Raw genomic sequence first — 89,798 nt, 5'->3', positions numbered from 1 at the left:
CCCCGGCCGGGGGCGCCCTGATCATGCATGGGCGCCGGCTGCTTTCCGATGCCGGGCCTGCCCTGTCGGCAGCCGTCGACGGGCAAAGCGTGATGCCGCTGCCGGCCGCGATCGCCAGGGATGTACGCCAGTCCCGGAACAGCCCCGGCAATGACGGGCTGCGCTTCGATCGTTTCTGCGATACCTGGAAACCCGACTGGACCGGACTGAGAGAGCCCGACGCGCCGGGGGGGATCAGGGCGGGTGCGGCCGACTGGGCGGCGCGTTTCGATCGCATACTCGGCGACGGAGACCTGCTGGCAGAGGCAGATGGCCGCCGCCGCCGGTGGCTCGATGCCTGTCAGGCCCGCCACCGGCTGTTTGCCACCGACTGGCGGTTCGTGAGCGGCCTGGGCCGCGACCATCCGGTCGAGAACGGCTTCGCCTGGCATCACACGCTTGGGGTGCCCTATCTGCCCGGCAGCTCGGTGAAGGGCATGGTGAAATCCTGGTGCCGGGACTGGTTGCCCGGCGAGGAACTGCCGATGCCGATCGAGACCATCTTCGGCACGGCCCTCGAAGGTGCCGGGGACGAGGCGGCCAGCGTCGGTGCCTTCATCTTTCTGGATGCCATCCCCACCGACAGGATACGCTGTCAGGCCGATGTGATGACGCCGCATTATCAGCCCTATTATCAGTCCACGGGCCAGGTGCCGGTACCGGGCGACTGGTTCAGCCCCAACCCGATCTCTTTTCTGACGGTGGCGCCGGGGCAGGCCTTCCGTTTCGCGATCATGCCCCGAACCGACCGGGCCGCGGGCGAGATGGACTGGATGTTCCAGGCCCTGATCGATGCGCTGGAATGGATCGGCGCCGGCGCGAAGACCGCCACCGGCTATGGCCGTTTTGCACCGGCATCCGGCACGGGTGACTGATGTGGCGGGCGCGAAGGGTCAGCGTGGCGACCGCGGCAACAGCCTGCGCCCCTTGCGCATCAGCTTTTTCGGGAAATGCCAGTTGCGGAACAGGCCGCGGCGGCTCAACGGTTCGAAGATCGCCTCGGGGCCGTCGGGGTCCAGGATCTCGTTGTCGGCCAGCCATTTTTCGGTGGGGCTGAGTTCGGGCAGTTCATAGGGCACCAGCGTGCGGCCCTGGCCGCGCAGATCCTCGATCACCTTGATCATCGAGCCACAGGCGGCGTAGCGATCGGCGATGTCTTCGGGCGTGGTGTCCAGATGTTCGGCCAGCAGATCGTCGCGGATATGGGCGATGCGGGCCCCGAGTGCGGCATTGGCCGGCAGGCTGGTGTCGATCACCACGTCGCATTCGGTGTCCAGCCGCATTGACCGGTTGTTGAAATTCGACGAGCCCACCCTGAGCCAGCGATCGTCGATCACCGTCACCTTGGCGTGGACATAGATCGGCGTGCCCTTTGCCGTCAGCGGATGATAGATCCGGAAGCGGCCATGGCGGTCCAGGCGGCGCAGTGCCTCGAACAGCCGGGCGCGGGCGGTGTCCATGGCGATCGGCTCCAGCCAGCCGTCGGCGATCACCGGGTTGACCACCACTACCTCGGGCCCGTCCTCTTCCAGCAGGCGGGCGGCGATGGCGCGGGCCACCCGGCGCGAGGCGAAATACTGGCTTTCGGCATAGATCAGCCGCCGGGCGCCGGCGATCAGATCCAGATAGAGCGCCTCGATCTCGTGGATCGGCTCCACCCCGTCCATGCGCGGCTGGGTGCGGGCGATGGCGATCTCCACATCGCGTAGCCAGGGCTCCAGGATCGCGGGCCAGCAGTCGCCGGCGCCGGTCACCGCCGGCAGCGTCTCGCCCGAGGCGGCAAGCCAGCGCGCCCGGGCCAGATCGGCGATCGCCCGGGCGGCCGCGCCGTCGAAGGCGCTGGTCGCATCATGCCAGGGGGGCGAGGGCCGGCCGTCGGGCAGGGGGCGCTCGGGGTCGTCATCGGCATGGGCGCGGCGGTCCCAGCGCTGGCCGGTCATGTCGATGCCGCCGCAGAAGGCGAGCCCGTCGTCGATGACCACGATCTTCTGATGGTGCGAACTCATGAAGGGATGGGCGCCGTCGAGCCGGAGCGTGATCCGCGGATGGGCCTTCCAGCGCAGCACGCTCCACAGCGTGTCGCCGCGGAACAGGGCCTTGAAGGCGCCGGTATCCCAGCGCAGCAGCCGGATTTCCAGCGAGGGCGTGCGCCGCGCCAGCCAGAGAATGAAATCGCCCAGCTTCTCCGGCCCCTCCTGCGGGCCGGCCGGGCGGCCGAAGCGGATGCGGGCATCGAAATCCCAGCCGATCAGCAGGATGCTGTGGCGCGCCTTCAGCATCGCGGCGCGCGCGGCATTGAAATAGGCATCGGCATCGATGATCAGCGAGAACCGCTCCGCCCGGGCGGTCCGCCAGCAGTTCCGGCCATGCGCAAGCAGCGCCGTCGACGGACGGTGCTCCGGAAGGGTCTGGGTCATGGGCGGGCTGCGGGCTCCTGGTTGCGGCGATCACGATGGCGATGCCGGTATCGCACCAGATCCCGCGGGCGGGGCCAAGTGATCAGACGGTGTCCGGTTGCGGCCCTGCCCTGTCAGTCGATGGGCGCGAGGCCGGCGAAGCAGCCGTCGTGATAGACCAGGGCGGTTGCGGCGTCGCGGGCGCGGACCTCGGCCACCCGGCCGATCATCAGCGTGTGGCTTTCGAAGGTCACCGTGTCGGCCAGCCGGCAATCCAGGCTGGCGGCGGCGGGCGCCAGCAGCGGCGCGCCGGTCTTGCCGGTGGTCCAGAGGGCGTCCTCGAACCGGGCCTCGCCGGCGCGCGCCGGGTCACCGCCGGCGAACAGCCGGGCAAGCGGCCCGTGATCGGCGGCAAGCAGATTGATCGAGAAGCGGCGCTCGGCCAGGATCCGGTCATGGGCCTGGGCGGAGCGGTTGATCGCCACGGCCACCCGCGGCGGTTCCGCCGTCAGCGACATCACCGCCGTGGCGGTCAGCCCCGCCCGGTCGCCGCGATCGCCCGTCGCCACGATGGTGACACCCCCGGCAAGCCGGCGCAGCCCGGCGCGGAAGGCCGCCGGCGGCACGACATGCGCTTCGGCATCGGCAGTGCCGGCAGCCGGCAGGGTGATGGTTCCATCGGTCATGTCCGGAGACCTTTCCGTCCAGGGATCGCTGATGCCAGAGGCCATATATGCGAGTGACTATCAATTGCGCGGATCATGCCTCATCCGCTGCCCAGAAGATATGGCCGTGATGCGGCGCTGTCGATGTTGCCGCCATCATATCCCGCAAGCTAGGGTCGCCGGGAACGAGCCGGGAGAAATCGGATGGCAGGGCAGGGCGAAAGCGGTGATCGGGCAGCGGCGGGCGGCGGGCGGATGTCCCGGCGCAGCGGCGCCATGCGCGACGAGGTGATCGCCTTCAAGCGCGAACGGATTCTGGAAGAGGCCGCCGCCGCCTTTTACGAACATGGCTATCAGGGCACCACGCTGGAGGCGGTCGCCACCCGGCTGGGGGTGACCAAGCCCTTCATTTATTATCATTTCCGCAACAAGGCCGAGATCCTGTCCGAGATCTGCCGCCGCGGCATCACCGAGGCGGTGGCGGCGCTGGATGCGGCGCAGGCGGCCGAGGGCACCCCCGATCAGCGGCTGGCGGCGGCGATCGAGGCGATCACCCGCACCGTGCTGGAACAGCAGGCCTATACCGCAATCTATTTTCGCGAAGAGAAGAATTATCCCGCCGATGATGCGGTGGAGCTGAACCGCCGGCGCAAGGCCTTCGACCACAAGCTGTCGGCGCTGCTGGAGGAAGGGGTGGCGGCCGGCGTGTTCGAGATCGAGGATGTGCGCCTCACGGCGCTCGCCATCGGCGGCATGATTTCCTGGGCCTTCACCTGGTACAACCCGCAGGGCCGGCTGTCGACCGCCGAGATCTGCCGGCGCATGGCCGGGCTGGTGCTGCGGATGGTCCGGCGCCCCGAATAGGCGGGGCGCCGGTTCCACCCGTCAGGCGGCGCTTTCCAGAATGCCGCGCACGGCCGCAGGCCCGTCCACGGTGCGCGGATTGGTGCGGATCCAGATGTCGTGCATGGTCGCCTCGGCGATGCGGTCGAAATCGGCCGCCGTCACGCCCACCGCCGACAGGCTGCGCGGCATGCCGAGCGCCGCGATGAAGCGGTCGGCCGCATCGGCCGCAGTTTCGCCCGCTGCGGCGCCCAGGCTCCGGGCGATCCGGGCCTGGCGGTCGGCATTGACCGGCGCGTTGAAGCGCAGCACCGCCGGCGCCATCACGCAGGAGGTGTGGCCATGGGCCACGCCGGCCACGCCGCCCAGCATGTGGCCGATGGCGTGGCTTGCCCCCATCGGCACGCCCGCGACGATCGGGATCATGCTCTGCCAGACGCCGATCTGGCATTTCAGCCGGGCCTCCAGATCCCGGGGGTCGGCCTTCACCCGCGGCAGGCCTTCGGCCAGCAGCTCCAGCGCGCAGGCGGCGATGCCGTCGCAATAATCGTTGGAGAGCAGGGAGCCCAGCGTCTCCATGGCATGATCCAGCGCGCGCACCCCGGTCGACAGCCACAGCCATTCGGGGGTATGGCGGGTGATGGCCGGATCCAGCACCACCACGCGCGGGCCCATGCCGCGGCTGAGATAGCCCTGTTTCAGCCCGGTCACCTCGTCGGTGCTGCCGCCCAGCGGGTAGAACTCGCCACCGGACAGAGAGGTCGGCACGGCGATCTGCGGGATGTCGGGATCGGGCACCGGCGGCACCACGATGCCGCCGTCTTCCGACGGATACATGTGGTGCGGCTCCATCTCCGCCGGGTCGGTCCAGCCCATCTTCGCCGCCAGCCGGGCGACCTTGCCGCCATCGGTGATCGATCCGCCACCCACCGTCACCAGCAGATCCGCGCCGCTTTCGCGCAGGGTCTGGCCCAGGGCGATCACCCGTGCGCGGGGGCTGTGCGGCGGCATGTCGGCGCTGCTGCCGACCAGCCGGTCGCCCAGGCCGGCGCGGATGCGGGCGATCTCGTCGGTCTCGCGGTCCAGCGTGCCCGAATGCAGCAGGAACACCCGGCTGGCCCCGATCCGCGCCGCTTCCGCGGCCACCGCCTCGGCGGCAGGCGTTCCGTACACCACCTGCTCCATCGGTGCGCAGGCGATCACACCCTGTTTCATGGCCCGGTCTCTCCTCCCTGGGCGGGCGCCGGCTCGTTGCGGCTGCGTCCCGTCGTTGACGATCATATACTGATCATCATTTGAATATACTGATGAGTAGGAAGCGGACAAGAGGGCGCGCGGCCGCAAGTGGCCGCATCCCCGGCCATGCATCGCCGGCCCCCGATCTGCATGCTGTCGGATGACGGATCGCCCCGGTGCCCTCAGCGGGCCGCCCCGCGATCCCCTCATCCGACAGGACCTTTGATCCGATGCACGACCTTCTCCAGGGCCTGTGGTCGGCGATGCGTGAAACCGCCGACCTTCTGGGCCTGACCGTGATTGCCGCCTATCTGGGCCGGCTGCTCGTCCATGTGGGCGAAGTGCAGCGCGGCCGGCGGCGCTTTTTCAGCACGCACCTGCTGTGGGAACTGGTGACGGCGATCGCGATCGGCATCGTCGCCGACGGCATTGCCCATCAGCTGGGTCTGGCCGGCCCGCCCCGCACCGCGGCCATCGTGGCCATCGCCTATCTCGGGCCCCGCGGGCTCGAGGAAGTCATCGTGCGGCTCATCGCCGTGCGCCGCAGCTGAGGGAGACCGATCCCATGGACATGTCTCTGCCCGATGCCGCCCCCCGGTCGCCGCTGTTCGAGGCGAGCCTGCAGGTCGTGCTGGCCTGGGAGGGCGGCGAGACCGTCACCGACGATCCGCTCGATCCCGGTGGTATCACCCGCTGGGGGATAAGCCTGGCCTTTCTGCGCCGGATCGACCCCGGCGCCGGGCCCGACCGGATCCGGACCCTGGATCGCGACGAGGCGGCGGTGATCTATGCCCGCAACTTCTGGCGCCCGATCCGCGGCGACCAGCTGCCGCCGCCGCTCGCTCTCTTCACCTTCGACAGCGCGGTCAATCTGGGCGTGCCGCGCGCGGTGCGCCTGCTGCAGCAGGCGGTGGGCGCCGATGTCGACGGCATCATGGGGCCGCGCACCGTCAATGCCGCCCGGGCCGCCGCCCAGCGGCCGCAGCGCCTGACCCACGCCCTGGCCGACATGGCCGCAGGCCGTCTGCAGATCTATGCCACCCGCCCCGGCTTTCCGCGCTTCGGGCGCGGCTGGACCCGCCGGGTGCTCGATGTACACGGGCGAGCCGTGGCGCTCGCCGTCGAAGAAGGAGCAGCCGCATGACCGGGATCGACGATATCCTGATCGACCGTCTGGGCGGTGTCGTGGCCGAACTGGCCGGGGCCGGGGTGATGATCGCCGGCGCCTGGGCTTTGGGCCGCATCGCCGGCTGGGCGGGCGTCGCCCGTGACGACCGGGTCCGGGCCTATCTGGAAGCGGCGCTCGACCGCGCGGTCGACCGGGCACTTGGCCATGCGCCTGCGGGCGAGCTGGTGCCGGCCGCCACGGCCTATCTGCGCGAGACCGTGCCCCAGGCGCTCAAGACCCTGTCGATCGCCCCCGAGACGCTCGACCGCATGGTCGAAGCACGGCTCGCCGCCCGCAATGCTGCACCGGAACCGCAGAAGCCTGTGGCTCAGCCGTAATCGCTGGCACCGACGATCCGGTGGATGCTCAGCACCTGGCCCAGCTCGTGTTCCAGCTCGCCGCGCGGGTTGAACTGGCGCAGATGCAGCCGGGTCGCGGTGCGCCGGACGAACTGCTTGATCAGCCCGCGGGTCGGCACATGCGGGTCGCCGGTGCGGATCTGGACCACCACGAAACAACCGGGCGTGATCGGCCGGTTGGGGTTCACATGGACCAGCTCGCCGGCGAAATAGCGCGGCTCCATGCTCTCCCCCTGAACATAGACCGCATAGCCGTTGGCCACTCCGGCCAAAATCGGCGGCCGGGCGACGTATTCGTTGACCGTGCCGTTGAAATCGAACGCCCCGTCATCGCCGCCCATGGCCGCACCATAGACCGGAAGGTCACGTGGTGTGGCGCCGGGCGGCGTTGCCGTTTCATGCGCCGGCTCGCCGACGAAGCCGGTGGGCTGCGTCGGTGCGGGAAGGGTTGCGGGGGACAGGGGGGCGGCCGGGTGGGGCGCCAGCGGCGGCAGACCGGCCGTTTCGCCCAGCTCTCCGCCGGCTGTCGGCAGATGGTCGGGGACCAGCAGATCGGCCGGCGCGCAGTCCAGCGCCCGCGCAAGGCGGCCCATCCACTCGGCGGTCAGCCGACGGGAGCCCTTTTCCAGCTTGTTGATCTGTGACGCCTCGGTTCCTACGCGCTGCCCCAGCTCATGCATGGTCAGCCCGCGCCGTTCGCGCCACTCGCGGATGCGGTTCTGCATGGCCATAAAATGGTCGATGTGGCCGCAAAGTGCAATGGCCAAAACGGACATATTTTGCTTGATCAGAGGGGTGGCCATGGTCAATCTTGGGGGACGCAACCGAAACGGGAGGCAATACGATGGCACGCAGCCCTGAAGCCCTGGATTCCCTTGACGAGATGGAGGGGGGTATGTTCAGCGCGCCCCGCGCGCAGGACCTTCTGGCGCCGGTGAAGGCGCTGTTCGACGAGGCGGCGCAGACGCTGCGCCGGCTGCCGCCGGCCGAGCGGCCGCAGCGGGCACGGATCTCGTGGGATGATCTGGGGGTCGGCAGCGGCCGCCCCATGGGCGGGCGGCGAGAGGCCGAGGGCCGCGGGCTTGCCCCCGATGCGGGGCAGATCTCGCGGCTGGATCTGGCGCTGGAAATCAGCCTCCGGCTGGAGCCGGTGCACCGGCGGATCATCTGGGCGCGGGCGGAAGGCCGGCTGTGGAAAGTGATCGCCGGCGATCTGGGGCTGGACCGCACCACCTGCTGGCGCCACTGGCAGCGGGCGCTGGGCCAGGCGGCGCTGATCCACGCCCTGCTGGTGACCGAACACCGCAGCCGGGCACGCATGTAAGCGGGTGCGCCCCGCCGCCGCCGGCTCAGTCGACGGCGTTGTTCAGGATATCGACGATCACGCCGGTCGCCGCTGCAATCAGCAGGATGTCGCGGCCGGCCTGGATCCATTCATAGCCCTCGCGCCGGGGCAGACGATCGTAGAGGGGGCCCGGCAGGCGCTTCTTCGCGATTCCCGGCGGCAGCGGCTTGCCCCGCGCCAGATTGCGCGCGATGCCCGGCGGCAGCGGCTCATAGCCGAACAGGCCGCGGTGATCGCCGATATAGTCGGTGATGATCCGGCGTTCGTCGCCAGTGATGATGTTCACATTGATCAGGGCCGGTCCGCGATCGTCATGGCGATGATCCTGCCGGCCGGGGCCGCGGTCGTCATGGCGGTCGTCCCGATCATGCTTCCCATGTTTCGGCCCGCCGCCACCCTTTGCATGCGGGGGCGGGTCGGCCAATGCGGAATTGAAGACGCCGGGCCCGGCCACGATACCGGGCAGGGCGATCAGGGATATGGCCAGAACGGCCAGATGGCGCCGCACCGATGGGTGCGAGGCAGACAGGTGCTCAGACATCGGCTTCGTCCCATTCCGACCACAGCTCGGTTTCGGCGCCCCGGGGGCTGTCGAAACCGCCGCCATAGCGATCATCGTAACGGCCGATGGCGCGGCGATGCCCCGGGGCTGACGGCACCTCGAGGGCGACTTCCAGCCCTGGCACGGCTGCGATCACCCGCCTGCCGCCGTCGCCGGCGATGGCGGGCGTGCCCAGCATCGCGGCAAGGGCGGTGCCGGCGGCGACGCTGACGACGATCCGCCGGTTTCTGCGGGGGAGGTGGGGCCTGGCGCGGTTGCGCATCGGGACATCTGCTCCATCGGGTCGAGGCAGGGGCGCTGTCCCACGGAACAAGACCACACCCCATATTGATCCGATGATGCCGCAGTTTGTGGCCGCGCGGGCGTGATCAGCCGATGTGCGAACTGTGACCGGCGGGGGCCCGCCCGTGACATCGCCGGCCCCCCCCGCCCGCGGTGGGCTCAGCCGCCGGCCTTCTGCCAGCCGGCCGCGCGGGCATCGGCCTCGGAACAGAACCAGCGTTCGCCCTGGCCCTCGTCGATGCGGGTGCGCTCGTAAGACCGGCTGCCGGGCACATGATACAGCCGCCGGCCGTCTTTGGAGATGTTGCCCTTGATGTCGCAGCCCTTGGGATGGCCGCCGCTGCCGGTCGCCGGGGTGGCCGGTGCGCGCTCGGGCGTGGCCGGGGCCAGTGCCCCCGGCGGCGGGTTCAGCTTCATGCCCTTGCGATGGTCCCAGGGCATCACGAAGCGGCCCGACCACAGCCCCCGTTTCGCAGCCTTCGCCTCGGCTTCGGCCGGCACATAGTCGCGGCCGTAATTGACGTAGGCCACCGCCAGGCCTTCCGAAACCATGCGCCGGTTGATGTCTTCGCCATTCACCGCGCAGCGCCCGACCACCCGGCCATAGCGGTCGCGATCGACGATCTCGCAGGCGACGGTGCGTCCCGAGGTCAGCCGGTCGAGCAGCTGTGTCGCGTCGCGGCCGCAGCGCCAGGCGCGATTATTGGCGTCGGCGCAGATCTGCGAACTTTCCGGCGCATCGATGCCGAACATGCGGATGCGGGTGCCGTGGATGTCGAGCGTGTCGCCGTCGATCACGCTGGCACGGCCGGTGACGTCGGCGGCAAGGGCCGGTGTGATCGCGGCCGGCAGGGCCAGAAGGGCAAGCAGGGCGGCAGCCGCGGAAGCGAGGCGGGGGAACATCGGGCTCCTGGTCGGTCGGAGGGAGGGACAACAACTCGACCGGGAGCTTAATCATCATTTCGAACTTATGGTAGTAACTGTCCCGCGAAAACGCGCGGCCGCATGCAGCCGCAGCGCGCAGGCGCAGGTATGCGTGCCCTGCACTGCTGCCACAAGTATCGGGTTCGCTTGAAAAGATGTCGGGGTGTTGCGACATCTGCGGTCCTTGACCATGGCCCCTGGCGGGCCCTATACCCCTTTCTCGGAAAGGCGCGTTCATGGCCCACCCGTGTCGTATGCGGGTGCGGGTGGCGCGCCTCGCAGATGAGGACATGACCCATGGCGAGCGAGATCGCGCCGGACGTCTATGCAATGCGCCATTCCTGTGCGCATCTGATGGCAGCGGCGATCCGTGAACTCTATCCCGAAGCCAAATTCGGCGTGGGGCCGCCGACCGCGACCGGTTTCTATTACGACATCGATCTGCCCGAGCCGCTGAAGCTCGACGATCTGCAGAAGATCGAGCAGATGATGCGTAAGCTGCGCAAGAAGAAGCTGCGGTTCGACCGCCGCGAACTGCCGATCGAGGATGCGATCGGCTTCATGCGCGAGCATCACCAGGATTACAAGGTCGAGCTGCTCCAGCTGCTGCGGGATCGCGGCACCACCGCCATCGCCAAGGAGACCGGCGACGACACCGCCGTCGATGGCGACCAGTCGGGCGTGGACAGCGTTTCGTTCTACACCACGGGCAATTTCGTCGACCTCTGCCGGGGTCCGCATGTCGAGAACACCGGCCAGTGCGGCGAGTTCAAGCTGATCAACATCGCCGGCGCCTATTGGCGCGGCAACAGCGACGGCCCGCAGCTGCAGCGCATCTATGGTCTCTGCTTCCCCACCAAGGAGGAGCTGGAGCACTGCATGTGGCAGATGGAGCAGGCCAAGCTGCGCGATCATCGCAAGATCGGCCGCGAGCTGAAGATCTACCGCTTCTCGCCCGAGGTGGGCGCGGGCCTGCCGCTCTGGCTGCCCCGCGGCACGGCGCTGCGCGACGAGCTGGAATTCCTGGCCCAGAAGGAAGAGCGGCGCGACGGCTATCTGCGTGTCGTTACCCCGCAGATCACCAAGGAAGAGCTGTACTACCGGTCCCGGCATCTGCCCTATTATGCCGAGGATATGTACAAGCCCTTCGAGATCGACGGCGAGCGCTTCTATCTGCGGCCGATGAACTGCCCGCATCACCACCAGGTCTATCTGGCGGAGAAGCACAGCTATCGTGATCTGCCGGTGCGCCTGTCGGAATACGGCCAGGTCTATCGCTACGAGGCGAGCGGTGCGCTGTCGGGCCTGATGCGGGTGCGCGGCTTCTGCCAGAACGACGCCCATATCTATTGCCGGTACGATCAGGCCAAGGACGAGTTCCTGAAGGTCATGCGGCTTCATGCCCGCTATTACGACCTGTTCGGGATCAAGGACTACTATATGCGCCTGTCGCTGCCCGATCTCGACAAGCTCGACAAATATGTCGACGAGCCCGAGAAGTGGCTGGCGGCGCTGAAGATCATCCGCGAGGCGATGATCGAATCGGGCTATCCCTTCCGCGAGGTGGAAGGCGAGGCGGCGTTCTACGGGCCCAAGGTCGACTTCATGATCAAGTCGGTCATCGGCACCGAATACGCCATTTCGACCAATCAGCTCGACTTCCTGGCCACCCAGACCTTCGACCTCACCTATATCGGCGAGGACGGCAAGGAGCACCCGGTCTACGTCATCCACCGGGCGCCGCTGGGCAGTCACGAACGGTTCGTGGCCTTCCTGATCGAGCATTATGCCGGCAACTTCCCCACCTGGCTCGCCCCGGTGCAGGCCATGGTGGTGCCGATCGCCGACCGGCATAACGACTATGCCGAAGAGGTCCGCAACCTGCTGTTCGATGCCGACGTGCCCACCGGCACCGGCGGCCTTCGGGTGGAGGTGGATACCAGCACCGAGCGGATGCAGAAGAAGATCCGCAACGCCCAGCTGGAGAAGATCCCCTACATCCTGGTGGTCGGCGACAAGGAGGCCGAGACCCGGACCGTGGCCGTGCGCCTGCGCAACGGTACCGATCTGGGGGCCATGCCGATCGCAGAGGTCATCGCCCGCATGCGCGACGAGGTGGTCAACCGCCGCGACATCGAGCTGCCGGTGATCGAGACCGCCGGAGATGCCACCGCTCATTGAGCGATGCAGCCTGCGTGGTAACCGCATCTGCACAGAAGCCGCCGGGCAGTACTGCCCGGCGGTTTTTTCGTTCTGTGGTAAACCCTTGGCGACAAGGCGCGGACACGTCGTTGCATTAACCATATCCCCGGCATAACCTTCGCGCGTTTTCAGGACCTGACATCTCTTGAAGGAGGCGCGCGTGAGGCGGATGAGGATTGGGATCGCCGGGATCGCGCTGATGGCCGGGCTGGCCATGGCACTCGGTGGCTGTGCGACGCAGGGGCAGAGCCGTTACAGCTATAAAGACGTCGGCCGGGCAAGCGAGGTGGCCTTCGGCACCGTGCTGTCGTCGCGCCAGGTGGACATCACCGGCCAGAATACCGGCGCCGGCGCCGTGGTCGGTGGCACCGCCGGCGGACTTGCGATGTCGAATGTGGGGCAGGGCACCGGCAATGTCGCCGCTATTCTGGGCGGTGCGCTGGTCGGGGCGGTCGCAGGTGCCGTGATCGAACAGGCGGCGGCCGACCGGGTCGGCATCGAATACGTGCTGATCCTGGCCAACGGCAAAACCATCACCGTGGTCCAGGAACAGGATGAGGGCGACGAGATCTTCGCGCCCGGCGCCCCGGTGATGATCCAGACCAATGGCAGCTATCAGCGCGTGCTCTCCACCGCCAACCTGCCGTCGGAAGTGTCGCGCCCCAAGGAAGTAAAGATCGTCGACTGACGGCCCCGACGGCCCGCCGACGTCCAGAAGAAAGCCGGACCCGCCCATGAAGAAGCTCATCACCGTGGCCCTCGGGCTGCTGATGCTGTCTGCCTGCGCCTTCACCGAGGATTCGATCCCCGTTCACTACACCGCCCCGGCCAATCTGGAGCTGGTGCAGGGGGCATCGGACGTGACGCTGGAGGTCGTGGGCCAGGATGGCCGCGTCGCCAATCGCGACCGCATCTCCAGCAAGAAGAACGGCTACGGCATGGAGACCGCCCGCATCCTTGCGGCCAATGACGTGGTCGCCGAGGTTGCGAACGCGGTGCGCACCGAGTTGCAGTCGCTGGGCTTCACCATCGGCGAGGGCGGCATCCATGTCGTCATCGAGACCCAGACCTTCTACAACGACTTCAAGACCGGCTTCTGGAGCGGCGAGGCCGTGGCCGAGGTCGCCTTCATGCTGACCGCGACGAAGCCCGACGGCACGCTGGTCTACAGCCGCGCCTATCGCGCGGTCGGCATGAACAAGGACGTCATGATCTTCTCGGGCGACAATGCCGCCCCGGCATTGGAAGAGGCATTGCGTGAGGCGGTCCGCCAGGTCGTCCAGGACAAGGCGCTCCATGCGGCCCTGCTCGCCGCGAAATAAGGTCGGCCCACCCGCCGATCCACCCCGCCGCCGGGCAGCGATGCCCGGCGGTTTTTCGTTGGGCGCGCTGCCGCCGCTCCGCTCCTGCATCCCCGGCGCGACCGTAGCCGTGTCGTTTCTCTTCATGGTATAGTTATCGCCATAAGAAAAGCGCGGGATGCGCGCATCTGATGGCATGCAGTCAAATCATGCCCGGATGATCGCTCCGGCCCCGCGTCCAGGGAGGAGACAAGGATCATGGCCCTCGAACCCGCGGCGCGGTCTGCGCTGGCAGAGATGATCGACGCCATCGACGGGCGCGGCTTCCGGTCGCCCGAACTGATGGTGATCGGCGACAACGCGCTCAACGGGATGAGTTCCGCCACCCTCGATGGCCGCCGCGCGGCGGCGGCGCCGCCGGTGCTGGCCGCTGCGGCTGCCGGGCTGCCGATCCGGCCGGTGACGCTGCCCCGGGCGGTGCTGGCCGATATGGAGCAGGCCTGCCGCGACCTGGCGGCGGGTGCCCTGAACGTCGCCGGTTTCCGCGAGCGGATCCTGGGCGATCTGGCGCTGTGGGAGGCGGATCTGGCCGGCCCGAAGGCCGAGGGTCCGGCCTGGTTCGACGTGCTCGCGATTTCCGGCGCGGCGGTGGCCGACCTCACCGATGCGGCCTCGGGCAGTGCCGGCGGCGCGCGGCGGATGCTGGCGGGGGCCGCGAAGCGCTTCCGGGCCGCCGCGGGCCTGCCGGGTGACGAACTGGTCGAGATCCATATGGGGGTGGAAACCGTCCATACCCTCAACCCGCGCGGCCTCGCGGAACTCGACGGGCTGACCCAGGTCGACCATGTCGATCTGCGCCGGCCCAAGCGGCTGGTGATCGGTGTCGGCCAGAATGATGGGCTGGTGAGCGCGATCATGGCCGGCAAGCGGATCGACGTCTTCGACCGCCGTCTCGCCCGCCTGCCCGAGGCGATGCGCCGGCTGGGCGAGGCCCTGGCGCCGGGGCTGGAAGAGACGCAGCGCGTGGTTCTGCTGGGCCTCCCCCGGCCCGGCCTGGTCGCCAATCTTCGTCCGAAGACCCTGCACCCGGACGAGCAGGACCCCGGCCGCGACCCCAAGGCGCGCGACCACTGGCGGCGCTATGTCGGCTTCCTGGCCATGCGCGGCGACATGACCGGCCGCGAGGTGGTGGAATTCGATGCCCACGCCGCCGAAACCTGGCGCAAGGCGGTGGAGTCCTTCCGCGGTGCCATCGGCCGCACGGCCGACCGGGTGATCGAGGTCGATCCGGCTGCGGTGCTGGCACCTTACGACCAGAAGCATGGCGGCGAGGGCCTGCCGGTGGATGTCGGCGGCCGCCGTCTCGCCCTCGGCAATCTGATCCTCGATCCCGAAACCCCCGGCCTTTACGGCATTGACAACCTCAATCTCAACGGCGCCGGCCAGGCCCTGATCGCCCGCGCGCTGGCCGACGCCCTGGTCCCCGGCACGGGAGACGCGGTCGATATCGCCGCCGCCGCCCGCGCCGAACCGCTGCTCCACGATGCCCCGCCGCTGCTCAACCCGGCCGCGTTCCTGATCTCGCTGCTCTCCCCCTTCGTGACGTTCGAGCGGATCTGAGGGGGAACATATCCCGACGCCCTTGACCTCCGGCCGCGACAGGCCGATAGACGGAGACCCTCCCTCTCCGCTGCGAGCATGCCGATGGCCTTTGCCGGCTCCGCCTTCGACCAGCCGGTCCGCCGATGACCTGGCTCACCCTCGCCATCTTCCTGGCGGTCTATGCCGGCATGGCGGCCGGGCGCTGGCCGGGGCTGGCGGTGGACCGGACGGGGATCGCCGTGATCGGCGGGCTGGCCATGGTCATCAGCGGGGCGGTGACGCCCGAGGCGGCGCTGGCGGCGATCGACTGGCCGACGCTGATCCTGCTGTTCGCGCTGATGATCCTGTCGGCGCAGTTCGCACTCGCCGGCTTCTACGACCGGGTGGCGGCGCGGCTGGCGGCGGGCAGGGTGGGGCCGGCCCTGCTGCTGGGGCTGGTGGTGGCGGTCTCAGGGCTTACCTCGGCCGTGCTGTCGAACGATGTCGTGGTCTTCGCGCTTGCCCTGCCGCTGGCCCGCGGGGTGTGGGGGCGGGGGCTCGATCCCCGGCCCTTCGTGCTGGGGCTGGCGGGCGGGGCGAATGCCGGATCGGCCCTGACCCTGATCGGCAATCCGCAGAACATCCTGATCGGCCAGCTGGGTGGGCTCGATTTCTGGAGCTATGCCGCGGCGGCGGCCGTGCCCTCGCTCGCGGCCCTTCTGGCCGTGCATCTCGCCATCGTCCTGGTCTGGCGGCGGCGCTGGCATCTGGCGGCGGACAGCTTGTCCGGAACTGCCCCCGACATGGGGAGGGCGGCGGCCGTCGACCGCCCGGCGCTGATCAAGGCGGTGGTGGCACTCGTTGCGGTGCTGGTCGCCTTCTCGACCCCCGTGCCCCATGTCGAGGCCGCGGTCGCCATCGCCGCTGCGCTGATGATCAGCCGGCGGATCGAAACCCGCCGCCTGCTGGCCGAGGTCGACTGGTCGCTGCTGCTGCTCTTCGCCGGCCTGTTCGTGGTGACCGGCGCCTTCGCCGCCACCGGTCTGCCGGGGCAGGCGCTGGCCTGGCTCGCGGAGGCCGGCATCGCGCCGGACCGGCTGGCGGTGATGGCCCCGCTGACGCTTGCCGGTTCCAACACCATCGGCAATGTGCCGCTGGTGATGCTGCTGCTGGCCATCCAGCCCGACTGGTCGCCGGCGGCGCTGACCGCGCTTGCCGTGCTTTCGACGCTCGCCGGGAACTTTCTGGTGGTCGGCAGCCTTGCCAATATCATCGCGGTCGAACGCGTCCGCAGCCTGGGGCTGGTGGTGGATTTCGCGACCCATGCCCGATCGGGCGTGCCGATGACCCTGGCCGGCATGGGGCTGGCGCTGCTTTGGTTCGTCGTTTGACGCCCCTGGACAGGCACCGGCCAGTCCAGGCAGGGTGGGTGCAGTCGGCGCCCCCCCGGGGCTGCCATCTTCAGCGAGGACCCGACGTCATGACGGCTCTCACCTGGCGGTTCGACAACAGCTATGCGCGTCTGCCCGGGGCCTTTTACACCCGGCAGGGGCCGACACCGGTGGAGGCGCCGGTGATGGTGATGTTCAATCAGGGGCTTGCCGATGCGCTGGGGCTGGTGCCGCCGGGCGGGATCGACGACCGGTCTCCGGAGCTTGCGGCGCTCTTTGCCGGCAACCGCCTGCCCGATGGTGCCGAACCCCTGGCCCAGGCCTATGCCGGCCATCAGTTCGGCGGCTTCACCATGCTGGGCGACGGCCGCGCGATCGTGCTGGGGGAGCATCTGACCCCCGACGGCCACCGGGTCGACATCCAGTTCAAGGGATCGGGGCCCACCCCCTATTCGCGGATGGGCGACGGCCGCGCGGCACTCGGGCCCATGCTGCGCGAATATCTGATCAGCGAGGCGATGCACGGGCTCGGCATCCCCACCACCCGCAGCCTGGCGGTGGTGGCGACGGGGGAGCCGGTCTATCGCGAAGAGGTGCTGGCCGGCGCGATCCTGACCCGCGTCGCCGCCAGCCATCTGCGGGTCGGCACTTTCCAGTATGCCGCTGCCCGCCACGACGTCGCCGGGCTGAAGGCGCTGCTCGACTATGCCATCGCCCGCCATGATCCGGATGCCGCGCTCGACCGGGTGCCGGCGCTGGCGCTGCTCGATCACGTGATCCGGCGCCAGGCGGCGCTGATCGTGGACTGGATGCGGGTCGGCTTCGTCCACGGCGTGATGAACACCGACAACATGACCATTTCGGGCGAGACGATCGATTACGGCCCCTGCGCCTTCATCGACGCCCACGACCCGGCGATGGTGTTCAGCTCCATCGATCGCGGCGGTCGCTATGCCTATGGCAACCAGCCGGCCATCGCCCAGTGGAACCTGGCCCGCCTGGCCGGTGCCCTGCTGCCGCTGATCGACGACGACCAGGAGGCGGCGGTGGCCGTGGCGCAGGAGCGGATCCAGGGGTTCGAGGCGCTTTATACCACCGCCTGGCAGGCGATGATGCGCCGCAAGCTGGGCCTGGTGTCGGAACAGCCGGGCGATGCCGCGCTGATCGGCGATCTGGTCGCCTGGATGGTCGATCGTGGCGCCGACCACACGCTGACCTTCCGCCACCTGACCACTGGCACCCTGCCGGAAGACGGCGTCTGGGCCGATGAAGGCTTCCGCAGCTGGCATGCGCGCTGGTGCAGCCGCCGCGCGGCCGATGACGCGCCCGAGGCCGAGCAGCAGGCCGCCATGGCGGCAGCCAACCCGGTCTATATCCCCCGCAACCACCAGGTGGAAATGGCGCTGGCCGCCGTGACGGAAGAGGGCAATCTCGCCCCGTTCCGTCGCCTGCTGGAGGTGGTGTCCCGCCCCTACGAGGTGCGGGACGGCCTTGAAGCCTATGAGGCACCGCCGCCCGCGGGCAGCGGCCGCTATCGGACCTTCTGCGGCACGTAAGGGCGGCGGCTGTCGTTCAGTCGCCGTCGGACGTGGTCGAGGCCAGGGGCGTGGGCGGCACGAGCTCGGTCTGGCGGATCAGCACCTCGGCCGGGATCTCCAGCGCCTCGTGCAGCTTGCGGATCATCTCGATCGAAAGCGGGCGGCGCCGGTTCAGGATCTCGGCGACCCGGCCGCGGGTGCCGATCATGGGCTCCAGATCCTTGCGTTTCAGCCCCAGGGCGTTCATGCGGAACAGGATGGCATCGATCGGATCGGGATGGTTCCGCGCGAAATGCTGCGCCTCGTAGGCCTCGATCAGGATGGTCAGAACCTCAAGCCGGTCGCCTTCGGGGCTGCCGGCCGGGGCGCCCCACAGCTGCTCCAGTTCGGCGAGCGCCGCCGCGTGGTCCGATCCGGTGCGGATGGGCTTCAGGCTCGCGGACATGGTTCACCTCCATGACGTCGATTTTATCAAAGGCGCGGTGCCGGCCCGCCCAGCGGATCCAGACGATGCCCCTGTCGAAGTCGACGGCCGTGACCAGGCGATAGCCGCCATCCCTGATGCCGAACACCACCCGGTCGACACCGGTCAGGCTTGCGGTCGGGTATTGCCGGGTCAATGCGGCGGCATCCGGCCACGCAGCCGCCGACACCTCGGCGACCCAGAGGTCGAGCGCGGTTCTGACCGCCCGTCGGTCCCTGTGGCCCTTCAGGTCGGTGATCAGATCGTGAAGTGTGCTGCGGGCGATGATCCTCATGGATCAGACTATACGAGGGAACCCGCTTTGGGATCAATGGTCCACCGGCGGGCAGCCGTGGGGCGTCGCCCTCCGGCTGTCATGGACTCATGTCGCGGCTGCGCTATCCTTCGACGGGAACCGACAAGGGGGAGACGGGCATGGCCGGAACGGCGGCAGGCGTGCAGGTGGTCTGGTTCCGGCGCGATCTGCGCCCGGCCGACCATGCGCCGCTGACGGCGGCCGCAGAGGCGGCGCGGGCGGCGGGTGCCGGGCTGCTGCCGCTCTATGTCTTCGATCCCGATCTCTGGCGGCGGGCCGATCTGGCCGGCCGCCACTGGGCCTTCCTGCGCGAGGCGCTGGTCGATCTGAGGCGCGATCTGGCGGCGCTGGGCCAGCCGCTGGTGCTGCGCACCGGGGCCGCCGTGCCGGTGCTGGCGGCGCTGCATCGCAGCCACGGCATCGCCGGGCTCTGGGCCCATGCCGATGACGGCACGCCCGGCACTCGCGACCGCGATGCCGCCGTGGCCGCCTGGGCGGCGGGGGAGGGCATTCCCTGGCGGGTGACGACGCCCGGCCCGGCCGCCAGGGCGCCGCTGCCGGCCCCCGAAGCGCTGCCGCCGGTTGCCGGTATCGAGCCGGGCGCCATCCCCGAGACGATCGACCGGGTGATGGGCGATCGTGTGCCGGGCTGGCTGCCCGATACCTGCCCCGGCCGCCCGGCCGGGGGCAGGCGCGCCGGGCTTGCCGCCACCACCCGATTTCTGGAGCGGCGGCTGCCGCGCTATCTGCGCGACCAGGCGATCCCGGCGGTTGCGGGAGAGGCGGTGTCGCGGCTGGGGCCGCATCTGGCCTGGGGCACGCTGTCGGCAGGCGAGGTGCGGGCGGCCGCCGCCCGGCGCCGCGACGAGCTGCGCGACCTGCCCGAGGCGATCACCGGCGCCCGGCCGCGGGCGCTGGAGGTCTTCGGCGAACGGCTGAACCTGCGCGGCGCGGCCCTTGCCGATCCGCCGCCGGATCTGCCCGGCGAGTTGATGCCCCAGGCGGCCGGCACCCCGCTGTTCGAGGCCTGGAGCCGGGGGGAGACCGGCTGGCCGATCGTCGATGCGGCGATGAAGGCGCTTGCCCGCGACGGCTGGCTGCCTTTCACTTTACGGGCGCTGGTCATGCAGGTGGCGGTGCTGCATCTGGAGCTGGATCCGGTGCGGGCGGGCCTGACGCTGGCCCGCGGCCTGGTCGATTACGAACCGGCGATCCACTGGCGCCGGCTGCGCGATCAGACCATCGGTGCCCCCGGGGGCACCCTGCCGCGGCCGGGCAGCCCGGTGCGCTTTTCGGAACGCCACGACCCGGACGGCCGCTTCATCCGCACCCATCTGCCGGCACTCGCCCGCCTGCCGGCCGCCTGGCTGCATGCCCCCTGGACGGCACCGGCCGAGGTGATGGCCGCGGCCGGCATCACGCCCGGCCGCGACTATGCCCGGCCGGTCGCCGACCCTGCGGCCACGCTGCGTGCCGCACGGCTCCGCCTCCAGATCGCCGCCGCCGCGGCACCCGCCGATGCCGCCATACCCCCGCCACCCCCGCGCCGCGGCCGCCGCAAGCCGGTCGATCCGCGGCAGCTGGGCTTCGATTTCTAGATTCGCCGGAAACAGACCGGGCAAAGGGGCGCCGATGCTGATCGCGCAGATATCCGACCCGCATATCCGCCCGCGCGGACGGCTTTATCAGGGGGTGGTCGATTCCAACGCGCAGCTGGCGGCGGCGGTGCGCCAGCTGAACGCGCTTTCGCCGGCGCCGGATCTGGTGCTGCTGTCGGGCGATGTGGTCGACGAGGGCCGGGCGGAGGAATACGCCATGGCGCGGGAGATCCTGGGCGGGTTGCAGGCGCCCCTGGTCGCGCTGCCCGGCAATCACGACGACCGCGACGCATTCCGTGCGGCCTTCGCTGCGGACGGCTTCCTGCCGGCCGAAGGGCCGCTACATCTGGTGGTGGAGGACAAGGGACCGGTCCGTGTGGTCGGGCTGGACGTGACCGTGCCCGGGGCTCATCACGGCATGGTCGATGACGCGGCCGCGTCCTGGCTGGAGGCCACCCTTGCCGCTTCCCCCCACCGGCCGACGCTGGTGATGATGCACCATCCGCCGATCGAAAGCGGCATCCCCTATATCGACATTTATCGCTGCCTCGGCGCCGACCGGCTGGCGGCGGTGATCGCCCGTCATCCGCAGGTGGAGCGGATCACCTGCGGGCATATCCACCGTCATATGAAGATGCGCTTTGCCGGCACGCTGCTGGTTACCGCCCCCAGCACCGCCACCGCCATCGCGCTCCGCCCGGAGCCCGGGGCAGAGCCCGCCTCGTTTCTGGAACCGCCGGCCCTGTTGCTGCATCACTGGCGCCCAGGCACCGGCCTGATCACCCACCTGCTGCCAGTGGGGATATTTCCCGGCCCCTGGCCCTTTGCCTGATCTGGCCCTTCTTCACCTGAATGCGGCGTTTCAGGACAGTCGCGCCGTCCGACGCACCGATTGCGGCGGATGGCCGAAGGCGCGGAGGAAGGCGCGGCGCATGCGTTCGGCATCGCCGAAACCGGTCGTCTCGGCGACCCGTTCGATCGATTCGCCCGAGGACTGGACCCGTTCACGCGCAACCTCCAGCCGCAGCCGCTCGATCGCCTTCGACGGTGTCGAGCCGGTCTCTGCGGTGAAGCTGCGGGCGAAATGGCGCGGGCTCAACCCCGCCCGTTCGGCCAGGCTTTCCACCGTCAGCGGCTTGTCGAGGTTCTCGCGCACCCAGGACAGCAGCGGGCCGAAGCGGCCATCCGGCGTCTTCAGCTCCAGCAATGACGAGAATTGTGACTGCCCGCCGCCGCGGCGGTGATAGAGCACCAGCTGCCGGGCGATGTCTTTCGCCACCGCATCGCCATGATCCTCGGCCATCAGGGCGAGGGCCAGATCGATGCCGGCGGTGATGCCGGCGGAGGTCCAGATATTGCCGTCGCGCAGGAAGATGCGGTCGGGATCCAGCCTGACCTCGGGATAGCGGGCGACGAAATCCTGGGTGCGGCACCAATGCGTCGTCGCCTTGCGGCCGTTCAGCAGCCCGGCCGCCGCCAGGACATAGGCGCCGGAGCAGACGCTGGCGATCCTCACCCCCCGCCGGGCCAGATCGCGCACCAGGGCGAGGGTGGTGCGGCATCCGGTGGCCTGATCGACCCCGAGGCCCCCGGCCACGACCAGGGTGGTGACGGCCTCGGCCGATCGCAGCCCCGCCGCCAGAACCTCCACCCCCGACGAACTGCGCACCGCACCCGGCTCAACCGCGATCATCCGGGAGGTGGCGGCGGTCGGCACCAGGCGCTGCGCGATCTCGAAGACCGATGCCGGCCCGGTCGCGTCCAGAAGCTGGAAGTCGGGAAAGATCAGGATGCCGATCACGGTTCTGTCCGTTTATGAGGGAACTACGGCATTTCGGATTTAATCCGAACATGGCACCGTCATCTCGTCAAGTCGTTTCGAGGTGTTCGATGTCAAAGAATCTGCGGTTCGGTCTTCTGGTCTTTCCGAATATCACCCAGCTGGATATGACCGGGCCACTCCAGGTCTTCTCGTTTCTACCCGGGGCAGAGGTTCATCTGCTCTGGAAAAACACAGATGCAGTCCAGAGCGACGGCGTTCTGTCGATCACGCCTACGACCACCTTCGCTGATTGCCCGCAGCTCGACGTGATCTGCGTGCCCGGCGGCTATGGCACCGATGCGCTGATGACCGATCCCGAGGTGCTGGACTTCCTGCGCCGCCAGGCGCCGGGCGCGCGCTATGTCACCTCGGTCTGCACGGGATCGCTGGTCCTGGCCGCGGCCGGGCTGCTCGACGGCTATCGGGCGGCGACCCATTGGAGCGCGGTCGAGGCCCTGGCCCTGTTCGACGTGACGGTCTCGCGGGAGCGGGTCTGCATCGATCGCAACCGGATGACCGGCGGCGGGGTCACCGCCGGCATCGACCTCGGCCTCACCATCATCGCGGAGTTGGCTGACCGTCAGGCTGCCGAGACGATCCAGCTGCGCATGGAATACAACCCGGCGCCGCCCTTCGATGCCGGGTCTCCGGAAACCGCGCCGGCGGAGGTTCTGGCGGTGATGGAAGACCGCTTCCGGCTGGCCCGGCAGCAGCGGATGGATCTGGTACGGCAGATCCGGGCGGGGAGGCCTCCCCGCCCGGACTGACGAGGCCCGGCCGTCACTTGCCGGCAGCGGTCACCAGGCTGCAATCGCTCTCGCTGAGCGGGCGATAGGCATAGGCGGCCGGGATCGTCTCCAGCACGTTGTAATAGGCCCAGGGCTTCTCCAGCGCGCCCGGCTGCTTCACCTGGACGAGATAGAAGTCGTGGACGAGCTTGTTGTCCGCGCGCAGCCGGGCGCCGGGGGCGTAGATGTCGTCGACCGGCGTTGCGCGCATATGGGCGACGACCCGCCCGGTCTCGTCGGTGCCGGTTGCCGCCACCGCCTTCAGATAGTGCAGCACCGCCGAATAGACCGAGGCCTGGGGTGCCGTGGGCATGGCGCCGTGGCGGTCGAAAAAGCGCTTCGCAAAGGCCCGTGTCCCGTCGTTCAGATCCCAGTACCAGGCGGTGACGCCCGTCAGGCCCTGGGCGGTTTCCAGCCCCATGCCATGGATGTCGGTCAGGAACATCAGCTCGGCCACCGCCCGCTGGGGACCGGTGCTCATCCCGAACTCGTTCCACTGCTTCATCGAGGTGACGAGCTGGGCGCCGGCATTGGCGAAGGCGACCACATCCGCCCCCGAACTCTGCGCCTGGAGCAGGAAAGAGGCGTAGTCGGTGGTGCCGAGCGGGTGGAACACCGCGCCCATCGAGGTGCCGCCGGCGGCCTTCAGCGCGCTTTCGGACTCCTTCACCATGTTCTGCCCGAAGGCATAATCGGCGGCGATGAAGAACCATTTGTCCTGGCCCTGCGCCACCAGCCGGCGGATCGGGCCGCTGACCAGGTTGTAATTGTCATGCAGCCAGGCAAGGCCGGTGGGGGAACACTGGCTGCCGGTGATGTCGGTGGTGCCGACCGCGGCATAGATCACCAGCTTGTTCCGCTCGCGGGCGATGGACTGCACGGCCAGCGCGACCGCCGAATTGCCGACATCGACCACCATGTCGACGCCCTCGGCTTCGTACCATTTGCGCACGACCTCGACGCCGATATCGGCCTTATTCTGGTGATCGGCCGCGACGATCTCGACCTTGAGCGACGGCGCCAGCGCCTTGAAATCCTCAAGTGCCAGCCCGGCCGCGACCACCGATCCGGCGCCGGCCAGATCCGACAGCGGCCCCGACTGGTCGTTGACCACGCCGATCCTGACCACATTGTCCGAAATCCCGGCGCCCGAAGTCCCGGCGGCTTCTGCCGGCAGCGGCGCCAATGCTGCGGCCGATAGGGTTATGGCGGCGGCCGTCAGCAGCCGACCGGCCAGGCCGCGTCTTGTCGACGCGGGCCTGTCGTCCGTCTTCGTCATCATGTCGTGGTCCCCCTGTGACGTCCGTTTCCGCAGTCTTCCCCTGCGTATGCGGCCCGATCGGCAAGTTGATCCTGCATCTTCTGATCGGGCCGTCTTATACAATCGAGGCTAAGGGGGCGGGATTATGTCCACAAGGGCGGATTTCCGGCGTTTTCGGCCATCAAAGGACATGCGCCGGGGTGTTTCTGGACTTAAGGGGCGGCGGGCAGGGGGGTCAGCCCTGGCCATGCCCCCAGCCCTGGGTCAGCTGCGGCACGCCGCCGGCCGACCAGCCGCCATCGACCGGCAGGACCACGCCGCTGACATAGGATGCGGCATCCGAGGCCAGGAACAGGGCGACGCGGGCGACGTCTTCGGGGCTGCCCTGGCGGCGGAGCGGCACGCTGCGGTCGACCATGGCGTTGGCCTCGGGCGTGGGGGCAAGCCGTGCCATGCCCTCGGTGCCGGCAATCGGGCCGGGGACCAGGCTGTTGACGCGGATGCCTTCAGGCCCCCATTCCTGGGCCAGCACCCGGGTGATCATGTCGACGCCGGCCTTGGCGGCGCAGACATGGACCTGCAGTTCCATCGCCTGAAAGGCCTGCGGGGCCGAGATGTTGACGATCGCGGCCCCCGGTTTGCGCAGATGCGGATGGGCTTCGCGCATCACATGGAAGGTGCCGATCAGGTCGATATCGACCACGCTCCGGAAGCCGTTGGGCGAGATGCCGAGGGCAGGGGCCGGGAAGTTGCCGGCAGCGCCCGAGATCAGCACGTCGATCGGGCCCAGCGCCTTGGCTGTCGCCTCGAAGGCTGCGCGGACCTGGGCCACGTCGCGCACATCGCATTGATAGCCCTCGACCGCGCCGCCATGGGTGGCGAGCTCGGCAACGGCGGCCTGAACCTTTTCGGGCTTGCGGCTGGCCACCGCCACCGCGGCACCGGCCCGGGCGAAGCCATGGGCGATGCCCAGATTGATGCCCGAGGTGCCGCCCATCACGAAGACGGTCTTGCCGGTGAAATCGAAACTGAAGCCGGTCATCTGCCGGGTCTCCTCTCCTGTCCGTCCCTGCGGATGCCCCGCGGGTGTGCGCCGGTTGGGCCCGGTGTTTGATGGGGCCGGCGTCTTATGGGGCAGGGTGTTCAGCATAAGCGGGCAGGCGGGCGGCCGGAAGCGGGGCCGCATGCCCAACCCGGTTTCAAGTCGCGTTGGCATGGCGGTCGGCGGCCGGCTCCTGCATGATTTCATCCGCAACCGGACAGTCCGTGTCCGGACGATCATCCGGGAGAGGAGATGCGCCTGATGACTGACCAACCCCTGAGCGGCCAGGTCGTCTGGGTGACCGGTGCCGGCAGCGGCATCGGCGAGGCCGGGGCCGTGGCGCTGGCCGAAGCCGGTGCGGTGGTCTATCTGAGCGGAAGGCGGGCCGAGCCGCTGGAGGCCGTGGCCGGGCGGATCCGCGATGCCGGGGGCCAGGCTCTCATCGCCCTGCTCGACGTCGCCGACAAGGCCGAGGTGAAGCGGGTGGCGGACGAGATCCTGGCTGCCCAGGGCCGGATCGACATCCTGATCAACAGCGCCGGGCTGAACGTGCCGGAACGCGCCTGGAATGTGGTCTCGCCCGAGGGCTGGGATCAGGTGATCAGGGTCGATCTGGACGGCGCCTTCTACTGCACCCATGCGGTGCTGCCGGCGATGCGCAAGGCCGGCGGCGGGCTGATCATCAACGTCTCGTCCTGGGCCGGGCGCTACGACACGCGCCTGACCGGGCCCGCCTACAACTCGGCCAAGCATGCCATGCTGGCGATGAATGCCAGCCTGAACATCGAGGAAGGCCAGAATGGCATCCGCGCCTGCGCGATCTGCCCGGGCGAGGTCAACACCCCGATCCTGGACCGCCGGCCGGTGCCGGTTTCCGCCGAAGACAAGGCGCGCATGCTCCAGTCGGAAGATCTGGGCGCGACCATCCGCTTCGTCGCCACCATGCCGGCCCATGTCTGCCTGAACGAGATCCTGATCAGCCCGACCTGGAACCGGCTGAACGTGATCTGATCGGGGGCGGGTCGAAAGCCGGGCGGGTCGCCACCATTGACAGCGGCGGCCCGATCGCCGACATGCAGGGGCGCCGGATGCCTGCCGGCGCCCCGGTCCCGCCCTCTTCGCGGGCCCCGCAGAGGAGAGACGAGACTTGCGCATGCAGCACGATCCCCGCATGGCCGAGCAGCTGCGCCGCCGGCAGCCGATGTTCAACCTGCCGCGGGCGACGCAGATCCTGATCGCCATCAACGTGATCGTGCATCTGGTGCGCCAGATCCTGCCCCAGGGCACGGATTGGGAGCTGATCGCGAACGCCGCGGTCATTCCCGCCCGCTATACCTATGGTCCCGGTTTCGACCTGCCTTCGATCATCGCGCCGCTGACCTTTCAGTTCCTGCATGGCGGCTTTCTGCACCTGCTGTTGAACATGGCGCTGCTCGCGGCCTGGGGTGCGGGTGTCGAACGGGTGATCGGCCCGCTGCGCATGGTGGTGTTCTATCTGGTCTGCGGCGGGGCCGGCGCGCTGGCCCATGTGCTGCTTTACCCTGAGAGCATGGTGCCGATGATCGGCGCCTCGGCCGGCATCAGCGGGCTGTTCGCGGGCGTGCTGATCATCATGCGTCGCCACCGCGCCAGCGGCGGCGCCATTCTGCCGCTGGCCCTGCTGTGGATCGCGACCGCGGTGATCACCGGCATCTGGGGCACGCCGGGGGCAGAGGGCGAATCGGTCGCCTGGGTCGCCCATATCGGCGGCTTCCTGGCCGGTCTGGCGCTTTTCCCCTTCGCGATGCCCAGGCGCTGACCCCTCAGAGGGGGTGGGCCTTCAGCACCGCCCGCCAATGGGCGGCGCGGGCCTTCAGCCAGTCGGTGACGACATAGGGCGCCGGGGTTTCCTCGCCCGGATCCATCACCTCCAGCACCTCGAATCCCAGCCCCGCCTCGCCGTCGCCGGCCCAGGCGGCCTGAAGATCGCGCGCCCGGTGGCTGCCATGGCGCAGCGTGAACAGGATCCGGTTGCGGATCGTCCGCACATCCGGCGCCGCCCCCACCCAGACCGCACCGGTGGTGGCGGAGCGCAGGGCATAGATGCCCGCAGCGCTCCTACGCTCTTTCCAGGCGCTGATCGCCGCCTTGCGATCCTGCCGGTTCATCACATCGTCCTTTCCGTTATTTTTTACCCGGGTAAAAAATGCGATACCATCCGGCGCGTGGTTTGCCAAGGGAATAATACCCGGGTATAAAACCGGTCTCGCTCACCGAAAGGCCCGGCCGATGCCCGTCACCGCCTCCACCCCCGTCACCGCCTCCACCCCCTGCACCGCCTTCGACGGCCCGCGCCGCATAGCCGCCGGTCCTCTCGCCCGCGTCGCCGCGGCCGTGACGGTCGCGATCGAGGCCGGGGCGGGCGGTCCTGTGCTGGTCTTCGACGACCGGAGCGGCGCGGTGATCGATCTGGATCTGCGCGGCTCGGCCGAAGAGGTGGTGGCACGCCTTGCCCCCGACCCGGTGCCGGACGAGGTACCGCGCGGCCGCGGCCGGCCGAAGCTGGGCGTGGTCGCGCGCGAAGTGACCCTGCTGCCGCGGCACTGGGACTGGCTGGCCGACCAGCCGGGCGGTGCCTCGGTCGCCCTGCGCCGGCTGGTGGAAGAGGCGCGCCGCCGCGATGCCGGCCCGGCGCGCATCCGCGCGGCCCAGGCCGCCGCGCACCGCTTCATGACCGCCATGGCCGGCGACCTGCCGGGGTACGAGGCGGCGCTCAGGGCGCTGCATGCCGCCGATCGCGCGGGCTTCGATGCGGCGATGACCGCCTGGCCCGCCGATATCGCCGGCCATGCGCGCCGGCTGGCCGCCGCTGCCTTCGGCGAGGGCACGTCGGAAAAGGGTCAATCCTCCTGACCCTCACCCCGAGAAAGCCTCGTTTGCGGGGGCAGGCGGCGTGCAGGAAGATCGGGCCGTTCCAGGTGATCGGAACGCCCGTCATCCCCAGGCCGGCGGCCCCTGCCGGCAGAGGGGCGTTCCCGGCGTGCAGTCGTCCCCTCCGGCGGCTGCACGCCATTTTTTTAGGTGATACTGGTCCAGGTGCTCAACAGCATTTGCCTTTGTTGATGAAGCGTGGACTATATGGTTCATGCTGCTTTTGATCAGTCATGTGGGCGATTGTATATTCCAAGACCGCAATGGCCTGTTTGTGCCGATTGCGATTATTCGAATTAAAAAAGCCTACAATATAAAATAGGCAGAAGATGATCATGGGTGTCCATAAGACAATATTGGATTCATATTTGATCAAGGTGCTTGCTACCACAGATGCAGCCATGAGTGCAGGGAGAAGGCCGATCTTTGGGAGGTCGCCTATTCTAAGTGCAACACGCTTATCTATGCACTCCCAATGATGACGATAATGCAGTAGGTACCATTCAAGTGTAGGCTTCGTGAATCTGCTCAATTTTTGAAGATATTCGATATTATTTGATGCGTCGCTATTAATTGCCGCGAAGGTGTGAGAAGAATGATGTCGATGGAGTTGTACTATAATAATAGTGGCCGATACAATGTAGGAAATAGAAGAAAACGTGTATGTCAGATGCCCAAAAATGACAATCGCGCGCATAAAAAATGAATTGTCTGACGAAATATATATGTAAAAAGCTGACAAAATTGTCAATAATGTAGAAAATATAACAGTATAAACAGATTTTTGTTCAATTAAACGCAATGAATGTGACCATTTGAATGTATATTCATCATATTTTATAGATATCATATTAGTTATGATTGAACTAATATGCTCCATTTCTTCCTGAGAAAAGCGCAATTTTTTGTTTGTCTGAGGGGGCATATTGCATCCCGAAGTACTGAAGTGATGCGTTAAATCCGCGGGGCTGGCCATCGTTCACATGGCAACGGCTATCAGCATAACCCGAGCGGGTCGACGTTGTCCGATTCTCCTATATTGCACAGTGATTGATCAATCCCCCGTGTCCCAAGGGTAAACGGATAGAGACGGCGGTGTCGCTGCGTCAGCCACAGGCCCGCCATCGTCATTTTCTCCGAAGGCTTGCAGCGATGCTTGTCGGATGGTCCGACAATCCGTCGTGCCAGTGTGCAGGTATGCAGACTATACAGCGATATTTTCGCAGACAGCGCCCCGTCGGATCCAAGGCGGGCTGCGGCTTTCAGCCTGCGTTCAAGAATGCTGCACCTGCACAGAAGGTCCATATAACGGATCATCCGACCTGATCCATTGACCCGCCCTGTCTCAGGCTCCTAAGATGACCAGGCAATATCCTTACAAAAAGAGCGGCCGAGTCGACATCCGAACACTGTTTGAGGCGCCATCCGGGAGGTAACCGGAATGTGGCGCCTTGGGACATGGGATGACGGGATCGGCGGCCGATGCATCGAACGGACGCTTGTTCGAACAATGGCAGGGCCGGCGGGGGCTCCCGGACGGCGCCTGAAGGGAGGAACCACCAATGACCATGCGCACGCGCCTGGGCCGCCTCGTCTGCGGTCTGGCCGGCGGCGTCGCCGCCGCGGCCCTTGCCCTCGGGGCGGTTCCCGCCTCGGCCGAGACCTTCAAGCTCGGCATCGTCACCTTCCTGTCCGGCCAGGCCGCGGAAGCCTTCGGCGTGCCGGCGGCGAACGGTGCCAAGACCATGATCGCCGGGCTGAATGCCGGCCAGCTGCCGGCCCCCTATGCGACCAAGGGCTTCGGCGGGCTCGAGATCCAGCCGGTGATCATCGACGAGGCCGGCGGTGCCACCAAGCAGGTGCAGGAACTGCGCAACCTGATCCAGCGTGAGCAGGTGGACGCGGTCGTCGGCTATATCAGCTCGGGCGATTGCCTGGCGGTCGGGCCGGTGGCGGAAGAACTGAAGGCGCTGCTGATCCTGTTCGACTGCGGCACGCCCCGCATCTTCGAAGACAACAAGTTCAGCTACGTCTTCCGCACCGCCGCTCATGCCACCATGGACAATGTCGGTCTGGTCCGCTACCTGAAGGACCACGACGTCAAGGTCGGCACCTACAGCGCCATCAACCAGGACTATGCCTGGGGTCATGACAGCCGCAACGACTTCGTTGCGTCCATGGGGCAGCTCTATCCCGAAGCGAAGTTTGAGGCTGATCTGCTGCCGAAGTTCGGCGCCGGCCAGTACGGCACCGAAATCTCGGCGCTGCTCCGTCAGGGCTCGGATCTGGTCTATTCCAGCGCCTGGGGCGGCGACCTTCAGGCGCTGATCCTGCAGGCCGGCCCGCGCGGCCTGTTCAAGCGCAGCCAGGTGGTGTTCTCGGCCGCCGACCACGTGCTCCCGGCGCTGGGCGACAAGATGCCCGACGGCACCATCATCGGCGCCCGCGGCGCCTATGGCCTGATGAGCCAGCCCAGCCCGCTCAACGACTGGTGGCAGAAGACCTACACCGCCGAGCACGGCGTCTATCCGGTTCAGGCGCCCTACCGCATGGCCCAGGCGCTGCTTGGCCTGAAGACCGCGGTCGAGAAGGCGATGGCATCGAACGGCGGCAAGAAGCCGACCCCGGACGAGATCGCGGCCGCGCTCAAGGGCTCCAGCTGGGAAAGCCCGGCCGGCACCATCACCATGGCCAATGGCGACGGCCATCAGGCGATCCAGGACATCGCTTTCGGCCGCACCCGCTATGACGCCGACAAGAAGATGGTGGTGATCGAGGATGTCGGCCGCTATCCGGCGAAGTGCGTCAACCCGCCCGCCGACATGAAGGCGATCGACTGGATCAAGGCCGGCTTCCCCGGCGCAGAGTGCAACTGACCTGATCCTTCCTCCGCGGCCGGTCCGGCCGGTGGGCAATCCGCCCCGCCGCCCGGACCGGCCGTTCCGTCTCGGGCGCAAGCCCCACCCGTCGTCTTCCCGGAGACCTCTCCGATGGAGCTTCTGCTCACCGTCCTCGTGGACGGGCTGATCTATGCAGCCTGGCTGTTCATCGTGGCGCTGGGGCTGACCCTGGTCTTCGGCGTGCTGAAGATCCTGAACATCGCCCATGGCAGCTTCTACGCGATCGGCGCCTATGCCGCCGCCTCGACCGTCGGCTGGTTCGCGAGCCTGGGGCTCGCGCCCGAATGGTCGCTGTTCGCCATGCTGCTGGCGGCGGCCGGTGTCGCGGCGCTGCTGGGGCCGCTGCTGGAACGCGGCCTGCTCCGGCTGTTCTACGGCCGGGACGAGGTGCTTCTGGTGCTGGTCACCTATGCGCTGTTCCTGATGCTCGAAGACCTGGTCAAGCTGGTCTGGGGCGTCGATCCCTATTATGTGTCGGAGCCCTATATGCTGTTCGGCAATATCGAGGCCGGGCCGCTGTTCTATGTCGGCTACGACATCGCGCTGATCGGGCTGGCCGTGCTCTGCGGCCTGGCGGTCTGGTTCGGGCTCAATCGCACCACCATCGGAAAGATCGTCCTCGCCGTCATCCACAACCCCGAGATGTCGGCTTCGATGGGCGTGAACATCAACCGGGCCTATGTCGGCGCCTTCGTCTGCGGCGTGTTCCTGGCAGCACTCGGCGGTGCCTTCACCTCGCCGCAGATCTCGGTCCAGCCGGGGCTCAGCGTCGGCGTGATCATTCTGAGCTTCGCGGTGGTGATCATCGGCGGGCTGGGCTCGATCGAGGGGGCCGCGGTGGGTGCCCTGATCGTCGGGATCGCCCGCGCCGGTGCGGTGCATCTGGTGCCCGATGCCGAGCTGTTCATCATCTATCTCGTGATGGCCGCGGTGCTGGTCTTCCGTCCGGAAGGCCTGTTCGCCCGCGCCCAGGCGCGCAAGATCTGACGGGGGTGCCTCTGATGTCGACCCGATCCGCCGTCCTGCGCCCGCTTGCTGTCGCCGCCCTGGTGGTGGCGGCGCTGGCCGCGGCCGGCCTGGCGCTGCCGTCCTGGCTGCTGTTTCTTTCGACCATGGCCATCGCCCATGCGGTGGTGGCGCTTGGTCTCGTCTTCATGATGCGCGGCGGCCTGGTCTCCTTCGGCCAGGGCCTGCCCTTTTGCCTCGGCGCCTATGCCGCCGGTCTGGCCGGGCCGTGGCTGGGCCTTGCCGATGCGGTCTGGCTGCTGATCCTGGGCGGTATCACCGCCGGTGTGGTCGCGGCCGTCTTCGGCCCGCTGCTCTCCCGCTATCGCGGCATCTTCTTCGCCATGCTGACGCTGGCGCTGTCGATGGTGCTTTACGGCCTGCTGGTCAAGGCCACGCCGCTCGGCGGCTCCGACGGCCTCAACATCGCCCGCCCGGCCATTCTGGGCGTCGAGCCCACGGCCGAGACCGCCGATTACGCGCTGTTCCTGCTCGCCATCGTCACCGCCGGCATTCTGTCGGCAATCGCGGCTGCGCATTTCAATTCCGTGCGCGGGCTGATGTCGCTGGCGGTCAAGGAGAACGAACTCCGCGTTGAATATATGGGCGCCTCGGTGCGCTCGATGATGGCGGTCAACTTCGTCGTCGCCGCGGTCTATGGCGGCATCGGCGGCGCCCTCGCCGCCATCGCGCTCGGCCATATCGAGCCGACCTTCGCCTACTGGACCACCTCGGGCGAAATCGTGTTCCTGGCGATCCTGTCGGGCCAGGTGAGCGTGGTGGCGGTGTTCGTCGCCTCGCTGATCCTGGAACTGGTGCGTTCCTTCGCCAATCTCTATTTCCCCGAGACATGGCAGCTGGCGCTGGGCGCCTTCCTGCTGGCGGTGATCCTGTTCCTGCCCAAGGGCATCGGGTCGATCTGGCATCGCGGCCCCGCGAGCCGCCGCGGCCCCGCCGCCGACGGGTCTGTCGCCGATGGGCCAGTCACCGATGGGCCAGTCACCGATGGGCCTCTTGCCAAGGAGAGTGGCCGATGAACAAGGCGACCCCGGTGCTGGAGACCCGCAATCTCCAGAAATCCTTCGGTGCCGTTACCGCCGCGCGCGACATCTCGGTCGCGGTGGAGGCGGGCACGCGGCTCAGCGTCATCGGCTCCAACGGCGCCGGCAAGACCACCTTCGTCAACATGGTCACCGGCTATCTGAAGCCCGACGAAGGATCCATCCTGCTGGCGGGGGAAGACGTCACCCGGCTGGACCCGCGGCGGCTGACCCGCCGCGGCATCGCCCGGTCCTTCCAGATCCCCCAGCTCTGCGCCGAGCTGACGGCGCTCGAGAACATGCTGGTGGCGCGGGCGGCGGCCGAGGGCGGGCTGCCCTTCTTCCGTCCGGCGCGGTCGGCCGAAGCGCGTGATGCGGCCCTCGCGGTGCTGGAGCGTTTCGGCCTGGCGGCGATCGCCGACCGGCCGGTGCTGGAACTGGCCGGTGGTACCCGCAAGCTGCTCGACATCGCCCTCGCCATGACCGGCCGGCCAAAGCTGCTGATGCTGGACGAGCCGACCAGCGGTGTGTCGGCGGAAGAGAAATTCCCGTTCATGGACCGGATCATGGCGGCGCTGGATCGGGACGGGGGGACCGTGCTGTTCGTCGAACACGACATGGACATCGTCGGTGCCTATGCCGACCGGGTGCTGGCCTTCTATGCCGGCCAGATCATCGCCGATGGCGCCCCGGACATGGTGATGGCCGACGAGGGCGTGCGCCGGCACGTCACCGGCCACTGACGGCGGAGGAGGGATCCCCATGCTCCAGATCGATCACGTCTCCACCGCCATCGCCTCGGTCCGGGTGCTGCGCGATGTGAACCTCACCGTCGGCACCGGCCATATGGTCGGGCTGGTCGGGCGCAACGGCGCCAGCAAGACCAGCCTGATGCGCACGGTGATGGGCCATCTGCCGGTGACCGGCGGCCGGATCACCTTCGAGGACATCGACCTGTCCACCCGGCCCAAACACGCCCGGGCGGCGCTCGGCATCGGCTTCATGCAGGAAGATCGCGGTCTCGTCCCCGAACTGACGGTGGAAGAGAACATCCTGCTGCCGGTCTGGGTGTCGAAGAGCCTGAAGCCGAGGCCCCGGCTGGATCTGGTCTACGGCTACATGCCCGAGCTGACCGAGATGCGCGACCGCCGGGCCTTGCAGCTGTCGGGCGGTCAGCAGAAACTGGTGGCGCTGGCGCGCGCTCTGGCCGTCGGCACGAAACTTCTGCTGCTGGACGAGCCTTTCGAGGGCGTCGCCCCGGCGCTGGCCCAGCGCCTGGCCGATGTCATCGGCCGGCTGCGTGCCGAGAAGCAGTCGATCCTGATCTCGCATTCCGACATGAACCACGACAAATCGCTCTACGACGACGTGACCGTCATCGAACGCGGCGCCAATGCCGCGGCCGGTGCCGCGGCGCATTGAGCTGCCGCCCTCCGCTCCCCAGTCAGATGCGAAGCCAGACCGATGTCCCAGACTGATCAGACCTCTCCCGCCCCCATGCTCCGGCGCGAACTCCATTTCGGCGACCGCGTCCTGCCCTGTTACGCCGATCGCCCCGCCGATCTGGGCGCGCTGGTCCGCGCCACCTTCTTCCGCATGGCCGAGGCCGAGGCGGTGATCGACGGCGACCGGCGGATGACCTATGCCGGGCTCGAAGCCGCCTCGGACCGGGTGGCGGGCGCCCTGGCGGCGGCGGGCGTGGCCCAGGGGGACCGGGTCGGCCTGCTGCTCGGCAATCGGGCCGAGATCGTGACCGCCTGGCTGGCCTGCATCCGGCTGGGGGCGATCGCGGTGCCGCTCAACACCCGCGAGCAGAAGCCCGAACTCACCTATGTTCTGGGCAATTGCGGCGCGAAGGCGGTGATCTTCGAAGACGAGCTGGCCGACCGCCTGCCCGATGCGGCGGATGTCCCGACGCTGGCCCTGCGGATCGCCGTGGGCGATGGTGACGGCCCGGCGCCCGCGGGCGCGCTGCCCTGGTCGGAGATCGAGGCCGGTCAGCCCTTCGGCGGCTGGGCATCGGTCGCCGAGGACGACACCGCCGTCATCCTTTACACCTCAGGCACCACCGGCAAGCCCAAGGGCGCCGAGCTGTCGCACATCAACATCGTCCATTCCTGCGAGCATTACGTCGACCACATGGCGCTCACCATGGACGGGCGCGAGCGCTCGGTGCTGGCGGTGCCTGCCACCCATGTCACCGGGCTGGTGGCGGTGGTCGCGCTGATGATCCGGGTCGGCGGTGCGACGGTGATGATGCGCGCCTTCAAGGCGCCCGCCTTTCTGAAGCTCGCCGAAGCCGAGCGCATGACCTATGGGATCATGGTGCCGGCGATGTACAATCTCTGTCTGCTCCAGCCCGATTTCGCCGGCTACGACCTCGCCGCCTGGCGGATCGGCGGCTATGGCGGCGCGCCGATGCCGATGGTGACCATCAACCGTCTGGCGGAACTGCTGCCCGGGCTGATCCTGGTCAATGCCTATGGCGCGACCGAGACCACCTCGCCCAGCACGATCATGCCGCTGGGTGAAGGGGCCACCCGGGGCGACACCGTCGGCCGGCCGGTGCGCTGCGCTGAAATCCGGATCATGGACGAAGCCGGCCGCGAGGTGGGCCCCGGCGAAGCGGGCGAGCTGTGGATCCGCGGGCCGATGGTGGTGAAGGGCTATTGGGCACGGCCGGATGCCAATGCCGAGAATTTCGTCTCGGGCTTCTGGCGCTCGGGCGATATCGGCTCGATGGACGAGGCCGGCTATGTGAAGGTCTTCGACCGCCGCAAGGACATGATCAATCGCGGCGGCTATAAGATCTTCTCGGCCGAGGTCGAAAGCGAACTCTCCTTCCATCCCTGGGTATCTGAAAGCGCCATCGTCTCGCGGCCCTGCCCGGTGCTGGGAGAGCGCACCCATTGCTTCGTGATGCTGAAGGGCGAGGGGCTGGAGAAAACCGAGGACGAGGGGGCCGCCACCCTGAAATCCTTCCTCGCCACCCGGCTGTCGGACTACAAGGTGCCCGACTATTTCACCTTCGGCGCCGACCCGCTGCCGCGCAATGCCAACGGCAAGCTGCTGAAGCGCGATCTGCGCGACCGGGCGCTCGCCGAAGCGGCCGCCTGATCCCGACCGGTATTGCAGACAGCCACGGAACACCGTCCTCGTGACCCGACCTCTCCCCGATCTGGCCGCGGCGCTTGCCGCCGCGGCCGCCTCTGTCGAACATCCGGGCCCCTTGATCCCCGAGGGCGCGCTCGGCCCCGCCTTTCCGGCCGCCCGCCGCGCCGATGTCGAACTGGTGCTGAGCCTGCCCTTTCAGCGGCTGATGGGGTTCGAACTGGTACGCATCACCCGCGACGGTGCCGAATCGCGCCTGCGCCTGGATGCCCGCCATGCCACCCCCGCCGGCACGGTCCATGGCGGCGTGCTCTACGGTCTGCTGGATCCTGCCGCCTATCTGGCCCTGCTGCCCCATCTGCCCGAGGGCGCCAACGCCTCCACCCACGACATCTTCGTCAGCGTGATGCGCCCGGCCCCCATCGGCGCCGATCTGCGCTTCCACGCCCGCGTCATCCGCAGCGGCCGTCGCGTCGCCTTCCTCGACGCCGAGGCCCGGCTGGGCGACACGGTCTACGCCGCGGCACGGATCACCAAGACGGTGTTTGGGGCGTAAGGCTGCTCTGGCGTCTTGCAGGCGGTGCATGCCACAGTTGCCGCATGCCCTGACGTTTCGGCTCTTCCCTCAAACCGACAGATGCGCATGACCCAGGTGCCGAGCCTTTATGATCCGGCAGAAGACCTGCTTTCCGAGGACGGTATCGCGCTGTTCGTGGCGGAGGCGCTGGAAACGGGCGATGCGGCCTATATCGCCAATGCCCGGTGTGTCGCTGCCCGCGCGAGGCGCCTGCTCATGACGAGAGATGGGCCGGCTGAGGAAGTGGGTATGCAGGCTCCGGGGTATGAAGAGGGCAGGGCCTGACCTCGTGGCCAGGCCCCACGCCGGCTGACGGCTCAGAAGCGGTACGAAATCCCCCCATAGATCGCGGCGCCGTTGCCCGGATAGAACAGGGCGGCGTTGGCATCCGCGGTGGGGGCGACGCTGGTGGTGGCGATGTAGTTCTCGTCGGTCAGGTTGCGGCCGTCCAGGAACAGGGTCACCCCGGCGACCGGTTCCCAGCCGGCGCGGATGCCGAGCAGGGTATAGCCGGGGGCGTCCAGGCTTTCGGCATTATCGACGGCATAGTCGACCGGCACCCATTCGACATTGGGCGCGATCCAGGCGCCCTGGACCGGCTGCCAGCGCAGTTCGGCATAGATCCGGTGCGGCGGCACGCCCGGCAGAGCGTTGTCGCCATAGGTCGGGTCGCCGTCGAAGCGGAAATCCGACCAGGTGTAGGAGGCCTTAAGCGCCAGCGCCTCGGTCAGCGTCAGGTCGAAACCGGCTTCCAGCCCGCGATGGATCGTGCGGTCGGCATTGATGGTGGTGGTGCCGCCGGTGATCGTGCCGAAGGTCTGAAGTTCGTCGCGGATGCGCGATTCGAACACGGCCACATCGAAGCCCAGCCGGCCGATGTGGCCGCGGCTGCCGATTTCCAGCGTCCAGGCGGTCTGGGCGTCGATATCGGCGAAGCCCGGGGCCGTGCTCGGGTTCACCTCCGACAGGGTCGGGGGCTCGGCACTGCGTGACAGATTGCCATAGAGCTGCCAGTCCGGCGCCGCCTGCCAGATCAGCCCCAGGCGCGGGTTGAGTTCGTCATAGCGCGCCTCGCCCGAATCGTCGCCATCCGACAGGAAGGCATCGTCATAGCCGCGGGTCGCATGCATCGCCTGCAGGCCCAGCACCAGGGTGAGGGCGGGGGTCAGGCCGATCGCGTCTTCCGCCCAGGCCTCGTAGGTGCGGCCGCGCTCGGTGCCTTCGGCGGTGAGTGCGCCGCGACTGCCGCCGATGTTCACATAGCGTCGGGCATCGGTCTCGCCGCCGGCCAGCCGTACGCCGAAGGTGAGACCGTGCGACATGCCGGCAAGCTGGGTGGCGGTGGAAAGCTTCGCCTGCACGCCGCCATCCAGATAGTCGTGGTCGAGCACCTGGAAGATCGGGTGGTAGAGCGATTTGTCGAGCACCCAGCCGCCGAGTTCCAGTTCCGTCGCCTCGCCCAGCGAGATCGACCAGCGATTGGCCAGCCGGACCGAACTGATGTCGCGGCGCTGGTCGCCGGTGATGTTGCCGGCCGCTGTGCTCCGCGGCCGGTTCAGCGCCTGATCCAGGGTGAGCGCGCTCGGCAGTTCCTGCCAGAGATCATCATACCCCAGATAGAGCCGGGTCTCGACCGTATCGCTCACCCGCCAGCCGAGATTGCCGGCGAAGGTCTTGTTGTCGTGGGCCGAATGCGCGCGAAACCCGTCCTCACGATTGAGCGTCGCCGAAAGATGGGCATCCATCCGGCCTTCGGCCACGCCGAAACCCGCATGGGTGCGCACGAAGCCGAAGCTGCCGGTCTCGGCCCGGGCGGTGACGCCGGGATCGCTCAACCCCGTCCGGCTTTCCATCCGGACCTCGCCGCCCAGCATCGACACGCCGTCCGACATGGCGTTGGCGCCCTTCAGCACCTCTACCTGGCGCAGGGTCAGCGGGTCGATCTGCTGAAAATCGCCGGCACCGTCATTGGTGTTGATCGGCAGGCCATCCAGGCTGAGCTTCACGCCGCGCATGTGGAAATTGCGGCTGAGGCCGGATCCCCGGATCGACAGCTTGGTCTCGGACTGGCCGAAGCGCGACTGGGCATAGACGCCGGGCACGGTCGCGATCATGTCGCCCAGGGTGAAGGCGCGGCTGTTCTCGAACGCGGCGGCCGGCAGCACGGCGAAGCTGCCGGGCAGGCGGGCCTCCAGCTCGGCCGTGCGGGTTGCGGCATCGGGCGCCGTGCGCGAGGCCGTGGCCGGTGCCTCGACCTGAAGCCGGGGCAAAGTGGTTGCGGCATCCTCGGCCTGGGCTGCAAGCGGGGCGAGGGTGGTGACGGCCGTGGCCGACAGCAGGCGGCGCACGGCCGGCCGGGTACGGCCGCCGCGGGGCGGAAAGCGGGTGATCATCTTGTCTTTATGTCCTGATCCTGGAAACCGGAAAGGCCTCAACCGGAAAGGCCTGGCGGATCAGGAGGCGGGCGGTGCGCGCGGACGGCGGCGGCGGGCCGGCCGGTGGCGACAGGCGGGGCGCGCCGGTCGCGGGGCCCGGACATGGGCCTCTCCTGGCCGCGGCACCCATGGCGACGGGGCCGGCGTGACGGCGGTGCACAGCGCGCAGTGATGGCCGCCGGCGCCGTCATGGGCGGGCGCGGCCGGATCGCCTGAGGCATCGGGCACATGGCAGATCGAGGCCGGGTCGAACAGCCCGTCGGGCAGGCCGGCGGCGCGGGCGACCGCCGGGCCGGCTTCCGCCATGGTCATGCCGGCCAGCATGGCCGGCTGGGTCAGCAGCAGGGCAAGCAGCGCCAGCCAGCCGGCTGCGCGGCGCAGAAAGCGCCGTGCCGGCTGGTGAACATGCCTGCCCTGGTCTGCGGTCCGCCGTCCGTGCCCCGTCATCGGTGCAGTGTAGGGATGCGGGGCGCCGCTCAGATCTGCGGCATTACGTCGCAGTACCTGCCCGGGCGGCATCGATCCGTCGGATGAACTCCTTCAGCACGATGCGGTACAACTCGTCCTTCAGCACCGCATCCTCGACCCCGGCATCGATATTGGGGTTGTCGTTGACCTCGATCACGAACACGCCCTCGGCATTCTGCTTCAGATCGACGCCATAGAGCCCGTCGCCGATCGGGGCGGCGGCGCGCAGGGCGGCATCGATCACCTCGGCCGGGGCCTCGTCGACGCCGAAGGTGCGGAAGCGCCCCTCGTCGATCCGGCCGTCGCCGCCATGCTTCACGATCTGCCAGTGGTTGCGCGACATGAAATACTGGCAGGCATAGATCGGCTGCCGGTTCAGAATGCCCACCCGCCAGTCGAAGGCGGTGTAGACGAAGGACTGCGCCAGCGCCAGCTCGCTGCGGGCGAAGACCCGGGCGCCCAGCGCCACCAGCTGTTCGCGATTTTCGGCCTTGAAGACGCCGTCGGAGAAGGCCCCGTCGGGGATCTTCAGCACGATCGGATAACCCAGCGTCTCGGCCTCCAGCAGCCGGTCGCGGTGCAGGATCATGGTGCGCGGCGCCGGCAGGTTGTGGGTGCGCAGCAGCTCGGCCAGATAGATCTTGTTGGTGCAGCGGACGATCGACTGCGGATCGTCGATCACCGGCATGCCTTCCTGCTGCGCCCTGGTCGCGAAGCGGAAGGTGTGGTGGTCGATCCGGGTGGTCTCGCGGATGAACAGCGCATCGTATTCCGCCAGCCGCGGATAGTCGCGCCGGGTGATCAGCTCCACCTCCATGCCGAGGCTCCGGCCGATCTTGCGGAACCGTTCCAGCGCCTTGGGGTTCGACGGCGGCAGCGGGTCGGCGGGGTCGTGCAGGATCGCCAGGCTGTAGCGGCTGCTGGCCCGGGGTTTCGGGTCGCGCCAGCGATCGGTGGTGAAACGGTCGAGCGCGGTGTCGAACCGGCCGCGTTCGGCCACATCCAGCCCGCGCAGGCTGCGGCTGCGCATGGAGCGCACCGTCCAGCCCAGCCGGCCGCCGGCCGCCGGTTCCGATGCGCCATAGGTCAGGTGCAGCGCCATCAGCGGCAGGCGGAACAGCTCGAAGGCCCGTCGGCCCAGCGCCGCGGTCTCGGCCTCGCAGGTCTCGCCGAAGATCACCGTGACCGTGCGGGTGACCGCGCCGCCGTCTGCCGGCGCCAGCAGATGCCGCCGGGCGATCGCCGTCAGCTCGGGCAGCGCATGGGCGTAGATGCGCTTCGAGGAAATCTCGGTCAGGGCATGGGGGGTGGGGATGACCTTCTCGCCCCGGCCTTCCGCCAGCAGAGAGGCGTAATAGCCGAGCGAGAGATAGTGATGATCCCTGACCAGGTTCACCACCTTGGCGCCGGGCTTCTCGGGCGGCGGCGCCTCGACGAATTCGCGCGCCGTCAGCACCACGCGGCCCGTGGCGGCAGGTACCGATGCCCGATCCTCGGGGCGGTCGACGATGACGATATGCCGGTGCATTGGCTCAGGAACCCGGTGTGGGAAGGGAGGAGATGAAGAGCGTGGCACGCAGCCCCGCGCGGCCGTAGCGCGACATGCGCTCGAAATCGCGGCGGGGGACGGGGATGCGGATGCAGTCGATGGGGGCGCGGCCTTCGTCGCGGTCGACGAAGGGATCATGAATGTGGACGCAGGCGTCGTCCACCGCGACCACCACCACCCAATGCGGCGCCTTCTGCCGGTCGAAGCGCCAGGAACTGACCAGCTGCAGCGGGATCTCGCCCTGGCCTAAGGCCGTGGCGATGTCGTCGAGCGTGGCCGGGCGCTCGTCGAGGGTGATCAGCGGCTCGCCCGCGATCTCGCGCGCGAATTCGGCCTGGACCATCTCGATCACCCGCTTCTTTTCCGGGCTCCGCACGCCGTCGACGAAGGGCACGCCCTGGCCGGTGACGTGCAGGCGGACGCCGAAGCCGCGGGCGGCGGCCGCCAGCGCCAGACCATGGGGCGAGCAGCCGCCATGGCCGGAGGTCATGAAGATCGTGGTGGATTCGCGCCAGATCCTGAGTTCCTCCTCAGGGCCGGTGGCGCGTTCGGGGTCGAGCGCATGCATCGCCATGATCAGCGCCGCCGGCCCGCAGGTGAAGGGCAGGCTCTGTTCCACATAGGGCACGCGGTCGCGCGACGGATCCAGGCGCCGGGCCAGCGACTTCTCCATGCGGATCGCATCTACCGCATCTTCGTAATAGGCGACATAGCGGCCGAAGCGGCGATAGCCGGCATGTTCATAGATCGCCGCCACATCGGGCGCGTCGGCACGGACTTCCAGGCGGATGGTGGTGGCCTCGGCCGCCCGCGAGCGGGCCTCCACCTCGGCCAGCAGCCGGCCGCCGATCCCCGCCCCGCGCCAGCCTGGGGCGGTTGCGATGGAATAGAGCCGGGCGAGCCGGGTGCCGGTGTTGTAGAGCACCATCGCATAACCGGCGACGACCATCCGCCCGTCGGCACCCGCCGTTTCGGCGATCACCGTATCGGCATGGGCGCGGGTCAGCAGATGGCGGAAGCTGCGGCGGCTGATCCGGTCGTGGACGAAGGAGGCGTTTTCGATCGCGAGCAGCGCGTCGATATCGGCAAGGGTCGCGTCGCGGATGGCGATGGCGGGGCGCCGTGCCGCCGGGGCACCGGGTGCCGCCACCGCCGCACCCGCCGCATATCTGCCTGCCCCACCGTCATCCATGCCACCCGGGCTCCGTTCCGGCTCTGCCGTCACCGGATGGCAGAGATCTGTCTTGCCCAGACATGTTCACCGTCGACGGCGCCGGTTCAAGTGGCAAGATCGGGATGGCCGCCCTGCGGATTCCGCCGCGACCTTGTCAGAGGTGCAGCAGCGCACCGCCGTCCAGCAGGGCGAGCACGCCCAGCACGATCAGCAGGGCGGCCGCCGCCTTGCGGACCAGGCCCAGCGGGATGACCCGGGTGATGCGGTCGCCCAGGAACACGACCGGCAGGTTGGCGATCATCATGCCGATGGTGGTGCCGATGACCACCGCGATCAGCGGCGCATAATCGGCGGCGAGGGCCACGGTCGCGACCTGGGTTTTGTCGCCGATCTCGACCACGAAGAAGGCGAGGGTGGTGGCCAGGAAGGCGCCGCGGGCGGTGCTGCGGGGGGCTTCGTCCTCGTCCAGCCTGTCCGGCACCAGAACCCACAGGCCCATGGCGATGAACGAGGCGCCCAGGATCCAGCGCATCCATTGCGGATCGACATGGGCGGCGACGGCGGCACCCACCGCGCCCGCCACGGCGTGGTTGGCGAGCGTTGCGACCAGAATGCCGGCCGCCACCGGCCAGGGGCTGCGATAGCGCAGCGTGAGCGCGAGTGCGAGCAGCTGTGTCTTGTCGCCGATTTCCGCCAGGGCCACGACGAGCGTGGAGACCGCGAGCGCTTCCATGATGTGATCTGCCTCCGAGGGTGGACGGCCGGACCTGAATTCCTGGCGCGCAAGCAGCGAGCACGATCGGACACGACACGCATCGGCCGGTCCGGCCGTCCCGTCGCGCTGGTGTCGACGGTCGATGCGATCGCGTCCGAAGGTCTCGCCGGCGCCGGGATGGTCCCCGTCGCTCGCACGCCATGCCGGATGCCGGGCCACAACCCTCGCGGGCCAACCCTGCGGGCAAGTCTGTTGACGTGCGATCCGTCCTGTCAGGCCGTCTGGCCTGCGCGCGGTCGGCTACTCCCCCTCGGAAGTGGGTGGAGCATGCCCCGGAGGCGGCTCGGGTGTCAATGTTTGCGGGGGATCATGAGCGGTCCGAGAGGGGGCGGAGGCGGTGCGCGCATTTTTTTTCGAGGGGGCGGATATGGCATTTTCATTACAGGTCAATGGTTTGGATTCAGGCATGCCCCGGCCCCCTCAGAAATGTTGCGTCCCCATGAAAAAGACCTCTTGCGCTCCTCCCGGAGTATTGGCTATAAGACCGCCACGACGACGACGCCCGATGCGACCGTGGCGGAATTGGTAGACGCGCTAGTTTCAGGTACTAGTGTCTGTACGGACGTGTAGGTTCAAGTCCTACCGGTCGCACCACTCTCCAAAAGGAGGGTGACCATCGGGAAGCGTCATCGTCAACGAAACGCCCGCCTAGGTTCGGCGGGTTTTTTGTTGGCAAAGCCGAAATACCGGATCTTGTGTCGTTTTTCTGACGACGATGCTTGCATCCGGGGCGGTTTTGCGTATAACCACGGACCACACGACACCGCTGCGACCATGGCGGAATTGGTAGACGCGCTAGCTTGAGGGGCTAGTGCCCGAAAGGGCGTGCAGGTTCAAGTCCTGCTGGTCGCACCACTCTCCCGAAGCAGGGCGAGCTGAAGATTCGGATCAAGCCGGCACCGTTCATGGTGGCCGGATTTTGTCGTTTTTAATCCCTGTCCTGGCGCACAGAGTTCCGGCGCAGCCGCTACCCAAAGCGGGCAAAACCGGGTACGGTCGGCGAAACGGCCGTGTGCGCCCCTGCCGCCGGCCCATTTTCCCTGATCTCATGCCGGTCGGAGCCCCATGCAGACCATCTTCGTCCTTATCAAATGCGAACTCGGCAAGGCCTATGACGTCGCCCATCAGGCGGTGGCGACGATCGAGGAGATTTCCGAGGTGCATTCGATCTCGGGTCAGTACGACCTGCTGATGAAGTGCTATCTGGCGCCCGGCCGCGACATCGGGCATTTCGTGAACGAGAAGCTCCACGCCATTTCTGGCGTCAAGGACACCTTCACGATGATCACCTTCAAGGCCTTCACCTGATCCCGGGCCACCGGGACGGGCAGGCGGGTCCGCGGGGAGCGCGGGGTCGCCGGCAAAGGCTTGGCCACACCTCGCAGGGACGGGACGGGAGATGACGACGAACAAGGCGGCCTCGCGGATGATCGCGGCGGCGACGGGTATCGTGATGGGCTTCGGGCTGGCGGCGGCCCAGGCGGCCGATCCGGTGAAGATCGGCCTGCTCACCACCTTGAGCGGTGATGGCGCGGGGCTGGGGGTCGACACCCGCGACGGCTTTATGCTGGCGGTGACGGAAGCCGGCGGCAAGCTGGGCGGCGTGCCGGTGGAGGTGCTGACCGTCGACGACGCCCGCAAGCCCGAAACCGCCGTGCAGGCGGCCGACCGGCTGGTGAAGGAAGACGGCGTCAGCCTGATGACCGGCATCGTGTTCTCGAACCTGGCGCTGGCCGTGGTGCCCAAGGTCACCCGCGACGACGTGATCTATGTCAGCTCCAATGCCGGCCCCTCGCAGCTGGCCGGTGCCGGCTGCAGCCCGAACTATTTCAACGCCGCCTATCAGAACGACAATCTGCACGAGGCGACCGGTGCGGCCGTGGAACAGGCCGGGCTGAAGCGCATGTTCCTGATTGCCCCCAACTATCCGGCGGGCAAGGATTCGCTGACCGGCTTCAAGCGCTATTACAAGGGGGAAGTGGTCCAGGAGGTCTACACCAAGCTGGGCCAGCTGGATTACGCGGCGGAAATCGCCAGCATCCGCGCGGCCGACCCCGAGGGCGTCTTCATCTTCCTGCCCGGCGGCATGGGCATCAACTTCGTGAAGCAGTTCGATCAGGCCGGTCTGAAGGGCAAGATCAAGCTCTACGGCCCCGCCTTCTCGTTCTCGCAGGACATCCTGCCGGCGGTCGGCGATGCGGCGCTGGGCGTGATCAACGGCGCCCAGTGGTCGACCGATCTCGACAACCCCGCCAACAAGGCCTTCGTTGCGGGCTTCGAGAAGGCCTATGGCCGTCTGCCCTCGGTCTATGCCATGCAGGGCTATGAAGCGGCGCATATCATGGGCGCGGGTCTGGAAGCGGTCGGCGGCGACGTCGCCAATCGCGACGGGCTGCGGGCCGGGATGAAGGCCGCGAAGTTCGACAGCGTCCGCGGCGAATTCCGCTTCGGCAACAACCAGCATCCGATCCAGGACCTCTACGCCCGCGAAGTGGTGAAGGACGATCAGGGCCGGCTGGTCAACCGCATCGTCGCGAAGGTGTTCGACGACCACGTCGACGCCTACGCGGCCGATTGCAAGATGTGATACCGGACCGGCCGGCCGCGGGCGGCGGGGGCAACCCCGGTCCGCGCCCCGCGGCCGCCGGCGGTGTTCCTGCATCCGCTGATGTCTTCCCTTGTCCTTGAGCAGGTCCTGAACGGCCTGCAGCTCGGCGTCATGCTGTTCATGATCGCTGCCGGCCTGACGCTGGTTTTCGGCGTGATGGGCGTGCTGAACCTTGCCCATGGCGCGCTCTATATGTGCGGCGCCTTCGCGGCCGCTTTCGTTGCGGCGGAGACGGGCTCGGTCCCGCTCGGCATCCTGGCGGCGCTGCCGGTGGCGGCCCTGCTCGGCTTCGTCATCGAACGGCTGGTCATCTCCCGGCTCTATGCCCGCGACCATCTGGACCAGGTGCTCGCCACCTTCGGCATCGTGCTGTTCGCCAATGAAATGGTGCGGATCCTGTTCGGGCCGCGGCCGCTGTTCCTCGACGTGCCGGCCTTTGCCGCCGGCACGGTGGAGGTGCTGCCCGGCACGCCCTATCCGGCCTGGCGGCTGGCGATCATCCTGGCCGGCCTGGTGGTGGCCGGGGGCCTCGCTTTGCTGATCGAGCGTACCCGCCTCGGCATGCTGATCCGCGCCGGTGCCCAGAACCGGCGGATGGTCGCGGCCTTGGGCGTCGATATCGGCCGGCTCTATGCCGTGCTTTTCGCGCTGGGCGGGCTGCTGGCCGGCCTTGCCGGCGCCATGGCCGGGCCGGTGCTGGCGGTACAGGTCGGCATGGGCGAGCCGGTGTTGATCCTGGCCTTCGTGGTGATCGTGATCGGCGGCATCGGTTCGGTGAAGGGCGCCTTTGCCGGCGCGATCATCGTCGGCCTTGCCGACACGCTCGGGCGGGCCTATCTGCCGCAGCTGGCGCGCGAGCTGCTGCCGCCGGCCGCGGCCGACCAGATCGGCGCCGCACTTGCATCGATGACGATCTATCTGCTGATGGCGGTGGTGCTGGCCATCCGTCCGAAGGGGGTGTTCGGTGGCCGGGACTGAGCGTGAGCCCGAAACTGCATCGACGTCGATGCATCCGGCCGGGGCGGGTGTTGCAGATGCATCCACATCGATGCATATCGGCGCACCCGGGCGCGGCGGTCGTGCCGCTCTGGTCCTGATCGTCCTTCTGGCCCTGGCACCGCTGGTGGCCGAGGCGGCCGGGGCCGGATATCTCGTCTCGCTCACCACCCGGATCGCGATCTGGGGGCTGGCGGCCGCCAGCCTGCAATTGCTGATCGGCGGCGCCGGGCTGCCCTCGCTCGGCCATGGCGCTTTCGTCGGCATCGGCGCCTATGCGGTGGGCGTCGCCTTTCACCATGCCCAGGGCATGGACGGCGCGCTGGGCTTTCTGGCCGGCGCCGGCGCCGACAGCCTGCTGGTCACCCTGCCGGCGGCGGCGGTCGCGGCGGCGCTGATCGCGCTGCCGATCGGGGCGGTCAGTCTGCGCACCGGCGGCGCCTATTTCATCATGATCACGCTCGCCTTCTCGCAGATGCTCTATTTCGTCACCATCGCCTTCGCCGATTATGGCGGCGAGGACGGGCTGTCGATGTGGAGCCGCAACACCGCGGCCATCGGCGGGCTGGGCCTGGATACCGGCGACGATCTCGTCTTCCACTGGATCTGCGTCGCCCTGCTCGGGCTCTGGCTCGGCATTGCCCACCGGATATCGGGCAGCCGCTACGGGCTGGTGCTGGCGGCGGCGCGCGATGACGAACGCCGGCTGAGGGCGCTGGGCCGCAGCCCCTATGGCCTGAGGCTGGCGGCCTTCGTGACGGCGGCCGCGGTGGCGGGGGTGGCGGGTGCGCTCAACGCCAATCTGATCGGCTTCGTGAGCCCGACGCCGCTGGCCTGGACGACATCGGGCGAACTGATGGTGATGGTGGTGCTGGGCGGGGCGGCGACGCCCGCCGGTGCCGTGGCCGGTGCCGCGATCATGGTGGTTCTGGAAGAGATGCTCGGCCGCTGGACCGAACATTGGGCGGCGATCCTGGGGCCGATGCTGGTGCTGGCGGCGATCTTCAACCGGGGCGGGGTCACGGGCACCTTCGCCCGGGCCTGGAGCCGGATCCGGCGGCGGGGGCGGCCATGACCGCGGCCCTGCTGGAACTTGCCGGCGTCACCCGCCGGTTCGGGGCGCTGGCCGCCGCCGACGACCTGTCGCTTCAGGTGATGCCCGGGCAGATCCATGCCCTGATCGGCCCCAACGGTGCCGGCAAGACCACGGCCTGCGCGCTGATTTCGGGCGAAATCATGGCCGATGCCGGGCGGATCCGCTTCGACGGCCGCGATGTCGGTGCCCTGGGCGTGGTCTCCCGCGCCCGGCGCGGGCTGGTGCGCGCCTATCAGATCGTGGCGCTGTTCCCCAGCCTGACGGCGGTGGAAACCATCGAGGTCGGGCTGCTGGCGCCGACCCGCGCCGTCTGGCGGCCCTTCGCCGCGCGGGCGCGGGACCGGGATCTGACGGCGCGGGCGGCGGCGGTGCTGGCGCGCTTCGGGCTGGACCCGGCCGACCGGCGGCCGGCGGCGGTGCTGTCCCACGGCGAGCGGCGGCGCCTGGAAATCGCGCTCGCCGTGGCGCAGCGCCCGCGGCTTCTGCTGCTGGACGAGCCGCTGGCAGGCCTTGGCCCCGACGAGAGCGCCGCCATGGTCGAAACGATCCGCGCGCTTGGCCGCGAGACCACCATTCTGATGGTCGAGCACGACATGGAGGCGGTGTTCGCGCTCGCCGATCGGGTGACGGTGCTGGTCGCGGGCCGGGCGATCGCCGCGGGCAGCCCGGACGAGATCCGTGCCGATCCGAAGGTCATCGCGGCCTATCTGGGCGAGGACGAGGCATGACCGCGGTTCTGGAGATGGCCGGCGTCACCGGCGGCTACGGGCCGGCGCAGGTGCTGTTCGGCATCGATCTGGCCGTGCATGCGGGCGAGGTGGTGGCGCTGATCGGCCGCAACGGCATGGGCAAATCGTCGACCATCGGCGCGGCGCTGGGGCTGGTGACGGTGACGGGTGGCCGGGTCAGGGTGGACGGCACCGATGTCACCGGGGCCGCGCCGCATCGCATCGCCCGCGCCGGGCTGGGCCTGGTGCCCGAAGGCCGGCAGGTTTTCCCCGGCCTCAGCGTGCACGAGAACCTGGTCGCCACCGCACGCCCCGGCCCCTGGACCGAGGCCCGGGTGCACGAGCTGTTCCCGCGCCTGGCCGAGCGCACCGGCCAGCGCGCCCGGCTGCTGTCGGGCGGCGAGCAGCAGATGCTGGCGATCGGCCGCGCCCTGCTCACCAATCCCCGCCTGCTGATCCTGGACGAGGCGACCGAGGGGCTGGCGCCGCTGATCCGCCGCGACATCTGGGCGGCGCTCGCCCGGCTGAAGGCCGAAGGGCTGGCGATCCTGGTGGTCGACAAGGATCTGAAGGCGCTGGCGCATCTGGCGGATCGTGCCGTCGGCCTGGAACGCGGCCGTGTCGCCTGGGCGGGGCCGGGGGCGGCGCTTGCCGATGCCGGGGGCGAAGCGCGGCGGCTGGTCGGGGTCTGACGGTCAACGACCGGCGACCTCGGGCCCGATCGGGGCTGGCGGCGCGTGGCTGAACCGGCCATGCTGGTCGCCATCGGATTCAGGAGTTGCCGACATGACCACCGAAAAATCCCCCGACATCGCCGCCAATCAGCCCGCCACCGACGACGCCCTGCCCGACGAGGCGCTGGATCAGGCCGGTGGTGTGACTTACACGATCAATTTCAACAATCAAAGCAGCAATCAGAACGGCTTCTTCATCTTCCAGAAGCCGGCGACGCCGGATTCGGGCTATATCCCGATTGCATGGCAGGTGATCCACCGCGGATCGTAAGGGCCATTACCCCACGATCATCACCGCCGCCCCGGCGATGAGCGGCAGGGCGGCCAGGCCGAGCAGGGCCGGGGCGGCCCTGCGGGCGAGGGCCGGGCGGCGGCGCAGCACCGCCTGGCCACCCAGGCCCACGGCCGATAGGGCGGGCACGGTGCCGAGGCCGAAGGCGATCATGGCGAGCGCACCGGCCAGCGGCCGGCCCGAGGCGAGCGCCGCCGCCAGCGCCGCATAGACCAGACCGCAAGGCAGGAAGCCCAGCACCAGCCCCGTGCCGACGCCGCGGCAGCCGCCGCCGGCGAGCCAGGGCCGCACCCGGGTGAGCATGCGGGCGGCGAAGCCGGCGATGCCGCCGGCTGCCGGAGGGCGCTGGCCGCCCGTGATCGCAGGCTGCGGCCTGACATGCAGCCGGCCGAACAGGCCGAGCCGCGCTGCGGCCGAGGCGAGCAGCACCAGCCCCGCCAGCCCCAGCGGCACCGCCGCCCAGTCGCGCAGCCGGCCCACCATCGCCAGCCCGTCCCCCAGGCCCTGGCCGACCAGCCCCGCCACGGCACCCAGCCCGGCATAGGTCGCGATCCGCCCCAGATGATAGCCGGGCAGCAGCCCGGCACGCAGCCGGCTTGTTTCCGACATGGCCGCGACCGGCACCCGGGCGAGCCGGGCATCGACCTGGGCCAGCACAAAAATCCCGCACATCGGCGCACAGTGCATCAGCCCGCCGGCAAGGCCGGCGAGGGCGAGCGCACCCATGAGCGTCGCAAGCCCGCCCCAGCCTGCGGCATCGCCGCTGAAGGCCGGGCGGCACAGCGCCGCAAGCGTGTCGAGATCGACGAAATCGAACATGGGGACCGGCCATTCGGGTGATCGCAGGGCGCGGGCGGCGGTCGTGCGACCATCCGCCGCGGTCCTGAACGCCATCCTGACCGATCCTCACCAGCCCTGTCACGATCCGCCTTGACCTGTGTCAAGGCTGTGAGCTTCCGGCCGGAATAGGGTCGCGGTCATGGAGACGGGCAGGGGCGACGTGTGCCCCGGGTTCCGTCGAAAGCCGGCGGGGCGAAGCGGGCCCTTGACGCCGCCGCACCCGCAAATGGGCCAAGACTCGAGGATACGGGCATGAGCAACAGCGACAAGGGCGAGAAGAGGCCGATCGGCGCCGACGGCGTCTCGATCGTGATCGGCGCACTGCTGACGGTGGCCGGTGTGGTCGGCCTGTTCATGGCGGGGCACGCCATGGACATGGGCATCCGCATCTTCGGCCTGGGCCTGGGCGTGCTGGCGATCGTCTACATCGTCGGCGAGATCAACCGGCACTACGCAGCGGTCGAGACCGATGGCGAGGGGCATCTCCCCGCCGACGGTCCCGATCTGTGATGCGCGCCCTCTGACACCGGAGCGGTGACCAAATGACGATGACCGCAACTTATGGCGACGGCACGACGCGCGCATCCGCGCCCGTGCGCAGCGCCGCCCGCTACGACGAAGAGACGGTGCGTCTGTTCGTGATCGCCGCGATGTTCTGGGGCGTCGCGGCCTTTCTGGCGGGCACCTATATTGCCTTCCAGCTGGCCTTCCCCTCGCTGAACCTCGGCCTGGAATACACCTCGTTCGGGCGCCTGCGGCCGCTGCACACCTCGGCCGCGATCTTCGCCTTCGGCGGCAACGTGCTGATCGGCACCTCGTTCCACGTGGTGCAGCGCACCTGCCGCGCGCCGCTCTTCGGCGGCCCGGCGCTCGCCCGCTTCATCTTCTGGGGCTACAACTTCTTCATCGTCCAGGCCGCCCTCAGCTACCTGCTGGGCTTCAGCCAGGGCAAGGAATACGCCGAGCCGGAATGGTATATCGACCTGTGGCTGACCATCGTCTGGGTCTGCTATTTCGTGGCCTTCATCGGCACGGTCGTGCGCCGGCGCGAGCCCCATATCTATGTGGCGAACTGGTTCTACATCGCCTTCATCGTGACCATCGCGATGCTGCACATCGTGAACAACCTCGCCATCCCGGCGAGCCTGGTCGGCTCGAAGAGCTATGTGGTGTTCTCGGGCGTGCAGGACGCGCTGGTGCAGTGGTGGTACGGCCATAATGCGGTGGGCTTCTTCCTGACCGCCGGCTTCCTGGCCATCATGTACTATTTCATCCCCAAGCGCGCCGAGCGGCCGGTCTATTCCTACCGTCTGTCGATCGTCCACTTCTGGTCGCTGATCTTCCTCTATATCTGGGCCGGCCCGCATCACCTGCACTACACCGCGCTGCCCGACTGGGCGCAGACGCTGGGCATGGTGTTCTCGATCATGCTGTGGATGCCGTCCTGGGGTGGGATGATCAACGGTCTGATGACGCTTTCGGGCGCCTGGGACAAGCTGCGCACCGACCCGGTCATCCGCTTCCTGGTCACCTCGGTCGCCTTCTACGGCATGTCGACCTTCGAAGGCCCGGTCATGTCGATCCGCGCGGTCAACGCGCTCAGCCACTACACCGACTGGACCATCGGCCATGTGCATTCCGGTGCGCTGGGCTGGGTCGCCTTCGTCTCCTTCGGCGCGATCTACATGCTGGTGCCGACGCTGTGGAAGAAGAAGGAGCTGTATTCGCTGCCGCTGGTCTCGTGGCACTACTGGATTTCGACCCTGGGCATCCTGCTCTACATCACCTCGATGTGGGTGTCGGGCATCATGCAGGGCCTGATGTGGCGCGCCTATGACGAGCTGGGCTTCCTGCAGTACAGCTTCATCGAGACCGTCATGGCCATGCATCCCTTCTACATCATCCGCGGTCTGGGCGGCGTGCTGTTCCTCGTGGGCGCCCTGATCATGGTCTACAACCTGATCATGACGGTGCGTGCCGGCCAGCCGGTCGCTGCCCGCAAGCCCGCGGCCGCCGCAGCGGTGGAGGCCTGATCCGATGGCGCTCACGCATGACAAGATCGAGAAGCGCACCGGGCTTCTGGTCATCCTCACCCTCGGCACCGTCGCCATCGGCGGCATGGTCGAGATCATCCCCCTCTTCACCATCGAGACCACGGTCGAAGCGGTGGACGGGGTGCGCCCCTACACCCCGCTGGAGCTGGCCGGGCGCGACATCTACATCCGCGAAGGCTGCTACACCTGCCACAGCCAGCAGGTGCGGCCCTTCCGGGACGAGGCGGAACGCTATGGCCATTACAGCCTGGCGGCCGAAAGCAAGTACGACCATCCCTTCCAGTGGGGGTCGAAGCGCACCGGTCCCGATCTGGCGCGCGTCGGCGGCAAGTACTCCAACGAATGGCATGTGGGCCATCTGATCGACCCGCGCGCCCTGGTGCCGGGCTCGGTGATGCCGACCTACGCCTTCCTGGCGGAGCGGCCGCTGGAGACCAACAGCCTGAAGGGCCGGCTGGAAGCCAATGCCACCGTGGGCGTGCCCTATACGGCGGAGATGATCGACAGCGTGAAGGCCGATCTCGCCGCCCAGGCCGACCCGATGAGCGATGCCGAAGGCCTGCTCGCCCGCTATCCCGGCGCACGTGTCGACAACTTCGACGGTGATACCGCGAAGCTGACCGAGATGGACGCCCTCGTCGCCTATCTGCAGGTCCTTGGCACCATGGTGCGGTTCAACGACCTGACGGAAGACGAACTGCAGCAGTGAGGAGGCCACATCCATGCCTGGCTATGAGGAACTGGTCGCTGTCTATCAGTTCGTCCGCTCGTGGTGGATCGTCGCCGTCATGATCCTGCTCGTCGTGATCGGTGTGAGGGCCTTCCTTCCCGGCCAGAAGGCCGCGATGGACAGCGCCTCCCGCATCCCGCTTCGCGACGACGACGCCTGAAGGACTGGCGCCATGCCGACCAAGATCGAAAAGGATACGGCCACGGGCCGTATGACCACCGGCCACGAATGGGACGGGATCAAGGAGCTGAACACGCCGCTGCCCAAATGGTGGCTCTACGTGTTCTATGCCTGCATCGCCTTCTCGGCGGTCTGGGTGGTGCTCTATCCCGGCATCCCGCTTGGGACCACCTATTTCAAGGGGCTGCTCGGGTATTCCACCCGCGTGGAGCACGCCCAGAACCTGGCGGCCGTTGAGGCGGGCCGGGCCGACATCCTGGCCAAGATCCGCGGTACCGACGTTGCCGACATCCTGAAGGATCCCGAGACCGCCACCTATGCGGTGGCGGGCGGCCGGGTCGCCTTCGCCGAGAACTGCGCCGCCTGCCATGCCGCCGGCGGTGCCGGTCAGGCGGGCTATCCGGCGCTGGGTGACGACGACTGGCTGTGGGGTGGCGACATCCACGCCATCCGCCAGACCCTGCTCCACGGCATCCGCTCGGCCACCGATGCGGATACCCGGACGTCGCAGATGCCGGCTTTTGGTGAGATTCTTGACAGGAATCAAATCCAGACCGTCGCGACCTATGTATTGTCGCTGTCAGGCGCAGCGGATCCGGCCCCGGCGGTGAAGACCGAAGGTGCCCAGATCTTCGCAGACAACTGCGCCTCCTGCCACGGCGAGACCGGGCATGGTGGCCGCGACTTCGGCGCGCCGAACCTTGCGGACCAGGTCTGGCTCTATGGCGGCAGCCTGGATCAGGTCATGGCCCAGGTGACGCAGCCCCGCCACGGCGTCATGCCCAACTGGGGCGGCCGCCTGGACGACGCCACCATCAACATGCTCGCAGTCTACGTCCACAGCCTGGGCGGCGGCGAATAACCGCTTCCCCCGTCCGGCCGGTCCCATCAGAAGGGCCGGCCGGGCCGACCTCTTCCCCGAGGAGCCAGGACCATGTCCACCTCCGGCATCGATATGGGCGGTCACGACGACACCACCGCCCCGCCAGCCTTGTTCGCCAACCGCCTGAAGGTCTATGCCAAGGCGGTTCAGGGTCCGGTCCGCCGGATCAAATGGGCCCTGCTGGTCGTGATGCTCGGCATCTATTACGTTCTGCCCTGGATCCGCTGGGATCGCGGGCCGGGACGTCCGGACCAGGCCCTGCTCCTCGACCTCGAAGGCCGGCGCGGCTATTTCTTCAATCTGGAGATCTGGCCCGACGAGATCTACTACCTGGCCGGCCTGCTGATTTTCGGCGCCGTGCTGCTGTTCCTGGTGACCAGCCTCTACGGCCGCCTCTGGTGCGGTTATGCCTGCCCGCAGACGGTCTGGACCGACCTGTTCATGTGGGTGGAGCGCCAGATCGAAGGCGATCGTGCCGAGCGCATCCGCCGCGACAAGGCGGCCCTCAGCTTCGACAAGGCCTGGCGCAAGGTCGCCAAGCATGGCGCCTGGGTGCTGATCGCGGCCGCCACCGGCGGCGCCTGGATCATGTACTACCGCGACGCGCCGACCGTGACCGTGGAGATCCTGACCGGCCAGGCCTCGGCCACGGTCTATTCCATGTTCGCGCTGTTCACCATCACCACCTATACGCTGGCGGGCTGGGCGCGCGAACAGGTCTGCACCTATATGTGCCCCTGGCCGCGTTTCCAGGCGGCGATGCTCGACGACCAGACAGTCACCGTCACCTATCAGGCCTGGCGGGGCGAGCCGCGCGGCAAGTACCGCAAGGGTGAAAGCTTCGATCTGCGCGGCGATTGCGTCGACTGCACCCAGTGCGTCCAGGTCTGCCCGACCGGCATCGACATCCGCGACGGCATCCAGCTGGAATGCATCAATTGCGGCCTCTGCGTCGACGCCTGCAACAATGTGATGGACAAGCTGCACCGGCCCAGTGCCCTGATCACCTGGGACACCTTCGCCAATCAGACGGCGCTGGCCAAGGGTGAACAGCCGCGGCACATGAAGATCATCCGCCCGCGCACCCTGATCTATGCCGGCCTGATCGTGGTGCTGGGGGCGGTGATGATGACCGCGATGCTGACCCGCACCCGGGTCGACGCCACCGTCATCCGCGACCGGGCGCCGCTGTTCGTCACCCTGTCCGACGGCTCCATCCGCAACGGCTATACGCTCAAGATCACCAACCGCCGCCCCGAAGGGTCTGAATTCGCGGTGACCGTCGACGGCCCCGAAGGCCTGGTCGCCAGCGTCCACACCCCCGACGGCCGCGAGCTGCCGGCCGACAATGTCGAGGTGCGCGGCGACACCCAGGGCGCGCTCCGGATGTTCATCGCCATGCCGCGCAAGGTGATCCCGGAAGAGCAGACCCCGATCGACGTGCATATCCGCAACCTCACCACGGGTGAGGAGGCGAGTGTGGCCACCGTCTTCGTGGCCCCGCCATCGGGCGGCGACCGCACCCAGCGCGTGAACAGCGTGGCGCCGGTCCAGGTGCCCTGATCACCGGAACACCCTCCGATATCCCTCCAGGTGCCCCCGGGCACCTGGAGCTTCTTTCAGAGCCAGGAGACGAGCCCATGGCCCGCAGTCTTCCGATGCAGCCCCGCACCAAGGCTTCCGGCCGCAAGAGCGCCTGGATCCCCTGGGTTTTCGTTGGCGGCTTCCTGGTGGTGCTGGCGGTGAACACCACACTGATCGTCAAGGCGCTGGACGGCTTCACCGGCGTGGTGGTGGACAAGCCCTTCGAACGCGGCCTGGATTACGACCGGCTGGTCGCCGCGGTCGAGGCTCAGGACCGGCTGGGCTGGACGGTGACCACCGCCGTCGAGCCGGGCACGCCCGCGGGCGAGAGCGATTTCGCCCTGCCCCTTGCCGGCCCCGACGGGCCGCTGGCCGGTGCCACGGTCGATGCCCGCCTGCAACGGCCGCTGGATGGCGAGCGGGTGGCCCTGATGGCCATGCCGCGCCCGGGCGGGCCGGCGGGCGCCTGGCGGCTGGTCGGCCCCGGCGTGCGGCCGGGGCAGTGGGATCTGCACGTCATTGTCACCAGGGGCAAGGATCGCCACATTTCGACCCACAGGCTCTGGATCGCGCCCGCCACGGGCGAGGCCGGGGCGAAGTCGGGCGAGACGGAGTGACCTGAACCATGAGCATACCCTTGACCGGTGCCGGCCGCGAGGACGCGGCCGCGGTCGCCTGCGCCCATTGCGGGCAGCCGGTGATCGGGCGGGGAACCGCGGATGCGGCCGGGAAACGGTATTGCTGCACCGGCTGCGCCGCCGCGGCCGATCTGGTCCGCGAACTGGGCCTCGACGGGCTTTACGCCCGCCGCACGCTGGACCCGACCGCCCGGCCGCCCAGGCCGGACGAGGAACTGCCCGAGCTTGCCTCTCATGTCCGCACCGACGACCGGGGCCGCAACACCATCGATCTGATGGTCGACGGGCTGCAATGCGCGGCCTGCGTCCAGCTGATCGAGCGGGCGATCGCCGCCGACGACCGGGTGGCGGATGCGCGCATGAACATGACCACCCGGCGGCTGCGAGTCGCCTGGCAGGGCGCGCCGGAGCTGGCCGACCGGCTGGTCAACCCGGCCGTGCGCCTGGGCTATCGCCTTCTGCCCTACGATGCCGAGCGCATGGCGGCCGCCGATGACGCCCAGGGCCGCGAACTGATCCGCGCCATGGCGGTGGCGGGTTTCGCCGCCGGCAATGTGATGCTGCTGTCGATCGGCATCTGGGCGGCCGGTGACGCGGGCATGGGCGAGGCGACCCGCAGCCTGCTGCACTGGGCCTCGGCCCTGATCGCCCTGCCGGCCATCGCCTATGCCGGCCGGCCCTTCTTCAAATCGGCCTGGTCGGCGCTGTCGCGCGGGCGGACCAACATGGATGTGCCGATCTCGATCGGCGTGATCCTGACTGCCGCGGCTTCTCTGGCCCATACCTGGCGCGGCGAGCTGCATGCCTATTTCGACAGCGCGACCATGCTGCTGTTCTTCCTGCTGATCGGCCGGGTGCTGGATGCCCGTGCCCGCGGCCAGGCCCGCCGCACGGTGGCGGAGCTGATCGCGCTGGCGCGCCAGCCGGTTTCGATCCTGGACGAGGCGACGGGCGCGCTGCGCCGGCTGGCGGCATCCGATGTGCGGCCGGGCATGATCGCCCGGGTGGCGGCGGGCGAACGGATCGGCGTCGACGGCGTGGTGCTGCGCGGCCAGGGGGAGATCGACCAGAGCCTGGTGACCGGCGAAAGCCTGCCGCGGATGGTGGTGCCGGGCGACCGGGTCACCGGCGGCGCCGTGGTGCTGGGGGCGCCGCTCGACATCCGGGTCGATGCCGCGGGCGAGGACGGCCAGCTGGCCGAAATGGCCCGGCTGATCGAGGCGGCCGAGCAGCGCCGCGCCGGCCGGGTCGCCTTTGCCGACCGGGTGTCGCGGGCCTATGCGCCGACCGTGCATCTGGCGGCCTTGCTCACCTTCTTCGGCTGGTGGGCGCTGGTCGGGATCAATTGGTACGATGCGCTGTCGCATGCGGTGGCGGTGCTGATCATCACCTGCCCCTGCGCGCTGGCGCTGGCGGTGCCGGCCACTCAGGTCGCCGCTGCCTCGGCCCTTGCCCGCCGCGGCGTGCTGCTGCAAAGCCCGCTGGCGCTGGAACGGCTGGGCCAGGTGAATCATGTCGTGCTCGACAAGACCGGCACGCTGACCCTCGGCCGGCCGCGGCCGGTGGGGCTGGAGGCCCTGCTCGGCGATGCGGATGCCCGTGCGCGCCTCGGCCGGGCGGCGGCGCTGGCGGCGATGAGCCGCCATCCGCTCTCCCAGGCGCTGGCGCAGGCGGTGCCGGCCGATCTTCTGCCCGTGGCACCGGCGGGGGAGGGCGGGGAGACCGCCGTGGAACATGCCGGCCATGGCATGGCGCTGGGGGCAGTGCGCCTGGGCAAGGCGGCGTTCTGCGGGCTGAGTGACGAGACGGCGGCGGCGATCCGAGCCGCGACACCGCTTGCCGGCGACGACATTCCGGGGCCCGAACTCTGGTATGTCGAGCCGGGCGTCCGGCCGCTGCTGATCCGCTTCGCCGACCCGCTGAGGCCCGCCGCGGCAGAAACCGTGGCGGCGCTGAAGGCGCGGGGCATGGGTGTGGAACTGGTGTCAGGCGACCGGCCCGAGGCGGTGGCGGCGATCGCCCGCGCGGTCGGCATCGAGCGCTGGACGGCCGAGGCCCTGCCGGCCGACAAGGCCCGGCGCATCCGCGATCTGGCGGGCGAGGGCCACAAGGTGCTGATGGTCGGCGACGGGCTGAACGATGCCCCGGCGCTGGCCGAGGCCGCCGCCTCCATCGCCCCGGCCGGCGGTGCCGATCTTGCCCAGGGCGCCGCCGATGCGGTGTTCCGGGGCGAGCGGCTGGATGCCGTGATCACCACACTCGCCATGGCGCGGGCCGCCGAACGCACCGCGCGTCAGAATGTCGCGGCGGCCATCGTGTACAATATGATTGCGGTACCGGCGGCGGTGGCCGGTTTCGTCACGCCGCTGATCGCCGCCCTCGCCATGAGCGGCTCGTCGCTGATCGTGATCCTGAACGCGGTCCGGCTGGGCCGCGGCGTGCGGTCCTGACGTCCCCCTCCGGAAGGCCATCGTCCCATGGACGTTCTCATCTATCTGATCCCGGCCAGCCTGCTGCTTGCAGGCGGTGCGCTCGCCGCCTTCCTGTGGTCGCTGAAAAGCGGCCAGTACGACGATATCGAAGGCGCCGCCCATCGCATCCTGATGGATGACGATGATCAGCCCGCCGACGAACCGCCGGCGGAGAGACGGCGGCGGGGCTGATCCACCGCCGGTTCCGCTGACGGGACCGATGGTCCGTCATATGGTCCGGAGACCGCGGCAACGGCTGATCTTCAAGATTTCATGGGGGCCCGGGTCCATTTGGCGGACCCGGGCCTCTGCGTATGCAGGCCGGGGCTGTTAGGCTGACCCTTCACGGCCATGGCGATCGACGACCGGACAAGAAGCGGGTCGCGCACCATGGCAACCGGCGCAGGGAGGAAAGCCCGGATGCTCAGGACCATGATCGGTCGCGGCCTCGCGACCTGTGCGACCGTGCTCGGTATCGCACTTGCAACCACCGGTGTCGCGCGCGCCGAGGATATTGTCCTCAAGATGGCGCATGTCTATACCCCCGGCAACATCTGGTACGAAACCGCCGAAGCCTACAAGAAGGCGGTCGAAGACCGCACCCAGGGCAAGGTGAAGATCCAGATCGCCGATTCCGGATCGACCGGCGACTGGCCGCAGTCGATCGAAGGTCTGGCGATCGGCACCAACGACATCGTGCTGCAGTCGATCGGCACGCTCGACCGCTATGGCATCGTGGCCGGCGTCGAGGCCTTCCCCTATCTGATCCGCGATCTCGATCATTTCCGGAAAGTCTATAACGGCCCGATCGGTGCCGAGCTGGCCGATGCGATCGCCGCCCAGACCCGCTTCCGCATCGTCGGCGCCGGCTATCGCGGTGCCCGCCATCTGACCGCCAACCGCGCCGTGCCGACGCTGGAGGATCTGAAAGGTCTGAAGCTGCGCGTGCCGCCGCTCAAGATGTATTCGATGACCTGGGCCAAGCTGGGTGCGAGCCCGGTGCCGATGGGCGTGGCCGAACTCTTCACCTCGATGCAGCAGAAGGTGGTCGACGGGCAGGAGAACCCGCTCGAGATCATCGAGAGCATGCGCTATGACGAGGTGCAGAGCCATGTCATGGAGACCGCCCATGTCATCGGCGCCATGACCTTCATCTTCTACGACGCGCGGATGAAGCGCCTGCCGGAAGACGTGCGCACCGTGCTGATCGAAGAGGGCCGCAAGGCCATGGACGATGCCAGCACCCGCATGGCGGCCATGGAAGCCGAGATCAAGAAGCGGCTTCAGGACAAGGGCATGACCTTCGTCGCCGTCGACCGCGACGCCTTTGCGGCAAAGCTCGCCGACATGCCGGATGCCTTCCCCGATCTGAAGCCCTGGGTCGAAAAGATCCGCGCGGTCAAGTAAGCGCATGACCCCGAAGCGCACGTCCGGCCCCGGCGGCGTCGCCGCAGGGGCCGGACGTCTGGGGCGCCTCGTCGAGCGTGTGCTCGACGGGGTGCTCGCCCTCATGATCGCGGCCATGACCGGGGCGATCGTCTGGCAGGTTTTCGCCCGCTATGTGCTGGATGCAGCCCCCTATTGGAGCGAGGAACTGGCGCGGTTCCTGATGCCCTGGATCGCCATGGTCGGATCGGCCGCGGTGCTGCGCGGCGGCGGCCATGTCGCGGTCACCGCGCTGATCGAACGGCTGGGGTCCGGCCCGGCGGCGGTGCTGCGGATCGTCCGCGACCTGGTGATGCTGGGCGTGGCGGCGGTGCTGGTGATCCACGGCCTGGCCTTTGCCGATCTCAATTCCTTCCAGGACAGCCCCGCTTTCGAGGTGCCGATGTCGGTGCCCTATATGGCGATGCCGGTGGGCGGCGTGCTGATCGCGATCATGGTGGTGATCGCGCGGCTGTCGCGGCCGGGCGCCGACTGGGCGCTGCCCGATCCGGATGCCCCGGTGGAAGACGAGGGCGAGGGCTTCGTGCCGGTGGCGATGCGTGCCGCCGAAGCGGCGCGTGACGGAGAGGTCCGCCGATGACCCTGGTCGAAATCCTGCTGATCCTGATCCTGGGGCTGATGGCGATCGCGGTGCCGATCGGCTTTGCGGTGATCGCGGGCGTGGTCGGCGTGCTGCTCTGGGTCGGCGACATCAATCTGATGGTGGTGCCGCAATCGATCTTCGGCGGCATCGACGGCTTCACCCTGCTCGCCATTCCCTTCTTCCTGCTTGCGGGCTCGCTGATGACCGCGGGCGGCATGACCCGGCGGCTGCTGGAACTGGCCGATGCCATGCTCGGCCACAAGCCGGGTGGGCTCGCCATGAGCGGCGTGGTCGCCTCCACCCTCTTCGCCGGCATTTCGGGATCGGCCGTGGCCGATACCTCGGCGCTCGGCCGGATCATGATCCCGGCCATGGTCAAGGTCGGCCACAGACCCGCTTTCGCCGCCTCGCTGATCGCGGCTGCCAATGTGGTGGCACCGGTCATCCCGCCCTCCATCCCGTTCATCGTGATGGGGGTGCTGACCAATCAGTCGATCACCAATCTGTTTCTGGCCGGCGTGATCCCGGGCCTGCTCTACACCGTCGCCATGCTCTGGATCGCGCGGCGGCTGGCGATCCGCGATGCGCCGGCCGTGCGCACCGGCAAGCGGCCGCCCGGCACCGTCCGCCGGGCGCTGGCCCGCGCCGCCTTTGCGCTGCTGATGCCGGTCTTCATCCTGGTCGGCATCCGGATGGGCGTGTTCAACATCACCGAATGTTCCGGCGTGGCGGTGGTCTATGCCCTCTTCGTGGGGGGCGTGGTGCATCGGGAACTGGATCTGAAGCGGATCTATGCCGCCCTGGTCTCGGCCGGCCGCTCGACCGCGGTGATCATGATCGTGGTCGGTGCCGCCAAGCTGTTTTCGTGGCTGCTCGCCTATACCGGGGTGCCGCAGGCGGTCTCGGCCTTCGTGCTTGCCAATGTCTCCGATGCGCTGGTCTTCCTGCTGGTCGTGAACGTGCTGCTGCTGATCATCGGCATGTTCCTGGAAGCCAATGCCGCCCTGGTGATGCTGGTGCCGGTGCTCTACCCGATCGCGCTCGCGCTGGGCGTCGACCCGGTGCATTTCGGCGTGGTGGTGGTGCTGAACCTGTGCATCGGCCTGATCACGCCGCCCGTCGGGCTCTGTCTGAACATCGCCTGCATGATTGCGCGGTCGCCGCTGGAACGCGGCTCGGTCGCCATCCTGCCCTTCCTGGCGGCGGCGCTGGCCGTGCTGCTGCTCGTCACCCTGGTGCCCCAGGCCTCGCTGCTGCTGCCGGGCCTTGCCGCCGGCTGAGGCCGCGGGCCCGAAAAACTGGAGCTTTCCGATGACCAAGCGTCTGGAGAACAAGACCGCCCTCGTCTTCGGTGCCGGATCGAGCGGCCCGGGCTGGGGCAACGGCAAGGCCACCGCCGTGCTCTTCGCCCGCGAGGGCGCGCGGGTGGTCTGCGTCGACCGCGTCGCCGAGGCGGCCGAAGAAACCGCCGGCATCATCCGCGATGAAGGCTTCGAGGCGATCGCGGTCACGGCCGACGTCACCTCTTCGGCCGAGATCGCAGCGGCGGTGGCGAAGACGGTCGAGACCTTCGGCCGGCTCGACGTGCTGCACAACAATGTCGGCATCACCGAGATGGGCGGGCCGGTGGAACTGGACGAGGCGCGCTGGCGGCGGGCCATCGACGTCAACGCCACCTCGGTCTTTCTGGCCTGCAAGCATGCCATCCCGGAAATGCTGAAGGCCGGCGGCGGCGCCATCGTCAACGTGTCGTCGCTGGCGGCGATCCGCTGGACCAACTATCCCTATCTCGCCTATTACGCGGCCAAGGCGGCGGTGAACCAGATGACCGTCGCCATCGCGCTCGAATATGCAAAGCAGGGCATCCGCTGCAACGCCATCATGCCCGGCATGATGGACACGCCGCTGATCCGCACCCAGATCGTCGGCCAGTATGCCGATGCCGAGGACATGATCGCGAAGCGCCACGCCGCCTGCCCGACCGGGCGGATGGGCGATGGCTGGGACATCGCCAAGGCGGCGGTGTTCCTCGCCTCCGACGATGCCGGCTACATCACCGGCCACTGCCTGCCGGTCGATGGCGGGCTGTCCTGCCGCGCGGCCTGACGGCGATCCCGGACAAGGAGACGATCATGACCGGAGAACGCGACGAACATGGCTTTCATGACGGCCGCGTCGCGGTCGTAACCGGGGCCGCAAGCGGGATCGGCCTCGCGACCGCCCGGGCCCTGGCCGAGGCGGGCGCCATGGTCGTGGCGGCCGACCGCGATGCCGAGGGTGCCGCCCGGGTGGTAGCAGAGCTGGAGGCGCAGGGGCTGCGTGCGACCCCTGCCGCCTTCGACGTCTCAGACCCCGAGGCGGTGGCCTGGGCGATGGCGGCCATCGCCAGCGATCACGGCCTGGTCCGGGTGCTGGTCAACAGCGCCGGAATCGGCGTCGACGTGCCGTTTCTCGACACCGATCCGGCGCTGCTCGACCGGATCATCGGCATCAATCTGCGCGGCACGATGATGCTGGGCCAGATCGTCGCTCGCGGGCTGATCGCGGCGGGCCGGCCGGGCGCGATCGTCAATGTCGGTTCGGTCTCGGGACTGCGCGGCAATCGCGGCCGGGCCGCCTATGGCGCGTCCAAGGGGGCCGTGCATCTGCTGACCCAGGTGATGGCGCTGGAACTGGCGCCTTACGGCATCCGGGTCAACTGCGTCGCGCCGGGCCCGATCGACACGCCGCTGACCCGTGCCGTCCATCGCCCCGAGGTCCGCGCCTCGTGGGAAGAGCGCGTGGCGCTCGGCCGCTATGGCACGCCCGAAGAGATGGCCAGCGTGATCCGCTTCCTGGCCGGCGATGCCGCGGGTTACGTCACCGGCCAGATCGTCGCGGCCGATGGCGGGTTTCAGGCGGTCGGGATCAGGGATTGATGATGCCCGGCCTTCATCTCTCTTGAATTGATTTTCATGCCGCGGCATGATCTCGCCACGTTGGCGGGGTAAGGGGTGTCCCAACTGCATGAGGGCCTGAGACCGATGAACATGATCTTCGACGCCATCATGCCCTACGTGCTGGTCCTGGGACTTCTTGGCCTGTTCTCCTGCTTCTGGATGGCGGAGCAGACCCGCCGCAGCCTGGCGGCCAAGGGGGGAGAAGACGGCGTGATCAATGCGCTCAGCTGGCCGTGGCGGCTGATGCTGCGTGCGGCCGGGCGGGCCTGAGCCGGGGCGCGTCGTGGATGACGTCCTGACCGCCGGCACGGTGCTGGCGGCCGGGCATGGTCATGATTGCCGGGCATCGTCATGATTGCCGGGCATCGTCATGATTGTTTTGGTCCTGCTCACGGCATATATCGTGGACATGAGGATCGCTGTCTCGGAAAGCGGGGAGGACGTCATGCAGCCTGACCTGATCAGCTTCCTGCTTGTCGTATCGGGGGCGCCGGTCATCTTCCGGATGGCGGAGCAAACCCGCCGCAGTCTGGCCGCCAAGGGGGGAGAAGACGGCGTGATCAATGCGCTCAGCTGGCCCTGGCGGCTGATGCTGCGCGCGACCGGCCGGGCCTGAGCCGGGGCGCGTCGTGGATGACATCCTGACCGCCGGCACGGTGCTGGCGGCACTCGATCTGATCGGCACCTTCGTCTTCGCCCTGTCGGGGGCCGTGGTCGCGGTGCGCCGGGGGCTGGACCTGTTCGGTGTGCTGGTGCTGTCCTTTGCGGCCGCGAGTGCCGGCGGCATTCTGCGCGATCTGCTGATCGGCGCGGTGCCGCCGGCGGCGATCAGCCAGCCGCGCTATGTGCTCACCGCCTGTGTGGCGGGGATCTTCACCTTCTATCGTCATGCCCTGATCGAACGCTTCCGCAACCCGGTGCAGGTGAGCGATGCGGCAGGGCTTGCGCTGTTCGCGGTCTCGGGCGCGCAGAAGGCGCTGGGGGCCGGGCTGGAGCCGGCGATGGCGGCGCTGCTCGGCATGCTGACGGGCATCGGCGGCGGCATCGTGCGCGACGTTCTGGTCGCCCAGGTGCCGGCCGTGCTGAAGGCTGATCTTTATGCGGTGGCGGCCCTTGCCGGTGCCGGGGTGGTGGTCACTGCCCATGCGCTGGGCCTGCCGGCGGCTCCGTCCATGCTGGCGGGTGCGGCGCTCTGTTTCGGATTGCGGGTCATGGCCATCCGGCATGGCTGGCAGCTGCCGGTGCCCCGGCAGCCGGATCGGGAGGACCGGAGCTGACGACAGAACGGAGCAATGGGCTTGCCGTATCGGATTTCCGACACAGATCCGTATGGCAGGGTGCCCCTGCCCTGAGACCGTCTGCCGGAGATCCACCCCGATGACGGACAAGCCCATCAGCCGCCGACAGTTCCTGTGCAGTACCGCTGCCGGACTGGCGGCGTTCACCCTGTCGCCCGGTCCTGCCGGTGCCGCCGGATCGCTGTCCGGCGTATCGGTGCCCGGTGCCGGCACGCCGCTGCTGCGGGCCATTCCCTCGACCGGTCGCGCCGTCCCGGCGGTCGGGCTCGGCACCTGGATCACCTTCAATGTCGGCCGCGACGCGCAAGCCATCGCCGGCTGTACCGAGGTGATGCGCGCCTTCTTCGACGCCGGCGGCCGGGTGATCGACAGCTCGCCCATGTATGGCTCGTCGCAGATGGTGGTGGGCCAGGGGCTCGCGACACTGGATGCCCGCGACCGCGTGTTCTCGGCCGAGAAGGTCTGGACCTCGTCGGGCCGCGACGGACCCGGGCAGATCGAGGAGACGCGCCGGTTCTGGGGCGTGAAACGGTTCAGCCTGATGCAGGTCCACAACCTCCTCGCCTGGCAGGATCATCTGGAGACCCTGTTCGCGATGAAGGCCGAGGGCCGCCTGGACCATGTCGGCATCACCACTTCGGAAGGCCGGCGCCACGACGGCTTCGAGCAGGTGATGGCGACGCAGCCGCTGGACAGCGTGCAGGTCACCTACAACCCGCTCGATCGCGAGGTCGAGGCGCGGATCCTGCCGCTCGCGGCCGATCACGGCCAGGCGGTGATCGTGAACCGGCCCTTCCGTCAGGGCGCGCTGACCCGGCGGCTGGCGGGGGTGCCGCTGCCCGGCTGGTCGCGCGAGCTGGAGGTGTCGAGCTGGGCGCAGGCGCTGCTGAAATTCATCCTGGCCCATCCGGCGGTGACCTGCGTCATTCCGGCCACGACCCGCGTCGACCATGTCCGCGAGAATCTGGCGGCGGCATCGGGCCCGCTGCCGGACCGCGCCTTGCGGGAGCGGATCGCCGCGGATGTCGAGGCGGCAGTCTGATGCCCTGGACCGACTACACCCTGAACGACTTCCTGCTGTTTGCCCCCGAAACCTATCAGCGCCTGTTCATCCGCTATCACGAGGCGATCTGGCCGCTGCAGATCCCGGTGGTCATCGCCATGCTGGTGATCCCCTGGCTGATCCTGCGCCGCGGCGGGGTGGAGCCGCGGATGATGCGCATCGCCCTGCCGATCCTGGCGGTGGTCTGGGTGTGGATCGGCACCGATTTCCTTTATCAGCGCTATGGCGAGATCAACTGGGCGGCGGTCTGGCCGGCCGCCGGCTTCATGCTGCAGGGCGTGCTGCTGCTGGCGACGGCCTTCGCCGAGCCGGAACAGCCCCCGGATGTCCGCGTCCCGCCCGCCGCCCGCGATGCCGGCCTGCTGGTCATGGCCGCAGCCGTGATCCTGCTGCCGCTCGCCGCGCCGCTTTCGGGCCGGCCCTGGCTCTCGGCCGAACTTGTGGGCGTGACCCCGGATGCCACCGCGCTCTTCACCCTGGGCCTGCTTGCCCTGAAACCGCTCCGCCTGCGCCTGCTGCTTTTGCCGGTGCCGCTGCTCTGGTGTCTGCTCTCGACCCTCACCCAGATCGCCATGGACTGGCCCGACGCCTGGATCCTGCCGGCCCTCGCCGCGGCCGCGGTGGCGGCAACGCTGTTGCCGCGGGAGAAGGGTATCGGTCGTTAGCCCTTCGTCTCCGCCCCCACCGGCAGCAGCTCGACCAGGGCGGCGGCGATGATGCGGGTGGCGCGGCGGAGGTCGTCGAGGGTGATGCGTTCATCGGCGCGGTGGCCGTGGGCGTCCTCGGGGTCGCGGGGGCCGGCGCCATAGGTGACGGTGGGGATGCCGGCGGCGGCGTAGTGGCGGGCATCCGAATAGAGGGCCGAGCTGCTCTCGCCCACCTCTTCGCCCATTTCCCGCGTGGCGGCGCGGCGGATCGCGGCCGACAGCCGGGCGACCTCGCCCACGGGGGTGAGGGGGCGGGCGAGCAGCAGGCGCGTGCAGTGGGTCTTGAGCGCACCGGCCCCGGCGCCGGTCCGTTCGACCAGGCGGATCAGCTCGGCCTCCACCGCTTCGGGATCTTCATCGGGGGTGATACGGCGGTCGATCACGAAGCGGGCGCGGTCGGCGACCATGTTGGGGTTGGTGCTGGCGGCAAGGCTGCCGATCACCAGCGGCGGACCGCCGTCGGCGGCGAGCCGGTCGCGCAACTCGTAGACCGCCTGCATGATCCGCAGCGCCGCCTCGATCGCATCTGCGCCGCTTTCGGGCCGGGCGGCATGGGCGGAGCGGCCCTCCACCGTCACCTCCAGATGCAGACAGCCGTTCTGCCGGGTGCCGACGGCGTAGGAGCCGCCCGAGCAGATCGCGAAATCGGGCCGGGTTTTCCGCCGCTCCAGGATCAGCGGCGGCCCGACATCGCCGCCGCTTTCCTCGTCCCAGGTCAGATGCAGCTCGATCGTGCCGCCGAGGCTGAGGCCGGCTTGTCTGATCGCCCTGAGCGCCAGCGCATAGGCGACGATGTCGGATTTGGCGACCGCGGCGCCCCGACCATGCATCCGCCCGTCGCGGACCACGGCCGCATAGGGTTCGACCGACCAGCCATGGCCCGGCGGCGGGACGTCGCCATGGGACGCGAGCGCGATGGTGGGGCCGGGGCCGAATTCCGCGCGCACGATCAGGTTGGGCGCAGCGGCGACGCCAGCCACCCCGAAGGCCGCTTCGGGCACGGGCACGCGCTCCACCTCGAAGCCCAGCGTCTCCAGCCAGCCGGCGGTGACCTCGGCGATGGCGGTGCAGTCGCCGGGCGGCGCGTCGGAGGGCGTGCGCACCAGTTCGGAGAGGAAGTCGATCGCGGTCTCGTGGTTGCGGTCGACGATCCCGGCGAGGCGGGCGGTATCGGTGCTGGGACTGGCTGGCACGCTCACGGCTGGGGGCTCCTTGAAGATGGCCTGCCCCTTCAACGCCGGCGCAGCCTGAGCCGTTCCCCGAAAGCGAGATAGAGCCCGGCCGCGACCACGATCGCGGCCCCGGTCAGCGTCCACTGATCGGGCAGATGGCCGAAGATCACGAAGCCGACCGCGGTCGCCCAGATCAGCTGGGTATAGCTGAAGGGCGAGATCAGCGAGGCAGGGGCGAGGCGGAGCGCCGAGATCAGTGCCAGATGCCCCAGGGCGCCGAACAGGCCGAGCAGCGCCATCATCACCCAGGTGCGGGCATCGACCGGCGCCCAATAGAACGGCACCGCGATCGAGGTGAGCGTGAAGCCGAACAGGGCGGCGTAGAACAGCCCGACCAGCGGCCCGTCATAGGGCGAGATCTGGCGGGTGATGATCTGATAGACCGCGAAGCTGAGCGCCATGGCGAAGGCATAGAGAATGCCGGGGTCGAGATTGCCCGGATCGGGGCGCACGGCGATGAGCGCGCCCCCCAGCCCGAGCAGCACCGCCGCCCAGCGCTTCGGGCCGATCGCTTCGCCGAGGAGCGGCCCCGACATCAGGGTCACCATCAGCGGCGCCGTGAAATTCACCGCATAGAGCTGGGTGAGCGGCAGGCGGTGCACGGCCAGATAGGCGAAGACGGTTGACGAGATCAGCAGGGCCGAACGGGCGAGCTGACGGCCGGGCACGCGGGTGGAGATCATCCGCCTGAGCCCGAAAACCGGGATCAGCGGCAGCATCCACAGCAGATGGAAGCCATAGCGCGCCCAGACCAGCTGCGGCACCGGCTGGGTTTCCGAGAGCAGCTTGGCGATGGTGTCCATGGCCACGAACTGGCCCACCGCCACGATCATCAGGCCGATGCCCTTCAGACGGTCAAGCGACGGGTTGGGGGCGAGCGACGGGTTGGAGGCCCCAAGCGACTGCGTTCCGACCGGCTCCGGGCCGGCGGGCGGGGTGGGGGTCGTGGTCATTGTCGGAACCGATCTGGCGCAGGGTCCGCAGTGCGGAGAAAGATGGTCCGCCAAGCTTGCCGGGGATCGGCGGCCAGGTACAGCGCTTCGTCCGCAAGGGTCCATGATCCGGCACCGGACCGGCATCCACCGGTGTTTACGCAGGATCTTCAATCCACGCGCCGACAAAGCCGGACTGGTGCATACTGCATCCCAACCGGTCGCACGGGACGACGACGGCCGGAGAGGGGATGTGATGGGTGATGTGATGGCACATGTGACGAGACGCGTGCGGGCGGGTGTCGCGGCGATCGCCGTGGCGCTGGCTCTGGTGAGCCTGCCGCCGGTGGCGGCCAGGCTGAATGCCGCCGAGGTGCCGGCGGTGAGCTTCACGATCGAGGGCCGGGCGTTTTCGCTGGATCGCGAGGCCCTGCTGAAGCGGCCCGATCTGACCGTGATCGATGTGCCGGACGACGTCTCCTATCACCGGCCCATGCGCTATAAGGCGGTGCCGCTGGCGCCGATCCTGGCCGATCACGGCCTGGCGGCCGACGACCATCTGGAGGTGGCGGCGCTGGACGGTTTCGTGGCCCAGCTGCCGGCGGCCCTGGTGCTGGAAACCCGCCCCGACCGCGCCCGGGCCTGGCTGGCGCTGTCCACGGCGGATGGCCCCACGGCGGATGGCCCCACGGCGGGTGGTGATTGGCCGACCCTGCCCGACAAGGATGCCGATCCGGGCCCGTTCTATGTGGTGTGGACCAATGCGGCGGCGAGCGGGGTGACCCAGGAGCAATGGCCCTATCAGGTGGCGAGCTTCACCGCTACCGTGCCGCTGCTGGACCGCTTCCCGCCGATGCGGGTGGCGGAGACGCTGCCGGCCGATGCGCCGGAGCGGAAGGGCGAGCAGGTCTTCGCGGTGCAGTGCGCCGCCTGCCACAAGATCAACGGTGCCGGCCCGGCCGAGCTGGGCCCCGATCTGAACCTGCCGATGAACCCGACCGAATACTTCCAGCCGGCAGCGCTGAAGAAATTGATCCGCAATACGAAATCGGTGCGCAGCTGGCCGGGATCGGTGATGCCGGCCTTTTCTGCCGACGAGCTGAGCGATGCCGATATCGACCATATCGTGGCCTATCTGACCCATATGGCCGGCCGCAAGGCCGGGCCCGCGAAGTGACCATGGCGGCCGAGGGGCGTGGCGCGCCTGCGCCAACAGGCGTAGGCTGACCCGGCGCGCGGGCGACAGGGACGGCGCCGGAATAACAGTCAGGGGCGGTTGAGGGAATGCAGCTTCGGAACGCAATGCGGGCCCGTCGGATGGTGGCCGGAGCCGCGGTGGCGGCGGCTCTGGTGACGATGGCAACCCTTGCGGCGGCACAGACCGGGCTGCCGCCCCTTTCTGCGGGTGGGGCGTCTTCGGGTGGGGGCGAAACCACGGCCGCGCCCCGCCAGCTGCCGCCGATCCTGTCGGCCGCCCCGGTGCCGGGGCCGGTGAAGACCGGGCCGGATGCGCCGTCGCCCGAAGCCGCGCGCGGCGTGCTGGAGCCGGCGGCGGAGGCGGTGATTTCGGCCGAGATCGCCGGGCGGATCGTCGATCTGCCGGTGACCGAAGGCGCGGACTTTGCCAAAGGCGCCCTGCTGGTGCGGTTCGACTGCACGCTCTACGAGGCCCAGCTGGCCCAGGCCCGTGCCCAGGCGGCGGGGGCCAAGGCCGCACTCGACAACGCCCGCAGCCTGGCGAAGCTTCAGTCGATCGGCGTGCTGGACGTGCAGCTGGCCGAGGCGAAGCTGGCCGAGGCATCGGCCGCCATCCGGCTGAGTTCCGCCACGGTGGAGCGCTGCCGGATCGAGGCGCCCTATGCCGGCCGGGTGGTGCGCCGCCTGGCACAGCCGGCCGAAGGCGTCGCTGCCGGTGACGATCTGCTGGCGATCGTCTCGGACGGGCTGCCACGCATCCGGCTGATCGTACCGTCGACCTGGCTGGCCTGGCTGGTGCCCGACATGCCGTTCGATTTCGCGGTCGATGAGACCGGCGGCACGGTCAAGGCGCAGGTCACCGCCATCGGCGCCCGGGTCGATCAGGTGTCGCAGACCGTGCCGGTGCTGGCGGCGATCCAGGGCCGGCCCGGTGATCTGCTGCCGGGCATGAGCGGCACCGCCCGCTTCGACCCTGCCGCACGGCCTGCGGGCCCCGCCGAACCCGTGCCGCAGGCTAAACCGCAAGGGACGCCGAAATGAACGCCGACCCCCGGCCGCAGCCACCCAAGATCGATCTGCAGAAGCTGGCTGCCGCGGCGGCGAAGCCTGGGGCATCCTCAGCCGGGGCATCCTCGGCGGGGGCGGCAGCGGATCCGGCGCGTGGCCGGTCGGCGATCCTGTTCTCGATCATGCTGTCGCTGGAACGTGCTGCCCGGCGCGCGCCGGATGTGCAGAGCCTGCGCTATGTGATCGTCAACGAAACCCGCCGTCTGCTGCCCTATCGCCAGGCGGCGCTTGCCGAGGGCGCGATCCGCCCGAAACCCGTCGCCCTGTCGGATGTGCCGGGGGTGGAGCGCACGGCGCCCTATGTCACCTGGCTGGAACGGGTGCTGGGCCATCTGGCCGCCGCCCATCGCGACCAGGTGAAGGCGCTGAAGGCGGCGCCGGCGCCTGTACCGGCAGCACAGCCGCTGGCCGGAGCCGCACCGGCGCCGGCACCCGAGGCCGAGCTGCTGAAGCCGCGGCTGGTGACGCCCGCCGATCTGCCGCAGGAACTGGCCGAGGCCTGGCCGGAGCTGGCCGCCCCCCATGCGCTGCTCTGCCCGCTGGCCGATCGCGAGGGCCAGGTGCGCGGCTGGCTGTGGCTGGCCCGCGATACCGGTTTCGCCCCCGCCGATCAGGTGCTGGCTGCCCAGCTGGCCGATGCCTATGCCCATGCCTGGCTGGCGCTGGCCGGCCGCGGTGCCGGTCGGCGGCGGCTGCCGCGGCCGCGCTGGCTGGTGCTGGGGCTGGTGGCGGCCGCCGTTGCCGCCGGCTTCATTCCGGTGCCGCAAAGCGTGCTGGCGCCGGCCGAGGTGTCGGCCAGCGATCCGGCGACCGTCGCCTCGCCGCTGGACGGGGTGGTGCAGGCGATCGAGGTGCAGCCCAACCAGCGGGTCGAGGCCGGCGACCTGCTGCTGACGCTTGATCCGACCAATCTTCAGGCCGAGGTGGCGGTGGCCCGGCGTACGCTGGAAATCGCCGAGGCCGAACTGCGCCGCGCGCGCCAGGGCGCCTTCAACGACCGCGATGCCGGCGCACAGATCGCCCTGCTGGAAGCCCGCGCCCGGCTGCGCCAGGCGGAGCTGGAGTATGCCGAACAGCGCCTGGCCCGGGTGGAGGTGCGTGCCGAACGCCCGGGCATCGTGCTGTTCACCCGTGCCGACGACTGGATCGGTCGGCCGGTGCAGACCGGCCAGCGGATCATGACCATCGCCGATCCGTCCCGGGCCGAGATCCGCGTGGAACTGCCGGTGGGCGAGGCGATCCGGCTGGAGCCGGGCGCGCCGGTGCAGCTGTTCCTGGATGCCCGGCCGCTGGAGCCGGTGGCCGGGCGGATGACCAGCCTGAGCTATACGGCTGAGCAGACCCCGGGCGGCATTCTGGCCTATGAGCTGAAGGCCCGGCTGGACCAGAAGGCGGGGGAGGCCCTGCCCAGGGTGGGGCTGCGCGGCACCGCCAAGGTCTATGGCGCGGATGTGCCGCTCGCCTTCTATCTGTTCCGCAGGCCGCTGGCGGCGCTGCGCCAGCATACCGGGTTCTAGGCCATGGTCGCATCCGTGCAGGGCAGCGCGCCGGGGGGGCCGACCATCTCGTTCGGGGGCGGCGCGGGCGGCCAGCAGCAGGCCAAGCCGGTGCCGCGGCTGCGCGAGGATCTGAAACTGCTGCCGGGCCCCACCGATCTGGACGGCAGCCCCAGCTGGACGATTCTGGATCCGGCACGCGGGCGCTATTACAGCCTGTCGCCCCAGGCGGTGGCGCTGCTGGGCGCCTGGGATCAGGGCATGCCCGACAGGGTTCTGGCCCGGGCCATGGCCGCCTCTCGCCTGCCGCTGGAGCTGAGCGATGTGGACGAGCTGGCCCGTTTCCTGATCGCCAACAATCTGGTCGCGGGCGACGAGCCGGGGATGAGCGGCAGCTATCTTCGCCAGCGCAAGGCCGCGAAGCGCAGCGCCTTTTCCTGGATGCTGCACAATTATCTGTTCGTGCGCGTGCCGCTGGTCCGCCCCGATATGTGGCTGGACGGGCTGACGCCGCTTGGCCGGATGATGTTCTCCAAAGGGGCGGGGCTTACCCTGCTCACTTTGGTCGCCGTCGCGCTTTATCTGGTCGGGCGGCAGTGGGATGTGTTCCTGCACACCTTCACCAGCTTCCTGACGCTTGAAGGGGCGGTGTGGTTCGGCCTGGCGATGGTCGTGGCCAAGGTGCTGCACGAGATGGGCCACGCCCTGGCCGCCAAGCGCTTCGGCTGCCGGGTGCATTCCATGGGCGTCGCCCTGCTGGTGATGATGCCGGTGCTTTATACCGATGTCAGCGACGCCTGGCGGCTGCCGGAACGCCACCGGCGGCTGATCATCGGTGCCGCCGGCATGGCGGTGGAGCTGGGCATCGCCGCAATCGCCACCATTCTTTGGACGATGATGCCCGACGGGCCGGCACGCTCGGCGGTGTTCTTTCTGGCGGCGGTGTCGTGGTTCATGACCCTGCTGGTCAATCTGAATCCGCTGATGCGCTTCGACGGCTATTACCTGCTGTCGGATCTGATCGGCGTGCGCAACCTGCAGGGCCGCGGCTTCGCGCTGGCCCGCTGGCATCTGCGCGAAACCCTGTTCGGCCTGGGGCGCGAGCCGCCGGAAGTGCTGCCGCCGCGCACCCGCCACGCCGTGCTGCTTTATGCCTATGGCGCCTGGATCTGGCGGTTCTTCCTGTTCCTGGGCATCGCCGTGCTGGTCTATCACGCTTTCTTCAAGGTGCTGGGCATCATGCTGGCGGCGGTGGAGGTGTGCTGGTTCCTGGCGATGCCGGCGCTGCGCGAAATCGGCGAATGGTGGAAGGCGAGGGACGAGATGCGGATGAACCGGGCCATGGCCCGCAGCCTGGCGGTGCTGGCGCTGCTGATCGGGCTCGCCTTCGTGCCCTGGCAGGGCGATATCGGCCTGCCGGCGATGCTGGAGGCATCGGCCAGCCCGCGGCTGCATCCGCCGGCGCCGGCACGGGTGGTGGAGGTGCCGGTGGCGGCAGGGGCGCGCGTGACCGCCGGCCAGCCGGTGGTGGTGCTCGACAACCCCGATCTGGACCGGAAGATCGAGATGATCCGCCTGGAGCTGGACGTGACCCAGAGGCTGATCCAGCGCCAGGCCGCCAGCGCCGCCACCGCCGCCGAGGTGGGCGTGCTGGAAGGGCGGCTGGCCGCCCGGCTGGCGGAGCTGGACGGGCTGATGGCAGAGCGCGCCCGGCTGGTGGTGCGCGCGCCGCAGGACGGCATCTTCCGCGACCCGCCGGCCGATCTGATGCCGGGATTGTGGGTGTCCCCCGCACGGGTGCTGGGGCTGGTGGTCGCCGCCGAGGGCGGGCGGATCGAGGCCTATGTCCGGGGCGAGGATCTGCCGCGGCTGCAGGTCGGCGCCCGCGGCCGGTTCGTGACCGACGACCCCGCGCGCGACCCGCTGCCGGTGGTGGTGACGGCCGTGTCCGAAACGGCCGTCGATGCCCTGGATCAGCCGGCCCTGGCCAGCCAGAATGGCGGGCCGATCGCGACCGAGCTGGACCACGAGCGCCGCCCCGTGCCGCGCGGCGCGGTCTATCGGGTGTGGCTGGAACCCGATGCCGGCGCCGGGCTGCCCGCCGGCCAGACGCTGGCCCTGCGGGGCATGGTGCGGATCGACGCACCGGCGGAAAGCTTCGCCGCCAGCCTGTGGCGCCGGGTGATCGCCGTCGCCATCCGCGAAAGCGGCTTCTGATCCGCATATCCGAGGGGCGACGAAAAAAGCGCGGCAGGACGCATGTCCGCCGCGCTCAAGTCGGTGTCGCATCTACACCACACAAGTTCGGGTAAACCTGTACGGTGGGGCCGGCGGCATCGCGTCATGCCCTCCGTCCCATACATCCCCCCGCGCCATCGCACGACCGGGCTGCGACCCCGACTATAGGGTGCCTGCCCGGAGATGTCCATCGCGTTTCGATGGTGTGGGTGATGATGTTCGCGCCCAGGGTGGGGCATGGCGATCCGGGCGGGAGAACCCCGGCGAACCCTGACCGAAAGGGTGGGGCGGGGACGGGTGAATATTGCACCGCATTCACCGGAAGCCGGGCCCGTCCGGCCCTGTCCGGGCGATCGCCCCGGCATTCTGCACCGGTCGGATCGTCGCTTGCGGATGCGGCGTTAACCATGATGTGACGCCGTCCTTTTCCGGATATGTTCCCGTTTTATACGGATCGACTACAACCCTAAGGAGAGTAATTACAACCAGAATTGGAACATATCGGGGATATATCAGGAAAATCAGGCCGGTCGGGGGCTTGCAGCCTGCGGCTGTCGATCACAGTGCGATGATATGTCACTCAGCATCCGGCCGGTTGCGGTGCGGGCGTTTACCTTTTGGAAATGCTGCAATGCAGCATGGCGCCGCGACATGTTTCTTGTTCTTGTGAATTGTGCAGTTTCATGTGAGGTATAGCACACGGGATGTCCGGCGCTTTAAGGAAATTTAAATAAAATGTTCAATGCTTGCCCCCGCTCCGATGCCGATTGCCCCGGAAACACGCCGAAAACGTGTATGATTCTGTGCCTGTACGCGCCTTGTTCCGATGGTTTTGCGGCGCAAGACGAAACCGTTATGTTCTCGTCGGGCAGAGCAGGGCAGGCGGGCGCGCGGCCTGTGCCCGCGCGCCCGCAGGGGCCGGGGGTGACGGTCGGGCAGCGGGTCAGAGGGTGGCGCGGATGATCGCGGTGGCCGCCAGCCAGGGCGCACCCAGCGGCACCGGCACCCCGCCGCCGGCCGGCAGAACCGCCAGCCCGCCCTCGATCGCCGGGGCCAGGAAACGGCCATCGGCGCGGCTGGCATCGGCATAGGCCTGGACCGGAACGGAGACTTCGACGCCCTGATTATCAAAGATCGTGTGGCCATCGCCCGGGATCAGCCCGGTGGCCGGGGTGGTGAACGTCGCCTGCGCGCCGGCGGCCGGCAGCTGAAGCCCGATCTCGCGCAGCGTGATGTCGTGGTCATGGGCGGGCAGCTGGTCGGCGGTCAGCACCAGGGCCTCGGCACCGCCGCTGTCGGCGGGGGCGTAGGCCGCCGTGTCGGGGCCCTGGCCGGCCCCCAGAAACTGCCGGCCGCGGAGGTCGGGCAGGGCGAAATCGGTGACGCCGTCACCGCCGAAACGGCTGCCGATGGCGGCGAACAGCTCGGCCCGAATAAAAGGGGCACGCGGATCGTCTCCGCGTGCCCCCCTGATGCGTCGTCGACGGTGTGGCGCCCGGTCAGCCCCGCGGCGGATAAATGCCATAGAGCGGGGTGATGTATTGCAGCACCGCGAAGGGCTGCATGATCTGGACCGGGACGTTCATGCCCGACGAGCCGACGGCGACCTGGCCGTTCATCTGCACCGGCAGGGTTGCTTCCGGGTCCTGTTTGGCGACGAACAGATTGGCGGGCCGGGTGGGGGAGCCGGGCGCATTGGTCTGCACGAAATTGCCGTTGCTCAGGATGACGTTATTGGCCGGCTCGGACTCGGTCGCGTCGGTGGTGGCGACCGGAATCGCGGCCTGCAGTTCTGCCGTAACGGTATGGGTGTGATGGGCCAGATTGTTGCCGGTCAGCGTAATGGTCTCGGTGCCGCCGGTCTGGCCCAGGGCATAGTTCGACAGGCCGGGCCCCTGGCCCGCACCCAGGGGGGTGCGGCCGATCAGGTTGGGCAGGGCAAAGGTGGTCTGGCCGTCGCCGCCGAAGGTGGTGCCGATCAGGGCGAACAGGGCGTCGTTCTGTGCGATCGACAGCAACTGGCCGGCGCAGAAGGCATAGCCGCGCGGTGCAAAGCTCGGCGCCCAGAGGAACACGGCCCCCAGATAAACTCCGTCCATCGGTTCTCTCCTGTTTTCGCGTCGGGGGCCGGTCAGCTGCGCGGCGGGAAAATGCCGTACATGGCGATGATGATGTTCAGGCCCAGATAAGGCTGGGTGATCGGGGTCTGGGCCGTGTGGCCGGTCACCCCGAAGGTGACGGTGCCGCCGGCCGCCCCCGTCGCCGAGGTGACATCGGCCGGGCCGGCTGCGTAGGCGTTGACCGGGGCAGAAACTTCGACGCCACTATCCTCGTAAGTGGTATGCGCCATGCCGAAGGCGAGCCCTGTGGCCGGCCCGTTGGTGTCGGCCTGGGTGGCGGTGGCCGGCAGGGTGCCGGTGACCGGGCTGACCGCATGGGTATGGGCCGGCATATTGGTCGTCAGCAGGGTGGTCTGGTCGGTGCCGGCGACTTCGCCTTCGACATATCGGGTGCCGGTGGTCGAGCTGCCGGCGGCCAGGCCGGCGCGGCCACGCAGATCGGGCAGGGCGAAGGTCTGGATGCCGTTACCGCCATAGGTGGTGCCGATCAGCGAAAACAGCGCGGTGTTCTGGCTGATCGCGATCAGCTGATTGGCGCAATAGGCCCAGTTGCGGGGGGCGAAATCCGGCGCCCAATGCATGCAGAGTCCGATGAAGGGGGTCATCTTTCCGAAACCTTATGGATGGTGGAAACCATGTGGATGGCGACCGGGCCCCTGGATGGCGACCGGGGCGGTGCCGGCCCGGCGGCGCGGCGGAAACCGGTCAGCTGCGCGGCGGAAAGATGCCCTGCATCGCAAAGATGAAGTTGAGCGCCGTATAGGGCTGCATGATCGAAAAGGGTTGGGAGTTGCCGGTGGGGGTAGCGGTCAGATCCCCCGGCATGGTGACCGGCAGCACGGCATTGGCCTGGGCGGTGGTGAAATTCGACACCGGGTAGGTCCGGGCGGAGGGGCCGCTGCCGATGCGGACCGACCCGGTGGCGAGCACGCCGGTGGCCGGATCGGGCGCCGTGGCCGGGGCGGTCGACAGCGGCAGCACCGGGTGCAGCTGGGGGACGGTGAAATGGGTATGGGCCGGCAGGGTCTGATCGGTCATGGTCTGGGTTTCGCTGCCGGCCGCCTGGCCCAGAGAGACCGGTGACAGGCCCGGGCCGTCGCCGGCACCGACGGGGATGCGGCTGCGCAGGTCGGGCAGGGCGAAGGTGGTGCTGCCGTTGCCGCCATAGGTGGTGCCGATCAGCGCGAACACCGCCTGATTCTGGGCGATCGAGAGGATCTGGCCCTGGCAGAAGGCCCATCCCTTGGGCGCGAAATCCGGCATCCAGGTCACGATGCTGGCGATGAAGGGTGAATCCATATCCGGTCTCCGTCCTCGTCCTGTTCCGTCTTGTTGTCGACATGGCTGTCGTCGCGACGTGGTGATGCGGTCGCCCGGCCGGGCCGCAGCCGGTGGTTTCGGCAGGCGTTGGTATCAGCAGGCCTTGGTATCAGTGGGGGGCGTCAATTGAAGATCGCTTCGTAGTGATTGCCCGGCACCGGCCGCCCGGTCGACGGATCGACCGGTGCGATCACCGGGCAGATGAACATCATCTTCAGCAGCCCCAGCCGGGGATGGGCGATGTCGTAGCTGTTGGCCGGCAGATAGATCTGGGGGGGGCCGCGGAAGATCAGGCTGAAGCCCAGGCGGCGCTGGCCGGTCAACATGGCCTGGATACCGGGCTGGGCGGACACCAGGGTCAGCGGCAGATTGCCCTGGGGCAGGCGCACATGGAATTCGGTGCCGACATGCGGCGCGAAGGTTTCAAAGGTGAAGTTCTCGAACATCCCACATCCCGATGGTTGACCGGCGGCAGACCCGGCGGGATGCAGTCCCACACCAGCCTGGATTGCATGCATCTGCGGCGCATTCCCGCCGTTTCGCTTGGCGGTTGCCGTGCGTGATTAATGTCGCATGGTTTGCGACAGGAGTCTTGCCCGTCATGTGAGGGCGAGGTTAATGGCCGTTGATATAGCTCAAATGCTTGGGATCGTTGAAAAACGCGCCGAATCAATCTTCTGGAGCACTGCTTTGCCGGGCGCACGCCCCGAAAGCCGCTTTTCGGGTCAGTAAGGTTCAGCTAGGTTAACCAAAACCCGACGAAGGTACGCTGCGTCCGGCCGGACGGGTGTATCGTTGCGATATGCGGCACTTCGTGACGAAGAACCGCCGGCGCCGCGGGAATGACAGTCAGACCGGGTGCGGAGATCACGTCGCCCGGTCGTCACGGGGTTTCGGGGGACGGGTATCATGCGCCGCTTTCGTCGTCGGGGAGATCATGCCAGCCGTCACATCACCGGGCCGCGCCGCCCGGGCCGGCGGGGGGCGCTGGCCCAGGCGCTTGAACCACGGATGATGTTCGATGCCGCCGGTGTCGCCACCGCGGCAGAGGCGCTGCAGGATCAGGCGGCCCAGGATGCCGCGCAGGAACTGCACCCCGATACCGCCGGCGACGGCAGTGCGGCCGATACCGGCCATCAGGCCGATGCCCATGACGGTGCCGCCCTGGTGGAAACCGCTGCCCAGGGCGGCGATGACGGATCGGATGTGACGGCGGCCCCCGCCGCGGCGGGTGACCGGCGCGAGGTCGCCTTCATCGACACCCGCGTCACCGACTGGCAGACCCTGGCCGCCGGCCTGGCCCAGGATGTCGAAATCGTGGTGCTGGATGCCGGCCGCGACGGGCTGGAACAGATCGCCGACTGGATGGCCGAACAGTCGGGGGCAGTGGATGCCATCCACATCATTTCGGAAGGCAGCGTCGGCGAAATCTGGCTGGGATCTTCCACCCTTTCGGACAGGAATATCGACGACCGGGCCGGCGACCTGGCGGTGATCGGCGCCGGCCTGGCCGAGGATGGCGACATCCTGCTTTATGGCTGCGACGTGGCCGGCGGCAGCGACGGCCTGGCCTTTCTGGGCCGGCTGGCAGAGCTGACCGGCGCCGATGTCGCCGCCTCGGACGATGCCACCGGCAGCGTCGCCGCCAATGGCGGTGGCCGTTTCGGCGACTGGGATCTGGAAGTGTCGATCGGCCAGGTCGACACCATGATCGCGGTGACGGAAGACACCCGCGCCGGCTATGACGGCCTAATGGCGACCTTCACCGCCGGTACGGCGGCCCAGCTGGAAACCGCGATCACCAATGCCAATGCCGCGGCCGGCACCGATCAGATCGACATCACGGCCAATCTCACGGTCTCCGCCAGCTTCAGCGCCATCACCGACAATGTGCTGATCCGGTCGAACGACACCACCACCCGGGTGCTGGATGCGAGCAGCCTGACCAATGGCAGCGTGTTCACCGTCACGGATGCCACGGTCACCTTTGCGCGGCTGCAGATCGAGAATGCGACCAGGACCTCGGGAGGCGGCGCCGGCATCAATTTCACCGCCTCCGGCTCGGACACGCTGACGCTGACCGACATCACCATGAACAATCTGACGGCTACGGCGGGCGGTGCCGTCTATATGGCCGGCGGCCAGCTGGCGATGACCGGCACCAACAGCTTCGTCGACAACCAGGCGACCAGCGGCGCCGGTGGCGCGATCTATATTTCCGGCGGCAATTTCATCCACACGGTCACCGGCCAGTTCACCACCAACACCGCCACTACGGAAGGTGGCGCGGTCTATCAGACCAGTGCGGCCGGCGCCACGCTGAACGTCACCGACAGCAGTTTCGATCAGAACAGTGCGACGAATGCCGGTGGTGCAATCCGGATTGAGGGAAATACTTCCGGAAATATTACCTTCTCGGTGACCGATAGCAGTTTTACCAACAATACGGCTGCGTCGGGCGGCGCTATCTCTTCGCGAACGGGTGGAGGGGCTACGACGGTTACACGGGCGACCTTCACGAGCAATAGTTCGACCAGCAGCTCTCCCTCTGCCGGAGGTGGGGCTATCGCGCTCGCGGATACGGCGACGGCGTCTGATGCCACTATAAATGACAGTACATTCACGCAGAATACAACCAATAGCAACGCAAACGGCGGCGCTGTCTTCGCAAATGATGGTACAAGAATTTCTCTGGATATCGCCCGCTCGACCTTTGATCGGAACACCGCTGGGATAGGCGGTGCGATCGCGATGCTGGGTACCGACAGCACCACCTCGGTGGTGAACTCTACCTTTTCGGGTAATTCGGCAACTTATGGTGGTGCGATCGAGAATTCCTCGGCGCTCACCGTGGCGCACAGCACCTTCTCGGGCAACAGCGCGAGCGGTGCCCCCTATAACGGCACGATCGATTCCTATGGCGGCTCGGTCAGTGTCAGCCATACGATTCTGGCCAACAACACCGGCAGCGGGGTGAACGTCACCGGCGGCAGTGCGACCAATGTCGGCTGGAACATCTATTTCGGCAACAGCCTTGCTAATAACGGCTGGGATGCGGGTCCCGGTACCGATCTGACCACTGATCCCAATCTGGGGGCGCTGGCGGATAATGGCGGCTATACCCAGACGATGAAGCCGGGCACCGGCAGCTCGGCGATCGATGCCGGCAATGCCTCGATCACCGGCCAGCCCGCCACCGACCAGACCGGCGCCACCCGCATTTCCGGCAGCGCCATCGATATCGGTGCGGTCGAAGCTGTGAACGACACCACCCCGGTGCTGGGCGGCCCGCGGACCGTGAGCTGGACCGAAGGCGACGCGCCGGTCATCCTGCTGCCCGATATCACGGTCGCCGATGACGACGGCGACCTGATCACCTCGGCGCGGGTCTGGATCTCCAACCCGCATGATGGCGATGTGCTCGCGATCACCTCGCCCGGGCCCTACAGTGCCAGCGTGGCGATGGAAGGCGGCCTTCTCGTCCTGACGCTGACCGGCAGCGGCACGGCGGCGCAGATGCAGGCGGCGCTGCGGACGGTCACCTATTCGTCCACCTCCGACGCCCCCACCTGGGGCAATACCGGATCGGCCTATACCCCCGATGCCGCCGGCTCGCGCATCCTCCGCGTCACCGTCACCGATGCCGACGGCGCCACCTCGGACGAGTTGGTCGGCAGCGGCGTCCAGGTTACCAGTGTGGACGACGATCCGCCGGCGATTTCGGCCGACACCTTCGTCTATACCCCGGGTGCCTATGGGACAGACAGCTATGCGTACTTCGCGCCGGACCTGTTCCTCATCGACGACACGACGATGATGAAATCGGTGACGGTGGAGCTGGTCAATCGCCCGGACAGTTCCGCGGAGCGCCCGCGCATTCAGGGAACCTATGCTGGTGTCAGCGTCTCGTATAATAACTACAAGCTTACCTTCACCGGCACCGCATCGCTCAATACGTACCAGAATATTCTCCGCAACATCGAGTACAAGAACACGTCGTCGGGGGCCACTGTCGATACGACCGACCGTATCATCCGCTATACGGTCACCGATGCCAATGATCAGGTCGGCACCTTCGATCTGACGATCGAGATCGACAAGACCCCGACGGTCGCCACCAATACCGGCACCACGGTTGCCGAGGGCGGATCGGGCAGCATCACCACCGCGATGCTGGAAGCCTCCGACGATTACGCCACCGGGGCGGATCTGATCTATACGGTGGCGGCGCTCAGTCATCTGACCGTGTCGCTCAACGGCAGCACGCTGTCGACCAACGGGACCTTTACCCAGCAGGATATCGACGACGGGCTCGTCACCTTCCAGCATGACGGCGGGGAAACTGCCGGCACCCTGACCTTCACGCTGAAGCAGTCGTCCGGAAACTATTCGGACTCGGTGCAGCATACCTTCACCGTCAACACGACGCCGGTGAACGATGCGCCGGTGGTGAACGACACCTCGGCGTCGCCGCTCTTCAGTGCCGGCGGCTCGCCGGTGGCGGTGGCCGAATCCGCAACGATCGTCGACGTCGACTCCGGCAATCTGACCAGCGTGGTCCTGACCCTGACCACCCGCCCGGGCGGGACGTCGGATCGTATCGCCATGTCGACCACGGGGGCGGACGATGCAAGTAACTACGGCATCAACGTCGCCTACAACAACGCCACGGGCACGCTGACCCTTTCGGGCACGGCCTCGGTCGCCCAATATCAGACCGTGCTGCGGGGCGTGGTCTATGCCTATACCGGCGCCACTGCCTCCATGCCCGGCGGCGACCGTGTGGTTTCGATCGTCGCGACGGATGACAGCGGCGACAGTGCGACCCAGGCCAGTGCCGCCTTCGAACGCACGGTCGAGGTCGATGCCCCGCCGAAGGTCGACACCAATACCGGTACGACGCTGGACGAGGGCGGCTCCACCACCATCACCTCGGCGATGCTGTCGTCGTCGGATATGGAAGACGCCGATCCGGCCGATGTCACCTATACCCTGACCACGGCGCCGGCCGCGGGCACGCTGAAGCTCAACGGTACCGCCCTGTCGGTGAATGACACCTTTACCCAGAAGGACATCGACGACGGGTTGCTGACCTACGAGCATGACGGCTCGGAAACCACGTCGGGCAGCTTCGGCTTCTCGGTGAAGGATACGACCAACCACACCGTCAGCAGTCAGACCTTCGCGATCACCGTAACGGCCGTGAACGACGCGCCCGAGATTACGGCGCCCGGGTCGATCGCCGTGACCGAAGACACCGAGACTGCGCTCACCGGCATTTCGATTTCGGATGCCGATGCCGGCACCAGCGATGTGACGGTGACCTTCACGGTGGGTGAGGGGGAGCTGGCCGCGACCAGCACCGCCGATGTCACGGTGGGCGGGACGGCGACCGCGCTGACGCTGACCGGCACGGTGGCCGACATCAATGCGTTCATCGCGGCCAGTGCGCTGACCTTCACGCCCGCCGCCGACGCCACCGGCAACGTGACCCTGACCGTCGATGTCGACGACGGCGGCAATACCGGCTCCGGCGGGGCAAAGACCGACACGGCCACGGTGACGCTGGCGGTCTCTGCGGTGAACGACGCGCCGACCATCGACGGATCGCAGGTCGCGCTGACGACCACCAATGAAAACACCATGTCGACGACCTATTCGGTCAGCGACTGGCTGACCGATGTGAATTATGCCGATCCCGACAGCGGCGCGGTTTCGGGCATCGCGATCACCGGTATCGTCGGCAACGGCGCCTGGCAGTACACGACCGACGGCAACAACTGGTACGGGCTGGGCACGGCGGCATCCGACAGTGCGGCCCTGCTGTTCGCAGCGACCACCCAGTTCCGTTTCGTGCCCGACAACAACCGCGGCGGCCCGGCATCGCTGACCTTCCGGGGCTGGGACCAGACCTCGGGCACGGCCACCAGCGGGTCCACGCTCCAGACGGGGGATGCGTCCAGCACGGGCGGCAGCACCGCCTATTCCGTGGAAGATTCCCGCGCGGCGATGGTCGTCACCCAGATCAACGACGCGCCGACGCTGTCGACCACCGACATCACGCTGGATCCGGTGGATCGCAATGACGTGTCGCCCCCCATCACCGTCAGCGACCTGCTCACCGATGGCGGCTATGGCGATGTCGATGCCAACCCCGAATCGGGTATCGCGATCACCGCGCTGACCGGCACCGGCCGCTGGGAATATTCGACCGACGGCACCAACTGGTATGCGGTCGGCACCGTGTCGGTGAATGCCTCGCTTCTGCTGGCGGCGGATGCCCAGCTCCGCTACGACCCGGCCGGCAACACGGCCGAGACCGCGACCATCTCGTTCCGCGCCTGGGACCAGACGATCGGTACCGCCACCAGCGGTTCCATCCGCGGCACCGCGGACACCACCATCACCGGCAGCTCCAGCGCCTATTCCTCGGCGCTCGCCACCGGCAGCATGGAGGTGACGGTCGTGAACGAGGCACCGGTGCTGACCGTGCCGGGCTCGCTGACCGTGAACGAGGACACCGATCTTCAGATCACCGGCATTTCGATCGCCGACACCGACGATCTCGGCCAGGATTACGTGCTGACGATCACCGCCCCGGGCGGTTCGTTCACCGCCACCGGCACCGCCGACGTCACCGTTGCCGCCGGCGGCCAGACCCTGATCCTCACCGGCAGCCGGGCCGATATCAACGCCTTCATTTCCGGCGGCAATGTGACCTACCGGCCGGGGGTGAACGTCACCGGTACGGTCGATCTCTCGGTCAGCGTCAGCGACCAGGACGCGGCCCTGCCGGGCACCGATGCCGACACGGTGACCGTGACCGTCGATCCGGTCAACGACGCGCCGGATGTCTACACCATCAATGACGGCGTCGATGTGGTTGCCGCGCCCGAGCCGCTTTCCACCCCGACCTGGATGCTGGATGCGCCCGGCGGCGGCCATTATGTGGTCAGCAGCCGCACCACCGGTGGGGATGCGTACCAGAATGTGCTGGTCTATCGCTACAACGCCGATGGCAGCATCGATACCAGCTATGGCACGGATGGTGCGGCCTATTTCGCCGGCACGGTTCCGAACGCGGTGAAGGTGCTGGCCTCGGGTGAACTGATCATTGCCGGCCGTGCGGTTTCCGACAGCTCGCTGGTGGTGACGCGTCTTGCGACCGATGGCAGCGTGGTGTCGGGCTTCCCGATCACCGTCATCCAGGCCTCATCGAGCTTCGGCCCGGTCGATATCGAAATCGACGGCAGCGACCGGATCTATGTCACGGCGACGCTGACGCCCATCTCGGGCGATACCAGCACCGTCGTGTTCCGCTTCACCGCCGACGGCACCGCGGATGGCGTGTTCAATGTCGGCGCCAGCATTCCGGGCAGCGAGCAGGCCCTCGATTCGGTCATCCAGCCCGACGGCAAGGTCGTGACGCTGGCGGCCCAGGGCCGCGATCTGATCGTCTATCGCCACAATGCCGATCGCACGCTGGATACCAGCTTCGGAACCGGCGGTTATCTGATCATCGATACCGATCTCCTCGGCGGCGCTGGCGCCCAGGGGGTCAGCGTGCAGGCCGATGGCAGCATTCTGGTGGCCTCGGCGACCGAGGATTCCGGCTTCCCCGGCCAGCAGGTGCCGGTGATCTGGCGGCTGACCGCCGATGGCGCGCTGGATACCGGCTTTGGTGTGAACGGTGCCGTGACGGGCGAAGCGGCGCACACCGTCTCCTTCGCCTTCGCCCCGGATGGCGGCATCATCGTCGTCGGCACCATCTCCTTCGCCGCGGATATTTCGACGACGGTTCAGCGCTTTACAGCCGATGGCGTGCTCGATGCCGGTTTCGGCCGGGATGGCGGGTTCACGATCGGCGGCACCGAATTCCCGCTCAATCACACCTCGGTCCGGATCGACGCCGACACCGGCGAAATCCTGCTGGGCGGCATCCATTACGACCAGGCATTGCAGCCGGCCGATATCTACTTCGCCCGCTATGACGCGACCGGCCAGCCGGTATTCGATGCCGATCCGGCGGCCTATACCGAAAACGGCGCGCCGGTGGTGATTGCACCGACGATTGCGGTCGACGATGTCGATCTGGGCGATGCCGACACGCTCGACGGTTTCACCGTCAGCCTGACGCGCGACGGCGGTGCCGACGGCCAGGATCAGTTCTCGGCGGCCGATGGCGGCACGCTCGATGCCCTGACCGAGGGCCAGGCCCTGGTCGTCTCGGGCACCACCATCGGCACGGTGGTGACCAACTCGGCCGGCGCGCTGGTGCTGTCGCTCAATGCCGCGGCGACCCGTGCGCTGGTGAACGAGGCGCTGCGCCAGATCGCCTATGCCAATTCCAGCGACGCGCCGCCGGCCTCGGTCGATCTCGTCTGGACGGTGAATGACGGCAATAGCGGCACGCAGGGGACCGGCGGTGCGGCCGAGGGCACGCTGACGACCACCGTCGCCATCACCACCGTCAACGACGCGCCGGTGATCACCGTGCCGGCTGGTGCCACGATCACGGTCACCGAAGACACGGCCACGGCGATCACCGGCATTTCCTTTGCCGACGCCGACGCCGGCAGTGGCACGGTCGAGGTGACGCTGAGCGTCGACAAGGGCACGATCACCGCCACCAGCGGGTCGGGGGTGACGGTCACCGACGGCACCAAGGCAATCATGCTGTCCGGCACGATCGCCGACATCAACGCCTTCATCGCGGCCCAGGGCGTCACCTTCCAGACCGATACCGACGATACCGGCGATGTCACCCTGACCGTCGATATCGACGATCTGGGCAACAGCGGCGGCGCCTCTGAAACCGCCAGCGAGACGGTGACCATCACGGTCGACCCCGTCAATGATGCGCCCGACATCACCACCATGCCCGATGGCATCGTCACCGATGACGGGCCGTCGGATATGGACAGCATCGGCGGGATCGTGGCCCTGCCTGGCGGCGGCTATTATCAGGTCGGTGCCGATACCGATCCCACCTCGGACCTGATCGTGGTTGCGCGTTACGATGCGGATGGCCGGCTCGATACCAGTTTCGGTACGGACGGTATCGTCACCATTGACAGCGGCGGCGAATACACGCCCTCCACGGCCCTGCTGCAGAGCGACGGCAAGCTGCTGATCTCGGGTACGGTCGATACGTCCGGCATCCACGTGGGCGCGATTCTGCGTCTGAATGCCGACGGCACGATGGACAGCAGCTTCGGGGTGGAAGGCGTCGCCCTCCTGAATGACCCCGGTGTGGCGTTCTCGCTGACCAGGATGGCGCTGGACGACACCGGCCGCATCCTGGTGGCGGGCATGAATTTCACCGGCGCCGCCGGCACCACCGATGGCCTGCTGTACCGGCTGCTTGCCGATGGCAGCATCGACACCGCGTTCAACGGCGGTGCGCCGGTTGCGATCGATCTGGGCGGCAACGAGACGCTGCTGAGCGTCGCGGTCCAGGACGACGGCAAGATCGTCGTTGCCGGCGCCAATGACGATGGTGCCATCCTTCAGCGCTACAACGCCGATGGCACGCTGGATACCGGCTTCGGCAGCAGCGGCACCGTCACGATCGACGATCCCGATATCCTGGAGAGCAGCCAGATCGTCCTGCCCCAGTCCACCGGCGGCATGATCGTCGTGAACATGCATGTCGATGCGGATACCGGCCTGCCGGTCACCACGCTTGTGCGCCTGACTGATGACGGGTCGGTGGATGGCAGCTTCGGCAGCGGCGGCAGCCTGGTCTTCACCGGCAATCTGACCACCGATGCGACCCTGCTGGCCGATGGCAGCATGGTCTTCGTCGGCACCCATATGACGATCGACGGGGGCACCCCGTCCGCTACGGCTTCGATCATCAAGATCGGCGCCGACGGACAGCTGGACACCAGCTTCGGGACCAATGGCGAAGTCACCTTCGGCGACGATCTGCGCAGCTTCACGATTTCGTCGCTCACCATCGACGACAATGGTGATCTGCTGCTGGGCGGCAGCTATCTGGGCTGCGGCTGCGGCGGCGACGAGATCTTCGCGGCGCGCTTCACCACCGATGGTACGCCCGTCACCGGCTTCAACATGGATCCGACCCATGTCGAGGATGGCGGCTTCACCGCCATCGATCCCGAGATCGACATTTACGATCCCGAGCTGTGGCTGGTCGACAATCATGATGGCATGGTCATCACCATCACCCGCGATGGCGGGGCCGATGCCGACGATCTGTTCGGGGCGATCAGCGGCGGCACGCTGGGTGATCTGACCGAGGGCGGGGATCTGACGGTCGGTGGCACCGTGATCGGGACCGTCACGACCAATGCCGGCGGGACACTGGTCCTGACGCTCAATGCCAACGCCACCTATGATCTGGTGAACGAAGCGGCGAAGCAGATCGGCTATGCCACGGCGAGCGACACGCCGCCGGCTTCGGTCGATCTGCTCTGGTCGGTCGATGACGGCAATACCGGCGCCCAGGGCTCGGGCGGTGCGCTGACCGGCACGCATGTCACCACCGTGAACATCCAGGCCACGAACGACGCGCCGGTCGTGACCGACCTGTCTGACTCGTCGGTCTATACGGCGGGCGGTGCGGCTGTGGCGGTTGTCGGCTCTGCGGCGCTGAGCGACGTCGATTCGGCCAATCTGACCAGTGTCGTGGTGACCTTCACCACCCGTCCTGGTGGTACGTCTGACTATATGGGCCTGTTCGTGGACGCGGCGAATTACGCCAACGACCACGGCATCAGCTACACCTTCAATGGGGCTGCGGGCACGTACACGCTCTCGGGCACGGCCTCGGTTGCCGACTACCAGACGGTGCTTCAGGGGCTCGCCTTCCTCTATACCGGCGCGTCGTCGACGATGCCGGGCGGCGACCGCGTGGTGTCGATCGTTGCCACCGACGACAGCGGCGATACGGATACGCAGACGAGTGTGGCGTTCGAGCGCACGATCGAGGTCAACGCCGCGCCGAAGGTCGACACGAACACCGGCACGACGGTGGACGAGGGCGGGTCGACCACGATCACCGCGGCGATGCTGTCGTCTTCCGACAGCGAGGATACGGATCCGGCGGACGTCACCTACACGCTGACCACGGCGCCGGCGTCGGGCACGCTGAAGCTGGATGGCACCGCGCTTGAGGTGGGCGATACCTTCACCCAGAAGGATATCGACGACGGGCTTGTGACCTATGATCACGACGGTTCGGAAGGGGCGTCGGGCGGCTTCGGCTTCTCGGTCAAGGACACGACCAATCTG

The 89,798-nt window shown here is 68.3% G+C and carries 83 protein-coding genes and 2 tRNA genes; 59 read left to right on the top strand and 26 right to left on the bottom strand.

Translation table 11 applies throughout. The features are described 5' to 3' along the window. A partial coding sequence (cmr6, locus tag CMO28_RS04615) for a type III-B CRISPR module RAMP protein Cmr6 (RefSeq protein ID WP_296710357.1) occupies positions 1 to 914 on the top strand: 914 nt, incomplete at its 5' end. An 18-nt stretch (positions 915 to 932) separates the two neighbouring features. On the opposite strand, the gene CMO28_RS04610 is transcribed toward cmr6, so the two are convergent. Continuing rightward, positions 933 to 2,456, bottom strand: a complete 1,524-nt coding sequence (locus CMO28_RS04610; RefSeq protein ID WP_296710354.1) for a phospholipase D-like domain-containing protein — start codon at positions 2,454 to 2,456, stop codon at positions 933 to 935. Between the two features lie 113 nt (positions 2,457 to 2,569). Next, the gene (locus tag CMO28_RS04605) at positions 2,570 to 3,121 is read right to left on the bottom strand and encodes a flavin reductase family protein (RefSeq protein WP_062764778.1); all 552 of its coding nucleotides are present in this window, start codon (positions 3,119 to 3,121) and stop codon (positions 2,570 to 2,572) included. Positions 3,122 to 3,304: 183 nt separating this feature from the next. Here CMO28_RS04605 and CMO28_RS04600 point away from each other — a divergent pair, with 183 nt between their 5' ends. Continuing rightward, positions 3,305 to 3,964: a TetR/AcrR family transcriptional regulator gene (locus CMO28_RS04600; protein ID WP_296710346.1), complete on the top strand. Its 660-nt coding sequence runs from the start codon at positions 3,305 to 3,307 to the stop codon at positions 3,962 to 3,964. A gap of 21 nt (positions 3,965 to 3,985) precedes the next feature. Here the strand turns inward: CMO28_RS04600 and CMO28_RS04595 are convergent, their stop codons facing one another. After that, positions 3,986 to 5,158 carry an iron-containing alcohol dehydrogenase gene (locus tag CMO28_RS04595; RefSeq protein WP_296710344.1) on the bottom strand — a complete coding sequence of 391 codons (1,173 nt, stop codon included), beginning with the start codon at positions 5,156 to 5,158 and terminating at the stop codon, positions 3,986 to 3,988. Between the two features lie 251 nt (positions 5,159 to 5,409). Here CMO28_RS04595 and CMO28_RS04590 point away from each other — a divergent pair, with 251 nt between their 5' ends. The 3 genes from CMO28_RS04590 to CMO28_RS04580 are packed head-to-tail and all read left to right on the top strand — an operon-like array spanning position 5,410 to position 6,685. Beyond that, complete coding sequence (locus CMO28_RS04590; RefSeq protein ID WP_014744291.1) at positions 5,410 to 5,730, top strand: phage holin family protein; 321 nt, start codon at positions 5,410 to 5,412, stop codon at positions 5,728 to 5,730. 14 nt (positions 5,731 to 5,744) lie between these two features. Further along, on the top strand, positions 5,745 to 6,323 hold the full coding sequence (locus CMO28_RS04585; protein WP_296710339.1) for a glycoside hydrolase family 108 protein: 579 nt from the start codon (positions 5,745 to 5,747) through the stop codon (positions 6,321 to 6,323). After that, a complete protein-coding gene (locus CMO28_RS04580; RefSeq protein ID WP_296710336.1) occupies positions 6,320 to 6,685 on the top strand; it encodes a hypothetical protein in 366 nt (121 codons plus the stop codon). Before CMO28_RS04585 ends, CMO28_RS04580 begins: the two co-directional genes overlap by 4 nt. Here the strand turns inward: CMO28_RS04580 and CMO28_RS04575 are convergent. Then, on the bottom strand, positions 6,676 to 7,437 hold the full coding sequence (locus CMO28_RS04575) for an XRE family transcriptional regulator (protein ID WP_296710334.1): 762 nt from the start codon (positions 7,435 to 7,437) through the stop codon (positions 6,676 to 6,678). The two genes, CMO28_RS04580 and CMO28_RS04575, sit on opposite strands and share 10 nt — an antisense overlap. Positions 7,438 to 7,550: 113 nt before the next feature. On the opposite strand from CMO28_RS04575, the gene CMO28_RS04570 reads away from it, so the two are divergent. Continuing rightward, complete coding sequence (locus CMO28_RS04570) at positions 7,551 to 8,030, top strand: DUF6362 family protein (protein WP_296710331.1); 480 nt, start codon at positions 7,551 to 7,553, stop codon at positions 8,028 to 8,030. Between the two features lie 25 nt (positions 8,031 to 8,055). On the opposite strand, the gene CMO28_RS04565 is transcribed toward CMO28_RS04570, so the two are convergent. The 3 genes from CMO28_RS04565 to CMO28_RS04555 form a co-directional block, all read right to left on the bottom strand. After that, positions 8,056 to 8,592 carry an anti-virulence regulator CigR family protein gene (locus CMO28_RS04565; protein ID WP_296710328.1) on the bottom strand — a complete coding sequence of 179 codons (537 nt, stop codon included), beginning with the start codon at positions 8,590 to 8,592 and terminating at the stop codon, positions 8,056 to 8,058. Then, positions 8,585 to 8,875 carry a hypothetical protein gene (locus CMO28_RS04560; protein WP_296710325.1) on the bottom strand — a complete coding sequence of 97 codons (291 nt, stop codon included), beginning with the start codon at positions 8,873 to 8,875 and terminating at the stop codon, positions 8,585 to 8,587. Before CMO28_RS04560 ends, CMO28_RS04565 begins: the two co-directional genes overlap by 8 nt. A gap of 179 nt (positions 8,876 to 9,054) precedes the next feature. Continuing rightward, positions 9,055 to 9,798 carry a thermonuclease family protein gene (locus tag CMO28_RS04555; RefSeq protein ID WP_296710323.1) on the bottom strand — a complete coding sequence of 248 codons (744 nt, stop codon included), beginning with the start codon at positions 9,796 to 9,798 and terminating at the stop codon, positions 9,055 to 9,057. Between the two features lie 318 nt (positions 9,799 to 10,116). On the opposite strand from CMO28_RS04555, the gene thrS reads away from it, so the two are divergent. The 6 genes from thrS to CMO28_RS04525 all read left to right on the top strand — a co-directional run bounded on the left by thrS (position 10,117) and on the right by CMO28_RS04525 (position 17,850). Continuing rightward, entirely contained in the window at positions 10,117 to 12,000 is a 1,884-nt protein-coding gene (gene thrS, locus CMO28_RS04550) for a threonine--tRNA ligase (RefSeq protein ID WP_296710321.1), read from the top strand. 190 nt (positions 12,001 to 12,190) lie between these two features. Next, positions 12,191 to 12,709 (top strand): hypothetical protein, encoded by a 519-nt coding sequence (locus CMO28_RS04545; protein WP_296710317.1) that lies wholly within the window; start codon positions 12,191 to 12,193, stop codon positions 12,707 to 12,709. Positions 12,710 to 12,755: 46 nt separating this feature from the next. Continuing rightward, positions 12,756 to 13,343: a YajG family lipoprotein gene (locus tag CMO28_RS04540; protein WP_296710313.1), complete on the top strand. Its 588-nt coding sequence runs from the start codon at positions 12,756 to 12,758 to the stop codon at positions 13,341 to 13,343. A 237-nt stretch (positions 13,344 to 13,580) separates the two neighbouring features. Continuing rightward, entirely contained in the window at positions 13,581 to 14,942 is a 1,362-nt protein-coding gene (locus tag CMO28_RS04535; protein WP_296710310.1) for a hypothetical protein, read from the top strand. 125 nt (positions 14,943 to 15,067) lie between these two features. Further along, positions 15,068 to 16,294, top strand: coding sequence for an SLC13 family permease (locus tag CMO28_RS04530; RefSeq protein WP_296710306.1), 1,227 nt, complete (start codon positions 15,068 to 15,070; stop codon positions 16,292 to 16,294). A gap of 89 nt (positions 16,295 to 16,383) precedes the next feature. After that, complete coding sequence (locus CMO28_RS04525) at positions 16,384 to 17,850, top strand: protein adenylyltransferase SelO (RefSeq protein WP_296710303.1); 1,467 nt, start codon at positions 16,384 to 16,386, stop codon at positions 17,848 to 17,850. A gap of 16 nt (positions 17,851 to 17,866) precedes the next feature. Here the strand turns inward: CMO28_RS04525 and CMO28_RS04520 are convergent, their stop codons facing one another. Together CMO28_RS04520 and CMO28_RS29890 are read right to left on the bottom strand one after the other, a co-directional pair. Beyond that, positions 17,867 to 18,277, bottom strand: coding sequence for a helix-turn-helix domain-containing protein (locus CMO28_RS04520; RefSeq protein ID WP_296710300.1), 411 nt, complete (start codon positions 18,275 to 18,277; stop codon positions 17,867 to 17,869). Further along, positions 18,165 to 18,590: a type II toxin-antitoxin system HigB family toxin gene (locus CMO28_RS29890; RefSeq protein ID WP_296710298.1), complete on the bottom strand. Its 426-nt coding sequence runs from the start codon at positions 18,588 to 18,590 to the stop codon at positions 18,165 to 18,167. Before CMO28_RS29890 ends, CMO28_RS04520 begins: the two co-directional genes overlap by 113 nt. 140 nt (positions 18,591 to 18,730) lie before the next feature. Between CMO28_RS29890 and CMO28_RS04510 the strand changes: the two genes are divergently transcribed. After that, a complete protein-coding gene (locus CMO28_RS04510) occupies positions 18,731 to 20,209 on the top strand; it encodes an FAD-binding domain-containing protein (protein ID WP_296710295.1) in 1,479 nt (492 codons plus the stop codon). Between the two features lie 34 nt (positions 20,210 to 20,243). Continuing rightward, positions 20,244 to 21,041, top strand: coding sequence for a phosphodiesterase (locus tag CMO28_RS04505; protein WP_296710292.1), 798 nt, complete (start codon positions 20,244 to 20,246; stop codon positions 21,039 to 21,041). A 30-nt stretch (positions 21,042 to 21,071) separates the two neighbouring features. On the opposite strand, the gene CMO28_RS04500 is transcribed toward CMO28_RS04505, so the two are convergent. Next, positions 21,072 to 22,010 (bottom strand): GlxA family transcriptional regulator, encoded by a 939-nt coding sequence (locus CMO28_RS04500; RefSeq protein ID WP_296710288.1) that lies wholly within the window; start codon positions 22,008 to 22,010, stop codon positions 21,072 to 21,074. Between the two features lie 89 nt (positions 22,011 to 22,099). On the opposite strand from CMO28_RS04500, the gene CMO28_RS04495 reads away from it, so the two are divergent. Then, positions 22,100 to 22,798: a DJ-1/PfpI family protein gene (locus CMO28_RS04495; protein WP_296710285.1), complete on the top strand. Its 699-nt coding sequence runs from the start codon at positions 22,100 to 22,102 to the stop codon at positions 22,796 to 22,798. Positions 22,799 to 22,811: 13 nt separating this feature from the next. Here the strand turns inward: CMO28_RS04495 and CMO28_RS04490 are convergent, their stop codons facing one another. Both CMO28_RS04490 and CMO28_RS04485 read right to left on the bottom strand, forming a co-directional pair. Continuing rightward, positions 22,812 to 24,101 (bottom strand): ABC transporter substrate-binding protein, encoded by a 1,290-nt coding sequence (locus CMO28_RS04490; protein ID WP_296710282.1) that lies wholly within the window; start codon positions 24,099 to 24,101, stop codon positions 22,812 to 22,814. Positions 24,102 to 24,315: 214 nt separating this feature from the next. Continuing rightward, positions 24,316 to 25,122: an SDR family oxidoreductase gene (locus CMO28_RS04485; protein WP_296710280.1), complete on the bottom strand. Its 807-nt coding sequence runs from the start codon at positions 25,120 to 25,122 to the stop codon at positions 24,316 to 24,318. A 252-nt stretch (positions 25,123 to 25,374) separates the two neighbouring features. On the opposite strand from CMO28_RS04485, the gene CMO28_RS04480 reads away from it, so the two are divergent. Then, positions 25,375 to 26,133, top strand: a complete 759-nt coding sequence (locus tag CMO28_RS04480; protein ID WP_372016444.1) for an SDR family oxidoreductase — start codon at positions 25,375 to 25,377, stop codon at positions 26,131 to 26,133. A gap of 142 nt (positions 26,134 to 26,275) precedes the next feature. Beyond that, complete coding sequence (locus CMO28_RS04475; RefSeq protein WP_062764841.1) at positions 26,276 to 26,920, top strand: rhomboid family intramembrane serine protease; 645 nt, start codon at positions 26,276 to 26,278, stop codon at positions 26,918 to 26,920. A 4-nt stretch (positions 26,921 to 26,924) separates the two neighbouring features. On the opposite strand, the gene CMO28_RS04470 is transcribed toward CMO28_RS04475, so the two are convergent. Next, on the bottom strand, positions 26,925 to 27,269 hold the full coding sequence (locus CMO28_RS04470; RefSeq protein WP_296710272.1) for a GIY-YIG nuclease family protein: 345 nt from the start codon (positions 27,267 to 27,269) through the stop codon (positions 26,925 to 26,927). Between the two features lie 121 nt (positions 27,270 to 27,390). On the opposite strand from CMO28_RS04470, the gene CMO28_RS04465 reads away from it, so the two are divergent. From CMO28_RS04465 to CMO28_RS04425, 9 genes are all read left to right on the top strand, one after another. After that, on the top strand, positions 27,391 to 28,014 hold the full coding sequence (locus CMO28_RS04465) for a DUF2239 family protein (RefSeq protein WP_296710269.1): 624 nt from the start codon (positions 27,391 to 27,393) through the stop codon (positions 28,012 to 28,014). A 1,580-nt stretch (positions 28,015 to 29,594) separates the two neighbouring features. Then, a complete protein-coding gene (locus CMO28_RS04460) occupies positions 29,595 to 30,908 on the top strand; it encodes an ABC transporter substrate-binding protein (RefSeq protein ID WP_296710266.1) in 1,314 nt (437 codons plus the stop codon). A gap of 114 nt (positions 30,909 to 31,022) precedes the next feature. Further along, positions 31,023 to 31,919 (top strand): branched-chain amino acid ABC transporter permease, encoded by an 897-nt coding sequence (locus CMO28_RS04455; protein WP_296710263.1) that lies wholly within the window; start codon positions 31,023 to 31,025, stop codon positions 31,917 to 31,919. 14 nt (positions 31,920 to 31,933) lie between these two features. After that, complete coding sequence (locus tag CMO28_RS04450) at positions 31,934 to 32,974, top strand: branched-chain amino acid ABC transporter permease (protein ID WP_296710260.1); 1,041 nt, start codon at positions 31,934 to 31,936, stop codon at positions 32,972 to 32,974. Beyond that, positions 32,971 to 33,720: an ABC transporter ATP-binding protein gene (locus CMO28_RS04445; protein ID WP_296710257.1), complete on the top strand. Its 750-nt coding sequence runs from the start codon at positions 32,971 to 32,973 to the stop codon at positions 33,718 to 33,720. Before CMO28_RS04450 ends, CMO28_RS04445 begins: the two co-directional genes overlap by 4 nt. Positions 33,721 to 33,739: 19 nt before the next feature. Then, positions 33,740 to 34,399, top strand: coding sequence for an ATP-binding cassette domain-containing protein (locus CMO28_RS04440; protein WP_296710254.1), 660 nt, complete (start codon positions 33,740 to 33,742; stop codon positions 34,397 to 34,399). Between the two features lie 42 nt (positions 34,400 to 34,441). Then, positions 34,442 to 36,094: a class I adenylate-forming enzyme family protein gene (locus tag CMO28_RS04435; RefSeq protein WP_296710252.1), complete on the top strand. Its 1,653-nt coding sequence runs from the start codon at positions 34,442 to 34,444 to the stop codon at positions 36,092 to 36,094. Positions 36,095 to 36,134: 40 nt separating this feature from the next. After that, the gene (locus CMO28_RS04430) at positions 36,135 to 36,644 is read left to right on the top strand and encodes a PaaI family thioesterase (protein ID WP_296710250.1); all 510 of its coding nucleotides are present in this window, start codon (positions 36,135 to 36,137) and stop codon (positions 36,642 to 36,644) included. Between the two features lie 87 nt (positions 36,645 to 36,731). Next, positions 36,732 to 36,950, top strand: coding sequence for a hypothetical protein (locus CMO28_RS04425; protein ID WP_296710248.1), 219 nt, complete (start codon positions 36,732 to 36,734; stop codon positions 36,948 to 36,950). A 32-nt stretch (positions 36,951 to 36,982) separates the two neighbouring features. On the opposite strand, the gene CMO28_RS04420 is transcribed toward CMO28_RS04425, so the two are convergent. The 5 genes from CMO28_RS04420 to CMO28_RS04400 form a co-directional block, all read right to left on the bottom strand. After that, positions 36,983 to 39,058, bottom strand: a complete 2,076-nt coding sequence (locus tag CMO28_RS04420; protein ID WP_296710245.1) for a TonB-dependent receptor family protein — start codon at positions 39,056 to 39,058, stop codon at positions 36,983 to 36,985. A gap of 60 nt (positions 39,059 to 39,118) precedes the next feature. Then, on the bottom strand, positions 39,119 to 39,547 hold the full coding sequence (locus CMO28_RS04415) for a DUF2946 family protein (RefSeq protein ID WP_296710241.1): 429 nt from the start codon (positions 39,545 to 39,547) through the stop codon (positions 39,119 to 39,121). A 43-nt stretch (positions 39,548 to 39,590) separates the two neighbouring features. Beyond that, positions 39,591 to 41,096: a RimK family protein gene (locus CMO28_RS04410; protein ID WP_296710238.1), complete on the bottom strand. Its 1,506-nt coding sequence runs from the start codon at positions 41,094 to 41,096 to the stop codon at positions 39,591 to 39,593. 4 nt (positions 41,097 to 41,100) lie between these two features. Beyond that, entirely contained in the window at positions 41,101 to 42,309 is a 1,209-nt protein-coding gene (locus CMO28_RS04405) for a GNAT family N-acetyltransferase/peptidase C39 family protein (RefSeq protein WP_296710234.1), read from the bottom strand. 136 nt (positions 42,310 to 42,445) lie between these two features. Then, positions 42,446 to 43,024 (bottom strand): TMEM165/GDT1 family protein, encoded by a 579-nt coding sequence (locus tag CMO28_RS04400; protein ID WP_062763870.1) that lies wholly within the window; start codon positions 43,022 to 43,024, stop codon positions 42,446 to 42,448. 549 nt (positions 43,025 to 43,573) lie between these two features. Here CMO28_RS04400 and CMO28_RS04395 point away from each other — a divergent pair. The 9 genes from CMO28_RS04395 (at position 43,574) to CMO28_RS04355 (ending at position 49,499) form a co-directional block, all read left to right on the top strand. Continuing rightward, positions 43,574 to 43,660, top strand: a tRNA-Leu gene (locus CMO28_RS04395). Between the two features lie 174 nt (positions 43,661 to 43,834). Beyond that, positions 43,835 to 43,921, top strand: a tRNA-Leu gene (locus CMO28_RS04390). Positions 43,922 to 44,131: 210 nt separating this feature from the next. Beyond that, a complete protein-coding gene (locus tag CMO28_RS04385; protein WP_062761366.1) occupies positions 44,132 to 44,374 on the top strand; it encodes an Lrp/AsnC ligand binding domain-containing protein in 243 nt (80 codons plus the stop codon). A 91-nt stretch (positions 44,375 to 44,465) separates the two neighbouring features. Then, positions 44,466 to 45,653, top strand: coding sequence for an ABC transporter substrate-binding protein (locus CMO28_RS04380; RefSeq protein ID WP_062761367.1), 1,188 nt, complete (start codon positions 44,466 to 44,468; stop codon positions 45,651 to 45,653). Between the two features lie 81 nt (positions 45,654 to 45,734). Beyond that, a complete protein-coding gene (locus CMO28_RS04375; protein WP_296710226.1) occupies positions 45,735 to 46,652 on the top strand; it encodes a branched-chain amino acid ABC transporter permease in 918 nt (305 codons plus the stop codon). Positions 46,653 to 46,722: 70 nt separating this feature from the next. Beyond that, on the top strand, positions 46,723 to 47,745 hold the full coding sequence (locus tag CMO28_RS04370; protein WP_296710221.1) for a branched-chain amino acid ABC transporter permease: 1,023 nt from the start codon (positions 46,723 to 46,725) through the stop codon (positions 47,743 to 47,745). Then, a complete protein-coding gene (locus CMO28_RS04365; protein ID WP_296710217.1) occupies positions 47,742 to 48,494 on the top strand; it encodes an ABC transporter ATP-binding protein in 753 nt (250 codons plus the stop codon). Before CMO28_RS04370 ends, CMO28_RS04365 begins: the two co-directional genes overlap by 4 nt. Beyond that, the gene (locus CMO28_RS04360; protein ID WP_062761371.1) at positions 48,491 to 49,186 is read left to right on the top strand and encodes an ABC transporter ATP-binding protein; all 696 of its coding nucleotides are present in this window, start codon (positions 48,491 to 48,493) and stop codon (positions 49,184 to 49,186) included. The genes CMO28_RS04365 and CMO28_RS04360 overlap by 4 nt, the downstream gene beginning before the upstream one ends. Before the next feature lie 94 nt (positions 49,187 to 49,280). Then, a complete protein-coding gene (locus CMO28_RS04355) occupies positions 49,281 to 49,499 on the top strand; it encodes a hypothetical protein (RefSeq protein WP_296710211.1) in 219 nt (72 codons plus the stop codon). Positions 49,500 to 49,505: 6 nt separating this feature from the next. Here the strand turns inward: CMO28_RS04355 and CMO28_RS04350 are convergent, their stop codons facing one another. Next, a complete protein-coding gene (locus CMO28_RS04350; RefSeq protein WP_296710208.1) occupies positions 49,506 to 50,414 on the bottom strand; it encodes a sulfite exporter TauE/SafE family protein in 909 nt (302 codons plus the stop codon). 198 nt (positions 50,415 to 50,612) lie between these two features. Here CMO28_RS04350 and CMO28_RS04345 point away from each other — a divergent pair, with 198 nt between their 5' ends. From CMO28_RS04345 to CMO28_RS04255, 19 genes are all read left to right on the top strand, one after another. Beyond that, a complete protein-coding gene (locus tag CMO28_RS04345; RefSeq protein ID WP_062762182.1) occupies positions 50,613 to 50,870 on the top strand; it encodes a hypothetical protein in 258 nt (85 codons plus the stop codon). Positions 50,871 to 50,902: 32 nt separating this feature from the next. Continuing rightward, complete coding sequence (ccoN, locus tag CMO28_RS04340; protein ID WP_323755065.1) at positions 50,903 to 52,393, top strand: cytochrome-c oxidase, cbb3-type subunit I; 1,491 nt, start codon at positions 50,903 to 50,905, stop codon at positions 52,391 to 52,393. A 4-nt stretch (positions 52,394 to 52,397) separates the two neighbouring features. Beyond that, a complete protein-coding gene (gene ccoO / locus CMO28_RS04335; protein ID WP_296710203.1) occupies positions 52,398 to 53,123 on the top strand; it encodes a cytochrome-c oxidase, cbb3-type subunit II in 726 nt (241 codons plus the stop codon). Between the two features lie 13 nt (positions 53,124 to 53,136). Next, positions 53,137 to 53,304 (top strand): cbb3-type cytochrome c oxidase subunit 3, encoded by a 168-nt coding sequence (locus CMO28_RS04330; protein WP_081599090.1) that lies wholly within the window; start codon positions 53,137 to 53,139, stop codon positions 53,302 to 53,304. A 12-nt stretch (positions 53,305 to 53,316) separates the two neighbouring features. Further along, positions 53,317 to 54,186, top strand: a complete 870-nt coding sequence (ccoP, locus tag CMO28_RS04325; protein WP_296710194.1) for a cytochrome-c oxidase, cbb3-type subunit III — start codon at positions 53,317 to 53,319, stop codon at positions 54,184 to 54,186. 72 nt (positions 54,187 to 54,258) lie between these two features. After that, complete coding sequence (gene ccoG, locus CMO28_RS04320) at positions 54,259 to 55,770, top strand: cytochrome c oxidase accessory protein CcoG (protein ID WP_296710191.1); 1,512 nt, start codon at positions 54,259 to 54,261, stop codon at positions 55,768 to 55,770. A gap of 77 nt (positions 55,771 to 55,847) precedes the next feature. Continuing rightward, positions 55,848 to 56,408, top strand: a complete 561-nt coding sequence (locus CMO28_RS04315) for a FixH family protein (protein ID WP_296710188.1) — start codon at positions 55,848 to 55,850, stop codon at positions 56,406 to 56,408. A gap of 8 nt (positions 56,409 to 56,416) precedes the next feature. Next, entirely contained in the window at positions 56,417 to 58,879 is a 2,463-nt protein-coding gene (locus tag CMO28_RS04310) for a heavy metal translocating P-type ATPase (protein WP_296710185.1), read from the top strand. Between the two features lie 27 nt (positions 58,880 to 58,906). After that, the gene (ccoS, locus tag CMO28_RS04305; RefSeq protein WP_296710180.1) at positions 58,907 to 59,092 is read left to right on the top strand and encodes a cbb3-type cytochrome oxidase assembly protein CcoS; all 186 of its coding nucleotides are present in this window, start codon (positions 58,907 to 58,909) and stop codon (positions 59,090 to 59,092) included. A gap of 228 nt (positions 59,093 to 59,320) precedes the next feature. After that, positions 59,321 to 60,307, top strand: coding sequence for a TRAP transporter substrate-binding protein (locus CMO28_RS04300; RefSeq protein WP_296710178.1), 987 nt, complete (start codon positions 59,321 to 59,323; stop codon positions 60,305 to 60,307). Positions 60,308 to 60,311: 4 nt separating this feature from the next. Beyond that, the gene (locus CMO28_RS04295) at positions 60,312 to 60,926 is read left to right on the top strand and encodes a TRAP transporter small permease (protein WP_062769960.1); all 615 of its coding nucleotides are present in this window, start codon (positions 60,312 to 60,314) and stop codon (positions 60,924 to 60,926) included. Continuing rightward, positions 60,923 to 62,209 (top strand): TRAP transporter large permease, encoded by a 1,287-nt coding sequence (locus CMO28_RS04290; protein ID WP_062769963.1) that lies wholly within the window; start codon positions 60,923 to 60,925, stop codon positions 62,207 to 62,209. Before CMO28_RS04295 ends, CMO28_RS04290 begins: the two co-directional genes overlap by 4 nt. Before the next feature lie 31 nt (positions 62,210 to 62,240). After that, a complete protein-coding gene (locus CMO28_RS04285) occupies positions 62,241 to 63,035 on the top strand; it encodes an SDR family NAD(P)-dependent oxidoreductase (RefSeq protein ID WP_296710171.1) in 795 nt (264 codons plus the stop codon). A gap of 26 nt (positions 63,036 to 63,061) precedes the next feature. Beyond that, positions 63,062 to 63,847: an SDR family NAD(P)-dependent oxidoreductase gene (locus CMO28_RS04280; RefSeq protein WP_296710168.1), complete on the top strand. Its 786-nt coding sequence runs from the start codon at positions 63,062 to 63,064 to the stop codon at positions 63,845 to 63,847. Between the two features lie 111 nt (positions 63,848 to 63,958). Next, the gene (locus CMO28_RS04275) at positions 63,959 to 64,138 is read left to right on the top strand and encodes a hypothetical protein (protein ID WP_296710165.1); all 180 of its coding nucleotides are present in this window, start codon (positions 63,959 to 63,961) and stop codon (positions 64,136 to 64,138) included. Between the two features lie 175 nt (positions 64,139 to 64,313). Beyond that, positions 64,314 to 64,484: a hypothetical protein gene (locus CMO28_RS04270; protein ID WP_296710157.1), complete on the top strand. Its 171-nt coding sequence runs from the start codon at positions 64,314 to 64,316 to the stop codon at positions 64,482 to 64,484. Positions 64,485 to 64,497: 13 nt separating this feature from the next. Then, complete coding sequence (locus CMO28_RS04265) at positions 64,498 to 65,145, top strand: trimeric intracellular cation channel family protein (protein WP_296710154.1); 648 nt, start codon at positions 64,498 to 64,500, stop codon at positions 65,143 to 65,145. A 100-nt stretch (positions 65,146 to 65,245) separates the two neighbouring features. After that, entirely contained in the window at positions 65,246 to 66,208 is a 963-nt protein-coding gene (locus CMO28_RS04260; RefSeq protein ID WP_296710150.1) for an aldo/keto reductase, read from the top strand. Beyond that, on the top strand, positions 66,208 to 66,894 hold the full coding sequence (locus tag CMO28_RS04255) for a DUF6064 family protein (RefSeq protein WP_296710146.1): 687 nt from the start codon (positions 66,208 to 66,210) through the stop codon (positions 66,892 to 66,894). Before CMO28_RS04260 ends, CMO28_RS04255 begins: the two co-directional genes overlap by 1 nt. Here CMO28_RS04255 and CMO28_RS04250 read toward each other — a convergent pair. After that, positions 66,891 to 68,135 carry a M20/M25/M40 family metallo-hydrolase gene (locus CMO28_RS04250; RefSeq protein ID WP_296710138.1) on the bottom strand — a complete coding sequence of 415 codons (1,245 nt, stop codon included), beginning with the start codon at positions 68,133 to 68,135 and terminating at the stop codon, positions 66,891 to 66,893. The genes CMO28_RS04255 and CMO28_RS04250 overlap by 4 nt on opposite strands. Positions 68,136 to 68,167: 32 nt before the next feature. Next, complete coding sequence (locus CMO28_RS04245) at positions 68,168 to 69,121, bottom strand: DMT family transporter (RefSeq protein WP_062769913.1); 954 nt, start codon at positions 69,119 to 69,121, stop codon at positions 68,168 to 68,170. Between the two features lie 235 nt (positions 69,122 to 69,356). Here CMO28_RS04245 and CMO28_RS04240 point away from each other — a divergent pair, with 235 nt between their 5' ends. The 4 genes from CMO28_RS04240 (at position 69,357) to CMO28_RS04225 (ending at position 75,078) form a co-directional block, all read left to right on the top strand. Then, entirely contained in the window at positions 69,357 to 70,277 is a 921-nt protein-coding gene (locus CMO28_RS04240; RefSeq protein ID WP_296710133.1) for a cytochrome c, read from the top strand. 107 nt (positions 70,278 to 70,384) lie between these two features. Then, positions 70,385 to 71,338 carry an efflux RND transporter periplasmic adaptor subunit gene (locus CMO28_RS04235; RefSeq protein WP_296710130.1) on the top strand — a complete coding sequence of 318 codons (954 nt, stop codon included), beginning with the start codon at positions 70,385 to 70,387 and terminating at the stop codon, positions 71,336 to 71,338. Continuing rightward, a complete protein-coding gene (locus CMO28_RS04230) occupies positions 71,335 to 72,882 on the top strand; it encodes an efflux RND transporter periplasmic adaptor subunit (protein WP_296710126.1) in 1,548 nt (515 codons plus the stop codon). The genes CMO28_RS04235 and CMO28_RS04230 overlap by 4 nt, the downstream gene beginning before the upstream one ends. Positions 72,883 to 72,885: 3 nt before the next feature. Continuing rightward, positions 72,886 to 75,078 carry a site-2 protease family protein gene (locus CMO28_RS04225; RefSeq protein ID WP_296710123.1) on the top strand — a complete coding sequence of 731 codons (2,193 nt, stop codon included), beginning with the start codon at positions 72,886 to 72,888 and terminating at the stop codon, positions 75,076 to 75,078. A 964-nt stretch (positions 75,079 to 76,042) separates the two neighbouring features. On the opposite strand, the gene CMO28_RS04220 is transcribed toward CMO28_RS04225, so the two are convergent. From CMO28_RS04220 to CMO28_RS04200, 5 genes are all read right to left on the bottom strand, one after another. After that, a complete protein-coding gene (locus tag CMO28_RS04220) occupies positions 76,043 to 76,624 on the bottom strand; it encodes a phage tail protein (RefSeq protein WP_296710116.1) in 582 nt (193 codons plus the stop codon). Then, on the bottom strand, positions 76,599 to 77,198 hold the full coding sequence (locus CMO28_RS04215; protein ID WP_296710108.1) for a phage tail protein: 600 nt from the start codon (positions 77,196 to 77,198) through the stop codon (positions 76,599 to 76,601). The genes CMO28_RS04220 and CMO28_RS04215 overlap by 26 nt, the downstream gene beginning before the upstream one ends. 32 nt (positions 77,199 to 77,230) lie before the next feature. After that, a complete protein-coding gene (locus CMO28_RS04210) occupies positions 77,231 to 77,824 on the bottom strand; it encodes a phage tail protein (protein ID WP_296710102.1) in 594 nt (197 codons plus the stop codon). A gap of 100 nt (positions 77,825 to 77,924) precedes the next feature. Continuing rightward, complete coding sequence (locus tag CMO28_RS04205; RefSeq protein ID WP_296710094.1) at positions 77,925 to 78,518, bottom strand: phage tail protein; 594 nt, start codon at positions 78,516 to 78,518, stop codon at positions 77,925 to 77,927. A 143-nt stretch (positions 78,519 to 78,661) separates the two neighbouring features. Then, positions 78,662 to 78,985: a DUF6916 family protein gene (locus tag CMO28_RS04200; RefSeq protein WP_062769940.1), complete on the bottom strand. Its 324-nt coding sequence runs from the start codon at positions 78,983 to 78,985 to the stop codon at positions 78,662 to 78,664. A 463-nt stretch (positions 78,986 to 79,448) separates the two neighbouring features. Here CMO28_RS04200 and CMO28_RS04195 point away from each other — a divergent pair. Continuing rightward, positions 79,449 to 89,798 (top strand): cadherin-like domain-containing protein (locus tag CMO28_RS04195; protein ID WP_296710084.1); only part of this gene is annotated, 10,350 nt, incomplete at its 3' end.

Origin of the sequence: Tistrella sp. (assembly GCF_002684955.1) — a bacterium.
Classification (GTDB): Bacteria; Pseudomonadota; Alphaproteobacteria; order Tistrellales; family Tistrellaceae; genus Tistrella; species Tistrella mobilis.
The sequence above is the reverse complement of the archived record's forward strand: the minus strand, read 5'-3'. Positions and strand labels throughout refer to the sequence as shown.

Bases quoted from the DNA above. Each gene is read 5' to 3' on its own strand.
- CMO28_RS04610 (WP_296710354.1), bottom strand. From the start codon at position 2,456: ATGACCCAGACCCTTCCGGAGCACCGTCCGTCGACGGCGCTGCTTGCG.
- CMO28_RS04605 (WP_062764778.1), bottom strand. From the start codon at position 3,121: ATGACCGATGGAACCATCACCCTGCCGGCTGCCGGCACTGCCGATGCC.
- CMO28_RS04600 (WP_296710346.1), top strand. From the start codon at position 3,305: ATGGCAGGGCAGGGCGAAAGCGGTGATCGGGCAGCGGCGGGCGGCGGG.
- CMO28_RS04595 (WP_296710344.1), bottom strand. From the start codon at position 5,158: ATGAAACAGGGTGTGATCGCCTGCGCACCGATGGAGCAGGTGGTGTAC.
- CMO28_RS04590 (WP_014744291.1), top strand. From the start codon at position 5,410: ATGCACGACCTTCTCCAGGGCCTGTGGTCGGCGATGCGTGAAACCGCC.
- CMO28_RS04585 (WP_296710339.1), top strand. From the start codon at position 5,745: ATGGACATGTCTCTGCCCGATGCCGCCCCCCGGTCGCCGCTGTTCGAG.
- CMO28_RS04580 (WP_296710336.1), top strand. From the start codon at position 6,320: ATGACCGGGATCGACGATATCCTGATCGACCGTCTGGGCGGTGTCGTG.
- CMO28_RS04575 (WP_296710334.1), bottom strand. From the start codon at position 7,437: ATGGCCATGCAGAACCGCATCCGCGAGTGGCGCGAACGGCGCGGGCTG.
- CMO28_RS04570 (WP_296710331.1), top strand. From the start codon at position 7,551: ATGGCACGCAGCCCTGAAGCCCTGGATTCCCTTGACGAGATGGAGGGG.
- CMO28_RS04565 (WP_296710328.1), bottom strand. From the start codon at position 8,592: ATGTCTGAGCACCTGTCTGCCTCGCACCCATCGGTGCGGCGCCATCTG.
- CMO28_RS04560 (WP_296710325.1), bottom strand. From the start codon at position 8,875: ATGCGCAACCGCGCCAGGCCCCACCTCCCCCGCAGAAACCGGCGGATC.
- CMO28_RS04555 (WP_296710323.1), bottom strand. From the start codon at position 9,798: ATGTTCCCCCGCCTCGCTTCCGCGGCTGCCGCCCTGCTTGCCCTTCTG.
- thrS (WP_296710321.1), top strand. From the start codon at position 10,117: ATGGCGAGCGAGATCGCGCCGGACGTCTATGCAATGCGCCATTCCTGT.
- CMO28_RS04545 (WP_296710317.1), top strand. From the start codon at position 12,191: ATGAGGATTGGGATCGCCGGGATCGCGCTGATGGCCGGGCTGGCCATG.
- CMO28_RS04540 (WP_296710313.1), top strand. From the start codon at position 12,756: ATGAAGAAGCTCATCACCGTGGCCCTCGGGCTGCTGATGCTGTCTGCC.
- CMO28_RS04535 (WP_296710310.1), top strand. From the start codon at position 13,581: ATGGCCCTCGAACCCGCGGCGCGGTCTGCGCTGGCAGAGATGATCGAC.
- CMO28_RS04530 (WP_296710306.1), top strand. From the start codon at position 15,068: ATGACCTGGCTCACCCTCGCCATCTTCCTGGCGGTCTATGCCGGCATG.
- CMO28_RS04525 (WP_296710303.1), top strand. From the start codon at position 16,384: ATGACGGCTCTCACCTGGCGGTTCGACAACAGCTATGCGCGTCTGCCC.
- CMO28_RS04520 (WP_296710300.1), bottom strand. From the start codon at position 18,277: ATGTCCGCGAGCCTGAAGCCCATCCGCACCGGATCGGACCACGCGGCG.
- CMO28_RS29890 (WP_296710298.1), bottom strand. From the start codon at position 18,590: ATGAGGATCATCGCCCGCAGCACACTTCACGATCTGATCACCGACCTG.
- CMO28_RS04510 (WP_296710295.1), top strand. From the start codon at position 18,731: ATGGCCGGAACGGCGGCAGGCGTGCAGGTGGTCTGGTTCCGGCGCGAT.
- CMO28_RS04505 (WP_296710292.1), top strand. From the start codon at position 20,244: ATGCTGATCGCGCAGATATCCGACCCGCATATCCGCCCGCGCGGACGG.
- CMO28_RS04495 (WP_296710285.1), top strand. From the start codon at position 22,100: ATGTCAAAGAATCTGCGGTTCGGTCTTCTGGTCTTTCCGAATATCACC.
- CMO28_RS04490 (WP_296710282.1), bottom strand. From the start codon at position 24,101: ATGATGACGAAGACGGACGACAGGCCCGCGTCGACAAGACGCGGCCTG.
- CMO28_RS04485 (WP_296710280.1), bottom strand. From the start codon at position 25,122: ATGACCGGCTTCAGTTTCGATTTCACCGGCAAGACCGTCTTCGTGATG.
- CMO28_RS04480 (WP_372016444.1), top strand. From the start codon at position 25,375: ATGCGCCTGATGACTGACCAACCCCTGAGCGGCCAGGTCGTCTGGGTG.
- CMO28_RS04475 (WP_062764841.1), top strand. From the start codon at position 26,276: ATGCAGCACGATCCCCGCATGGCCGAGCAGCTGCGCCGCCGGCAGCCG.
- CMO28_RS04470 (WP_296710272.1), bottom strand. From the start codon at position 27,269: ATGAACCGGCAGGATCGCAAGGCGGCGATCAGCGCCTGGAAAGAGCGT.
- CMO28_RS04465 (WP_296710269.1), top strand. From the start codon at position 27,391: ATGCCCGTCACCGCCTCCACCCCCGTCACCGCCTCCACCCCCTGCACC.
- CMO28_RS04460 (WP_296710266.1), top strand. From the start codon at position 29,595: ATGACCATGCGCACGCGCCTGGGCCGCCTCGTCTGCGGTCTGGCCGGC.
- CMO28_RS04455 (WP_296710263.1), top strand. From the start codon at position 31,023: ATGGAGCTTCTGCTCACCGTCCTCGTGGACGGGCTGATCTATGCAGCC.
- CMO28_RS04450 (WP_296710260.1), top strand. From the start codon at position 31,934: ATGTCGACCCGATCCGCCGTCCTGCGCCCGCTTGCTGTCGCCGCCCTG.
- CMO28_RS04445 (WP_296710257.1), top strand. From the start codon at position 32,971: ATGAACAAGGCGACCCCGGTGCTGGAGACCCGCAATCTCCAGAAATCC.
- CMO28_RS04440 (WP_296710254.1), top strand. From the start codon at position 33,740: ATGCTCCAGATCGATCACGTCTCCACCGCCATCGCCTCGGTCCGGGTG.
- CMO28_RS04435 (WP_296710252.1), top strand. From the start codon at position 34,442: ATGTCCCAGACTGATCAGACCTCTCCCGCCCCCATGCTCCGGCGCGAA.
- CMO28_RS04425 (WP_296710248.1), top strand. From the start codon at position 36,732: ATGACCCAGGTGCCGAGCCTTTATGATCCGGCAGAAGACCTGCTTTCC.
- CMO28_RS04420 (WP_296710245.1), bottom strand. From the start codon at position 39,058: ATGATCACCCGCTTTCCGCCCCGCGGCGGCCGTACCCGGCCGGCCGTG.
- CMO28_RS04415 (WP_296710241.1), bottom strand. From the start codon at position 39,547: ATGACGGGGCACGGACGGCGGACCGCAGACCAGGGCAGGCATGTTCAC.
- CMO28_RS04410 (WP_296710238.1), bottom strand. From the start codon at position 41,096: ATGCACCGGCATATCGTCATCGTCGACCGCCCCGAGGATCGGGCATCG.
- CMO28_RS04405 (WP_296710234.1), bottom strand. From the start codon at position 42,309: ATGGATGACGGTGGGGCAGGCAGATATGCGGCGGGTGCGGCGGTGGCG.
- CMO28_RS04400 (WP_062763870.1), bottom strand. From the start codon at position 43,024: ATGGAAGCGCTCGCGGTCTCCACGCTCGTCGTGGCCCTGGCGGAAATC.
- CMO28_RS04385 (WP_062761366.1), top strand. From the start codon at position 44,132: ATGCAGACCATCTTCGTCCTTATCAAATGCGAACTCGGCAAGGCCTAT.
- CMO28_RS04380 (WP_062761367.1), top strand. From the start codon at position 44,466: ATGACGACGAACAAGGCGGCCTCGCGGATGATCGCGGCGGCGACGGGT.
- CMO28_RS04375 (WP_296710226.1), top strand. From the start codon at position 45,735: ATGTCTTCCCTTGTCCTTGAGCAGGTCCTGAACGGCCTGCAGCTCGGC.
- CMO28_RS04370 (WP_296710221.1), top strand. From the start codon at position 46,723: ATGCATATCGGCGCACCCGGGCGCGGCGGTCGTGCCGCTCTGGTCCTG.
- CMO28_RS04365 (WP_296710217.1), top strand. From the start codon at position 47,742: ATGACCGCGGCCCTGCTGGAACTTGCCGGCGTCACCCGCCGGTTCGGG.
- CMO28_RS04360 (WP_062761371.1), top strand. From the start codon at position 48,491: ATGACCGCGGTTCTGGAGATGGCCGGCGTCACCGGCGGCTACGGGCCG.
- CMO28_RS04355 (WP_296710211.1), top strand. From the start codon at position 49,281: ATGACCACCGAAAAATCCCCCGACATCGCCGCCAATCAGCCCGCCACC.
- CMO28_RS04350 (WP_296710208.1), bottom strand. From the start codon at position 50,414: ATGGCGTTCAGGACCGCGGCGGATGGTCGCACGACCGCCGCCCGCGCC.
- CMO28_RS04345 (WP_062762182.1), top strand. From the start codon at position 50,613: ATGAGCAACAGCGACAAGGGCGAGAAGAGGCCGATCGGCGCCGACGGC.
- ccoN (WP_323755065.1), top strand. From the start codon at position 50,903: ATGACGATGACCGCAACTTATGGCGACGGCACGACGCGCGCATCCGCG.
- ccoO (WP_296710203.1), top strand. From the start codon at position 52,398: ATGGCGCTCACGCATGACAAGATCGAGAAGCGCACCGGGCTTCTGGTC.
- CMO28_RS04330 (WP_081599090.1), top strand. From the start codon at position 53,137: ATGCCTGGCTATGAGGAACTGGTCGCTGTCTATCAGTTCGTCCGCTCG.
- ccoP (WP_296710194.1), top strand. From the start codon at position 53,317: ATGCCGACCAAGATCGAAAAGGATACGGCCACGGGCCGTATGACCACC.
- ccoG (WP_296710191.1), top strand. From the start codon at position 54,259: ATGTCCACCTCCGGCATCGATATGGGCGGTCACGACGACACCACCGCC.
- CMO28_RS04315 (WP_296710188.1), top strand. From the start codon at position 55,848: ATGGCCCGCAGTCTTCCGATGCAGCCCCGCACCAAGGCTTCCGGCCGC.
- CMO28_RS04310 (WP_296710185.1), top strand. From the start codon at position 56,417: ATGAGCATACCCTTGACCGGTGCCGGCCGCGAGGACGCGGCCGCGGTC.
- ccoS (WP_296710180.1), top strand. From the start codon at position 58,907: ATGGACGTTCTCATCTATCTGATCCCGGCCAGCCTGCTGCTTGCAGGC.
- CMO28_RS04300 (WP_296710178.1), top strand. From the start codon at position 59,321: ATGCTCAGGACCATGATCGGTCGCGGCCTCGCGACCTGTGCGACCGTG.
- CMO28_RS04295 (WP_062769960.1), top strand. From the start codon at position 60,312: ATGACCCCGAAGCGCACGTCCGGCCCCGGCGGCGTCGCCGCAGGGGCC.
- CMO28_RS04290 (WP_062769963.1), top strand. From the start codon at position 60,923: ATGACCCTGGTCGAAATCCTGCTGATCCTGATCCTGGGGCTGATGGCG.
- CMO28_RS04285 (WP_296710171.1), top strand. From the start codon at position 62,241: ATGACCAAGCGTCTGGAGAACAAGACCGCCCTCGTCTTCGGTGCCGGA.
- CMO28_RS04280 (WP_296710168.1), top strand. From the start codon at position 63,062: ATGACCGGAGAACGCGACGAACATGGCTTTCATGACGGCCGCGTCGCG.
- CMO28_RS04275 (WP_296710165.1), top strand. From the start codon at position 63,959: ATGATCTTCGACGCCATCATGCCCTACGTGCTGGTCCTGGGACTTCTT.
- CMO28_RS04270 (WP_296710157.1), top strand. From the start codon at position 64,314: ATGCAGCCTGACCTGATCAGCTTCCTGCTTGTCGTATCGGGGGCGCCG.
- CMO28_RS04260 (WP_296710150.1), top strand. From the start codon at position 65,246: ATGACGGACAAGCCCATCAGCCGCCGACAGTTCCTGTGCAGTACCGCT.
- CMO28_RS04255 (WP_296710146.1), top strand. From the start codon at position 66,208: ATGCCCTGGACCGACTACACCCTGAACGACTTCCTGCTGTTTGCCCCC.
- CMO28_RS04245 (WP_062769913.1), bottom strand. From the start codon at position 69,121: ATGACCACGACCCCCACCCCGCCCGCCGGCCCGGAGCCGGTCGGAACG.
- CMO28_RS04240 (WP_296710133.1), top strand. From the start codon at position 69,357: ATGGGTGATGTGATGGCACATGTGACGAGACGCGTGCGGGCGGGTGTC.
- CMO28_RS04235 (WP_296710130.1), top strand. From the start codon at position 70,385: ATGCAGCTTCGGAACGCAATGCGGGCCCGTCGGATGGTGGCCGGAGCC.
- CMO28_RS04230 (WP_296710126.1), top strand. From the start codon at position 71,335: ATGAACGCCGACCCCCGGCCGCAGCCACCCAAGATCGATCTGCAGAAG.
- CMO28_RS04225 (WP_296710123.1), top strand. From the start codon at position 72,886: ATGGTCGCATCCGTGCAGGGCAGCGCGCCGGGGGGGCCGACCATCTCG.
- CMO28_RS04220 (WP_296710116.1), bottom strand. From the start codon at position 76,624: ATGGCATTTATCCGCCGCGGGGCTGACCGGGCGCCACACCGTCGACGA.
- CMO28_RS04215 (WP_296710108.1), bottom strand. From the start codon at position 77,198: ATGGACGGAGTTTATCTGGGGGCCGTGTTCCTCTGGGCGCCGAGCTTT.
- CMO28_RS04210 (WP_296710102.1), bottom strand. From the start codon at position 77,824: ATGACCCCCTTCATCGGACTCTGCATGCATTGGGCGCCGGATTTCGCC.
- CMO28_RS04205 (WP_296710094.1), bottom strand. From the start codon at position 78,518: ATGGATTCACCCTTCATCGCCAGCATCGTGACCTGGATGCCGGATTTC.
- CMO28_RS04200 (WP_062769940.1), bottom strand. From the start codon at position 78,985: ATGTTCGAGAACTTCACCTTTGAAACCTTCGCGCCGCATGTCGGCACC.